The organism is Ramlibacter ginsenosidimutans (assembly GCF_016654015.1).
Taxonomy (GTDB): Bacteria; Pseudomonadota; Gammaproteobacteria; order Burkholderiales; family Burkholderiaceae_C; genus Ramlibacter; species Ramlibacter ginsenosidimutans.
Genome location: NZ_JAEPWM010000002.1, coordinates 335,152 through 442,754 on the forward strand (window position 1 = coordinate 335,152; position 107,603 = coordinate 442,754).

The 107,603-nt window shown below is 67.0% G+C and carries 121 protein-coding genes and 1 tRNA gene (2 of these 122 only partly in view); 67 read left to right on the top strand and 55 right to left on the bottom strand.

The window, feature by feature from the left end; translation table 11 throughout:
* From JJB11_RS07500 to JJB11_RS07510, 3 genes are all read left to right on the top strand, one after another.
* Positions 1-2,739, top strand: the 3' portion of a protein-coding gene (locus JJB11_RS07500) for a site-specific DNA-methyltransferase (protein ID WP_201167881.1). It extends 42 nt beyond the left edge of the window; 2,739 of the gene's 2,781 nt are visible here — the last part of the coding sequence; its start codon lies beyond the left edge, outside the window; the stop codon is at positions 2,737-2,739.
* A gap of 273 nt (positions 2,740-3,012) precedes the next feature.
* Positions 3,013-3,954 carry a protein NO VEIN domain-containing protein gene (locus JJB11_RS07505; protein ID WP_201167883.1) on the top strand — a complete coding sequence of 314 codons (942 nt, stop codon included), beginning with the start codon at positions 3,013-3,015 and terminating at the stop codon, positions 3,952-3,954.
* A gap of 30 nt (positions 3,955-3,984) precedes the next feature.
* Complete coding sequence (locus tag JJB11_RS07510; RefSeq protein WP_201167884.1) at positions 3,985-6,081, top strand: UvrD-helicase domain-containing protein; 2,097 nt, start codon at positions 3,985-3,987, stop codon at positions 6,079-6,081.
* Between the two features lie 308 nt (positions 6,082-6,389).
* Here the strand turns inward: JJB11_RS07510 and JJB11_RS07515 are convergent, their stop codons facing one another.
* The gene (locus tag JJB11_RS07515; protein WP_201167886.1) at positions 6,390-6,716 is read right to left on the bottom strand and encodes a KGG domain-containing protein; all 327 of its coding nucleotides are present in this window, start codon (positions 6,714-6,716) and stop codon (positions 6,390-6,392) included.
* Between the two features lie 501 nt (positions 6,717-7,217).
* Positions 7,218-7,346: a hypothetical protein gene (locus JJB11_RS26520; RefSeq protein ID WP_340643137.1), complete on the bottom strand. Its 129-nt coding sequence runs from the start codon at positions 7,344-7,346 to the stop codon at positions 7,218-7,220.
* 354 nt (positions 7,347-7,700) lie between these two features.
* Between JJB11_RS26520 and JJB11_RS07525 the strand changes: the two genes are divergently transcribed.
* The 4 genes from JJB11_RS07525 (at position 7,701) to JJB11_RS07540 (ending at position 10,741) form a co-directional block, all read left to right on the top strand.
* Positions 7,701-8,321 carry a hypothetical protein gene (locus tag JJB11_RS07525; protein WP_201167888.1) on the top strand — a complete coding sequence of 207 codons (621 nt, stop codon included), beginning with the start codon at positions 7,701-7,703 and terminating at the stop codon, positions 8,319-8,321.
* Between the two features lie 469 nt (positions 8,322-8,790).
* Positions 8,791-9,093 (top strand): helix-turn-helix domain-containing protein, encoded by a 303-nt coding sequence (locus JJB11_RS26525; RefSeq protein WP_340643138.1) that lies wholly within the window; start codon positions 8,791-8,793, stop codon positions 9,091-9,093.
* 335 nt (positions 9,094-9,428) lie between these two features.
* Positions 9,429-9,824: a hypothetical protein gene (locus JJB11_RS07535; protein ID WP_201167894.1), complete on the top strand. Its 396-nt coding sequence runs from the start codon at positions 9,429-9,431 to the stop codon at positions 9,822-9,824.
* The gene (locus JJB11_RS07540) at positions 9,824-10,741 is read left to right on the top strand and encodes a hypothetical protein (RefSeq protein ID WP_201167898.1); all 918 of its coding nucleotides are present in this window, start codon (positions 9,824-9,826) and stop codon (positions 10,739-10,741) included. Before JJB11_RS07535 ends, JJB11_RS07540 begins: the two co-directional genes overlap by 1 nt.
* A gap of 325 nt (positions 10,742-11,066) precedes the next feature.
* On the opposite strand, the gene JJB11_RS07545 is transcribed toward JJB11_RS07540, so the two are convergent.
* The 4 genes from JJB11_RS07545 to JJB11_RS07560 are packed head-to-tail and all read right to left on the bottom strand — an operon-like array spanning position 11,067 to position 13,865.
* Positions 11,067-11,420: a hypothetical protein gene (locus JJB11_RS07545; protein ID WP_201167901.1), complete on the bottom strand. Its 354-nt coding sequence runs from the start codon at positions 11,418-11,420 to the stop codon at positions 11,067-11,069.
* A gap of 25 nt (positions 11,421-11,445) precedes the next feature.
* Positions 11,446-11,919 carry a hypothetical protein gene (locus tag JJB11_RS07550; RefSeq protein ID WP_201167904.1) on the bottom strand — a complete coding sequence of 158 codons (474 nt, stop codon included), beginning with the start codon at positions 11,917-11,919 and terminating at the stop codon, positions 11,446-11,448.
* A gap of 57 nt (positions 11,920-11,976) precedes the next feature.
* Complete coding sequence (locus JJB11_RS07555) at positions 11,977-13,221, bottom strand: hypothetical protein (RefSeq protein WP_201167907.1); 1,245 nt, start codon at positions 13,219-13,221, stop codon at positions 11,977-11,979.
* Positions 13,218-13,865, bottom strand: a complete 648-nt coding sequence (locus JJB11_RS07560; protein WP_201964688.1) for a hypothetical protein — start codon at positions 13,863-13,865, stop codon at positions 13,218-13,220. Before JJB11_RS07560 ends, JJB11_RS07555 begins: the two co-directional genes overlap by 4 nt.
* Positions 13,866-13,950: 85 nt before the next feature.
* Between JJB11_RS07560 and JJB11_RS07565 the strand changes: the two genes are divergently transcribed.
* Entirely contained in the window at positions 13,951-14,631 is a 681-nt protein-coding gene (locus JJB11_RS07565) for a hypothetical protein (RefSeq protein WP_201167910.1), read from the top strand.
* Positions 14,632-14,675: 44 nt separating this feature from the next.
* On the opposite strand, the gene JJB11_RS07570 is transcribed toward JJB11_RS07565, so the two are convergent.
* The 3 genes from JJB11_RS07570 to JJB11_RS07580 form a co-directional block, all read right to left on the bottom strand.
* Positions 14,676-16,655, bottom strand: coding sequence for a site-specific integrase (locus tag JJB11_RS07570; RefSeq protein ID WP_201167913.1), 1,980 nt, complete (start codon positions 16,653-16,655; stop codon positions 14,676-14,678).
* Positions 16,656-16,736: 81 nt separating this feature from the next.
* Positions 16,737-16,812 (bottom strand) — tRNA-Arg (locus tag JJB11_RS07575).
* Between the two features lie 78 nt (positions 16,813-16,890).
* A complete protein-coding gene (locus JJB11_RS07580) occupies positions 16,891-17,193 on the bottom strand; it encodes an HU family DNA-binding protein (protein WP_277988786.1) in 303 nt (100 codons plus the stop codon).
* Positions 17,194-17,408: 215 nt separating this feature from the next.
* Here JJB11_RS07580 and JJB11_RS07585 point away from each other — a divergent pair, with 215 nt between their 5' ends.
* The gene (locus JJB11_RS07585; protein WP_201167918.1) at positions 17,409-17,861 is read left to right on the top strand and encodes a universal stress protein; all 453 of its coding nucleotides are present in this window, start codon (positions 17,409-17,411) and stop codon (positions 17,859-17,861) included.
* A 50-nt stretch (positions 17,862-17,911) separates the two neighbouring features.
* Here JJB11_RS07585 and JJB11_RS07590 read toward each other — a convergent pair whose 3' ends face one another.
* Positions 17,912-19,402 carry a thymidine phosphorylase family protein gene (locus tag JJB11_RS07590; RefSeq protein ID WP_201169216.1) on the bottom strand — a complete coding sequence of 497 codons (1,491 nt, stop codon included), beginning with the start codon at positions 19,400-19,402 and terminating at the stop codon, positions 17,912-17,914.
* A gap of 215 nt (positions 19,403-19,617) precedes the next feature.
* On the bottom strand, positions 19,618-19,833 hold the full coding sequence (locus JJB11_RS07595) for a hypothetical protein (protein ID WP_201167921.1): 216 nt from the start codon (positions 19,831-19,833) through the stop codon (positions 19,618-19,620).
* 292 nt (positions 19,834-20,125) lie between these two features.
* Between JJB11_RS07595 and JJB11_RS07600 the strand changes: the two genes are divergently transcribed.
* The 3 genes from JJB11_RS07600 to JJB11_RS07610 all read left to right on the top strand — a co-directional run bounded on the left by JJB11_RS07600 (position 20,126) and on the right by JJB11_RS07610 (position 21,276).
* Complete coding sequence (locus JJB11_RS07600) at positions 20,126-20,326, top strand: YgaP family membrane protein (RefSeq protein ID WP_201167923.1); 201 nt, start codon at positions 20,126-20,128, stop codon at positions 20,324-20,326.
* 88 nt (positions 20,327-20,414) lie between these two features.
* Positions 20,415-20,813 (top strand): helix-hairpin-helix domain-containing protein, encoded by a 399-nt coding sequence (locus JJB11_RS07605; RefSeq protein WP_201964690.1) that lies wholly within the window; start codon positions 20,415-20,417, stop codon positions 20,811-20,813.
* A 142-nt stretch (positions 20,814-20,955) separates the two neighbouring features.
* Positions 20,956-21,276, top strand: a complete 321-nt coding sequence (locus JJB11_RS07610; RefSeq protein ID WP_201167927.1) for a hypothetical protein — start codon at positions 20,956-20,958, stop codon at positions 21,274-21,276.
* Positions 21,277-21,407: 131 nt separating this feature from the next.
* On the opposite strand, the gene JJB11_RS07615 is transcribed toward JJB11_RS07610, so the two are convergent.
* Positions 21,408-21,989, bottom strand: coding sequence for a DedA family protein (locus JJB11_RS07615; protein ID WP_201167929.1), 582 nt, complete (start codon positions 21,987-21,989; stop codon positions 21,408-21,410).
* A gap of 33 nt (positions 21,990-22,022) precedes the next feature.
* The gene (locus JJB11_RS07620) at positions 22,023-22,475 is read right to left on the bottom strand and encodes a pyridoxamine 5'-phosphate oxidase family protein (RefSeq protein ID WP_201167931.1); all 453 of its coding nucleotides are present in this window, start codon (positions 22,473-22,475) and stop codon (positions 22,023-22,025) included.
* Between the two features lie 225 nt (positions 22,476-22,700).
* On the opposite strand from JJB11_RS07620, the gene JJB11_RS07625 reads away from it, so the two are divergent.
* A complete protein-coding gene (locus JJB11_RS07625) occupies positions 22,701-23,621 on the top strand; it encodes a c-type cytochrome (RefSeq protein ID WP_201167934.1) in 921 nt (306 codons plus the stop codon).
* A gap of 45 nt (positions 23,622-23,666) precedes the next feature.
* Here JJB11_RS07625 and JJB11_RS07630 read toward each other — a convergent pair whose 3' ends face one another.
* From JJB11_RS07630 to JJB11_RS07645, 4 genes are all read right to left on the bottom strand, one after another.
* Positions 23,667-24,209 (bottom strand): DUF2946 family protein, encoded by a 543-nt coding sequence (locus JJB11_RS07630; protein ID WP_201167937.1) that lies wholly within the window; start codon positions 24,207-24,209, stop codon positions 23,667-23,669.
* A 71-nt stretch (positions 24,210-24,280) separates the two neighbouring features.
* The gene (locus tag JJB11_RS07635; protein ID WP_201167940.1) at positions 24,281-25,039 is read right to left on the bottom strand and encodes a TSUP family transporter; all 759 of its coding nucleotides are present in this window, start codon (positions 25,037-25,039) and stop codon (positions 24,281-24,283) included.
* A gap of 288 nt (positions 25,040-25,327) precedes the next feature.
* Positions 25,328-26,956, bottom strand: a complete 1,629-nt coding sequence (locus JJB11_RS07640) for a GMC family oxidoreductase (protein ID WP_201167943.1) — start codon at positions 26,954-26,956, stop codon at positions 25,328-25,330.
* A gap of 160 nt (positions 26,957-27,116) precedes the next feature.
* Positions 27,117-28,655: a CoA-acylating methylmalonate-semialdehyde dehydrogenase gene (locus JJB11_RS07645; RefSeq protein WP_201167946.1), complete on the bottom strand. Its 1,539-nt coding sequence runs from the start codon at positions 28,653-28,655 to the stop codon at positions 27,117-27,119.
* A 96-nt stretch (positions 28,656-28,751) separates the two neighbouring features.
* Here JJB11_RS07645 and JJB11_RS07650 point away from each other — a divergent pair, with 96 nt between their 5' ends.
* Positions 28,752-29,687: a LysR family transcriptional regulator gene (locus tag JJB11_RS07650; RefSeq protein ID WP_201167949.1), complete on the top strand. Its 936-nt coding sequence runs from the start codon at positions 28,752-28,754 to the stop codon at positions 29,685-29,687.
* A 103-nt stretch (positions 29,688-29,790) separates the two neighbouring features.
* Here the strand turns inward: JJB11_RS07650 and JJB11_RS07655 are convergent, their stop codons facing one another.
* Together JJB11_RS07655 and JJB11_RS07660 are read right to left on the bottom strand one after the other, a co-directional pair.
* Positions 29,791-31,563, bottom strand: coding sequence for an acyclic terpene utilization AtuA family protein (locus tag JJB11_RS07655; protein WP_201167951.1), 1,773 nt, complete (start codon positions 31,561-31,563; stop codon positions 29,791-29,793).
* 2 nt (positions 31,564-31,565) lie between these two features.
* Positions 31,566-32,339, bottom strand: a complete 774-nt coding sequence (locus tag JJB11_RS07660; protein ID WP_201167953.1) for an enoyl-CoA hydratase/isomerase family protein — start codon at positions 32,337-32,339, stop codon at positions 31,566-31,568.
* A gap of 107 nt (positions 32,340-32,446) precedes the next feature.
* Here JJB11_RS07660 and JJB11_RS07665 point away from each other — a divergent pair, with 107 nt between their 5' ends.
* The 7 genes from JJB11_RS07665 (at position 32,447) to JJB11_RS07695 (ending at position 38,565) form a co-directional block, all read left to right on the top strand.
* Positions 32,447-33,568: an MlaE family ABC transporter permease gene (locus tag JJB11_RS07665; RefSeq protein ID WP_201167955.1), complete on the top strand. Its 1,122-nt coding sequence runs from the start codon at positions 32,447-32,449 to the stop codon at positions 33,566-33,568.
* On the top strand, positions 33,568-34,386 hold the full coding sequence (locus tag JJB11_RS07670; protein ID WP_201167957.1) for an ABC transporter ATP-binding protein: 819 nt from the start codon (positions 33,568-33,570) through the stop codon (positions 34,384-34,386). The genes JJB11_RS07665 and JJB11_RS07670 overlap by 1 nt, the downstream gene beginning before the upstream one ends.
* A gap of 21 nt (positions 34,387-34,407) precedes the next feature.
* On the top strand, positions 34,408-35,364 hold the full coding sequence (locus tag JJB11_RS07675; RefSeq protein ID WP_201167960.1) for an MlaD family protein: 957 nt from the start codon (positions 34,408-34,410) through the stop codon (positions 35,362-35,364).
* Positions 35,361-35,981 carry an ABC-type transport auxiliary lipoprotein family protein gene (locus JJB11_RS07680; protein ID WP_201167963.1) on the top strand — a complete coding sequence of 207 codons (621 nt, stop codon included), beginning with the start codon at positions 35,361-35,363 and terminating at the stop codon, positions 35,979-35,981. Before JJB11_RS07675 ends, JJB11_RS07680 begins: the two co-directional genes overlap by 4 nt.
* 4 nt (positions 35,982-35,985) lie before the next feature.
* On the top strand, positions 35,986-36,543 hold the full coding sequence (locus JJB11_RS07685) for a Crp/Fnr family transcriptional regulator (RefSeq protein ID WP_201167966.1): 558 nt from the start codon (positions 35,986-35,988) through the stop codon (positions 36,541-36,543).
* A gap of 22 nt (positions 36,544-36,565) precedes the next feature.
* A complete protein-coding gene (acuI, locus tag JJB11_RS07690) occupies positions 36,566-37,543 on the top strand; it encodes an acrylyl-CoA reductase (NADPH) (RefSeq protein WP_201167969.1) in 978 nt (325 codons plus the stop codon).
* Between the two features lie 71 nt (positions 37,544-37,614).
* The gene (locus JJB11_RS07695; RefSeq protein WP_201167972.1) at positions 37,615-38,565 is read left to right on the top strand and encodes a DMT family transporter; all 951 of its coding nucleotides are present in this window, start codon (positions 37,615-37,617) and stop codon (positions 38,563-38,565) included.
* Here JJB11_RS07695 and JJB11_RS07700 read toward each other — a convergent pair.
* Together JJB11_RS07700 and gspF are read right to left on the bottom strand one after the other, a co-directional pair.
* A complete protein-coding gene (locus JJB11_RS07700) occupies positions 38,558-39,463 on the bottom strand; it encodes a 5'-nucleotidase (protein WP_201964691.1) in 906 nt (301 codons plus the stop codon). The two genes, JJB11_RS07695 and JJB11_RS07700, sit on opposite strands and share 8 nt — an antisense overlap.
* Before the next feature lie 4 nt (positions 39,464-39,467).
* Entirely contained in the window at positions 39,468-40,691 is a 1,224-nt protein-coding gene (gene gspF, locus JJB11_RS07705; protein ID WP_201167974.1) for a type II secretion system inner membrane protein GspF, read from the bottom strand.
* A 113-nt stretch (positions 40,692-40,804) separates the two neighbouring features.
* Between gspF and JJB11_RS07710 the strand changes: the two genes are divergently transcribed.
* The 5 genes from JJB11_RS07710 to JJB11_RS07730 all read left to right on the top strand — a co-directional run bounded on the left by JJB11_RS07710 (position 40,805) and on the right by JJB11_RS07730 (position 44,745).
* Complete coding sequence (locus JJB11_RS07710; RefSeq protein WP_201167977.1) at positions 40,805-41,014, top strand: DUF3606 domain-containing protein; 210 nt, start codon at positions 40,805-40,807, stop codon at positions 41,012-41,014.
* 8 nt (positions 41,015-41,022) lie between these two features.
* The gene (locus JJB11_RS07715) at positions 41,023-41,529 is read left to right on the top strand and encodes a hypothetical protein (RefSeq protein ID WP_201169101.1); all 507 of its coding nucleotides are present in this window, start codon (positions 41,023-41,025) and stop codon (positions 41,527-41,529) included.
* A gap of 99 nt (positions 41,530-41,628) precedes the next feature.
* Positions 41,629-42,645 (top strand): ABC transporter substrate-binding protein, encoded by a 1,017-nt coding sequence (locus JJB11_RS07720; protein ID WP_201167980.1) that lies wholly within the window; start codon positions 41,629-41,631, stop codon positions 42,643-42,645.
* 100 nt (positions 42,646-42,745) lie between these two features.
* Complete coding sequence (locus tag JJB11_RS07725; protein ID WP_201167983.1) at positions 42,746-43,210, top strand: MarR family winged helix-turn-helix transcriptional regulator; 465 nt, start codon at positions 42,746-42,748, stop codon at positions 43,208-43,210.
* Positions 43,207-44,745, top strand: coding sequence for a DHA2 family efflux MFS transporter permease subunit (locus JJB11_RS07730; protein ID WP_201964693.1), 1,539 nt, complete (start codon positions 43,207-43,209; stop codon positions 44,743-44,745). The genes JJB11_RS07725 and JJB11_RS07730 overlap by 4 nt, the downstream gene beginning before the upstream one ends.
* Before the next feature lie 113 nt (positions 44,746-44,858).
* Here JJB11_RS07730 and JJB11_RS07735 read toward each other — a convergent pair whose 3' ends face one another.
* Together JJB11_RS07735 and JJB11_RS07740 are read right to left on the bottom strand one after the other, a co-directional pair.
* A complete protein-coding gene (locus JJB11_RS07735; RefSeq protein ID WP_201167986.1) occupies positions 44,859-46,484 on the bottom strand; it encodes an AMP-binding protein in 1,626 nt (541 codons plus the stop codon).
* Positions 46,481-46,960: a MarR family winged helix-turn-helix transcriptional regulator gene (locus JJB11_RS07740; RefSeq protein ID WP_201167990.1), complete on the bottom strand. Its 480-nt coding sequence runs from the start codon at positions 46,958-46,960 to the stop codon at positions 46,481-46,483. Before JJB11_RS07740 ends, JJB11_RS07735 begins: the two co-directional genes overlap by 4 nt.
* Positions 46,961-47,097: 137 nt before the next feature.
* Between JJB11_RS07740 and JJB11_RS07745 the strand changes: the two genes are divergently transcribed.
* Both JJB11_RS07745 and JJB11_RS07750 read left to right on the top strand, forming a co-directional pair.
* Entirely contained in the window at positions 47,098-48,360 is a 1,263-nt protein-coding gene (locus JJB11_RS07745) for a class I SAM-dependent methyltransferase (RefSeq protein WP_201167993.1), read from the top strand.
* Between the two features lie 10 nt (positions 48,361-48,370).
* Complete coding sequence (locus JJB11_RS07750; protein ID WP_201167996.1) at positions 48,371-48,694, top strand: DUF1840 domain-containing protein; 324 nt, start codon at positions 48,371-48,373, stop codon at positions 48,692-48,694.
* Positions 48,695-48,748: 54 nt separating this feature from the next.
* Here JJB11_RS07750 and JJB11_RS07755 read toward each other — a convergent pair whose 3' ends face one another.
* The 9 genes from JJB11_RS07755 to JJB11_RS07795 form a co-directional block, all read right to left on the bottom strand.
* Positions 48,749-49,756, bottom strand: a complete 1,008-nt coding sequence (locus JJB11_RS07755) for a Bug family tripartite tricarboxylate transporter substrate binding protein (RefSeq protein WP_201167999.1) — start codon at positions 49,754-49,756, stop codon at positions 48,749-48,751.
* 150 nt (positions 49,757-49,906) lie between these two features.
* On the bottom strand, positions 49,907-50,890 hold the full coding sequence (locus tag JJB11_RS07760) for a tripartite tricarboxylate transporter substrate-binding protein (RefSeq protein WP_201168002.1): 984 nt from the start codon (positions 50,888-50,890) through the stop codon (positions 49,907-49,909).
* Between the two features lie 142 nt (positions 50,891-51,032).
* Positions 51,033-52,283: a phenylacetate--CoA ligase family protein gene (locus JJB11_RS07765; protein ID WP_201168006.1), complete on the bottom strand. Its 1,251-nt coding sequence runs from the start codon at positions 52,281-52,283 to the stop codon at positions 51,033-51,035.
* A gap of 14 nt (positions 52,284-52,297) precedes the next feature.
* Entirely contained in the window at positions 52,298-53,107 is an 810-nt protein-coding gene (locus JJB11_RS07770) for an ABC transporter ATP-binding protein (protein WP_201168009.1), read from the bottom strand.
* Between the two features lie 103 nt (positions 53,108-53,210).
* Positions 53,211-54,524, bottom strand: coding sequence for an ABC transporter substrate-binding protein (locus tag JJB11_RS07775; RefSeq protein ID WP_201168012.1), 1,314 nt, complete (start codon positions 54,522-54,524; stop codon positions 53,211-53,213).
* Positions 54,525-54,598: 74 nt separating this feature from the next.
* Complete coding sequence (locus JJB11_RS07780; protein ID WP_201168015.1) at positions 54,599-55,675, bottom strand: branched-chain amino acid ABC transporter permease; 1,077 nt, start codon at positions 55,673-55,675, stop codon at positions 54,599-54,601.
* Between the two features lie 12 nt (positions 55,676-55,687).
* Positions 55,688-56,617, bottom strand: a complete 930-nt coding sequence (locus tag JJB11_RS07785; protein ID WP_201168017.1) for a branched-chain amino acid ABC transporter permease — start codon at positions 56,615-56,617, stop codon at positions 55,688-55,690.
* Positions 56,617-57,447: an ABC transporter ATP-binding protein gene (locus JJB11_RS07790; protein ID WP_201168019.1), complete on the bottom strand. Its 831-nt coding sequence runs from the start codon at positions 57,445-57,447 to the stop codon at positions 56,617-56,619. Before JJB11_RS07790 ends, JJB11_RS07785 begins: the two co-directional genes overlap by 1 nt.
* Positions 57,444-59,378, bottom strand: coding sequence for an AMP-dependent synthetase/ligase (locus tag JJB11_RS07795; protein WP_201168021.1), 1,935 nt, complete (start codon positions 59,376-59,378; stop codon positions 57,444-57,446). Before JJB11_RS07795 ends, JJB11_RS07790 begins: the two co-directional genes overlap by 4 nt.
* Before the next feature lie 120 nt (positions 59,379-59,498).
* On the opposite strand from JJB11_RS07795, the gene JJB11_RS07800 reads away from it, so the two are divergent.
* Together JJB11_RS07800 and JJB11_RS07805 are read left to right on the top strand one after the other, a co-directional pair.
* Positions 59,499-60,224 carry a Crp/Fnr family transcriptional regulator gene (locus JJB11_RS07800; RefSeq protein ID WP_201168023.1) on the top strand — a complete coding sequence of 242 codons (726 nt, stop codon included), beginning with the start codon at positions 59,499-59,501 and terminating at the stop codon, positions 60,222-60,224.
* Entirely contained in the window at positions 60,217-60,996 is a 780-nt protein-coding gene (locus tag JJB11_RS07805; RefSeq protein ID WP_201168025.1) for a pseudouridine synthase, read from the top strand. The genes JJB11_RS07800 and JJB11_RS07805 overlap by 8 nt, the downstream gene beginning before the upstream one ends.
* A gap of 65 nt (positions 60,997-61,061) precedes the next feature.
* Here JJB11_RS07805 and JJB11_RS07810 read toward each other — a convergent pair whose 3' ends face one another.
* The 6 genes from JJB11_RS07810 to JJB11_RS07835 form a co-directional block, all read right to left on the bottom strand.
* Positions 61,062-61,433 (bottom strand): hypothetical protein, encoded by a 372-nt coding sequence (locus JJB11_RS07810; protein WP_201168027.1) that lies wholly within the window; start codon positions 61,431-61,433, stop codon positions 61,062-61,064.
* Between the two features lie 128 nt (positions 61,434-61,561).
* Positions 61,562-63,208 carry a chaperonin GroEL gene (gene groL, locus JJB11_RS07815; RefSeq protein ID WP_201168031.1) on the bottom strand — a complete coding sequence of 549 codons (1,647 nt, stop codon included), beginning with the start codon at positions 63,206-63,208 and terminating at the stop codon, positions 61,562-61,564.
* Positions 63,209-63,246: 38 nt separating this feature from the next.
* On the bottom strand, positions 63,247-63,567 hold the full coding sequence (groES, locus tag JJB11_RS07820) for a co-chaperone GroES (protein ID WP_201168034.1): 321 nt from the start codon (positions 63,565-63,567) through the stop codon (positions 63,247-63,249).
* A gap of 272 nt (positions 63,568-63,839) precedes the next feature.
* Positions 63,840-64,481 (bottom strand): MarC family protein, encoded by a 642-nt coding sequence (locus JJB11_RS07825; RefSeq protein WP_201169123.1) that lies wholly within the window; start codon positions 64,479-64,481, stop codon positions 63,840-63,842.
* A gap of 2 nt (positions 64,482-64,483) precedes the next feature.
* Positions 64,484-64,945: a MaoC family dehydratase gene (locus tag JJB11_RS07830; protein ID WP_201168037.1), complete on the bottom strand. Its 462-nt coding sequence runs from the start codon at positions 64,943-64,945 to the stop codon at positions 64,484-64,486.
* Complete coding sequence (locus JJB11_RS07835) at positions 64,945-65,691, bottom strand: SDR family oxidoreductase (protein ID WP_201168040.1); 747 nt, start codon at positions 65,689-65,691, stop codon at positions 64,945-64,947. The genes JJB11_RS07830 and JJB11_RS07835 overlap by 1 nt, the downstream gene beginning before the upstream one ends.
* Positions 65,692-65,814: 123 nt before the next feature.
* Here JJB11_RS07835 and JJB11_RS07840 point away from each other — a divergent pair, with 123 nt between their 5' ends.
* Together JJB11_RS07840 and JJB11_RS07845 are read left to right on the top strand one after the other, a co-directional pair.
* Positions 65,815-66,498: a dienelactone hydrolase family protein gene (locus JJB11_RS07840; RefSeq protein ID WP_201168043.1), complete on the top strand. Its 684-nt coding sequence runs from the start codon at positions 65,815-65,817 to the stop codon at positions 66,496-66,498.
* Positions 66,499-66,611: 113 nt separating this feature from the next.
* On the top strand, positions 66,612-67,265 hold the full coding sequence (locus JJB11_RS07845) for a glutathione S-transferase family protein (protein ID WP_201168046.1): 654 nt from the start codon (positions 66,612-66,614) through the stop codon (positions 67,263-67,265).
* Here the strand turns inward: JJB11_RS07845 and JJB11_RS07850 are convergent.
* From JJB11_RS07850 to hemB, 3 genes are read right to left on the bottom strand one after another with little or no spacing between them, the layout of a single operon-like run.
* Positions 67,248-67,988, bottom strand: coding sequence for a DUF72 domain-containing protein (locus JJB11_RS07850; RefSeq protein WP_201168068.1), 741 nt, complete (start codon positions 67,986-67,988; stop codon positions 67,248-67,250). The genes JJB11_RS07845 and JJB11_RS07850 overlap by 18 nt on opposite strands.
* A gap of 1 nt (position 67,989) precedes the next feature.
* A complete protein-coding gene (locus JJB11_RS07855) occupies positions 67,990-69,090 on the bottom strand; it encodes a CorA family divalent cation transporter (protein WP_201168073.1) in 1,101 nt (366 codons plus the stop codon).
* Entirely contained in the window at positions 69,091-70,098 is a 1,008-nt protein-coding gene (hemB, locus tag JJB11_RS07860; RefSeq protein ID WP_201168076.1) for a porphobilinogen synthase, read from the bottom strand.
* A 259-nt stretch (positions 70,099-70,357) separates the two neighbouring features.
* Here hemB and JJB11_RS07865 point away from each other — a divergent pair, with 259 nt between their 5' ends.
* The 21 genes from JJB11_RS07865 to JJB11_RS07965 all read left to right on the top strand — a co-directional run bounded on the left by JJB11_RS07865 (position 70,358) and on the right by JJB11_RS07965 (position 85,072).
* Positions 70,358-70,780, top strand: coding sequence for a CopD family protein (locus tag JJB11_RS07865; protein ID WP_201168079.1), 423 nt, complete (start codon positions 70,358-70,360; stop codon positions 70,778-70,780).
* A gap of 2 nt (positions 70,781-70,782) precedes the next feature.
* On the top strand, positions 70,783-71,913 hold the full coding sequence (locus tag JJB11_RS07870) for a VanZ family protein (RefSeq protein WP_201168082.1): 1,131 nt from the start codon (positions 70,783-70,785) through the stop codon (positions 71,911-71,913).
* Complete coding sequence (locus JJB11_RS07875) at positions 71,910-72,251, top strand: (2Fe-2S) ferredoxin domain-containing protein (RefSeq protein ID WP_201168085.1); 342 nt, start codon at positions 71,910-71,912, stop codon at positions 72,249-72,251. The genes JJB11_RS07870 and JJB11_RS07875 overlap by 4 nt, the downstream gene beginning before the upstream one ends.
* A 37-nt stretch (positions 72,252-72,288) precedes the next feature.
* Entirely contained in the window at positions 72,289-72,918 is a 630-nt protein-coding gene (locus tag JJB11_RS07880; RefSeq protein ID WP_201168089.1) for an alpha/beta hydrolase, read from the top strand.
* A gap of 11 nt (positions 72,919-72,929) precedes the next feature.
* Entirely contained in the window at positions 72,930-74,072 is a 1,143-nt protein-coding gene (locus JJB11_RS07885) for a D-alanyl-D-alanine carboxypeptidase family protein (RefSeq protein ID WP_377372029.1), read from the top strand.
* Between the two features lie 167 nt (positions 74,073-74,239).
* On the top strand, positions 74,240-74,617 hold the full coding sequence (gene rpsL, locus JJB11_RS07890) for a 30S ribosomal protein S12 (RefSeq protein ID WP_017759704.1): 378 nt from the start codon (positions 74,240-74,242) through the stop codon (positions 74,615-74,617).
* Positions 74,618-74,761: 144 nt separating this feature from the next.
* A complete protein-coding gene (rpsG, locus tag JJB11_RS07895) occupies positions 74,762-75,235 on the top strand; it encodes a 30S ribosomal protein S7 (RefSeq protein ID WP_171562548.1) in 474 nt (157 codons plus the stop codon).
* Between the two features lie 70 nt (positions 75,236-75,305).
* Positions 75,306-77,408: an elongation factor G gene (fusA, locus tag JJB11_RS07900; RefSeq protein ID WP_201168093.1), complete on the top strand. Its 2,103-nt coding sequence runs from the start codon at positions 75,306-75,308 to the stop codon at positions 77,406-77,408.
* A 237-nt stretch (positions 77,409-77,645) separates the two neighbouring features.
* On the top strand, positions 77,646-78,836 hold the full coding sequence (gene tuf, locus JJB11_RS07905) for an elongation factor Tu (RefSeq protein ID WP_201168094.1): 1,191 nt from the start codon (positions 77,646-77,648) through the stop codon (positions 78,834-78,836).
* Between the two features lie 5 nt (positions 78,837-78,841).
* Positions 78,842-79,153 (top strand): 30S ribosomal protein S10, encoded by a 312-nt coding sequence (gene rpsJ, locus JJB11_RS07910; RefSeq protein WP_145895499.1) that lies wholly within the window; start codon positions 78,842-78,844, stop codon positions 79,151-79,153.
* A gap of 358 nt (positions 79,154-79,511) precedes the next feature.
* Positions 79,512-80,210, top strand: coding sequence for a 50S ribosomal protein L3 (gene rplC, locus JJB11_RS07915; protein ID WP_201168098.1), 699 nt, complete (start codon positions 79,512-79,514; stop codon positions 80,208-80,210).
* Positions 80,211-80,831, top strand: a complete 621-nt coding sequence (rplD, locus tag JJB11_RS07920; protein WP_201168101.1) for a 50S ribosomal protein L4 — start codon at positions 80,211-80,213, stop codon at positions 80,829-80,831.
* Positions 80,828-81,160 (top strand): 50S ribosomal protein L23, encoded by a 333-nt coding sequence (gene rplW, locus JJB11_RS07925; RefSeq protein WP_201168103.1) that lies wholly within the window; start codon positions 80,828-80,830, stop codon positions 81,158-81,160. The genes rplD and rplW overlap by 4 nt, the downstream gene beginning before the upstream one ends.
* Before the next feature lie 2 nt (positions 81,161-81,162).
* Positions 81,163-81,987: a 50S ribosomal protein L2 gene (gene rplB, locus JJB11_RS07930; RefSeq protein WP_201168105.1), complete on the top strand. Its 825-nt coding sequence runs from the start codon at positions 81,163-81,165 to the stop codon at positions 81,985-81,987.
* A gap of 12 nt (positions 81,988-81,999) precedes the next feature.
* Positions 82,000-82,278, top strand: a complete 279-nt coding sequence (gene rpsS, locus JJB11_RS07935; protein WP_201168107.1) for a 30S ribosomal protein S19 — start codon at positions 82,000-82,002, stop codon at positions 82,276-82,278.
* A 9-nt stretch (positions 82,279-82,287) separates the two neighbouring features.
* Positions 82,288-82,620, top strand: a complete 333-nt coding sequence (rplV, locus tag JJB11_RS07940) for a 50S ribosomal protein L22 (RefSeq protein WP_193675724.1) — start codon at positions 82,288-82,290, stop codon at positions 82,618-82,620.
* 8 nt (positions 82,621-82,628) lie between these two features.
* A complete protein-coding gene (rpsC, locus tag JJB11_RS07945) occupies positions 82,629-83,543 on the top strand; it encodes a 30S ribosomal protein S3 (RefSeq protein WP_201168119.1) in 915 nt (304 codons plus the stop codon).
* A gap of 23 nt (positions 83,544-83,566) precedes the next feature.
* Entirely contained in the window at positions 83,567-83,983 is a 417-nt protein-coding gene (rplP, locus tag JJB11_RS07950; protein WP_201168129.1) for a 50S ribosomal protein L16, read from the top strand.
* A gap of 12 nt (positions 83,984-83,995) precedes the next feature.
* On the top strand, positions 83,996-84,202 hold the full coding sequence (gene rpmC / locus JJB11_RS07955) for a 50S ribosomal protein L29 (protein ID WP_193675722.1): 207 nt from the start codon (positions 83,996-83,998) through the stop codon (positions 84,200-84,202).
* Between the two features lie 9 nt (positions 84,203-84,211).
* A complete protein-coding gene (gene rpsQ, locus JJB11_RS07960) occupies positions 84,212-84,481 on the top strand; it encodes a 30S ribosomal protein S17 (protein ID WP_201168132.1) in 270 nt (89 codons plus the stop codon).
* A gap of 84 nt (positions 84,482-84,565) precedes the next feature.
* The gene (locus JJB11_RS07965; RefSeq protein ID WP_201168137.1) at positions 84,566-85,072 is read left to right on the top strand and encodes a peroxiredoxin; all 507 of its coding nucleotides are present in this window, start codon (positions 84,566-84,568) and stop codon (positions 85,070-85,072) included.
* Positions 85,073-85,260: 188 nt separating this feature from the next.
* Here JJB11_RS07965 and JJB11_RS07970 read toward each other — a convergent pair whose 3' ends face one another.
* The 4 genes from JJB11_RS07970 to JJB11_RS07985 all read right to left on the bottom strand — a co-directional run bounded on the left by JJB11_RS07970 (position 85,261) and on the right by JJB11_RS07985 (position 88,530).
* The gene (locus JJB11_RS07970) at positions 85,261-85,737 is read right to left on the bottom strand and encodes a GNAT family N-acetyltransferase (protein WP_201169126.1); all 477 of its coding nucleotides are present in this window, start codon (positions 85,735-85,737) and stop codon (positions 85,261-85,263) included.
* A 226-nt stretch (positions 85,738-85,963) separates the two neighbouring features.
* Positions 85,964-86,467, bottom strand: coding sequence for a TlpA family protein disulfide reductase (locus JJB11_RS07975; RefSeq protein WP_201168140.1), 504 nt, complete (start codon positions 86,465-86,467; stop codon positions 85,964-85,966).
* Positions 86,468-86,560: 93 nt separating this feature from the next.
* On the bottom strand, positions 86,561-87,295 hold the full coding sequence (locus JJB11_RS07980) for an alpha/beta fold hydrolase (protein WP_201168142.1): 735 nt from the start codon (positions 87,293-87,295) through the stop codon (positions 86,561-86,563).
* Positions 87,295-88,530, bottom strand: coding sequence for a CaiB/BaiF CoA transferase family protein (locus tag JJB11_RS07985; protein WP_201168144.1), 1,236 nt, complete (start codon positions 88,528-88,530; stop codon positions 87,295-87,297). Before JJB11_RS07985 ends, JJB11_RS07980 begins: the two co-directional genes overlap by 1 nt.
* A gap of 109 nt (positions 88,531-88,639) precedes the next feature.
* Between JJB11_RS07985 and JJB11_RS07990 the strand changes: the two genes are divergently transcribed.
* The 4 genes from JJB11_RS07990 to ptsP are packed head-to-tail and all read left to right on the top strand — an operon-like array spanning position 88,640 to position 92,345.
* A complete protein-coding gene (locus JJB11_RS07990) occupies positions 88,640-89,869 on the top strand; it encodes an MFS transporter (protein WP_201168147.1) in 1,230 nt (409 codons plus the stop codon).
* Positions 89,866-90,321 carry a PTS sugar transporter subunit IIA gene (locus tag JJB11_RS07995; RefSeq protein ID WP_201168151.1) on the top strand — a complete coding sequence of 152 codons (456 nt, stop codon included), beginning with the start codon at positions 89,866-89,868 and terminating at the stop codon, positions 90,319-90,321. The genes JJB11_RS07990 and JJB11_RS07995 overlap by 4 nt, the downstream gene beginning before the upstream one ends.
* Positions 90,290-90,559, top strand: coding sequence for an HPr family phosphocarrier protein (locus tag JJB11_RS08000; protein ID WP_201168154.1), 270 nt, complete (start codon positions 90,290-90,292; stop codon positions 90,557-90,559). Before JJB11_RS07995 ends, JJB11_RS08000 begins: the two co-directional genes overlap by 32 nt.
* A 19-nt stretch (positions 90,560-90,578) precedes the next feature.
* Entirely contained in the window at positions 90,579-92,345 is a 1,767-nt protein-coding gene (gene ptsP, locus JJB11_RS08005; protein ID WP_201168157.1) for a phosphoenolpyruvate--protein phosphotransferase, read from the top strand.
* Between the two features lie 18 nt (positions 92,346-92,363).
* Here ptsP and JJB11_RS08010 read toward each other — a convergent pair whose 3' ends face one another.
* The 7 genes from JJB11_RS08010 to JJB11_RS08040 are packed head-to-tail and all read right to left on the bottom strand — an operon-like array spanning position 92,364 to position 97,780.
* The gene (locus tag JJB11_RS08010; RefSeq protein WP_201168160.1) at positions 92,364-93,185 is read right to left on the bottom strand and encodes a DMT family transporter; all 822 of its coding nucleotides are present in this window, start codon (positions 93,183-93,185) and stop codon (positions 92,364-92,366) included.
* Positions 93,186-93,234: 49 nt separating this feature from the next.
* Entirely contained in the window at positions 93,235-94,227 is a 993-nt protein-coding gene (gene lipA, locus JJB11_RS08015) for a lipoyl synthase (protein WP_201168162.1), read from the bottom strand.
* Between the two features lie 11 nt (positions 94,228-94,238).
* A complete protein-coding gene (gene lipB / locus JJB11_RS08020; protein ID WP_201168164.1) occupies positions 94,239-94,991 on the bottom strand; it encodes a lipoyl(octanoyl) transferase LipB in 753 nt (250 codons plus the stop codon).
* 27 nt (positions 94,992-95,018) lie between these two features.
* Positions 95,019-95,324 carry a YbeD family protein gene (locus JJB11_RS08025; RefSeq protein ID WP_201168166.1) on the bottom strand — a complete coding sequence of 102 codons (306 nt, stop codon included), beginning with the start codon at positions 95,322-95,324 and terminating at the stop codon, positions 95,019-95,021.
* Positions 95,321-96,211 (bottom strand): aminotransferase class IV, encoded by an 891-nt coding sequence (locus JJB11_RS08030; RefSeq protein WP_201168168.1) that lies wholly within the window; start codon positions 96,209-96,211, stop codon positions 95,321-95,323. The genes JJB11_RS08025 and JJB11_RS08030 overlap by 4 nt, the downstream gene beginning before the upstream one ends.
* Before the next feature lie 10 nt (positions 96,212-96,221).
* Positions 96,222-97,343, bottom strand: coding sequence for an MBL fold metallo-hydrolase (locus tag JJB11_RS08035; protein ID WP_201964696.1), 1,122 nt, complete (start codon positions 97,341-97,343; stop codon positions 96,222-96,224).
* Positions 97,334-97,780 carry a DUF4149 domain-containing protein gene (locus JJB11_RS08040; RefSeq protein ID WP_201168170.1) on the bottom strand — a complete coding sequence of 149 codons (447 nt, stop codon included), beginning with the start codon at positions 97,778-97,780 and terminating at the stop codon, positions 97,334-97,336. Before JJB11_RS08040 ends, JJB11_RS08035 begins: the two co-directional genes overlap by 10 nt.
* Positions 97,781-97,929: 149 nt before the next feature.
* Between JJB11_RS08040 and JJB11_RS08045 the strand changes: the two genes are divergently transcribed.
* From JJB11_RS08045 to JJB11_RS08090, 10 genes are all read left to right on the top strand, one after another.
* Complete coding sequence (locus JJB11_RS08045; RefSeq protein ID WP_201168171.1) at positions 97,930-98,412, top strand: ATP synthase subunit I; 483 nt, start codon at positions 97,930-97,932, stop codon at positions 98,410-98,412.
* A gap of 7 nt (positions 98,413-98,419) precedes the next feature.
* Complete coding sequence (gene atpB / locus JJB11_RS08050; RefSeq protein ID WP_201168173.1) at positions 98,420-99,310, top strand: F0F1 ATP synthase subunit A; 891 nt, start codon at positions 98,420-98,422, stop codon at positions 99,308-99,310.
* Positions 99,311-99,385: 75 nt separating this feature from the next.
* Complete coding sequence (gene atpE / locus JJB11_RS08055) at positions 99,386-99,643, top strand: F0F1 ATP synthase subunit C (protein WP_135251078.1); 258 nt, start codon at positions 99,386-99,388, stop codon at positions 99,641-99,643.
* 65 nt (positions 99,644-99,708) lie between these two features.
* Entirely contained in the window at positions 99,709-100,179 is a 471-nt protein-coding gene (locus JJB11_RS08060; protein ID WP_201168175.1) for a F0F1 ATP synthase subunit B, read from the top strand.
* A gap of 14 nt (positions 100,180-100,193) precedes the next feature.
* Positions 100,194-100,724 (top strand): F0F1 ATP synthase subunit delta, encoded by a 531-nt coding sequence (locus JJB11_RS08065; protein WP_201168178.1) that lies wholly within the window; start codon positions 100,194-100,196, stop codon positions 100,722-100,724.
* Positions 100,725-100,757: 33 nt separating this feature from the next.
* Entirely contained in the window at positions 100,758-102,311 is a 1,554-nt protein-coding gene (atpA, locus tag JJB11_RS08070) for a F0F1 ATP synthase subunit alpha (RefSeq protein WP_201168181.1), read from the top strand.
* Between the two features lie 70 nt (positions 102,312-102,381).
* On the top strand, positions 102,382-103,260 hold the full coding sequence (gene atpG, locus JJB11_RS08075) for a F0F1 ATP synthase subunit gamma (protein ID WP_201168183.1): 879 nt from the start codon (positions 102,382-102,384) through the stop codon (positions 103,258-103,260).
* A 44-nt stretch (positions 103,261-103,304) separates the two neighbouring features.
* Positions 103,305-104,714 carry a F0F1 ATP synthase subunit beta gene (atpD, locus tag JJB11_RS08080; RefSeq protein ID WP_201168186.1) on the top strand — a complete coding sequence of 470 codons (1,410 nt, stop codon included), beginning with the start codon at positions 103,305-103,307 and terminating at the stop codon, positions 104,712-104,714.
* A gap of 23 nt (positions 104,715-104,737) precedes the next feature.
* The gene (locus tag JJB11_RS08085) at positions 104,738-105,154 is read left to right on the top strand and encodes a F0F1 ATP synthase subunit epsilon (RefSeq protein WP_201168188.1); all 417 of its coding nucleotides are present in this window, start codon (positions 104,738-104,740) and stop codon (positions 105,152-105,154) included.
* 147 nt (positions 105,155-105,301) lie between these two features.
* Positions 105,302-105,727: a F0F1 ATP synthase subunit epsilon gene (locus JJB11_RS08090; protein ID WP_201168190.1), complete on the top strand. Its 426-nt coding sequence runs from the start codon at positions 105,302-105,304 to the stop codon at positions 105,725-105,727.
* A 27-nt stretch (positions 105,728-105,754) separates the two neighbouring features.
* Here the strand turns inward: JJB11_RS08090 and JJB11_RS08095 are convergent, their stop codons facing one another.
* The 3 genes in view from JJB11_RS08095 to JJB11_RS08105 are tightly spaced (at most 44 nt apart) and all read right to left on the bottom strand, a layout consistent with a single transcriptional unit that may run on beyond the window.
* Positions 105,755-106,408 carry a GntR family transcriptional regulator gene (locus JJB11_RS08095; RefSeq protein WP_201168192.1) on the bottom strand — a complete coding sequence of 218 codons (654 nt, stop codon included), beginning with the start codon at positions 106,406-106,408 and terminating at the stop codon, positions 105,755-105,757.
* Between the two features lie 44 nt (positions 106,409-106,452).
* Positions 106,453-107,370: an ornithine cyclodeaminase family protein gene (locus tag JJB11_RS08100; protein ID WP_201168194.1), complete on the bottom strand. Its 918-nt coding sequence runs from the start codon at positions 107,368-107,370 to the stop codon at positions 106,453-106,455.
* 5 nt (positions 107,371-107,375) lie between these two features.
* On the bottom strand, positions 107,376-107,603 hold the final stretch of the coding sequence (locus JJB11_RS08105; RefSeq protein WP_201964697.1) for a TSUP family transporter. It continues 543 nt past the right edge of the window; only the last 228 of its 771 coding nucleotides appear in the window; its start codon lies off the right edge, out of view — the gene reads right to left on this strand; the stop codon is at positions 107,376-107,378.

Sequence of the window (107,603 nt, forward strand, 5' to 3'; positions counted from 1 at the left end):
ACGCATGACGACGCTACGCGGAGGAACATTCCTACCGCCGAATACCAGTCGGTGATGGACAGGGACGAGCAGAAGCTTGTCCGCGTGAAGTACGCGCGCCGCAACCAAGACCTAGACCCGCAACTGGTCTGGCGCGGAAAGGACGAGCAGGACTGGTCGGACCTAATCGTGCACGCCCCGCCGCTCTATATCCAGGAGAAGGTGCACCCCAAAGTCTTGGTGGATGACCTGAGGCGCGAGTCCGAGCGGCAACGCGAAGCCAAGGAACCTCGCACCGACCAAGTGGACCTGTTTGCCGATTTCAACGGATTGCCCAACGACGGGGCCAAGACTGAGTTCTATCAGCACGATGCCCACTGGGCAAACCGAATGATCCTTGGCGACAGCTTGGCAGTCATGGCGTCACTGGCCGAGCGTGAAGGACTGCGTGCAAAGGTTCAGTGCATCTTTTTCGACCCGCCATACGGAATCAAGTTCAACAGCAACTTTCAGTGGAGCACCACGAGCCGTGATGTGAAAGACGGAAACGCCGAGCACATTACGAGAGAGCCAGAGCAGGTTAAAGCGTTTAGGGACACGTGGCGCGACGGTATTCACTCGTACCTTACGTATATTCGAGATCGCCTAACGGTCGCGCGCGACCTCTTGACCGACACCGGCTCGGTATTCGTTCAAATTGGCGATGAGAATGTGCATCGTGTTCGCGCGGTGCTGGACGAAGTTTTCGGAGAAGACAACTTCGTCTCTCTGATTGCATTTACGAAGGGGGCGACTGGCCTCGGCTCTTCGGATCGCCTTCCAGCGCGATTGGACTACATCATTTGGTACTCAAAGCGGCCTGAGCAACAGAAGTTCCGCCAGATTTTCACCGTACGCGAGAACCAATTGGATCCGAACTTCAACTGGATCCAGTTTCCTGACGGGCAGTTCAGGCGCCTCACTCCTACCGAGCGATCAGGGGAGGAAAAACTGCCTGAAGGAGGCCGCCTGTTCGGCGATGTTTCACTTACAAAGCCTGGGCCGGGCCGCAAGTTCGAAATCGAGTTCAAGGGGCGGAAGTTCGACTCTGGTAAGCGATGGTGGGGAATGACACCAGAGTCGCTAGAACGAGCCCTGAAGACAGGGCGCGTTGATCAATTCGGCAATGCCTTGAGACAGCTTCGCTATCAAGATGAATCCACAGCGGTGGCGATTGGAAATTTGTGGGAAGGTTTCCTCGGCCAGAACGACCCGGTATACGTCGTTCAGACGAACGTGGAAATCGTGAAGCGATGCATCTTGATGAGCACCGATCCTGGGGACTTAGTTCTTGACCCCACCTGCGGCTCAGGAACAACGGCGTACATGGCCGAGCATTGGGGTCGCCGGTGGATTACGATTGACACGTCCCGCGTCGCCTTGGCGCTTGCCCGCGCGAGGATCATGGGCGCGCGATACCCGTACTACTTGCTTGCCGACAGTCGCGACGGCCAGCTCAAGGAGGCCGAGATCACAAGAACTGCGCCCTCCAATGCGCCGACGCGCGGCAACGTTCGCCATGGCTTTGTATATGAGCGGGTACCTCACATCACGTTGAAGTCCATCGCGGGCAATGCGGAGGTTGACGTGATTTGGGAGAAATATCAACAGCGGCTTGAGGCGCTTCGCGAGCAACTGAACACGTCTCTCGGCAAACACTGGCCGGAGTGGGAGATTCCTCGCAAGGTCGACGCGAAGTGGCCAGATGAGGCCAAGAAGGTTCACGCGCAGTGGTGGCAGGAACGCAATAGGCGTCAGTCCGAAATCGACGCATCCATTGCCGCGAAGGCTGAGTTCGAACATTTGTGTGACAAGCCCTACGAAGATAGGCAAAAGGTCCGCGTGGCTGGCCCGTTCACCGTAGAGAGTCTGTCGCCTCACCGTGCGCTGGCGGTCGACGAGAACGACGAACTGATTGATATCGCTTCGGAGCCGACGGCCGAACACAGCGCCGAACGTGACTTCGTCCAGATCATTCTCGAAAACCTTAAGACCGCTGGCGTGCAGCAAGCGCACAAGGAAGACAGGGTCACCTTCACGTCGCTGACGCCGTGGCCAGGTTATCTTGTCTGCGCAGACGGACGATACATCGAAGGCACCACAGAGAAGCGCGCCGCCGTCTTTATTGGCCCAGAGTTCGGCACGGTGTCTCGGCCTGATTTGGTGGCAGCCGCCCGCGAGGCCGGTGACGCCGGCTTCGATGTGCTGATCGCTTGTGCTTTCAACTATGACGCCCACTCGTCGGAATTCAACAAGCTCGGTCGTATCCCGGTGCTTAAAGCGCGCATGAATGCGGACCTGCACATGGCGGAAGACCTGAAGAACACGGGGAAAGGCAATCTGTTCGTGATCTTCGGCGAACCTGACATCGATGTCCTCGATGCGGAGGGCGGGCAGGTGCGCATCAAAGTTAACGGCGTGGATGTCTTCCACCCCAATTCCGGCGAAGTGCGCAGCGACGGCGCCGAAGGCATCGCGTGCTGGTTCATTGATACCGACTACAACGAAGAGAGTTTCTTCGTCCGCCACGCCTACTTTCTAGGCGCCAACGACCCGTACAAATCGCTGAAGACGACGCTTAAGGCGGAAGTCAGTGAAGACGCTTGGGCCACGCTGTATAGCGATACGTCGAGGGCGTTCGCTCGACCGTCGTCCGGCCGAGTCGCTGTGAAAGTGATCAATCACCTTGGCGATGAAGTTATGAAGGTTTTCAGAGTTTGATCCCCCAATGACTGGAATGGCCTTCGCATAATAATCGGGAGCGCAGCAAAGATGACAAGGGTTCCACTGGCGGTAGCTCCTCGAGGCCACATGGCGCGGGTTCTGAAAGATCTGCTTTGTTGCGGCTGGCAACTTGAAAGGGTTCCGAGTGATGCTCGGATACCCCGAAACGGGATGCTGCTTCAACTCAGATCAGATGGTATCGAAGTCAATCTCAGGGTCTTCGCCTTCAAGGTCACGACATCGGGTAGGAATCGGCCACATGAGCGTAGGGTGGAACTCACGACCACGTATCAGAGTGGACTCTCAGCTATTCCCGGCTATCGTGATGTCGTGCTCGGCGTCGCTCTCGAACAAAGCAAGTACGTGGGCGTTGATGGTATGCGTTTGCACATCGGGGGAGAAACGCACAATGCGTCAAGCTTTTTCGACCGTGAGGGACTTTCCAGCGGGACGGGGGAGCTGCTGATCAATCCGCGGACTGCCACGGCCAGTATTTTTCCCGGTGGAACGGAGCAACACGCGTTCTTTGATCGTTCGCGCATGGCCGAGTATTTCTTTAGCGCTGACCTAATCCATTCTGGTTCATACAGTTATGGAGGCCCGTTTTCTGGGAAAGCGAAAGTTCGAGATGTGCAGGTGCCGACGGAAGTTGATTCTCGGTTGGCGGCAGGTGACACGTTCGTTTTGAGTGCCAAGAGCCAATCCCGTCCTCGTCCGCCCGATGCGTTGGTGGAGGCATTTGAGTCGAACGACTACGCGCGCCTCGGTCGTCGAAAAATCACACCAGCCGATCTAAAGGCGATCCAAGCTATCTGTGAGGAGGTCGGGGCACTAGGTGAGCAGCTCGTACTCAATCACGAACGCAAACGGCTCCGGGACTTGGGTCACGTCTCAGCGGCCTCGCTAGTGGAGAGGATTAGCCTTCGGTCGGTGGGCGAAGGCTATGACATCTGTTCCTATGAAGATGACGGGCGAACTCGACGGCTTATCGAAGTCAAGGCGACCGTCGGCGACGGATGGGTTGTGGACTTCTCGGCGCGCGAGTGGCAGGCCGCGCAGTCCTATGGGAGTAAATACTACGTTGCGAGGGTCCGCAGAGTGCGAACCGACCCGGAACTGCTGTTCTTCAAGGACCCGTTTCGTTTGGAAAGCACAGGATTGATCAAGCTAACACCCAGTGGCTGGCGCCTAGACTTGGCGCAGGCAGTATGAGTGGCAAGCCGCGCCAACTGAAACGCGACCATGTTTGATTTTCGAATCTCAGACACGTTCACCGACAGCTTGGCAAAGCTTACGGGCGAGGAGCAGAAGTTAGTCAAGACCACCGCCTTCGATCTTCAGCTTAACTCGATCAACCCGGGGATGAGTCTTCATAAGCTGGACAAGGCGAAAGACAAGAACTTCTGGTCGGTCCGGGTCAGCAGCGACATCCGGTTGATCGTACATAAGACGACAGCCAGCATGCTTTTGTGCTACGTCGACCATCACGACAAAGCCTACCGATGGGCCGAACGGCGCAAGCTGGAAACACATCCGACGACCGGCGCTGCTCAATGGGTTGAGATTCGGGAACGGGTGGAGGAAGTGGCTCGTCCTCAAGCCTTAATCGCCGCTGAGGAGGCCAGACGTGCCTGGAAGGTCGACACGTCCAGGCCGCTTCTGTCGCGTTCTGATGACGAGCTGCTGGGCTACGGCGTGCCACCCGAATGGTTAGCCGACGTCCGTAATGCCGATGAAGATGCTTTGCTCGCGCTGGCAGACCACCTCCCCAGCGAAGCGGCGGAGGCCCTGCTGGAATTGGCAACCGGCGGCACACCGACGGTGCCGTTCGTGGCACCCGTAGGATCGGACCCCTTCAGCCACCCGGATGCGCAACGCCGGTTCCGTGTGATGAACGATATGGAGGAGCTCGAGCGCGCCCTCTTGTTTCCTTGGGAAAAGTGGACGATCTTCTTGCACCCGGCGCAGCGTCAATGGGTTGAGCGCGATTACGGCGGCCCCGCGAGGGTGTCAGGCTCGGCCGGCACCGGAAAGACAATCGTAGCGCTACATCGGGCGGTGTTCCTCGCCCGTATCCACCCCGAAAGCCGGGTGCTGCTCACGACGTTTTCCGACACGTTAGCCAATGCGTTGAAAACCAAGCTCCGGCGCTTGGTCAGCAATGAGCCGCGCTTAGCGGAGCGGGTGGAGGTGCACGCGATGGACGCCGTCGCCGAGAGGTTGTACGAAGTGCAGCATGGCCGGCCCCGCATCCTCGCGCGCACTGAACTTCGCCAAGCCCTGGCCGAGATCGTTCGGCCGATGAAGGACTTGAAGTTCAGCCAGGCGTTTCTCCTCGGCGAATGGGACGAAGTGGTAGACGCGTGGCAGCTCGACAGTTGGGAGGCCTACCGCGACGTCAAGCGGCTCGGCCGCAAGACTCGCCTGTCGGAAGTGCAACGTGTCGCGCTGTGGGCGGTGTTCGCCCCCCTCCGCGAGCACATTTCTGCGAAGGGCTGTCTGACGTATTCCGCTTTGTTTACGCAACTGGCCGCGGAACTGTTGGCGCGCAAGGCACTCCCGTTCGACTACGTGGTGGTAGACGAGGCACAGGACGTGAGCGTCTCTCAACTGCGGTTCCTGGCAGCATTGGCCGGCGGACGCCCGAATGGATTGTTCTTCGCGGGCGATTTGGGCCAGCGCATCTTCCAGCCGCCGTTTTCCTGGAAGTCACTCGGGGTGGAGGTCCGCGGGCGATCACGCACCCTCCACATCAACTACCGTACATCGCACCAGATCCGGATGCATGCCGACCGGCTGCTTGGGCCCGAGATATCAGACGTCGATGGCAACACCGAAGATCGGCGCGGTACCGTATCCGTGTTCAATGGGCCGGTACCGGTAATCCAATGCTTCCCTGATCGCGGGGCTGAGATCGCAGCGACGGCGACTTGGCTCCGCAATCGCATCGCGCAGGGCTTGCCGCCACATGAGGTCGCCATCTTCGTACGGTCCGATGCAGAGATGGATCGAGCAAAGGCTGCCGCCGACGCGGCATCACTGCCTTACCGCGTTCTCGATGAGAAGGTCGAAATGGTGAGCGGGTCAGCATCGCTCTGCACGATGAGTCTCGCGAAGGGGCTTGAATTTCGGGCCGTGGCAGTGATGGCTTGCGACGAAGAGATCGTTCCGCTGCAGTCGCGCATCGAGTCCGTTGCTGATAATGCCGACCTGGAGGAGGTCTACAACACTGAGCGGCATCTACTCTACGTGGCTTGCACCCGTGCTCGCGATCATCTACTAGTGACGAGCGTGGACCCCGCGTCAGAATTCCTAGACGACTTAGTAGCGGGCCGCTGATCTGCTACCCACCAAACTGCTAGGAATCATCCAAGTCAACGGCGCGCAGAAGGAGCATCCGTCCTGGCGAATACTTGATGGAGCCGGTTGCGTTGCTGCCATGATGGGATCTCGCCGTCACGGCTTGGCGGACCATCAAGGTCAGGGACAAGCGTGACAGCTCGCGGAAGCTCCTGCGCGCCCAGCGGTTCCCGGCATTCGCGCTTCAACGGAGCTGTCCGGGAAGTATCCGCCCTACAAGAACCTACTGAGGCTCCCGGAAAAAAGGGCGCCGTCGGCCGGCGACCCAGGTGCGGAGCCTAAGGGCTTTAGATGCCGCCGTGGCTGCCGCCGCCGCTACTTCCGCTGCCGCCACTACCGCCGCCACGGGAGGCGCCCATGTTGCTGCCACTCGCGTGCGAGCTGCCGCTGCTTATGCTGGGGGCGTTCATTGCATTGCGGCGATTAGCGCTACGGGCCATGCCGCCCTTCCGACCGGCTTCACGGGCTTCTTCCGAAGTGAATTCGTGGGCGGTGCCCTTTTCGTGGGCGGCGCGCCCACCCTCGCTGGCAATCTCGCGCTGGCGCTGCGGATCCATGGAGGCGAAGCCCCGATTGGATTTGCCGCCAGGATTGCCCTGGTTGTTGGAAGCCATTTTGAGGATCTCCTTGCGAACTTAATGTTGGAACTGCATGACTAGTCTGCGCCACGCATGGGTGTTATTGAGCTTGCAAGCCCGCCGCGCGATCGTCGGTCGCGAGTGGAGGCGGGTGTAGGAGCTTCCCTACCTCGTCAGACGTGCGCGCGGGGCAGGACGGCGGCTTGCTGCCGATGGACATAGGCGTTGGCTCAGGTGCTCTACCGAGATCCGGGCGCGGTTGAGGGTAGGAGGCGTCGGCACACGGCTGAATGAGGCCGAACGCGCGAGCGCACGTCTAAGCCGAGCACGTCGACTTGCGCGGCAGAAAATGACGAGGCCAACCAGCGCCTTCCGGTTCCGCAAACAAATGTGAACAGGCGGCGAGTGTGGTGCTCGTGGGCTGTTTCTGGCATGAAGCCACGCCGCGAGCGCGCGCGAGATTCGGCTACTGTGGCACCGGCGCCAAGTTCAGATACTCGCGGTGCGCCGACTTCTTCGGTACCGCTTGGGTCGCGCTCAGGACGACGACGGACCGGTCTCCTGAACGCACTTCTTCACGTTGCTGTTCTTGGCCGCGCCGGACAGCTTCTTCTCGGTGGCGGCGACCTCGCACTTCGCCTTGGCGTCGGCCTCGCACTTCTTCACGAACGAGTTCCGCGCAGTGCCTGCTAGCTTCCTTTCCTTCGCGGCGGTCATGCAGGCCGAGTCCGCGGCGTGCGCACTCCAAGAAGCAGCGACGATGACGAGAAGAGCAGCGAGCTTGTTCAGGTCGGTCTCCGGTAAGGTGCAACCGTCGCCGCATTCTTGCACTTCACTTGGCGCGCACTGACGTGGGCATGACCCATCCAAGGTAACCTGCCGTGACGGCATCCCTCAATCGCGCCAACGGCGGACGTTGCTCCCGGAAACGTCCTTCGCGTATCAGGACCCTGGGCCAGATTGCACATACCATCTCTCCTGAACAGCGGAGGCAGAATGCGCAGGAGTCCCATCACGATCGTGGCCGTAGTCGCAGCGCTGTTCGCAGCCGCGGTATTCGCGGTCTGCCTGAAACAGTGGCCAATTAAGTCTAGTGCCGACGCTGCGGCATGGGCGCAGGCTGGTACGACAGTGGCCGTTGTGGTCGTGGCCCTTTTTATGCCCGCGTGGCAGCATGAGCGGGAACGGACGCAGCGCTATGCGGACCGAGCACACGAGCGGGCGCGCCGGATGGAAAGCGCCTTTCAGCTTTGCTACGCGGTGCGGGCCGTCTGCGAGAAGGTTGCAGCGGACACGACGCATCAGCCCCAGAGCACGGCCTATTTCCGCGATGCCGAAGGGCAACTGAACGCAATCCGGGCGATGCTCGGAAAATTCGCGCCAGAAGACTTCGACGGGCACAAGGAGCTCGCGCCGGCAGTGAATGTCATGTCAATCGCCGAAGGGGCCGCGTCGCAGCTCAGGTTCGCCATCCTAGTGAACGACAACACCGAGCAGTCGCGCGCGATCCACGGAATCATGAGCGGCTACATCGCAGAGGTCACTAAGTATGTCGGTGAAATGAAAGCCGCCGCCGACGAGGCCCGCAAGAACACCGATCTGTCGGATGGCGGATGTTCCGCTCGCAGTCGCGGCTGTTAGTCCTCGGCTCGGTCACACCGCCGGTAGACCCATCCGAGGGCACGCCACGTCCGGCTGCGTGACGGACCCGAAAACTCGCGCCGAAGCCCATGAAGACACCTCGTCGCGATAAAGGAGCGCAGTACACGTCGAATTCGCGCTCGGCCAGCTCCGGTTCGATTTCTTTGATATTTAATCAAACGGGGCTTCATTGGGGACCTGCTAGCCTAGTAGCGGATGCTGCTACGAAGCGACACCTAGTAGTAGGCGCCTGGCGATGAGTCTGCCCGCGTTCGGGGAGCGGATTTTCCGATTAAAAAAATCCCCCGCGCTGAGCGGACGGTCAGTAGCGCAGTGTAGTAGTTCGATCTTCTAGAGCACCGCACCCCGGCATCGCCGTGACTACTCAGGTCTCGGGGCGTACTGAGGTCAGGGCACGAGATCTCGTCCGCGTCGCGGAGCGCGTATCGTCCCGTGCCAGTACGGGAGAGTGCAGCCTACTCGCCGCCTAGGGTGCGCAAATTCACCGCGCCATTGGCGAAGCGCATCTCCAAGAGCGTCGGCTAGGAGGCACGCCCAGATCTCCCAGGAGCAGCTGGCCGGCCGACTGCACAAGCACCAGCCGTTCGTGAGCGAGGTGGAGAACGGCGAGCGCCTCCTGGACCTGCTGGAGTACCTGCGGTGGGCAACGGAGATCGACGCCGACCCGATGGAACTCCTGAAAGACCTCGTAGCGGAAGTCGAGGCCCGGGGGCGCCTCAGGAAGCGGACACAACTTAAGGTAGATCAGTAACGAGGTCAGAGTCTGCTGGCGGGTGACCCATGCACGGGGCCCAAGAAACGTCCGCGGCGCGCCGATCCCCAAGCGAGGCGCCGAAACGTAGTTCGCCTCGGTGGAATACCCCGAATTGCCTCGGTTTATCCAGGATGCTTGCTACGCAAATAATAGCAGGCCGGCCGCGCTAGCACGCATTCCGTGCCTCGGTCGTATAGATGGACGGGGCCGTGGGCTCCCGCTGTCGCTTACATGTAAGCGACAGAACCTCCACTTACTGCAACGAAGGTGAAAGCATGCCAACTGAACTCCGTCAACACGCCCCATTGCCCAGGAGGCGTACCAATGCTGATATGCAAGTCTTGGAGCGCCTTGCGCACGCGCAAGGACGACTGGGCGGAATCATCTGTTCCTGCCGACGAGAAGTGGTGCGGATGGGGGGCAACACGTACAGGTGCACCAACTGCGGGGAAACGTTCGGCGCGCTTGAGCATACGCCCTTCAAGTGGTTGGACGTGCCTCTAGCTACATGGGCGTCTGCCGCGGAACTCGTCGAAACGGCGCACCGAGACATCATCAGCAGCCTCGGCCTAGGGGAAGGACAAGCCGAGGAGGTCCGGAAAACAGAGATTGATGGGGACGAGGCGAGCCTGTGGCGGGCGCTGCTCACGGCACGCGACTACGACTCCGGGCTGCTGACGGAGGTGCAGCGAAAGCGCAAAAGCGTGAACCGAGGGTTCTTTTTCTGATGGAAACTTCCCGCCAGACACCGAGTTCGCCTCCCTCCGAGATCCTCGACCGTGTCAGAGGAACCGCCGCGTATATCGACAGCGTCGAAATCCAGCAGGCTCGGTTCTTCAGGTCAGACTACATCAAGCATATCCGCGAGAACTCAGGAGGAACCTACGGGCCGTCCCAGAAGCCCACCTACGAGAGCAGATTCGTGAATTCGATTTACCTTCACCAGCCTCGCCCTGCGGCGCTGGAGTCGATGCCGGAGCTCACGAGCGCCATCACCAGGGTGCACGTCGCCTTGGACGTCTACACGGCCAACTTTCGTGACGCGAGGAGGATCCACGACTATGCGGAGGCGCGGCTAGTGCAAGACCTCACGCCGCGCCGCGAGGTGCGGTGCTTTCATGGCAGGACCACCTACTTCGATGACTCGGTCGAGAACCGGGCGGGCAGGTGTCTAGTCATCTATTCGCATAGGCCGAGCAAGGTGTCGACCGACCAACCCTGCTGCCATTTGGAGCTTCGACTCAGTGGCGCCGACGAGTTGCGCGCCGCCGGTCTCAGGAGCCTGGAAGGCCTGCTCAACCTAGATCTGAGGGCATTCTTCCGAAGGCGCTTGATGCTGCGAGAACTCCCCGACGAGGAATGGATCGGTGATCGCTGGCTGCAGCGGCTGTTATCGCGAAAGACGCCTGATCGCAGCCTAGTGATCCCGTGGGGCCGTTCAGGCTGCAAGGCGCGGGTGGGCAGCATGATCTTGCGGCATATCCAGTCTGGCCGAGACGGGCGCACCCGCGCGCACGACCTGGCGCACCTGCTGGCCTTGCACCCGGAACTTGCCGGCACGGGGTACCACTGCATGCATTTCCCGGCGGTGAGCACGGACTGGATGTTGCCGGACCCAATAAACGCCCTTTGGCGCGCCGACTGATGGGAAATCAACGGTTTAGCGGTGACTCGGTGGTGGGACGGATCTGACCATACCCATACGGGCCCATAGCCGGATGGGAGCACACACCGCTCGGAATGGCCGAACAGGCCCTTTTCCGTTCGGGTGGTCCGCTGGGAGCGGAGCGGCGCGGCACTGGGACATGGCCAACGTCGAGTCCGCCCTTCACCGGCCCTCGTTGCTCTTGGAGGACACGGGCTGGCGGAACACTACGCGGCGCTGACTGGGGGGACGCGCACTCCGTCGCAGGCAGTTTACCCAGGGGGTGCGTCACCATCCACTGAGAACGAGCGAACGATCAGGGCGCTCACCCGTTGCTCGGAAATTGCTTCGTCGCCGCCTCCAGTGCTTCGGCGCCCGGGTTTCCGTGCTCCAGCCAATCAAACCCAAACACCTTGGCCTGTGCCGTCGCAAGATCGCCAGCGCTCGCGCCGGTGAATCCAGCGCCGGGCAAACCAGATTCCTGTTGCACCACCAAGATCGTGAGAGGAGGAAGCTTGTGGACGAGGCAGTACGACTGGACGGGCTCGAGAAGCGCCCCGAGGCCGCCGGTGAAGGCGCCTGTTACTCGAGCGAGTTGTCCGTAGGTGAGGGACTGGCGGTGCGTGGAAGCCCACGCCAGGACCGCCCAAATCTGCGATGCGCGTTGAAAGCGATTCATGTGTACTCCAAACCTACCTGGTATTTCAGTCCACGTCCAAGTCCGAGGTTGCGTGATCAGCACGCATCGGCCTACCGGATGCACGCTGCGCGGTGTCAGTGTCTCTTGAGTGATCAGACCAAGCAGTTTCTACGTTCACAGAGCCGTCCTCCCGCACGTATAGCCAGTGAATCCGCAGCTTCTCAGCGACCCAGGACGGAACGGCCTGCACCTGCCGCCGGAATTGGGGAATGTCTGGCACGGCAAGCCCGTAGTGCATGCTTTGCTCGTTCATGCCCTGCACGAGTTGGCCGAGCCCAGTTCTGAAATCGAGGCCCACAGCCGTCGTTAGCCCCTTGGCCTCCACCCGCCATTGATCACCCGTCTTCATGTGTGAGCACACGACGTCAATCGTCTTGTGCTTCTCAATCTCAAACCCGCTGCCGCGAAAGAACGCCTCTACGGCAGCTTGAACGAAGCCTTCGTTGGGCCACGAGGATCCTCGCTTGTATGTGGTCATGGCATTCCTCACAGCGAACTGGTGCTCTATCACTTACCCGGGAGGAGGCAGCGCCTCCTAAGGCGGGAGCCTGCCGACGCGGCTCAAAAAGGTGCTTGTAGCCGAGAAGACTTCAGCAACGGTGTCTGCGAACGTCGACGTGCCGACCACGGACGACGTCTCGTACGGGAATCGCACTCCTACGGCCAACTGGAGGTTTGCCTTGCGGCTCTGCATGGCGTCGAAGGCAGCTTGGATCCACTCGAACTGCTGGATGATCTTTCCGTCGCCCCGAATTGTTCTCGGATCAAACACTATTTCTGCGTCGTAGGTGGAAGGAGCAGCTCTTCCTCGAGGCCAGTGACGCTGAACCACCTCTACGTACGGCTTGGCACCGCTGTCGCGTTGCAGGACTCGCCGCACCGAGCGTACGAACTCATTTAAACCGGCCTCGAAATCGGTAACGTCCGCGCCAATGAGCAGCCGGCGCGTCGGTTGGGAGACGCGATCAGGAATCGTGAGCTGCGCGACCGCTTCAGTACTCCTGATCCCCACCGTCAAGTGGGGCGCCCTCGTGAAGTTTTCGTCGTCCCCCGCGAGAGGCAACATGTCCCACACAGAAAAGCTGACCTTTCCCTTGATTGACCCTCTCCCCTTTCGTCGGAGGTTCACGCCCAGCACTCGGTGCAGGTCAGATCTGTCGCGCAATCCGTCCATCAAAAGCCTTAGGAGTCGCTTAGCCTCCATGTATGAATAGGGCTCCTCAGCGCTGAAGGGGATGCCCGTGAATGTTGTGAGCGCGCCGTTCAAGCCCTTCTCCTCATCAACCAGTTTCTTCTCCACCACTTCCAGATAGCTGACCAGCTTCTCTGCCCAGGGGTCTCGGGCGAGCGCCTTGGCCCACTCATAGACCTCGGTCCACAAGATGCACTTGAACACCGAGGAGACCGATTCCGGAGCCCTTTCAGGCGAAATCAGAATGACCTTGGAGTTCTCGTATTGCCGAGCTTCACGCTCGTGTGCCCTGAGCTGAGGCAATGAGATCGAATGTTGGATCTTGCACTCGATCACGAGCGCCCAATCGGCACCATCGTCAATCCACAAGTCCGGCAGCCCCCGGCGCAGCGCCTCTTCCTCGCTTAATTGCGCGTGTACTCCCGGGCGATGTTGAATCGCGACGCGCACCTTGGCATGGAGCGGTAAAGGGTGTTCCACGCCGCGACAGAATGCCTCCAGGAATTTGTGGCTCTCGTGCAGTGCAGTGCCTAGCGCGTGCGTGACCCGATTTTCGATCTGCTCATACTGGTCGAAGACGTTCCTCACCGTCCATGCCCCTGGGTGGCAAGAACAGCGATGGCGGCTGCCTCCTTCGTCATCCGGTCCTTGAAGCGGCCGTAGTTCGAGAAGTGCAGGTGCTGGTACACAGTGGTCTGGCCCAGTCGATGAAGCATCGGGAGTACCTGGTTGGCCACAGGCTTGGGCAGCCAGCCGAAGTGCTGGGTGGTACGCATCAGACGAATCACCTTGTCGGAGAGAAACAGCTTGCGCCGCGCACCGTCCTGGATCAGCGAGGCCAACTGCGTTAGGTGGCCCGGGTCGAGATCCGACTCGTCGAGTTGGCTGATGCCCGTTGTAGGCACATGAAGCAGTTCAACGAAAGAAAATCGTCCAGCGTGCTCTGCGCCCAGACGGATGTTCGCGAAGTTCCGGTGATACAGCACGCCGTCGCGAGCGCCGTACCCCTCAAGGAGAAAGGGGTGGTGTACATCGTGCCGCTTCCAGAACGCAACGCCATCGGCGTGGTATTCCAATACGCGTGCGAACACGCTCGAGTTCCGCTCGATTTCGGAATCGTAGTTCGCGTCCAGTCCGACGAAAATGAACTCCGCATCGCTCGGCCGCGCGCCTTGGAATGGCTTGGCGCGGAACGCCGCAACAAGGCGCTGGCTCGGATGAATCAGGTACACGGTGGGGAGCCTGACCCTGCTTGCCGCGGTTGACAATGCCCCGTCCGAGCTATAAAGATCTGATCTCGAAGTCAACGCATGGGTCATGGGCGCCCGCATTCACATCACTAAGCTGGCAGCTGCCGATCGGCAGCTGCGCGCCGCGATGCGAATGTACTTTGCCGAAGAGGACGAGCTGGCCATCCACACCGTCGCTTACGCAGCGTACGGCTTACTTCGCGATCTAAAAGCCGAGCGCGGCCTTGACGAGGCAGCGGACACCTACCTGGCGTCCATTTTCTATGTGGTACGAGACTACCGTCGAGGAGCATTGCCGATGCATCTGGCGAACGACCCAGACTTCATGGCGGCCGTAGCGGCGTTGGCAGACCAGATTCCAATCGGGCCAGACTCGAAATACCGCGACTTCTCCGCGACCGCTTCTCCGGAAGCTGTACGCCACTTTTGGCGACAGCGAGGCAAGATTGCTAACTTCCTCAAGCACGCTGATCGCGACCCGGCTGAAGCACTTGTTGAAGATGATCTCGACAACCTGGTGCTGCTGCTTCAAGCATACAGCGCGTACCGGGATCTCGCCCGCACCGCGTGCACAAACGAAGGGACCGTGTTCGAGCTGTACATCGGCTCAAGTGATTTTCCGATCCGTGAACCGGAATCGACTGTAGGGAAGATGTGTTCAATGCTTGCGAGTCACCCGGAGTCGGAGCGTCGCAGCGTCTGCATGCAGCTGATTCGGGAACTGAACGCGCAGGAGATTGACCCCTAAGTGGGGGCGCCGCGCAGCGCCCGCCCGTTGCAGTCGGTTCGACTCTACTTCTTATCTGGGCCGATGGCCTCTTGAGCACCGCGACCGCTGTTCTTGCGCCGTAACGCGTCGCGGACAGCAACCAACCCGACCTGAACATCGAATGCGGCAAGTTGCGGAAGTGCAGCGCCGAGGTCCGTAACGTGCACCAGCATCTCCGAAGGCCGGGGGTCGCTCAGGTAGTGGCGTTCATTCACTCCCTCGCCGGGCTCGTGGCCCATCATTCGCTTGCGCATGATGTCCGGCATCGAGGACCGTTTCTGCAGATGGTTGTTCACGCCGTGCCTGAACGAGTGGAAAACCTTCGTGCCGTCGCGCGGCATGCCGAGCTTCTCAAACAACTGAGACATGGCCCGGATAGGCTCCTTGGCGTAGCGATTCGTCGGGTTCCAGGCCAACTCGGGAAATACCCGACGAAACCCTTGCTGCCGGAGCGCCTCGCACCATTCGATGAATCCGAGTTCCCGCAGCCGGGAATGCAGGGGCACGCGCCTTGCCGACCACGCGTTCTTCAGGCTTTTGTCGGCGGTGGCCTCGTTGATGTCGAGGAACGAGACGCTGTCCTCGCTGCGCACGTCGTCCAGGTGGAGCTGACACAGCTCGCCGATGCGGGCCCCCGTGAAGTAGCCCAGAAGCGGCAGCCAGTAGTGGAACGGCTGAAAAGTCCTGAACGTCCCCCCTCGGGTCGGCTTCCAGGAGTCGACTTGGTACACCCGCGCAGTGAAGATCTGCCCGATCTCCTCCTTGGTGAACTCCTCCCTGTCCTTCTGGGCGAACGACTGCAGCTTGCGCTCGGCCTTCGTGAGTACGGATTCCCCGCGCAGCCCCGTCGATGGATCGTCGGCGATCCACTTCTGCGTATGCAGCCACCGGAACATCCGGCAGATCCACTTCATGCGCATATCCCGCTCGGCGGGGGACATCAGCGGCCACTCGGTTCCCCTGATCGCGCGCGTTGACGCGGTCATCGAGTCGGTCTTGTACTGCTGCCGAACCTGGTTCTCCCGCGCCGGCATTTGCGCGACGTGCGTATCCCGGAAGTGGCGAAGGGTGTCTGCGCTGACCTTGCCGATCGCCATGTCGCCCTCGAACTCCGCGAGGAGGAGGAGCCCAGTGCGGATGCGCGCAATTTCCTTCGGCGAACTGAGCTTCTGCGGCAAGCTCAGCCGGCAGTACTCTTCGACCGCGACCGTCAGCGGAAGGGATGTGGATCTGGTACTCGTATCGAGCGGCTGATCGTCGCGAGCCTTGCGGCGAGCAGCGTCCAGCGCCCGGGGCTCGATGGCTTCGGCCATCGTTCTGCGAAGGGCGTCGAGTTCTGCCGCCGAAACCTCCACGCGCTGCTCCGAAAGCGCGTAGGTCTTCTCGGGAACGAAGGCCAGGCGGCCGACAGCCGCCGTGAGTACCTCGAAGACGACGATTCGGGCAGCCTCCCCCTTCAGCAGCGTGCCGGCGACGGCGTCGAGGTCATCTTGCGGCACGCGGTGAACACCGAACGCGCGGTGCAGTCTTGCTTCGCGAGGCCGGTTGTGCGGGCCGGGGACGATCACGGTTCCGAGTTCAGGATCATCCGGCTCGAAGCTGGAAAACGGGGCCCGGTACCCAGGCTCGCCGTCGAGGCGGCAGTACAGGGAGAGCCGGCCCTCGGCGGCCTGGCGCAGCAAATCATGCGCTGCGAGCCCCACTACGGCTGCCGCCTGATCGAGGGGGACGTGGCCTCCAGCCAGCAGAAGGGGGTGGCCGTCGGCGATCTTGAGGATCGAATCTTCAGACATTGAGCATCGCAGCAGGCTGAGGCGGTCCAACTCGAACAGTTGACGCCGCCAGCCGGCGATCAGTTCCCCGGCAAGCAGCTTGGCCATCTCCAGGCTGCGGGTGCGCGTGCTGGCGATGAACACCGACGCGCCGACCACTGGACGAAGTCGGGCCGGCACGGTGAGTCTCGCGACATACACGCCACTTGGCCGTCGTTCCAGATTTTGCATGACCACCCTTTGCTCTAGGGCGGTGCAGGAGGCGAGGCCTAGTCGAAAAAGCCCAAGGAAATCAAGGCTGATCCGGAGACTTGGCGCGGCTGGCGGGGATCGAACCCACGACCCTTGGCTTCGGAGGCCAATACTCTATCCACTGAGCTACAGCCGCTGGCAGGCGCTAGGCCAACAATCGCATTGTCGCACGGCCGCCGGTGAGGCCCGGCGGCGCACGCGGCGAGGCTTTCGACTATTTCGAATTCACGGCGGCCTTGAGGGCCGCGCCGGGGGCGAACTTCACGCTGTTGGAGGCCGCGATGGTCATCGCCTCGCCGGTCTGCGGATTGCGGCCGGAGCGCTCCGCGCGCTCGGCCCGCTTGAAGCTGCCGAAGCCGGGGATCACGACCTCGCCGCCTTTCGCGAGTTCCTCGGAGACGATGCGGATGAAGGCGTCGAGGCTCCTGGACGCGGCGGCCTGCGACTGTTCGGTGGCGTTGGCCAGGGATTGGACGAGTTCGGTCTTGTTCATTTGTTTCGCAGGTGAGAACTTCAAGACCGCAAAGTGTAGTCACCGCGAACTCATCTGGCCGCCGGGCAACCGCGAAGAATTGTTTCCGCCTGCCTTGCCGCGCTGCCGCGCCCGGCCGATGCCTCCGGCGGCCACGACCCGGCGCCAGGCCCGCGTATGCCGGCTTGACGAGGCTCAAGACCGCGGCGGCGCCTTGTTCCACCATGGACAGGTCCCCCTCCCCTTTTCCTGGAGACCCCATGTTCAAGCGCATCCTGGTGCCGGTCGACGGCAGCGAGACCTCCAACCGCGCCCTCGTGGCGGCCCTGCAGATCGCGCGCGAGACGGGCGGCCGCATCCGCGTGATCCACTCGGTGGACGAACTGGTGTACGTGGCCGACACGGCCTTCGACCCGACCATCCTCCGGTCTGCCCGCGAATGGGCGGGCAAGATCCTGCAAGAGGCGCTCGCGGTGGCCAACGCCACCGGGGTGCCGGCTGATTCGCGGCTGGTGGAAGCGCCCGGGCGGCGGCTCGGCGACATCGTCGCGGATGAGGCACGGGCCTGGGAAGCCGACCTGGTCGTGGTGGGCACGCATGGCCGCAAGGGCGTGGGGCGCGTGCTCCTGGGCAGTGGTGCCGAACAGGTCCTGCGTGCGAGCCGCGTGCCGGTGCTGTCCGTGCGGGGCAGCAACAATCCCGTGCATGACTGAGCCTGCGGTGGCGGCGCATCGGGCGCCGCGCCGACTTGCCGGCGCCGGCCTCAAGCGTCTGCCGTGACCTGCACCGTATCGGACTGCTGCGCGGCGTAGCCCAGCGCATAGGCCAGTTCGCCCGGGGACTCCGCGTGCAGCGTGAACAGCGGCTGCCCGGCGTCCACGCGCGTGCCGAGGTGGACGTGCAGGTCGACGCCTGCGCTCGGGGCGAGCGGCGCGCCGGCGAGCTTGGCAAAGCGTGCGAGCCGGCGGTTGTCGATCGCGGTCACGCGCCCGGTGTGCGCCGCCGCGACGGCGTGCCGGTAAGGCGCGACTGCGGGCTCCCGCATGCCGCCCTGCGCTGCGCAGATCTCCTGGAACTTGGCCCAGGCCTGGCCGCTGGCGAGCACGTGCTGCGCCCTCTGCAAGCCCTGGCCGGAGGCCGCGGCGCCACCGAACTCGAGCAACTCACCCGCGAGCCGCAAGGCGCGCTCGGCCAGGTCCGCCGGGGCGTCCGGCCGGTTCCTCAGCACGGCCAGCACGTCGCGCGCTTCCAGTGCGGGCCCGATGCCGTGTCCCACGGGCTCCAGGCCGCTGGTGCGCACGATGCGCAGGCGCATGCCCATCGCGAGGGCCACGCTTTCGAGTTGCTGTGCGAGTGCGTCGGCGGCGCTGGCGCTGCGGATCTTTGCCGTGGGCCCGACCGGGATGTCGATGAGCACGTGCGTCGAACCTGCGGCGGCTTTCTTGGACAGGATGGATGCCACCATCTGTTCCTGGCTGTCGAGTTCCAGCGGCCGCTCGACGCGGATCAGGATGTCGTCGGCGGGGCTCAGGCGCACGGCGCCGCCCCACACGATGCAGCCGCCGGTGCGCTCCACCACGCGCCGGATCGCCGGCACGTCGAGGCCTACGGGCGCGACGGTCTCCATCGCATCGGCAGTGCCTGCCGGCGAGGTGATCGCGCGCGAGGAGGTCTTGGGCATGCGCAGCCCGCAGGCCGCGACGATGGGCACCACGATCATCGTCGTGCGGTTGCCGGGCAGCCCGCCCACGCAATGCTTGTCCATCACCAGCCCGCGGCCCCAGTCGATGCGTTCGCCGGCGTCCACCATGGCGCGCGTGAGGGCTGCGGTCTCCTGCAGGTCCAGCGGCCTGCCCGCGCAGGCGGTCACGAAGGCGGCGAGCTGCAGGTCCGAGTAACGGCCCGCGGCGACGTCGTCGATGATCGCCCGCACGCCGACCAGGGTCAGCGGCCAGCCCTGGATCTTGGCGCGCAGGTGGCTCAGCGATGCGAGCGGCGCCGGGTGGCGCAGGCTGGCGATCTCGCCTTCGCGGGCTCCCAGCAGTCGCCACGCCGCTTCCGACAGCCCCGCGTCGCTGGGTGAAAGAAAGTCGCCCGTCACGACGTTCAGCGTGGCCATGACGCTGCGGCCGTCCAGCAGCAGTTCCACCCGGGACTGCGCCTCGAAGCCCTCCGAACGGCAGACCGGGCAGTCGCGATGCAGGTACAGCACCGGCTCCTGGTAGGTGTCGATGCCGAGCCGGCGCAGCCGCAACTGGCTCGATGGGTGCGGCGCCGCGTCCGGGGCAAGGGCGCCGGGGCCGTGCGGAGAGTGGCTCAGTCGGCCACCTCGATCGAGTCGCCGCCGCGGGCTCTCCCCACGGCGGCATCCGCCGCGCACAGTCGTCGGCCCGTGGCGGGCGTCGGTGGCAGGTGGATGTTCATGGAAGGATGTCTTCGCTGCACGGCGATCCCCGTGCAGCGCAGCGCTCACTGTAGCGGATGCAGTGCGGTGGCGGAAACTTCCACGGCCGGCGTCGCCAGGTCGCGGCCCACCATGGCCCGCGCGAACAGGTAGTTGTTCCTGGCGCGCTCGCTCAGGGCATCGAGGTCGACGCATCCGCGCGCGTCGCAAGGGAATGCGTAGCCGCGACCGGGCTGGAACAGCGAGTCGAAGCGCAACTGGAACTGGGGAGAGGACTGCATGGTGGATCTCCTGCCGCGGGGCCCGCACCCCTCGCGTGCTTCCACTATCGGCGAGCAAGGCCCGTGCGCCCATCGGAAGCGGCTGATTCGGGCCCTAGGCACGCTCCGATGCGGCGAGCGGGTTTCGCCGAGTAGGGATCGGAATCTTCCTAGCCGCGTCGCAGTGCGGCAGCGCGGAAATTGGCTCATGACCGAGGCGCGCGAGGCGCAGACGCAGTTGATGCAGCGCAAGGTGTTCGCGCTGCGCGGGTCTATCGTTCCCCTGGACTTTCCAACCTGAGCGAGGCGACTCATGAAGACCAACATCGGTACCGTGGACCGCGTGCTGCGGATCGTCGTCGGACTGGCACTGCTGGGGCTGTTTGCCGCCGGTTCCATCGGTGCGTGGGGGCTCATCGGCATCGTGCCGCTGGGCACGGGGCTCGTGCGCTTCTGCCCGCTGTACCGGCTGCTGGGCGTGAGCACCTGCGCGGTGTCGACCAAGCTGCCTTGAGGCAGCAAGGCGCGCTTGACACAGAACAAGCGTGCAGCGGTCGCGTGCTTGTACCTTGCACGCGTCGTACTTGGCAATGGAGGCCACGATGAATGAATCTCTCCACATGGAGAGCGCGCGCGACGACTTGCCGGACGCCGCGATCGAGTTGCTGCAACTGCGGGGTCTCGGCCCCAAGCGCGTGCAGGCGCTGTGCCGCCTGGGGGTGCAGTCCCTCGCCGAACTGCGGATCGCGGCACAGGAGCGCAGGCTGCGCTGCGCCCCGGGCTTCAGCGCCGCGCTGGAGGAGAACATCCTGCGCGCCGTGACGGCGCAACTCGAATCGCACCCGCGCCGGCCCGACGCCGCCGCGCGGGAGCAGCCGCGGGCCTGGCGGCAGTCACCCATCGATCGCAGGGTCCGGCGCTGCGACAGGCAGGGCCATGCGGCCAATCCTGCGTCGCCCACCAGCTGGATGTGCAGCATCTGGCGCTCCGCGGCGGGCTGATCGCACGTGCGGCGCGCGGGCATCACGTGCAGTTGAGTGAGATCAAGCCGACGTGCGCGCGCATGGGAATACTGCTGGCAGGATCGGAGGCGTTCCGGTCCTGCTCACACCGCCTCACATCCAACCCGAATCGGAGAATCGCATGAAGAAACTGAATCTCGTCATCGCCATGGCCGCCCTGCTGGCTGCCAATGCCTTCGCCCAGACGTCGGGCCCGGGCGAAGACAAGGCGGCCAAGGCCAAGGCCAAGCCCGCCACTGCCAGCGAGAAGGCGGAAGCCAAGTCGAAGCGCAAGACGGAAGGCGCCACGGTCGCGAAGTCCACGAAGACCGACGCGGAACCGGCCAATACCGGGACCGCGAAGCAAACGACCAAGACCGAGCGCAAGGAAGCCTCCAAGGCGCGCAAGGCCGAAGGTGCCATGGTCACCAAGGCGCCGAAGGACAACGCCGGCCCGAACTGAGCCCGCCGGTTTCGACCGCACGACGGACCTTCGGGTCCGTTCTGCTTTTCTGAGCGGATGCGCAGCAAGCTGGGGTTCGCCTGCGGCTCACCGCCAGCCTGCGAAGGCGCAAGCGATCCGGGCGGACGGGTTCAGGAATCCGCGGCGTCCCTGCGGCGCGCCCGCCACGCATGGTGCACGCGCTGGCCGACCACCAGCAGGGTCACCACGCCCGCGGCGCTCCAGAGGATCACGCGCTCGTAGCCATCGAGCCGTTGCATCAGCACCTCGATGCCGTGCCCGAGCAGGTAGCCGAGTTCGACGAACACCACGGACCACACCACCGCACCGGCTGCGTTGAAGCCCGCGAAACGGCGCGCATCGACGCCCAGCGCACCCATGGCGACCGGGCCGGCGATGCGCAACCCGTACAGGAAGCGCACGCCGAAGACCAGCGCGGCGTCCCAGCGCCGCAGCAGCGGGATCATGCGCTGCATGGGAGCCTGGATGCGCGGCGCGTAGCGCAGCAGTCCGCCCCAGCGGCGGCCGATCCAGAAGAATCCCTGGCCTCCGGCAGCGCCGCCGATTGCGCCCAGCAGCAACACCAGCTCCAGCGACAGGTGCCCGCGGTGCGCGGCAAAGCCCGCCAGCAGCAACACCGTCTCGGCCTGCATCAGCGCTCCGGCCAGCACGGCGGCGTAGCCATACGTCTCGAGGAACTCGGTCGGTGTCATGGAGCGCTCCCGGCGGGTTGGCGCATCGGTGTCTCAGCAGGCGACCAGGTCGGTATGCCCGAAGCCCTTCGAGTAGTCGAGCACCGACACCACGACCGGCGTGAGGCGGAAGATGCGCACCTCCTCCGGAGCCGGCATCGGCATGGGCAGGGGCGGCGCGTCAGGATAGCGCAGCGCCAGCATTTGCAGAACCTTGCGTGCCTCCTCGGGGTCCGTCACCGGCTGCGCGCGCGCAGCCATGGACAGCCCGGTGATGGCCATGATGTCCGGCGTGTCGTGGTCGATGGCGAGCGAGACGCGATTGTCGCGCGCGAGGTTGCGCGCCTTCTGGCTTTCCAGGCCGCAGAGGAACCACAGCGTCAGGCCCTCGCTCACATAGCCCACGGTGGTCGCTTGCGGCCAGCCGTCCTCGCGCAACGTGGCAACGGTCATGATGCGGTGCTGCGCCAGCAACTGCAGGATCTTCTGGCGAAGGGTTTCGTCCATGGGGCCTCCTTTGGCGCCGGCACACTGCCGGCCGAGGGTGAAATGCTGCGCCCTTGCCAAGCGGAGTGCTTGCGACAAATCAAGCGCCCGCCGCCAGGGCGGCGGCGCAGGCCGCAGCCGGCTGCGCCGCCCCTCGCCGCGGGCGGCCCGGCGCGCCAGGCCGCGGGGGACCCGCTGGCTATAATCGCCGGTTGATCCCGACAACGCGCATTCATTGAGGACGCCATGAGCGACACGCTGGAAGAAGCCCACACCGGTCCGATCAAGACTCCCAAGCAGCTGCTGATCGCGGTGCTGTTCTCCTTCCTGGTCCCGGTGTTCGTCATCATCGGGTTCGTGTCCTATGTGACGAGCGAGAACAAGCCGGCCGGCAGCACGGAGGTCTCGAGCTACGAACTGGGCGGCCTCACGCCGCAGGATGTCGAGCGCGGCGTGACCGAGCGCATCCGCAAGGTGGGCACCGTGGAGATCCGCGACGCCAACCGGCCGCTGCTGACCGGGGAGCAGGTCTTCAAGGCCCAGTGCACGACCTGCCACACGGCGGGCGTAGCGGGCGCGCCCAAGTTCGGCGACGCCGCCGCCTGGGCCGCTCGCATTTCCAAGGGCTTCGACGCGCTGGTGCAGTCGGCGCTGCACGGCAGGAACGCCATGCCCGCCCAGGGCGGCGGCGACTTCAGCGACGTGGAAGTCGCGCGCGCGGTCGCCTACATGGCCAACGCGGGCGGCGCCCACTTCACCGAGCCGGCCGCTCCGGCCGCCGCGCCCGCGACGGCCGAGGGCGCCGCCGCTCCTGCGGCCACCGCCACTGCGGCCCCGGCCGCCGCGCCGGCCGCGACTGCCGCTGCCACGCCGGCCCCCGCGGCCGCTCCTGCCGCCGCCGCTCCCACGCAGACCGCTGCCGCTTCCGGTGGCGCGGGCCAGGCGCTGTACCAGCAGGTCTGCCAGGCCTGCCATGCCGCCGGTGTGGCGGGTGCGCCCAAGTTCGGCGACAAGGCCGCCTGGGGCCCGCGCATTGCGCAGGGCCTGCCTGCCCTCTACAACTCCGCGCTGCACGGCAAGAACGCCATGCCTCCCAAGGGCGGCAGCGCTGCGCCGGATGCGGACGTCAAGGCCGCCGTCGAATACATGGTGAACGCCGCCAAGTAAGCGGCCCGCTTCGCCAGGACAGAGCCGGCCGCGCGCCGGCTTTTTTCATGGCTCCGGCTTGCTGATCGGCCGGCCGAGCGCGGGGCTGCGCACGAAGCCGTAGCGCGCCGGCAGCTCGCCCGACTGCACCTCCTGCGGCTGCCAGCGCCCGGCCTCGATCGGCTCCGATGCGAGCACCATGTCCTGCGTGTGCACGATGCCCACGCCCCGATCCGTCTCGAGATAGACGCGGCCACTCTGGTCGACGAGGCAGGCACGCACTTGCGCGGACGCGCCCGTGTGGCTGGTCACGCTTCCATCGGCTGCGATGCGCCACACCCAGGGCGTGGCCTGCAGTTCGACGTACACGCGCTGCGGGCCGTTCTGGAAGTACCACTGGCCCTGTTCGTCGCGGTCGTAGTTGCGCGCGATGAACGCGACCAGCTTCTCGTGGCGCAGCAGCGAGCCCTTGGCCTGCGGGAACGGGCCCGCGGCCTGCACGCGGTCGTCGCGCATGTACCAGTCGCCGCGCTCGTCGAGCGCCAGCCAGCCGTAGCAATGCGGCACGTTGGGCCACTTGGCCATGGCCTGCCGAACGATGTCGTCCATCAGCGATTATTCACTCGGAACCGTCGCTGTGCGACTTTTCCGGGTGGCCTGGACGGCACGAACCCGGCCTGTCAGCGGATGAACGCGTCGTAACCCGTTTTGAGGATGAGCGCCGAGACGACCAGGATGAACACGACGCGCACGAACGACGCGCCATGCTTGAGCGCGAGGTGCGTGCCGAGGTAGCTGCCCGCGACGTTCGCGACGGCCAGCGCCAGCGCGTACTGCCACCAGACGTAGCCCTTCACCGCGAAGAGGATGAGCGCCGCGAGGTTCGTCGCCGTGTTGAGCAGCTTGGCGGCCGCAGAGGCATTGAGGAAGTCGTAGCCCAGCACGCGCACGAACAGGAAGACGAAGAAGCTGCCGGTGCCCGGGCCGAAGAAGCCGTCGTAGAACCCCAGCGCCAGCCCGATCGCGCACGCTGCCGCCGTGCGAGCGGGCCCGGCGAGCCGCGGCGCATGTTCGCGGCCCAGATCCTTCTTCGCCAGCGTGTAGAGCAGGACGCACACCAGCACGATGGGCAGCAGCTTGCGCAGGAACTCCGAGGGCAACACGGTGACCGCCCACGCGCCGAGGAAGCCGCCGGTGAACCCGGTGGCCGCGGCGGGCAGCAGCGAGGGCCAGTGCATGTCCACGCGCCGGCTGAAGCGCTGGGCCGCGAAGGCCGTGCCCCACACCGACGCGCTCTTGTTGGTGCCGAAGAGGGTCGCGGGCGCCGCTGTCGGAAAGACCGCGAACAGCGCGGGCACCAGGATGAGGCCGCCGCCTCCCACGATCGCATCGACGAATCCCGCCAGCATCGAGGCCAGCGTCACCAGCAGCATCTCCATCACGGGATTGTCGCAGGTGGCACGCGCGGCCCTCGCGCATGCATTCGGACAAAAGAAAAAGCGCCGCAGTGCGGCGCCTTTGAGTGTTCCGGCCCGTCCGGAACGGTGCCGCGCTTCGTCTTCGAATTCTGTGCGGGGTTTGTCTCCTCGGTCCCTCGGTCTGTCGTGCCCGGGGACACAACGCGAGTGCACGCACTGTACTGGCGCGCCGACCCGCACCGCATGAGGGATTTCCCGGCAGACCTTTGTGATAGGCGAAGTGCGGCGCAGCTCAGCGGCAGCGCCGTTTCATGCGGCGTCGCGCACGATCCACTCGGCGGCCTTCTCCGCCATCATCAGCACGGGCGAGTTGGTGTTGCCGCTGGTGATGGTGGGCATCGCACCGGCGTCCACGACGCGCAGGCTGGCGATGCCGCGCACGCGCAGGCGCGCATCGAGCACCGCGCGCGGGTCGTCGTCGGCGCCCATCGCCGTCGTGCCGACCGGATGGAAGATCGTCGTCGCGATGTCGCCCGCCAGCCGTGCGAGGTCCTCGTCGCTCTGGTACTGCGGGCCCGGCCGCCACTCCTGCGGGTGGAACGGCGCGAGCGCAGGCTGGGCCGCGATGCGCCGCGTCACGCGCAGCGAGTCCGCCGCGACGCGCCGGTCTTCCGGCGTGCTGAGATAGTTCATCGTGATCGCGGGCGCGTCCTCGAAGCGCGGGCTGCGGATGCGCACCGTGCCGCGGCTCGTCGGGTTGAGGTTGCACACGCTGGCCGTGAACGCGTTGAAGCGGTGCAGCGGCTCGCCGAAGGCGTCGAGGCTCAGAGGCTGCACGTGGTATTCGATGTTGGGATACGGCTGGTCCGGCGTGCTGCGCGTGAAGGCGCCCAGCTGCGAGGGCGCCATGCTCATGGGACCGCTGCGCTTGAGCGCGTACTCCATGCCGATCTTCAGCTTGCCCCACCAGCTGTTGGCGAGCGTGTTGAGCGTGGCCACGCCATCGACCTTGAACACCGCGCGGATCTGCAGGTGGTCCTGCAGGTTCTCGCCGACCCCGGGCAGGTCGTGCACGACGGGAATGCCATGCTGCTGCAGCAAGGCGGCGGGGCCGATGCCCGAGAGCTGCAGCAGTTGCGGCGAGCCGATGCTGCCCGCGCACAGCAAGGTCTCGTGCTGCGCCTGCACCTGCACCAGCCGCTTGCCGGTCCAGACTTCGGCGCCGGTGCAGCGGCGCATGCCGTCCGGCAAGGTCTCGAAGGTGAGGCGGCTCACGTGCGCGCCGGTCCACATCTCGAAGTTCGGGCGCGCGTAGCAGGTGGGGCGCAGGAAGGCCTTGGCCGTGTTCCAGCGCCAGCCGTTCTTCTGGTTCACCTGGAAGTAGCCGACGCCCTCGTTGTCGCCGCGGTTGAAGTCCTCGCTGTGCGGGATGCCCGCCTGCTGCGCGGCCTGCGCGAAGGCATCGAGCACGTCCCAGCGCAGGCGCTGCTTTTCCACGCGCCATTCACCGCCGGCGCCGTGCAGGGCGTCGGCGCCCTTGTAGAAATCCTCGTGCTTCTTGAAGTAGGGCAGGCACTGGTCCCAGGTCCAAGCCGCATCGCCCACGCGCTGCGCCCAGCCGTCGTAGTCGCGCTGCTGGCCGCGCATGTAGATCATGCCGTTGATGCTGGAGCAGCCCCCGAGCGTCTTGCCGCGCGGATAGCGCAGCTTGCGCCCGTTGAGGCCCACATCCGCCTCGGTGGAGTACAGCCAGTCGGTGCGTGCATTGCCGATGCAATACAGGTAGCCGACGGGAATGTGGATCCAGTGGTAATCGTCCTTGCGCCCGGCCTCGACCAGCAGCACACGCTTCGTGGGATCGGCGGACAGCCGATTGGCGAGCAGGCAGCCCGCGGTACCACCGCCGATGATGATGTAGTCGAAGCTGGTGTCGCTCAATGTGTCTCCTCGAAGTACCGCTGTTGCTCGCGGTTCAATTGAACGCAGAGGACGCAGAGGTTACGCAGAGGACGCAGAGAATTCCTCGATTGGTTTTCTCTGCGTCCTTTGCGTACCTTTGCGCACTCTGCGTTCTTCTTCGTTGCGCCGGGCGCGAAGCTTACTTCGCCGTCGGCATCACGAACTCCGCGCCTTTCGAGATCGACTCCGGCCAGCGCTGCATGATGGACTTCTGCCTGGTGTAGAAGCGCACGCCTTCCTCGCCGTAGGCGTGCATATCGCCGAACAGGCTCTTCTTCCAGCCGCCGAAGCCGTGCCACGCCATCGGCACCGGGATCGGCACGTTCACGCCGACCATGCCCACCTGCACGCGGCGCGAGAACTCGCGGGCGGTATTGCCGTCGCGGGTGAACAGCGACACGCCGTTGCCGAACTCGTGCGCGTTGATCAGGTCCGTCGCTTCCTTCAGGTCCTTCACGCGCACGCAGCCCAGAACCGGGCCGAAGATTTCTTCCTTGTAGATCTTCATGTCGGGCTTCACGCCGTCGAACAGGGTTCCCCCCATCCAGAAGCCCTGCTCGCAGCCGGCGCCGGCCTTGGCGCCCTGGAACTTGCGGCCGTCCACCACCAGCTTCGCGCCTTCGCTCTCGCCCTGCGCGATGTAGCCCGTGATGCGCTGGTGCGCGACGCTGGTGACGATCGGCCCCATCTCGGCATCGAGCTCGGTGCCGTTCTTCACCTTCAGCGCCTGGGTGCGCTCGGCGAGCTTGCCCATGATTCGGTCGGCCGCGTCGCCCACCAGGATGCCCACCGAGATGGCCATGCAGCGCTCGCCGGCGGAACCGAAGGCCGAGCCGATCAGCGCATCGACGGCCTGGTCCAGGTCCGCGTCGGGCATCACCACCATGTGGTTCTTCGCACCGCCCAGCGCCTGCACGCGCTTGCCGTGCTTGGCGCCGGTCTCGTAGATCTTCTGCGCGATCGGCGTGGAGCCGACGAAGGACAGCGCCTTCACGTCCGGATGCTCCAGCAGCGCATCGACCGCGTCCTTGTCGCCCTGCACGACGTTGAACACGCCATCGGGCAGGCCCGCTTCCTTCAGCAGTTCGGCCATGCGGATGGAGGGCGTCGGGTCCAGCGGGCTGGGCTTGAGGATGAAGCAGTTGCCCGCGGCGATCGCGACCGGGTACATCCACATCGGGACCATCACCGGGAAGTTGAACGGCGTGATGCCAGCCACCACGCCCAGGGGCTGGCGCAGCGTCCAGTTGTCGATGCCGGTGGAGACCTGGTCGGTGTAGTCGCCCTTGAGCAGTTGCGGGATGCCGCAGGCGAACTCCACGATGTCGACGCCGCGCGTGACCTCGCCCTGCGCATCGGTGAACACCTTGCCGTGTTCGGCGGTGATCATGCGGGCGAGCTCGTCGCGGTGCTTGTTCAGCAGCTCGAGGAACTTGAACATCACGCGCGCGCGCCGGATCGGCGGCGTGTCGGCCCAGGCCGGGAAGGCGGCCTGCGCGGACGCGACGGCCTGCGCCACTTCGGCGCTGCTGGCCAGCGCGACCTGCCCGGTCACCTGGCCGATGGCGGGGTTGAAGACGTCGCTGCGCCGGCCGCTGGTGCCCGGCACGAGGCGGCCGTTGATCCAGTGTTCGATGGAGGCGAGGGCAGCGGGGCGGGACTTGTCAGGTGCGTTCATGGGTTCATCCAGTGCAGTAGCAGGCCAGTCTAGGGCCGCGCGCCGGCTTTGGAAAGGCGCAGGCGCTGACCAGATTGTTCGGCAGAATGAACAGTCATGCCCGCCGACTCCACCCCCGCCTTCGCCGACCTGCACCTGCTCGGCGTCCTGTCCGAAACGCGCAGCTACACGCAGGCCGCGCGCCGGCTCGGCATCTCCAAGGCCTCGGTCAGCGGCCGCATCGCCGAACTCGAGCGCGCCGCGGGCGTTCCGCTGGTGCGGCGGACGACGCGCTCGGTGGGGCTCACGCAGGCCGGGCAGCAGCTCGTCGACGAGACGCGCGGCGCCTTCGAGCGCATCACGCAGAGCTTCGCAGGCGTGCGCGACCTGGCCGGCACGCCGCGCGGACGCGTGCGCGTCACCGCCCCGGTGGCCCTCGGACGCCAGGTGGTCGCGCCCTCGCTGCCGGCGTTCCTGCAGGCCTACCCCGAGATCCGGCTGGAGCTGGACCTGGGCGACCGCTTCGCCAACCTGCCGCAGGAGGGCTTCGACCTGGCGATCCGCCACACGCAGTCGCCGCCCGAGACGCACGTCGCCTGGCAGCTGTGCCCGTCACGCTCGCTGCTGGTCGCGAGCGCGGATTACCTGCGCAAGCACGGCCGGCCCCGGCATCCTTCGGAGCTGGCGCAACATGCCTGCCTGCTCTACCTGCGCGACACCGCGGGCCAGAGCTGGTCCTTCGAGCGGGGCAGCGGCCGGCGCGCCGAGCGCGCGGTGGTGGCGGTGGATGGGCCCTTGCGTGCGAACAACAGCGAGGTGCTGCGCGAAGCGGTGCTCGGCGGACTGGGCATCGGGCTGCTGCCGGACTTCAGCGCTGCCTCGCATCTCGGGCCGCGCGAGTTGGTGAGCGTGCTGCCCGAGTGGCGGCCATTGGGTTTCTTCGGCGATGCGATCTATGCGATCCGCCCCTGGGCGCCGCAGGTGCCGCGGGCGGTGCAGTGCCTGGTCGATCACCTCAAGGGCGTGTTCGCGCGGGGGTTCGTGACGGGTTAGGAAAGCTGGGGTTCGCCTGCGGCTCACCGCCAGCCTACGAATCCTTCCGTAGCCCTTCACACTCGTAGGCTGGCGGTGAACGCAGTGAACCCCAGCTCTTCCCTCAGCGCCATCCCGGCGGCACCGCCACGGGCATCGCCAGCAGGATCTGCCCCATCCCCTTGCCCAGCGGATCATTGCGCAGCGAGGCCATGCCGCCGCCATCGAGCGCCTCCGTGCACAGGAAGTTCATGGCATGCAGGCCCGGCAGGTCGAAGCGCTCGACCTGGCCGCGCACCAGGTGGCCCAGCCACTCCTTGACGCGTTCGGGCGTGAGCTGCCCGCGCAACCAGGGCAGCCACTCGGGACGGCGCGCGATCACGCCGACATTGGAGTGATCCCCCTTGTCGCCGCTGCGCGCCCACGCGAGCTGCAAGAGCGGGACCTGTGGCCAGTCGGGGCGCGGCAGGATCGCGTCGACGGCGGGCGTCGCATCCGGCGGAGGCACGGGTGGCTGCCCGCTGGGCACGCGCACCGCGCGGACCTCGCCGGCGAACTGCAGCTGCGGCTGCACGAAGCCCTTGTCGATGAGAAAGGCGAACTGCCGGATGCACGGCGCCGGACTCGGCCGGCCGCCCGCACCGGTGGTGCCGGGCGACCAGCTGGTGCCAGCCGGAGCGATCTCGCGCGCGAACAGCTCCAGCGCCTCGCGCTGCGGATGCATCACGCCGACCTGCAGCACCGCCTCGCGCACGTCCTGCGTGCGCGCGTGCGGCCCGTAGTTCGCGAGCTCCGATCCGAGCACCTCGATGTGCGTGCGCGTGAAGGGCAGCCAGCGGCGCTGGGCGATCAGCTCGCGCGTGCGCGCGAGGATCGCTTCGCCCGTGCGCTGCGCCTTGCGCGCGGCGTCGAAGCCGACGATCGTGAGCTGTCCCGTGCAGCGCCAGCCGTCCTGCCAGGTTGCCGAGACCTTGTAGTGCGGCCCGGGCGGCAGTCCGCGCGCGCCGCGCACGCGCACCCGCTGCTCGCCCACCTGCTCCAGCTGCACCTGGGTGAAGTCGCAGGTGACATCGGGCAGCAGGTAGCGGCGCGGGTCGCCGATCTCGTACAGCACCTGTTCCGCGACGACCGCGGTGTTCACCAGTCCGCCGGTCCCGTTCGGCTTGGTCACGACGAAGCTGCCGTCGCCGTGGCACTCGAGCACGGGGTAGCCGATGTGCGCCCAGTCGGGCACCTGCTCCCAATCCGTGTGCAGGCCGCCCGTGGCCTGGCAGCCGCACTCGATGAGGTGGCCGGCGAGGCTGCCCTGCGCCAGGCGGTCCCAGTCGTCTTCGCGCCAGGCGAAGGCGTGCATCAGCGCGCCCAGCGTCACCGCGCTGTCGACGCAGCGGCCCGTGATCACGACCTGCGCACCGGCAGCCAGCGCGTCGCGGATCGGCAAGGCACCGAGGTACGCGTTCGCGGTGAGCAGGCGCTCGGGCAGGGCGGCGCCGCTTTGCAGTTCGCGCACCCCGTGCTCGCGCAATTGCGGCAGCAGCGGCAGGACGTCGTCGCCGGTGACGACGGCGACCTGCAGCGGCACGCCCTGTTCGGCGGCGAGCGCCTGCAGCGCTTGCGCGCATGCCTGCGGATTCACGCCGCCTGCGTTGCTGATCACGCGGATGCCGCGCCGCGCGACCTCGCGCAGGATGGTCTTCATCGTGACCTGCACGAAGTCCGTGGCGTAGCCGAGCGAGGCGTCCTTCGCGCGCGCGGCCGCCAGGATGGACATGGTGAGCTCGGCCAGGTAGTCGAACACCAGGTAGTCGACGTCGCCGTGCGCCACCAACTGCGGCGCCCCCACGCTGCTGTCGCCCCAGAAGCCGGAAGCGCCGCCGATGCGGATCGTCTTGTCCATGGTTAGCGCCCGGTCCACTGCGGCTTGCGCTTCTCGCGGAAGGCCGCCTGGCCCTCCTTCGCGTCCTCGGTCTGCGCGAACAGCGCGATCTGGCTCTCGGTGAAGGCCATGGACTGCTCGAACGGCATCGCCTCGATGGACTTGAGCGTGTACAAGCCGCGGCGGATGGCCGCGGGGGACTTGTCGGCCAGGCGCGCGAGCAGCCAGGCCAGCCGGCCGTCGAGGTCCGGGTCCACGTAGTTCACGAGGCCGAGCGCGAGCGCCTGCGCGCTGGTGATCGGCTCCCCGGTGAGGCACAGCTCCACCAGTTGCCGGCGCGGCAGCAGGTGCTGCAGCACGGCCAGCACCTGTGCCGGGAACAGGCCCACCTTCACCTCGGGCAGGCCGAAGACGGCGTGCGGCGCGGCCACGGCCAGGTCGCACATCGCCAGCAGGCCCATGCCGCCCGCGAAGCAGGCGCCGTTGACGCGCGCGATCAGGGGCAGGTGGCTGGCCCGCGCCTGCCGCAGCAAGCGCGCGAAGGCGCCGGTGGGTTCGGAGAAGTCGAAAGCGAAGGACTCGCCCGACTGCAGGTCCGCGCCGGCGCAGAACGCCTTCTCGCCCGCGCCGGTGAGCACCACGACCCGCAGGCTGCGGTCCGACTGCGCTTCGGCCAGCGCCGCCGCCAGTCCGTCCAGCACGGCGGGACTGAGGGCATTGCGGCGCTGTTCGCGCTGGAGGGTCAACCAGAGCACGCCTTCGCGGCGCGCCACGCCCAGTTCGGGGTTGCTCGTCATCGCCCGGTCTCCTTCCGCCTCCCTTATAACCGGCGGCCGGAGGCGGCCCGTTCTCCTACACGACAGGACGCGGCTCTGCCGTTACGATGCGGGGCCCCCCTCCAGCCATGACCGACGCCACGCCCCGCTTCGAACAAGCGCCAGCGCCGCCAGGCCGGCTGGTCCGGCTGCTGGGCGAATGGACCGCCGCGCAGTTCGCCCGGCCTGGCCTCGTGCGCGAGTTGCGCCACACCCTGCCCGCCGCTTCGGCGCAGCAGCGATGGGACCTGCGCACTGCGGACCACCTGGACCACGTCGGCGCGCAGCTGCTGTGGGACCACTGGGGCCAGCGCTGGCCGGAGGCGCTGGAACTGCTGCCGACGCAGCGCGCGATCCTGGAGCGGGTGGCGGAATTCACCACCACGCCGCCGCAGCCGGTCGCACGCCGTGGCTTGCGCCAGGGGTTCATGGACCTCGGGGCGGGCATTCTGCGCCGCTTCGGCGACGTGAAGGACTTCGTCCGGTTGATCGGGCAGCTCACGCTGGACCTGCGCGAGCTGTTGCGGGCGCCGCACCAGGCGCCGTGGCGCGACTTCTCCGGCCACCTGTACCACATCGGGGCCACGGCGCTGCCGATCACGGCGCTGGTCGGCGGCCTGATCGGCGTCGTGCTGGCCTACCTCACCTCGCAGCAACTGCGGCAGTTCGGCGCCGACGCGTACATCGTGGACATCCTGGGCATCGCGCTCGTGCGCGAGCTCGGGCCGATGCTGGCGGCCATCCTGATCGCCGGGCGTTCCGGCTCCGCGATCACCGCGCAGATCGGCGTGATGCGCGTGACCGACGAACTCGACGCGATGCGCGTGATGGGCATCTCGCACACGTACCGGCTCGTGATGCCGCGCGCCATGGCGTTGTCCATCGCGATGCCGCTGATCAGCGGCTGGACCACCGTGGCCGGACTGCTAGGCGGCATGGTGGCCGCGGACCTGTCGCTGGGCATCAGCCCGATCTTCTTCATGAAGGCGCTGCCCGCGGCGGTAAGCCTGCCCAACCTCGTGCTGGGCATGAGCAAGTCGGTGGTGTTCGGCATCCTGATCGCGCTGATCGGCTGCCACTTCGGATTGCGCGTGCAGCCCAACACCGAGAGCCTGGGCGCGGGCACGACGGCCTCCGTCGTGACGGCGATCACGATGGTGATCCTGGTCGACGCGCTGTTCGCCGTCCTCTTCAGCACCGTGGGCATCTGATGGCCGACCCGACACTGCCCCTCGTGCCGGCCGACGGTCCCCTCGTCGAGATCCGCAAGCTCTGGTCGGTGTTCGACCTGCCGGACCGGAAGGTGGTGATCCACAAGGACCTGGACCTCAGCGTCAACCGCGGCGAGGTGCTGTCCATCGTGGGCGGTTCGGGCTCGGGCAAGACCGTCCTGCTGCGCCAGATGCTCGGGCTGGAGCGGCCCGCCTCCGGCGAAGTGCGCATGCTCGGCCAGCCGCTGCAGTCGCTTTCGCAGCACGGCGCGTCCAGCCGCATCGGCATGCTGTTCCAGCACGGGGCGCTGTTCTCCGCGTTCACCGTGCTGGAGAACGTCGCCTTTCCGCTGCGCGAACTGAAAACGCTGCCGTCGCGGCTGATCGAGGAAGCGGCGATGGTGAAGCTGCAGATGGTGGGCCTGAAGCCGGAAGACGCCGAGAAGATGCCGTCCGAACTTTCGGGCGGCATGATCAAGCGGGCGGCGCTGGCCCGCGCGCTGGTGATGGACCCGCCGCTGCTGCTGCTCGACGAGCCGACGGCGGGGCTCGACCCCGACAGCTCCGACGGCTTCGTGCGGCTGTTGCGCTCGCTGCATCGCGAGCTGGCGCTCACGGTCGTGATGGTGACGCACGACCTCGATACGCTGTTCGAGCTGTCCACGCGCATCGCGGTGCTGGCGGACAAGAGGGTGATCGTCGTCGGCAAGCCGCGCGAGGTGATCGCCTTCCGCCATCCCTTCATCGAAGAGTTTTTCCTGGGGGAACGGGGCCAGCGTGCGATGGAGCTGCTGCGCGAGTACCCGTTCGCGATCTGAAAGAAAAAGGACCAAGAGACCATGGAAAACAAGGCTCATGCCCTGGCTGCCGGAATCTTCGTGGCCCTGCTGTCGCTGCTGGTGCTGGGGCTCGCAGCCTGGCTCACGCGCCAGACCGGTGTGCGCGATCCGTACGAGATCTCCACCAAGGAAACGGTGACCGGCCTGCAGGAGCAGGCGCCGGTGCGCTTCCGCGGCGTGGACGTCGGCAAGGTGACCCGCATCGGCTTCGACCCCAAGGTCACCGGCAACGTGCTGGTGCGCATGGACATCGACCGTGACACGCCCTTGACCACGAACTCCTTCGCCACGCTGAGCTACCAGGGCGTGACCGGCCTGGCCTTCATCCAGCTCGCCGACGAAGGCAAGCCGGCGCCGCGGCTCGTACCCAACGACGAAGTGCCGCCGCGCATCCCGCTGCGCCCCGGCATCCTGTCGCGGCTGGAGGAGCACGGCGAGGTGATCCTGCAGCGGGTCGAGGAAGTGACGGGGCGTGTCGACAAGCTGCTGGGCGATGAAAACCAGAAGCGCGTCGCCGACGCGCTGGAGAACATCAGCGCCGCGGCCACCAGCACCCGGCAGCTGGTGGGGCATGTGGACACGACGCTGCAGAAGAAGCTCGACCCCGCGCTCGACCAGTTCGGCGTGACCCTGCGCGGAGCGCAGCGCACCGTCGACGACATCGGCGCCACCGCCCGCGAGTTCCACCAGACTGCGCAACGCCTGAATGCGCCGGGCGGCCCGCTTGACCGCGTGAGCCAGGGCACCGACGCACTCGCCACCACCATGGAGACCTTCAGCACCAGCACGCTGCCGCGCCTGAACCGCGTGGCCGACGAAACCACGCGCACGGTGCGCACGCTGGACCGCGCGATCGACCAACTGACCGAGAATCCGCAAATGCTGATCTACGGACGAGGGCCCGCACAACCCGGGCCGGGCGAACCGGGCTTCCAGGCCCAGGGAGAGCGGCAATGAGGCGGCGCGGCCTGATCGCCCTGTTGCCCGCGACGCTGGTGGCGTGCAGTGCGCTGCCGAAGAAGCCCGCGAACCAGGTGATGTACGACTTCGGGCCCACGCCCGCGGCCGGTCCCGACGCCAGGGGCGAGCATCCGGCGCTCACGCTGCCGGACGTCGAAGCCGAAGGGCTGCTGGAGACGACCGCCTTGCTCTATCGCCTGGGGTACGAGGACGCGTTCGAGCTGCGGCCCTACGCCTATGCCCGCTGGAGCGCGCCGCCGACGCGGCTGGTGCACCAGCGCTTGCGCGACGTGCTGGGGCGCCAGCGCGCGGTGCTGGACAACTCGGGGGCGGCGGCACTCGTGCGCAGTAGCGCGCAGCGTCCACCGCTGCTGCGCGTGCATCTCGACGACTTGTTCCAGCTGTTCGATGCACCCGACAAGAGCCGCGGCATCGCCCGCCTGAGCTGTACGCTGCTGCAGGCGAACGGCGGCGGCGATCGCCTGCTGGGGCAACGCCGCTTCGAAACCGAGCGGCCGGCGCCCACCGCCGACGCGCCCGGCGGCGTGCGCGCGCTGAGCGCCGCGGTGGACGCTGCGGCCGAAGACATCGCCCGCTGGCTGCAACAGGCCTGACGTCATGCCCGCCGCGCCGCTCGAGCAGGTCATGCGCGCCGCCGGACTGGAGGTCACGGGCTGCTGCGAGCGCCTGTCCCGGTGGCCGGGCCTGCTCGATCACAGCGTGCTGCTGGAGGACTTCAGTCCCGAGGAGGCCGACGTGCTGGGCTCGCTGATGCTGCACGTACGGGCCAAGCCGGGCCAGATGCTGATCCGCGAAGGCGAGGTCGACGATTGGATGATGCTGCTGCTGCGCGGCACCGTGGACGTGGGCAAGCGCATCGGCCCGGAAGCAGAATCCGAAGTACGCGGCGACAACACGCGCCTGGGCGTGCTGCGGCCCGGGACCGTGCTGGGCGAGATGTCCATGTTCGACGGCGAGCCGCGTTATGCGAGCTGCTGGGCCCTGTCGGAAGTCGAGGCCGCCGTGCTGGACCGCGACGGGGTGGCGCGCCTGGTCCGGTCGCGCCCCGAGATCGGCGCCAAGCTGCTGGTGAAGCTCACCCAGTTGCTGGCGCAACGCCTGCGCAACACGAGCACCCAGCTCGTGAAGGTGCTGCGCCGCCAGACCATCACCTGACCCATTTTCCGAGGAGAGAATCATGTTCCAGGCCCTGGTGCTCGAGAAGGAGCCCGCGTTCCGCGCCGAAGTGCGCTCCGTCGACGACAGTTTCCTGCCCGAGGGCGACGTCACGGTCGCGGTCGAGTATTCGACGCTCAACTTCAAGGACGGCCTCGCCATCACCAACAAGTCGCCCGTGGTGCGCAGCTGGCCCATGGTGGCCGGCATCGACGGTTCGGGGACGGTGCTGGAGAGCGCGTCGCCGCAGTGGAAGAAGGGCGACCCCTTCGTGCTCAACGGCTTCGGCGTGGGCGAGACGCACAAGGGTTGCCTGGCCGGCAAGGCGCGGCTGAAGTCGCAGTGGCTCGTGAAGCGCCCCTCCGCCTTCAGCGCGAAGCAGGCCATGGCCATCGGCACGGCCGGCTACACAGCGATGCTGTGCGTGCTGGCGCTGGAGCGACATGGCCTGCGTCCCGGCGACGGCGAGGTGCTGGTGACCGGCGCCACGGGCGGGGTGGGCTCGGTCGCGATCGCCGTGCTCTCGCAACTGGGGCACCAGGTCGTCGCGGCGACCGGCAAGGCGCACGAGGCGGAGTACCTGAAGGCGCTCGGCGCGTCGGCCGTGATCGACCGCAACGAGCTGTCCGCGCCGGGCAAGCCGCTGCAGAAGGAGCGCTGGGCCGGCGTGGTCGACGCGGTGGGCAGCCACACGCTCGCCAACGGCCTGGCGCAGACGCGCTATGGTGGCGCGGTCGCCGCCTGCGGGCTCGCCCAGGGCATGGACCTGCCCGCTTCCGTCGCCCCTTTCATCCTGCGCGGCGTGGCGCTGCTCGGCGTCGACAGCGTGATGGCGCCCATGCACCTGCGCGAGCAGGCCTGGACGCGCCTGGCCCGTGACCTCGACCCGAAGCTGCTGGCCAGCATGAGCACCGAGATCGGGCTGGACGAAGCCGTCGCGGCGGCGCAGAAGCTGATGGCCGGACAGGTGCGCGGCCGCATCGTCGTCAAGACCGCCTGAGCGCGCAGCCCGCGGGGGCTGCGTGAGTGCCACTTTGGTACTGCCGGCCCCGCGCGTCCTATAGTGCGTGCATGGGGAGAAGCGAGGGGACCGCGGCACGCGGCAAACGACACCTGCTGGCGCGCCATGCGGCAGTGGTGCAGCGGCGCGCCGGCCGGCTCGATCCGACGGTGCGCGCGCTGCTCTGGTCCGGCGTGTCGGGGCTGCTGTTCGTCACGCTCAATTCGCTCATGCGCGGGCTGTCGCTCGCGCTCAACGGCTTCGAGACGCAGTTCCTGCGCTACCTGATGGGCATCGCCGTGATGGTGCCGTTCATGGCGCGCAGCGGCTTCGCCACGTACAAGCCGCACAACCTCGCCGGCCAGTTCTCGCGCGGCGGCGTGCACACCATCGGCCTGCTGATCTGGTTCACGGCGCTGCCGCGCATCAGCCTGGCCGACACCACCGCGATCGGCTTCACGACGCCGATCTTCATCATGCTGGGCGCGGTGCTGGTGTTCAAGGAGCCGATGCGGTGGGAGCGCTGGATCGCGGCGGCGCTCGGCTTCGGCGGCGTACTGATCGTGGTGGCGCCCAAGCTGTCCGGCACCGGCGGCCTGTACGACCTGGTGATGCTGTGCTCGTCGCCGGTGTATGCGGCCTCGTACCTCATGACCAAGGCGCTCACGCGCTACGAGCGTGCCGAAGTGATCGTCGCGTGGCAGGCGATCTCGGTCACGCTCTTCAGCCTGCCGCTGGCCGTGCTGCACTGGCAGACACCGGGGCTGGCGCAACTGGCCTTGTTCGTCGTGTGCGGGCTGCTCGGAAGCTCGGGCCACTACTGCCTGACGCGCTCCTATGCGGCGGCCGACATCTCCGCATCGCAGTCGGTCAAGTTCCTGGACCTGGTGTGGGCGTCGATCATCGGCTGGCTGGCGTTCGGTGACCTGCCCAGCGAGTCGACGCTGATAGGCGGCGTGGTGATCTGCGGCTCCACCTTGTGGATCGCGCGCCGGGAATCGCGCGGGCGGCGGCTCAGTTGAGCGTGTTGGCAATACCCGCCGCCACGTGCCCCGACGGCACATGCAGCGCCGCATGCGCGACGTGCCGCGTCTGATCGTCGAAGAAGAAGTCCGGCTCGAACTCGCGCAGGAACTCGCCCTTGGGCAGGCCGCCCAGGAACATCGCCTCGTCCACGTGGATCTTCCAGTCCATCAGCGTGCGGATCGCGCGCTCGTGCGCCGGCGCGCTGCGCGCCGTGACCAGCGCCGTGCGGATGCGCATCTTCGCGCTGCCCGCCTGCTGCAGTCGGTGCAGCGCCGCGAGCAGGGGGCGGAACGGTCCGCTGGGCAGGGGCTGCGCCGCCTTGCGCGACTCGTGTTCCTGGAAGGCTTCGAGCCCGCGCGACTGGAACACCTGCTCCGCCTCGTCGGAGAACAGGACCGCGTCACCGTCGAAGGCGATCCGGACTTCGTTGGGATAGTTGTCGTGCGCCAGCACCGACTCGGTCAGCACGCGCGCAGCCGGGAAGCCGGCGGCGAGCGCGCCGCGCACGTCGGCCTCGTTGGCCGAGAGGAACAGCGTCGCCTTCAGGGGCCGCAGGTAGCCGAAGGGCGAGCGGCCCTGGGTGAACACGCCGCGCTGCAGGTGGATGGCGTTGTGCTGCGCCGAGCGGAACACGCGCATGCCGGACACCGGGTCGTTGCGCGAGAGCACGACCACTTCCACGCGCTGCACCTCGGCGTCGTTGAACGCCAGCAGCTTCTTTACCAGGGAGAAGGCGATCCCGGGCGCGGCGGGCCGGTCCAGCCGCTCGAGCTGCAGGCGCATGTAGCCCGCGGCGTCGCCGCTTTCGAAGACGAGGTTCTCCTCCTCGAAGTCGAACAGCGCCCGCGAGGAGATCGCGACCACCAGCTTGTCGTCGAGGGAGGGCAGGGCCATCCGGCTATCGTACCCACTGGTTGAGCTGGATGATAGGCAGCAGCACCGCCAGCACGATCAGCATCACGACCAGGCCCATGCCGACGATCAGCAGCGGCTCCAGCAGGGTGGCCACCTGCAGGGAGCGGCGCTGCACTTCTTGCGAGAGCTGCGTGGCGGCCCGCTGCAGCATGGCGGGGAGCTGTCCGGTCTGTTCACCCAGCCGCGCGAACATGCCCAGAAGGCCGGGGAAGCGCTTCTTCTGCGCCAGTGCACTGGCCAGCGGCGCGCCCTCGCGCACCAGCACCAGCGCGTCCATCGCATCGGCGCGCATCGCGCGGTTGCCCAAGGTCTCGGCGGCGGCCTGCAGTGCCTTGAGGATCGGGACGCCAGCGCCAGCGAGCATGGCCAGCGTGCCGGCGAAGCGCGCCGCGTTGTAGCCGCGGGCCAGCCGCCCGATCAGGGGCAGGTTGAGCCAGCCGGCGTCGAAGCGCTCGCGGAACGCGGGATTGCGCAGTGCGATGCGCAGCGCGACGAAGGCTGCCACCAGCACCGCGATCACGGCCAGTCCCCAGCTGCGCACGAAGGCGCTCAGCGATAGCATCGCCGTGGTCAGCAGGGGGAGCGCGTGCTTGGTGCCGGCAAACACGTTCGCCACCTGCGGCACGACATAGGTCATCAGCAGCAGCACGATCGCGATGGCCGCGACGGTGACGATCGCCGGATAGAGCGTGGCCGCCATCAGCTTGGCGTTGAGTGCCTGCCGGTCTTCCAGGTCATCGGCGAGGCGCTCCAGCACGGCGCCGAGGTGGCCGCTCTGCTCGCCCGCGCCGACCACGGCGATGTAGATGTCCGAGAACTCGCGCGGGAAGCGCGCCAGCGCCTTGGCGAAGGACGAGCCCGCGTTCACCTCCGCGCGAAGAGCGGCGATCAGGTGGTGCTGCTGGTCGTTCTCGGCCTCGTCGGCGAGCGCCGTCAGCGCACGTTCGAGCGTGAGGCCGGAGCTGACCAGGCCGGCGAGCTGGCGGGTCCAGATCGCGAGCGCCGTCGCGTTGAAGATGGCGCGGCGGAACAGCACCGTCTGGCCCAGTCCGCCGCTCGCGTCCTCCGACGCGACGGGGCGCACTTCCAGCGGGACGAGGGAGCGGGTGCGCAGCAGGCCACGCGCCGCCTTGGCCGTGTCGGCCTCGATCACGCCCTTCTGGGTTGCGCCCTCCGGGTCGAGCGCCTCGAATGCATAAGCGGGCATGCGGCGATCATAAGTCCGCCGCCTGCGGCGCGGCCCAGTTCGGCTGCGGCCTCCGCCTACAAGGCGGGTGGCGCCGCTGCGGCAGCATGCGGCAGACACGAAGGAGTGCTTCCATGCCGAATTCGCCGGGCGTCGAGCCCGACCGCATCGATGTGCAGGACGAACAGGCGCTCGCGCGCTGGGCGCAGCGGCTCGACGCCACGCCGCAGCAATTGCGCGAGGCGGTGCGCGCCGTGGGTGACAAGGCCTCCGACGTGGAGATGCACCTCAAGGGCAGCCGCAGCAGCAGCAACGAGGACCGGGTGAAGGAGCTCGGCGGCTGATGAGGCCGATGAAGCTGGTCCTCAACGGCTTCGCCGTCGCCCAGGGCGTGATGGCGGTGCTGTTCGCCCTCGCGTCGCTGGTGCTGATCGCGGTCGCTGGGCGGACCGGCTGGCAGGCGGTCTCCAACGGACTGGACCTGGACACCGGGCAGAAGGTGATCGAAGCGATCGGGCTGCTGGCCGCAGCCGTGGTCGCGCTGCAGATCGCGCAAACGATCGCCGAGGAGGAGGTGATCCGCGAGATGCACGTGAGCGCACCGACGCGGGTGCGCCGCTTCCTCTCGCGCTTTCTCGTGGTGCTGGTCGTCGCGCTGGTGATCGAGGGACTGGTGGCCACCTTGAAGGCCTTGCACGAGGACGTGCGCTTGCTCACGTACGCCGCGCTGCTGCTCTTGTCCGCCAGCGCCCTGCTTGCCGCCTGGGGCGTGTTCATCCGCCTGAACCGCTTCGCCGAGGACGTGGAACCCAAGGCGATGGAAGAGGCCAAGCAGGAAGACGAGAAGCTGAAGGGCTGAGACCGCACTGCGGGTTTCCCCGTTCTTTTTCGGCCGCCGGAAAACTGTGTTGCGTGCGCCTCCTTGCGGGGCGCGAGGGGCGCGCAGACACTCGCGCCCATGCACGACTTCACCCTCCGCCGCCGCACCCTCCTGGCCGCCGCTCCCGGCGCCGCGCTCGCTGCCTCCGGCTGCGCCCAAGGACCGCGTCCGCTGCAGCCCATCTCGGTGATCAGTTTCGGCGGCGGCTTCAACCTGCCCTTGTGGGCCGCGCGCGACCAGGGCTTCTTCGCGCGGAACGGGCTGGTGGCCAACCTGCAGGTCACGCCGGACTCGCGCAACGTCTTCAGCGGCTTGATGGAGGGCCGCTACGACGTGGCGATCACCGCCTTCGACAACATCGTGGCCTACCAGGAGGGCCAGGGCGAGGTGAAGTTCGATCCGCCCAGCGACTTCTTCGCCTTCATGGGCTCGGACGACGGCTTCCTGAGCCTGGTCGCCGTGCCGGAGGTCAAGACCGTTGCGCAGCTGAAGGGCCGCACGATCTCTGTGGATGCGATGAGCAACGGCTTCTCCTTCGCGCTGCGCGAGATGCTGGCGCGCAACGGCGTCCAGGAGTCCGAGGTGAAGTGGGCGCGCGCCGGGGGCACCGACCGCCGCTTCGCCGCGCTGATGGAGCGCCAGCACGACGCGACGATGCTGCGCGCGCCCTTCGACCTGCAGGCGCGCAACCGCGGCTTCAACCAGCTGGCGACCGCGCGCGAGGTGATCGGTCCCTACCTGGGCATCGTCGGTGCGGCGCGCCGCAGCTGGGCGCAGCAGCATCCGGCGCAGGTGGTCGCCTTCATCCGCGCGTACCGCGATGCCGTCGTCTGGCTGGAGGATCCCGCCAACCGCGCCGCCGCGCAGAAGCTGCTGCTGGCCAACGTGCCGGCGATGACGCCGGCGATCGCGGAGCAGTCCTGCGCGCTGATGCTCGATCCGCGCAGCGGCTTCTTCCACGATGTCGGCATGGACCCGCAGGGCGTGCAGGCCGTGCTGGCGCTGCGCGGCAGGCTCGGCGAGCCGCCGCGGCAGCTCACCGACCCCGACAAGTACCTCGACCGGCGCTACTGGCGCGAGGCGACGGCCGGCTAGCGCGGCGGCACTGCGTTACCTGGGGCAGGAACTTGCCGTCGCACCGGCGCGACGGCTCGCCTGCGTCGAATTCATAAGCATGTTTATAATCAACGTGCTGATGAAACCCGCGTTGACCCATCGTTTCGGCTTCCTCGTCAACGACGTGAGCCGCCAGTATTCGCAACAGTTCGACCGCCTCGCGCGGGAACGGCTGGGCCTCTCGCAGGCGCAGTGCCGGCTGCTGGCCGTGCTCGCCTGGCATGAAGGCGAGGAGCCGCTGTCGCAGGCGGAGCTCGCGCAGAAGATGGGGCTGACCGCCATGGCGGTCGCGACCATGTGCGATCGCCTCGCGGCCGCCGGCTGGATCGAGCGGCGCGCGCACCCCGAGGACCGGCGCGTCAACCGGCTGCACATCAAGCCCGCCGCGCGCAAGGCGCTGGACAAGGCGATGGACATCGGCGATGAGTTGAGTGCGCGTTGCCTCGCCGCCCTGAGCGCAGCCGAGCGCACGCAACTGCTGGCACTGCTCGCGAAGGCGCGCGAGGGGATCCTGGCGCTGGACGACGTGGAGGCGCGTGCATGAGCGTCGCGCCCATCACCGATCCGAACAACGTCCCGCACCGGGGCATGATCACCATCGCGATCATGCTGGCGACCATCATGCAGGCGCTGGACACGACCATCGCCAACGTGGCGCTGCCGCACATGCAGGGCAGCCTGCAGGCGTCCCAGGACCAGATCACCTGGGTGCTGACTTCCTACATCGTCGCCTCCGCGATCGCACTGCCGCTCACCGGCTGGCTGTGCGCGCGCTACGGGCGGCGCATGGTGTTCGTGGTCTCGGTCATCGGCTTCACGGCCGCCTCCGCGCTCTGCGGGATCTCCACTTCGCTGGGCGGCATCGTGCTCGCGCGCCTGCTGCAAGGCGTGTTCGGCGCCGCACTGGTGCCGCTGTCGCAGGCCGTGCTGCTGGACATCAACCCGCCGCAGAAAGTCGGCCAGGCGATGGCCATCTGGGGCGCCGGCATCATGGTCGGCCCGATCCTGGGCCCCATGCTGGGCGGCTGGCTCACCGAGAACCTCGACTGGCGCTGGGTGTTCTTCATCAACGTGCCGGTCGGCGCGTTCGCGCTCTACGGGATCCTGCGCTACCTGCCGGAGAACCGGCCACCCGCCGGCAGGCTGGACATGTTCGGCTTCATCGCGCTCAGCCTCGGCATCGGCCTGCTGCAGTTGTTCCTCGATCGCGGCGAGCAGCAGGACTGGTTCGACTCCTGGGAAATCAAGCTCGAAGCCGCGGGCGCACTGGTGGCGTTCGCCTTCCTCGCGGTGCACACGGTCACGGTGCAGGGCGCGTCCTTCGTCGACCGCGCTCTGCTGAAGGACCGCAACTTCGTCACCGGCTGCTTCTTCGGCTTCATCGTCGGCATGGTGCTGTACGGCACGATGGCGTTGCTGCCGCTGTTCCTGCAGGGGCTCATGGGTTACCCCGTCGTCTATACGGGCGTCATCACCGCGCCGCGCGGCATCGGGACGATGATCGCCATGATCGTGGTCGGCCGGCTGGTGCAGCGGGTGGACCTGCGCCTGATCATGGCCACCGGCTTCGGCCTGACGGCGCTGGCGCTGTGGCAGATGACGCACATCACGCTGCAGATGGACAGCCACCTGATCATCGTGTCCGGCTTCATCCAGGGCGTGGGCATCGGCTTCACCTTCGTGCCGCTGTCGGCCGCCGCCTTCGCCACGCTGGCGCCGCGGCTGCGCAACGACGGCACGCCCATCTACAGCCTGCTGCGCAACATCGGCGGCAGCGTCGGCATCTCGATCGTGCAGGCCCTGCTCACGCGCGGCGCGGCGCAGTCGCATGCCGTGCTCTCGACCTACATCGCGCCGGGCAATCCGGGGTTCGCGGACCTGCCGCCGGGGCTGGGCGTGGACAGCGCAGCCGGGCTGGCGATGCTGAACGCGCAGGTGACGCAGCAGGCGACGCTGCTCGCCTACGTCAACGACTTCCGCATCATGGCGGCGGTCACGCTGGTCACGATTCCGCTGCTGATGATCGTGCGGCCGCCGAAGCGCAAGGCCGTGGAGGCCGGCGGCGACATGCCGCACTGAGCGCTGGGGTTCGGCGCTTCGCGCCTCACCGCCAGCCTACGAGATCCATCAATGCATTCGTAGGCTGGGGGCGGGCAGTCGTAGGCTGGGGTGAGCAAAGCGAACCCCAGCACTCACATCTGCCGCAACCGAAACCGCTGCAGCTTGCCCGTCTCGGTCCGCGGCAGGCTGGGCACGAACTCGATCTCGCGCGGGTACTTGTACGGCGCGATCATGCCTTTCACGTGCTCCTGCAGCGTCTTCACCATGGCGGCGTCCGCCGCGTGGCCTGGCTTGAGCACGCAGAAGGCCTTCACGATCATGCCGCGCTCGTCGTCGGGCTTGCCGATGACGCCGCACTCGGCCACGGCCGGATGCTTCAGCAGGGCGTCCTCCACCTCCGGCCCGCCCACGTTGTAGCCAGCCGTGATGATCATGTCGTCGGCGCGCGCCTGGTAGAAGAAGTAGCCGTCGGCGTCCTGCAGGAAGGCGTCACCCGGGTAGTTCCAGCCGTCGCGCACGTAGTTCGCCTGGCGCGCATCGTCCAGGTACCTGCAGCCGGTGGGCCCGATGACCGCGAGCTTGCCGACCGTGCCGCGTTGCACCTCGCGGCCGTCGTCGTCCACCACCTTCGCCTGGTAGCCCGGCACCGCCTTGCCGATGGCGCCGCGCCGCACGTCCGCGCCGGCGGAGGAGATGAAGATGTGGAACATCTCGGTCGCGCCGATGCCGTCCAGCATCTCGATGCCGCTCGCCTCCTTCCACAGCTGGCGGGTCGCGTCCGGCAAGCCTTCGCCCGCGCTCACGCAGGTGTGCAGGCGTCCGACGCCCAGTTCGCGGGCGAACGGCGCCGCCGCGCGGTAGAACGTCGGTGCCGTGTAGCAGATGGTGGCGCCGACCTCGTTGATGGTGCGCACGAACGACTCCGGCGTGTACGGTCCGTCGGGGAAGTAGACGGAGCAGCCCGCCCACATCGGGAACACCAGCAGGCCGCCCAGGCCGAAGGTGAATGCCAGCGGGGGGCTGCCCACCACGATGTCCTCGGGCGTGGCGCGCAGCAGGTGGCGCGGCCAGGTCTCGCAGGCGGCCAGCACGTCGCGGTGCGTGTGGACGGCCGCCTTGGGCTTGCCGGTGGTGCCGGAGGTGAAGGCCAGCAAGGCGATGTCGTCGGCCGCGGTGGGGCAGGCGTCGAATTGCGCAGGCCGGCCCGCCGCGCGCTGCTCCATCGAGCCGGCGAGCGAAGGCGCGTTGAAGGGCACGACGGTCCTAAGCACCGGCCGCTCCTGCCGCGCGGCTTCCAGCTCGTCGAGCAGGCGCGCGTCGCACAGGGCCAGCGTCGGCTGCGCCTTGTCGATGATGTCGCCCAGCTCGCGCGCGCGCAGCAGCGGCATCGTGGCCACCGAGATGCCGCCGGCCTTCACCACCGCCAGCCAGGCGAGCGCCATCGCGATGGAATTGCCGCCGCGCAGCAGGACCCGGTTGCCGGGCACCAGGCCGAGGTCGTCCACCAGCACGCGTGTGATGCGATCCACCTCCTGGCGCGCTTCGGCATAGCTCAGGGTGCGGGACGGCGAGCGCAGCATAGTCCGGTCGCCCCAGCCCTTGTCGGGCGCGCGGTCCAGCAGTTCCCCGACGACGTTGCAGCGGTCCGGCAGCTGCAGCTCCGGCAGGTCGTAGCGCAGTTGGGGGCACTGTTCCGGGGGCGGCAGCCGGTCGTGCACGAAGCGGTCGACCTGGGCGGAGGCGGTGCGTGCGTTCATGGCGCGGTCTCCTGGCGCGGTTGCGTGGCATGGTCCTTGACCTTGCCGAGCAGCTTGTAGAGCGTCCCGATCTCCTTCTCGTTCAGGCCCGAGAAGGCGTCCACGATCCAGTCCTCGTGCTGGCGCGCCATCTCGTTGAACAACTTGCGTCCCTTGGGCGTCAGCCGCACCCGATAGGCGCGCCGGTCGCCTTCGACATCGATGCGTTCCACCAGGCCTTCGGCCACGAGCTGGTCGGTGATCCCCGTCACATTGCCACCGGTGACCATCATCCGGCGGGAGAGCTCGTTCATCTTCAGGCCGTCCGGCGCGCGTTCGAGTTGCGCCATCAGGTCGAACCGGGGCAGGGTGGTGTCGAACCGCTCGCGCAGCTGGGTGCGCACCTGCTTCTCCACCAGCTGCGAGCAGGTGAGCATGCGCAGCCACAGGCGCAGGGCTTCGGGATGCTCGCTGTGGGCGCGCGCTTCGATGTCCATCGTGAGGTCCTTCGCTCTAATTTAAATAGTTTAGGCTTGAACTAATTGGCCTGCAACGGGGTTGGTCCCCGGATTTGCGCCGCCGTCCTACATTCCTCTGGTTGACGCCAACGGCGCCGGATAGCAAAAATTCACGGATGGAACCTCTCCTGACAAAACTGCAGTCCCAACTCGCCGAACTCCCCGTTTCCGTCTCGCTGGTGCTTCCTGGTCAACGGCGCCTGGGACCGGCGGACGCGGCCGTGCGCCTCGAGTTCCACGACTGGTCCGGCGTGGCGACGCTCGCCGCCGGCCAGATCGGCAAGGTCGGGGAGGACTATGTCGAGCAGCGCCTGAACATCGAGGGCAGCATGCGCGACGTGATGACCGCCGCTGCCGCGGTGCTGCCCGGCACGCCGGTCGCGAGCGACACGAGCTGGTGGACGCAGATGCTGCGCCGGGCCAAGTCGCTGGCCTCGCACACGCAGCAGAAGGACGCGGAGCAGATCCGGTTCCACTACGACGTCTCCGACGACTTCTACGCGCTCTGGCTGGATCCGCGCCGCGTGTACTCCTGCGCGTACTACCGGGAAGCGGACATGGACGTGGCGCAGGCGCAGGAGGCGAAGCTGGACCACATCTGCCGCAAGCTGATGCTGCACCCGGGCGAGCGCTTCCTGGACATCGGCGCCGGCTGGGGCGGCCTGCTGCTGTGGGCGGCCGAGCACTACGGCGTGAACGCCACCGGGATCACGCTGTCGAACAACCAGCACGCCTACGTGAACCGGCTGATCGAGCAGAAGGGCCTGCAGTCCCGGGTGAAGATGCTGCTGCTGGATTACCGCGACCTGCCGGAGGACCAGTCCTTCGACAAGATCGCCTCCGTCGGCATGTTCGAGCACGTCGGACAGGCGCAGATGGCGAACTACTTCTCCAAGATCCATCGCCTGCTGGCGCCGGGCGGCCTCGTGATGAACCACGGCATCACCGCCGGCAGCCTGGAGCCGGGCCAGCTGGGCGCCGGCATGGGCGACTTCATCGGCAAGTACATCTTCCCCGGGGGCGAGTTGCTGCACCCCAGCCTGGTGCTGCGCGAGCTGGCGGTGGGGGGACTGGAGATGGTGGACACCGAAAACCTGCGGCCGCACTACGCCCGCACGCTTTGGGCGTGGTCCGATGCGCTGGAGTCCCGGCTGGACGAGGCGCACGCGGTCCTGAAGAAGAGCCACGGCGAGAGCGGCGCCGGCCGCGTGTTGCGCGCCTACCGGCTGTATCTCGCGGGTTGCGCCATGAGCTTCGAGCGCGGGTGGATCGCGCTGCACCAGATCCTGGCCACGCGGCCGGACGGCAACATGAACACGGGCAGCCTGCGCGGCGCCCAGTCGGTCTACCCGTTCACGCGCGACTACATCTATCGCTGATACTGCGGCGATGCTCTACAAGTTCAAATCCAAGGCCGCCGGCGACCTGATCATGCTGGAGCCGAACGGCCGGCGCGTGCTGGAGATCGTGGGCAAGGATCCCGCTCCCAAGGGCATCATCCTGCCCGAGGAGATGCCCGGCGCGATCACCGCCCTGGAGCAGGCGATCGCGCGCGAGGAGGCCGAGCACCAGGCCCTGATCGACGAGGCGAAGGCCAAGGGCCAGGTACCCCCGCGTTTCGATGCGGTCTCGCTGCGCCAGCGTGCCGTGCCCTTCCTGGACATGCTGCGGCGCTGCAGCCAGGCGGGCAAGGAGATCGTCTGGGGCGTGTAGGCGGGAGGGTTGCGCGCCCGGCGGGACGCTGAACGCGCAACACCGAACGGACGCTCAGTCGATCTTCGCGCCCGAGGCCTGCACCACGGGCCGCCACTTCTTCAGCTCGCGGTCGATGAACTGGCCGAATTGCGCCGGCGTGTTGCCGCTGGGGATCGCGCCCTGCGCGAGCAGGCGCTCCTTCATCTCCGGCGTGGCGAGGGCCTTCGCCGTCTCCTGCTGCACGCGGTTCACGATCGCCATCGGCGTGCCGGCGGGCGCGAGCAGCCCGAACCAGGAGCTCGCCTCGAAGCCCTTGAGCGCGGGGCCGCCCGCTTCCTCCACGGTCGGCACGTCGGGCAGCGCCGCCGAGCGCGTCGCGCTCGTCACGGCCAGCGCCTTGAGCTTGCCGCCCTTGATGTGCGGCATCGCCGAAGGCAGGTTGTCGAACATGACGTCCATGTCACCCGACATCAGGCTCAGGAGCGCGGGGTTCGAGCCCTGGAACGGGAAGTGCGTCATGTAGACGCCGGTCATGGTCTTGAACAGCTCGCCCGCGAGGTGGATCGAGGTGCCGTTGCCGCTCGAGGCCATGTTCAGCTTGCCGGGATTCGCCTTGGCATAGCGGATGAAGTCCTGCACGTTGGCGATGTGGCGCTCGCTCGCCTTCTGCGTGTTGACCACCATGACGTTGGGCACGCCGGCCACCAGCGTGACCGGCTGGAAGTCCTTCTGCGGATCGAAGGGCATCTTCGCGTACAGCCACTTGTTGATGGCCTGCGTGCCCACGGTGCCCATGAGCAGCGTGTAGCCGTCCGCAGGCGCCTTCGCGACCAGGTCGGCGCCGATGTTGCCGCCCGCGCCCGGCTTGTTGTCGACGATGAAGGTCTGGCCGAAGCTCCTGGTGAGCTCCTGTGCCACCACGCGTGCGAGGATGTCGGTCGTTCCCCCGGCGGCGAAGGGCACGATGACGCGAACGGGCCGGGTCGGCCAGTTCGACTGCGCGAACGAAGACAGCGGCATCAGCCCGGCGAGCACCAGGGAAGCGAGCAGGGTGCGGCGGGGGAGCGAACGGGAAGCCATGGAATCTCCTGTGGTTCTGGCAGCCTTCGATGATGCCACCGGCGCGTGCGGCGCCGGCGCTCGACGTGTCGCCGAAGCTCCATGCAAAAAGGCCGGATCGCTCCGGCCTTCGCATTGCTGACGGCGCGGGGACGGACGTCCCCGCCGCGCTCACTCCACGTGCACGCCCGCCGCCTTGATCAGCGGGGTCCACTTGGCGATCTCGCCGTGCACGAACTTCTTGTGCTCCGCCGGGTCGACGCGCTTGTCGTTCACCACCACGGCGCCGAGCGATTCCTCGCGCTTGATGAAGTCGGGGTCCTTCAGCGCCGTCTTCAGCGCGTCGTTCAGCTTCTTCAGCACCGGCGCGGGCGTGCCCTTGGGTGCGTACAGGCCGTGGAAGATGGTGACCTGGAAGTCCTTGACTCCCATCTCCTGCATGGTCGGCACGTCCTTCAGCGCCGGCACGGCCAGCCGCTTGGGCGTCGTCACCGCGAACACCTTCACCTTCCTGGCTTCGATCGCGCCGGTGGTGTTGGTGGTCTGGTCGCACATCAGGTCGATCTGGCCACCCATCAGGTCGGTCATCGCCGGGCCCGTGCCCTTGTACGGCACCTGGGTCATGTCCACGCCCACTGCGTGCTGGAACAGCAGGCCGCACAGGTGCGAGGCCGAGCCGATGCCGGCGTTGCCCAGGTTGATGCGGCCCTTGTTCTGCTGCATCCAGGCGACCAGTTCCTTGTAGTTGTTCGCGGGCAGCCCGGGCTTGCCGATGATGGTCATCGGCACGTCGTTGACCATGCCGAGGTACTCGAAGTCGCTCTCGACCTTGAACGGGATGTTGGGCACCAGCGTGGGCATGGTGGCCATGCCGATGTGATGCAGCAGCAGCGTGTAGCCATCGGGCTGCGCACGGGCGACCTTGTTGGCGCCGATCGCGCCACCGGCGCCGGCGGCGTTGTCCACGATGACCGTGGTACCCAGCGGCTTGCGCAGCGCTTCCGCCAGGTCGCGCGCCACCTTGTCGGTGGGGCCGCCGGCGGCGAAGGGCACGATGATGGTGATGGGCTTGGACGGGAATTCGTCGGCGGCAGCGGCCGACAGGGCGGCGGCCGCGAGGGCGAGGGGTACCAGCGATTGCAGCAGCTTCTTCATGGGGGCTCCGGGGGAAACCGGGCGATCATAGGGATTCACCCGGCCCCGCACATTGCAGGTACTACGTACATGCAACCCGGCGCGGACCGGAAAGCGCGTGCTTTACGTCGGCGCCCCTGGCGCAGCCGCCCAGCCCGGGGCCTTATCTGTAACTGCGTGCATCCTCGATCACCTTGCCGTCATTGGGCAGGGTGCCGGGTGCGACCAGCTCCACGTCGGCGCGCAGCTTGGTCACGTCGCGCACCGCTTCGCCGATGCGCGCGTCCAGGCCCGCGGGCGCGCCCGCGGTCTCCACCTGCAGCGTCATGCGGTCGTTCGCCATTTCGCCGCTCACCACCAGCCGCGCGCGCAGGATCTCGGGGAAGCGCCGGACGATCTCCGCGACCTGTCCGGGGTGCACGAACATGCCGCGAATCTTGGTGGTCTGGTCCGCACGGCCGAGCCAGCCGCGGATGCGCATGTTCGTCCGGCCCGTCGGGTCGGCTCCCGGCAGCTCCGCGGAGAGGTCACCCGTGCCGAAGCGGATCAGCGGATACGCCGGGTTCATGGTGGTCACCACCACCTCGCCGACTTCGCCGGCGGCGACGGGGTCGCCCGTGCCGGGGCGCACGATCTCCACGAGCACGCCTTCGTCCACCACCAGTCCTTCGCGCGAGGAGGTCTCGTAGGCGATGAGTCCCAGGTCCGCCGTCGCGTAACTCTGGTACACCGCGAGGCCGCGTTCCTGGAACCAGTCGCGCAGGCTAGTCGGAAGCGCCTCGCCGCCGACCAGGCCCTTGCGCAGGCTCGCGATGTCGCTGCCGGCCTCCTGCGCCTTCTCGACGAGGATGCGCAGGAAGCTGGGCGTGCCCGCATAGGCGACCGGCCGCAGCTCGCGGATGGCCTGCAGCTGCTGCTCGGTCTGTCCGACGCCGGCCGGGAACACCGAGCAGCCGATGGCGTGCGCGCCCGACTCCATGAGGAAGGCGCCGGGCGTCATGTGATAGCTGAACGCGTTGTGCACGAGGTCGCCCGCACGGAAGCCGGCGGCGTACATGGCGCGGCCGATGCGCCAGTAGTCGCGCGTGCTGCCCTCCGGTTCGTAGATCGGCCCGGGCGACGCATAGATGCGGGGCATGCCGGCGCCGCGCACGAGCGCCGAGAATCCGCCGAAGGGATCCGCCGGTTGCTGCGCCCGCTGGCGTGCCTGCAGGTCGCCCTTGCGCGTGACGGGCAACCTGGCGAGCGCTGCGCGCGAGCTCACCTGCAAGGCATCGACGCCTGCGAGGATCTCGGCAAAGGCCGCGGTGTTGCGCTGCGCGTGGTGGACCTGCCCGGGCAGGCCCGCCATCAGCTGCGCCTCGCGCTGCGCGGCGGAGCGCGTCTCCAGCTCGTCGTAGTGGTCCTTGTCCATCCTGGGTTCCCGGTTCACGCCAGCCAGCGCTTGCGCCGCCGGTAGCTCTTGACCTCGCGGAAGCTCCTGCGCTCGCTGCCGCCGACGCCGAGGTAGAACTCCTTGACGTCCTCGTTGCTGGCGAGCTCCGAGGCCGGACCGTCCATCACGACACGTCCGCTCTCGAGGATATAGCCATAGCCCGCGTACCTCAGGGCCATCCCGGTGTTCTGCTCTGCCAGCAGGAAGGTGACCCGCTCGCGCGTGTTGAGGTCCTTCACGATTTCGAACACTTCCTCCACGATCTGCGGCGCCAGACCCATCGAGGGCTCGTCCAGCAGCACGACGCTCGGGCTGGCCATGAGCGCCCGGCCGATGGCGCACATCTGCTGCTCGCCACCGGAGGTGTAGGCCGCCTGCGAATCGCGCCGCTGCTTCAGGCGCGGGAAGTAGGTGTAGACCTTCTCCAGGTTGGTGGCGATCTCGGAGCGGCTCGTGCGCGTGTAGGAGCCGGTCAGCAGGTTCTCCTCGATGGTGAGGTGGGCGAAGCAATGCCGGCCCTCCATCACCTGCACGACGCCGCGGCGCACGAGGTCCGCTGGCGTGAGGTTCTCGATGCGTTCACCACGCAGCTCGATCGATCCCTTCGTCACCGCGCCGCGCTGGCCCGCCAGCAGGTTCGAGATCGCGCGCAAGGTGGTCGTCTTGCCCGCGCCATTCCCCCCGAGCAGCGCCACGATGCCGCCCTCGGGCACCTGCAGCGACACGCCCTTGAGCACGAGGATCACGTGGTTGTAGATGACCTCGATGCCGTTGACGTCGATGATGATCTTGCGGTCGTTCATGGTGTGCGGTGTTGACCAATCGAAAGGCCCTGGGCCTTTCGATTGGCGGCTCTGTGGAGCCGCGTCCCCTCCCGCCTGGCGGGAGGGGCAGGGGAGGGTGCCGTCAGGACTGGCAGTCCGCCGGCGCGCGGCGCTGCATCTTCTTGTCGGCGAGGTACTTTTCCGCGCCGGTCTTCACCATCGGCTTGATGATCTGCTCGTCGGCCTCGTACCAGTCGTTCGACAGCTTCCACTGCTTGCCGTCCCAGGTCTCGATGCGCGCCCAGGTCGAACCCATGTGGTCCTGGCAGGAGGTGCTGATCGGCCGCAGCACGCCCGCGAAGCCCAGCGCATCCAGGCGCTTCTGGTCGAGCGCGAGGTTCTCCAGGCCCCAGCGCACCTGCTCGCCGGTCATGACCTTGCCCTTGCCGAAGCGCTCCTGTGCGCGCCGCACGGCTTCGACGCCGAGCATCTGGATGATCACGCCGCGCGTGTACAGCACGGAGCCGACCTCGTCGCGCGGTCCCGTGCCCTGGCCCTTGTCGTGCACGTACTTCAGGATGTCCTGGATCACCTTGGGCTGCTGGCCCGAGGTATTGAGCGCCAGCGCGTTGTAGCCCTTGGCGCCTTCACCCACGTCCTTCACGTCCGGTTCCGCACCCGACCACCACACGCCATACATCTTGTCGCGCGGATAGCCGGTGGCCTGCGCTTCCTTCAGGGCGGTGGAGTTCATCACGCCCCAGCCCCACAGCAGCACGTAGTCGGGCCGCTGCTGGCGCACCTGCAGCCAGGCGGCCTTCTGCTCCACGCCGGGCGCGGTCACGGGGATCAGTTCCAGCTGGAAGCCGTGCATCTTCGCGCGCTCCTGCAGCAGCGGGATCGGCTCCTTGCCGAAAGGCGAGTCGTGGTACACGAGCGCGATCTTCTTGCCCTTGAGCTTGTCGAAGCCGCCCTCGCGCTTGGCGATGCTCTGGATCAGGATGTCGGCGCCCGTCCAGTAGCTGCCCATGATGGGGAAGTTCCACTTGAAGGCGTTGCCGTCCTGGGAGACCGCCAGGCCGTAGCCCAGTGTGATGAGCGGGATCTTGTCCGCCGGCACCTTCTCGGTCAGCGCGAACGTGATGCCGGTTGCCTGCGGGTCGAACAGCGCGACGCCGGGATGCGACTTGAGGCGCTCGTAGCACTCCACGCCCTTGTCGGTGGCATAGCCGGTTTCGCATTCCTCCCAGGTGAGCTTCACGCCGTTGATGCCGCCGTCGCGGGCATTGATCATCTTCAGGTAGTCCTGCTTGCCGTTCGCCCACGGCGTGCCGTTCGGCGCATAGGGCCCCGTACGGTAGGACAGCAAGGGGAAGAACTGCTCCTTGGCCTGGGCGAAGGCGCCGGCGGCCGCAGCCGCCAGCAAGCCCGCCACGGCGAAAGATCGAAACTTCATGGATGTCTCCTTCTGGGGGTGAGAAGCGTCAGTGGACGCGATGGGTCGGCTGCGCGCATCCGGGCTTGCGAGCATCAATGCGGGAAGGGCCACAGGCGCAGCTTCTGCTTGCCCGTGGCCCACAGGCGAGCCAGCCCATGCGGCTCGACCACCAGGAACCAGACGATCAGTGCGCCGAACACCATGACCTGCGCGTGATCGAGTCCCGCGGTGTCGATGTGCAGCCCGAACAGCGCGGTGAAGCCGGGCAGCACGTTGGTCAGGAAGATCGGCAGGACCACGATGAAAGCGGCGCCGAAGAACGCACCCGTGATGGAGCCCAGCCCGCCGATGATCACCATGAACAGCAGCCGGAAGGATTGCTCCACCGAGAACGCCGCCGGTTCCCAGGCGCCGAGATAGACGAAGGCCCACAGCGCTCCGGCCATGCCCACGATGAACGAGCTGACCGCGAAGGCGGTGAGCTTGGCGTACATCGGGCGGATGCCGATCACCGCAGCGGCCACGTCCATGTCGCGGATCGCCATCCACTCGCGGCCGATGGCGCCGCGCACCAGGTTCTTCGCGAGCAGTGCGGTGAGCACGAGGACGGTGAGGCAGAACCAGTATTTCGCCGCGTCGCTTTCCAGCGAAAAGCCGAACACCTGCAAGGCACTCACCGAGACGGAGCCGGAGGACGAGTCGTTGGTCAGCCACTTGATCCGCAGGAACATCCAGTCGGCGAAGAACTGCGCCGCGAGTGTCGCCACCGCGAGGTAAAGGCCTTTCACGCGCAGGCTCGGCAGGCCGAACAGGATGCCGAACAGCATCGCGCACAACCCACCGAGGATCACCGCCGCAATGAGCGGCATGCCGGGAATGCGCACGAAGAAGTTGTACGCCCCGTAGGCGCCCACGGCCATGAACGCGCCGGAGCCAAGCGAGATCTGCCCGCAGTAGCCCACCAGGATGTTCACGCCCAGCGCCGCGAGCGCCATGATCAGGAACGGAATCAGCACCGCGGGGAACAGGTAGGGGCTGGCCAGCAGCGGCACGGCGACGTAGGCCACCACCAGCAGCGCCAGCATGGCCCAGCGATCCTGCAGGATCGGGAAGATCTGCTGGTCGGCGCGGTAGCTGGTCTTGAATTGGCCGTTTTCGCGGTAAAGCATGCTTCGTCTTCCTTACACGCGATCGATGATTTTTTCGCCGAACAGCCCCTGCGGGCGCACGAGCAGGAAGGCGAGGGCGAGCACGTAGGCGAACCAGATCTCGATGCCGCCGCCCACCAGCGGGCCGATGTAGACCTCCGAGAGCTTCTCGCCCACGCCGATGATCAGCCCGCCGATGATCGCGCCCGGCACGGAGGTGAGTCCGCCGAGGATGACGACGGGCAGCGCGCGCAATGCGATCGTTGCCAGCGAGAACTGCACGCCGAGCTTGCTGCCCCAGATCATGCCGGCCACCAGCGCCACGACGCCGGCCACGCACCACACGATCACCCAGATGCGCGCGAGCGGAATGCCGATGGACTGCGCGGCCTGGTGGTCGTCCGCCACGGCGCGCAACGCGCGGCCGGTGGACGTCTTCTGGAAGAACAGGCTTAGGACGACGACCAGGGCCGCGGAGATCAGGGCCGCGATCAGGTCCTCCTGGTTGATCAGGACGCCGCCTTCGAACACCTTGTCGAAGGCGATCACCGGATCCTTGGGCATGCCGATGTCGATCTTGTAGATGCTGTTGCCGAACAGGCTCTGGCCCAGGCCTTCGAGGAAGTAGGTGATGCCCAGAGTAGCCATCAGCAGCGTCGCGCCTTCCTGGTTCACCAGGTGGCGCAGCACCAGCGACTCGATCAGCCACGCGACCACGAACATGATCGCGCCTGCAATGAGGAAGGCGGCGACGTTGGCGAACAGCAGGCTCTGGATGCCGGTCCACGCAGGAATCCACTCGGCGAAGCGCGCCATCGCCAGCGCCGCGAACAGCACCATCGCACCCTGCGCGAAGTTGAAGACGCCGGAGGCCTTGAAGATCAGCACGAAGCCGAGCGCGACCAGCGAATAGAGCATGCCGGCCATCAGGCCGCCGAGAAGGGTTTCGAGGAAGAAGCCCATCAGTGTTGCGTCCCGAGGTAGGCCTTGATCACGTCCGGATCGTTGCGGACCACGTGCGGCACGCCGTCGCCGATCTTGCGGCCGTAGTCCAGCACCACCACGCGGTCGGAGATGTCCATCACCACGCCCATGTCGTGCTCGATCAGGACCACCGTCGTGCCGAACTCGTCGTTCACGTCGAGGATGAAGCGGCACATGTCCTGCTTCTCCTCGAGGTTCATGCCCGCCATCGGTTCGTCGAGCAGCAGCACCTGCGGCTCCATCGCGAGGGCGCGGCCGAGGTCCACGCGCTTCTGCAGTCCGTACGGCAGCTGGCCGACGGGCACCTTGCGGTAAGGCTGGATCTCGAGGAAATCGATGATGCGTTCGACCGCCTCCCGGTGCCGCGTCTCCTCGCGTTCGGCGGGGCCGATGCGCAGCGCCTGCAGCAGCAGGTTGCTGCGGATGCGCAGGTTGCGCCCGGTCATGATGTTGTCGAGCACGCTCATGCCCTTGAAGAGCGCCAGGTTCTGGAAGGTGCGGGCGATGCCCATCTCGGCCACCTGCCGGCTCTTCATGTGGTGGAAGCCCCGCCCGCGGAAGGTGATGGTGCCTTCCTGCGGCTGGTACACGCCGTTGATGCAGTTGAGCAGCGAGCTCTTGCCGGCGCCGTTGGGGCCGATGATGGCGCGCACCTCGTGCTCGCGCACGTCGAAGGAGATGTCCGTCAGCGCCTTGACGCCGCCGAAGGCAAGCGAGATGTTCCGCACGTCGAGGATCACCTCGCCCAGCTTGCGCCCGCCGGTTGCCGGGGGCGCTGCCACCACGCCCGGATCGTCGACGATCTTCATGCGGCCGCCCGCACCGGCGCGAAGGTGCGCGCATCCATGATCTTCAGCGTGGCGCTCACCACGCCCGTGCGGCCGTCCTCGAAGCGCACCTGTGTCTCGATGTACTGCGCATCCTTGCCGCCGTACAGCGCATCGACCAGCGCCTGGTACTTCTCCGCCACGAAGCCGCGCCGGACCTTGTTGGTGCGCGTGAGCTCGCCGTCGTCCGCATCCAGCTCCTTGTGCAGGACCAGGAAGCGATGGACCTGGCTGCCCGCGAGCTTCTCATCGGCGGCGAGGTCCGCGTTGACCTTCTCGACGCACTCCTTGATGAGCGCGTAGACCTCCGGCTTCTGCGCGAGATCGGTGTAGCCGGCATAGGCGAGATTGCGGCGCTCGGCCCAGTTGCCGACCGCGTCGAAATCGATGTTGATCATCGCGCACACCATCTCGCGCCGGTCACCGATGGCGACGGCTTCCTTGATGTGCGGGAAGAACTTGAGCTTGTTCTCGATGTACTTGGGCGCGAACATCGTGCCGTCGGCCAGGCGGCCGACGTCCTTGGCGCGGTCGATGATCTTCAGCTGCCCGGTCGCATCGAGGAAGCCGGCGTCCCCGGTGCGGTACCAGCCGTCCGCCGTCTTCACTTCGGCCGTGGCCTGCGGGTTCTTGTAGTACTCCTTCAGCAGGCCCGGCGAACGCACCAGGATCTCGCCGGTGTCGGCAAGCCGGATCTCCACGCCGCGGCAGGGCACGCCGACGGTGTCGGAGCGCACCTGGTTGTCGGGTTGCATGCACACGAACACTGCGGTTTCCGTGCTGCCGTAAAGCTGCTTCAGGTTCACGCCGATCGCGCGATAGAAGGAGAAGAGATCCGGGCCGATCGCTTCGCCGGCCGTGTAGGCCACGCGCACGCGGGAAAGACCCAGGTTGTTGCGCAGCGGCCCGTACACCAGCAGGTTGCCCAGCGCGTATTTCAGGCGATCGAACCAGGGCACGGCCTTGCCGTCGCGCAAGGCCGGACCGACGCGTCGCGCGAGATCCATGCACGCCTTGAACATGCGCCGCTTCAGCGCACTGGCATCTTCCATGCGGATCGTCACGCTCGTCAGCAGGCTTTCGAAGATCCGGGGCGGCGCGAAGTAGTACGTCGGGCCGATCTCCCGCAGGTCGATCATCACCGTACCGGCCGACTCGGGGCAGTTCACCACGTAGCCGCACGCCAGCCATTGCGCGTAGCTGAAGATGTTCTGCCCGACCCACGCGGGCGGGAGGTAGGCGAGGACCTCCTCGTGCTCCGTGAGGTGGTCGAACTCGGCGCCGGCACTCGCACGATCGAGCAAGGTCCGGTGCGTGTGCACGACGCCCTTCGGCTGGCCCGTGGTGCCGGAAGTGAAGAACATGGCCGCGACGTCGTCCGGCGTGCCTCGCTCGATCTCGCCCCGCAGGAAGTCCGCGTGCTCGCGCGCGAATGCAGCACCGGAGTGCAGCAAGGCATCCAGCGCTTGCAGCCCGGGCTCGCTGTAGTTGCGCAGCCCCCGCGGGTCGTCGTAGTAGATGTGCGCCAGCTGCGGGCACTGGGCGCGGATCTCCAGCAGCTTGTCGACCTGCTCCTGGTCCTCGGCGAGCGCGAAGCGCACTTCGGCGTTGTTGATCGGGAAGACGCATTCCGCAGCCACCGCGTCCTGGTACAGCGGCACGGGGATGGCGCCCAGCGCCTGTGCCGCCAGCATGGTCGCGTAGAGGCGGGGCCGGTTCGCGCCGACGATCACGATGTGCTCGCCCCGCGCCAGTCCGGCGCTGTGCAGCCCGCAGGCGAGCGACTCCACCATGCCGGCCAGCTCTGCCCACGTGAGCGTCTGCCAGATGCCGTATTCCTTCTCGCGCATCGCGGCCGCGGTGGGCCGCTGCGCTGCGTGCTGCCACAGCAGCCGCGGGAAAGTGGTCTCCATGCCGTCCTCGCGTAGCGGGTCTGAGCGGCCAATGTAGGGAGGGGTTTGACGCCGATCTGTCTTCGCGACGACATTCCTAGGGATAATCCTGATAGGGCGTGCCCGCAGCCTGCTACCCCCATGACGACCGAACTCACACTGCATCAGCGCCGGCGCCCCGCGACGCCGCAGGAGCTCGCGGGCATCCCGTGGCTGGCGCTGCTCGGGCCGGCCGAGCGCGAGCGCGCGGTGGCGGACATCAAGGTGGGCGATGCCCTGTCCGGCGACTACGTCTGCCGCGTGGGGCGCCCCGTGACGTACTGGTTCGGCGTGGTCGAAGGCCTGCTGAAAATGAGCAGTGACAACGAGCAGGGGCAGACCATCACGTTCAGCGGACTGCCGCCCGGCGGCTGGTTCGGCGAAGGCACGGTGCTCAAGCGCGAGGTCTATCGCTACAACATCCAGGCCTTGAGAAGGAGCGTCGTCGCCGGGTTGCCGGCCGACACCTTCCACTGGCTGCTGGATCATTCCATCGCGTTCAACCGCTTCGTGATGAACCAGCTCAACGAACGGCTCGCGCAGTTCATCGCCGCGCGCGAGATCGACCGCATGGTCAACCCCGACCTGCGCGTCGCGCGCAACCTGGCCGCGCTGTTCAACCCGGTGCTGTTCCCCGGCGTCGGCGAAATGCTGCGCATCACGCAACAGGAGCTTGCGTACCTGGTGGGCCTGTCGCGGCAGCGGGTGAACGAGGCGCTCTCGTCGCTGCAGGAGCAAGGCATCATTCGGGTCGAATACGGCGGGCTGCGCATCCTGGACCTGCCCGCCCTGCGATCCAATCCCTTTCCACTCCGATCCCATGCCTGACCTGCCGACCGCCCCTGGCGGAACCACCCGATTGAACAAGCGCATGGCCGAACTCGGGCTGTGCTCGCGCCGGGAGGCGGACGACTGGATCGGCCGCGGCTGGGTGAAGGTCGATGGAAAGGTCGCGCCCATGGGCCTGCAGGTCGGGCCGCAGGCGCGCATCGATATCGATCCGCGCGCCCGCGGCCAGCAACGCGAGCAGGTCACGATCCTGCTGCACAAGCCGATCGGCTACGTGAGCGGACAGGCCGAGGACGGCCATGAGCCTGCAGTCGTGCTCGTGCAGGGACGCACGCGCTGGAAGGGCGACGCGGCGCCGCAGCGCTTCGCGCCCACGCAGCTGAAGGGGCTGGCCCCCGCGGGCCGTCTCGACATCGACTCCACCGGGCTGCTCGTTCTGACGCAGGATGGCCGCGTGGCGCGCCAGTTGATCGGCGAGGACTCGGGGGTCGAGAAGGAGTACCTGGTGCGCGTGGCCTTCGGCGCGGTCACGACCAACGTGCAGGCCGCCTTCCCGTCGACGCAGCTCGCGCGGCTGCGGCACGGGCTCAGCCTGGACGGCCAGCCGCTGAAGCCCGCGCAAGTCGACTGGCAGAACCCGGAGCAGTTGCGCTTCGTGCTCACGGAGGGCAAGAAGCGGCAGATCCGGCGGATGTGCGAGCTGGTCGGCCTGAAGGTGGTCGGCCTCAAGCGCGTGCGCATCGGGCGCGTGACGCTCGGACAGTTGCCGCTGGGACAGTGGCGCTATCTCGCGCCGCACGAGCGCTTCTAGTCCGTCGACCGCCGGCCGGGCCCGCAACGGGCACGCGGTGTGACCGCAGTCCGCCAGCGCAGGCCTCAGCGCGGCTGCGGCGCTGCGGACAGCAACCAGTCGCCGAGGCCGTCGACGGCCTGCGCGGATTCCGGATCGCGCTGCATCTGCTGCTGGATGGCGTCGAGCATGTCCGCACAACGGGGATCGCCGAGCAGCGGCGCGCCGAACTCGCGCGCGAGCTCCGCCTCGAGCACGAGGCGCACGGCCTTGCGGCGACGCTCCGGGTCATCGAGCGCGATGGCGGCGATGCGTTGCGCGAGCACGGCCGCGGGCGCGTCGGTGTCGCTCGCCTGCGCACGGGGTCCCGCGCGCCGGGTGCGGGCCAGCTCCTGGCGCAACGAGGCGAGGCGCACGGGCAGCGCCGGGACGGATTGCCGGGGGTCGATGGTGGTCACGCCAATACATCGGCGGTTTCGGCCGCCGGTTTAGCCGTGACCGCAGAAACCAGGCCGACGGCTGGCCAGCGGACGAAAAAAAGCCGGGCTCGCGCCCGGCTTCTTGATCTGCCTGGATCAGGCGGACATTACATGTCCATGCCGCCCATGCCACCCATGCCGCCCATGCCGCCACCGGGCATGGCGGGAGCCTCTTCCTTCGGGGCTTCCGCGACCATGGCTTCGGTCGTCAGCATCAGGGACGCGACCGACGCGGCGTTCTGCAGCGCGGTGCGGGTCACCTTGGTCGGGTCCAGGATACCCATCTCGATCATGTCGCCGTAGGTATCGTTGGCGGCGTTGAAGCCGTAGTTGCCCTTGCCGTTCAGCACGGCGTTGACCACCACGGACGGCTCGCCACCGGCGTTCGCCACGATCTCGCGCAGCGGCGACTCGACCGCCTTGAGCACCAGCTTGATGCCGGCTTCCTGGTCGGCGTTGTCACCCTTGATGTTGCCGGCCGCCTGGCGCGCACGCAGCAGGGCGACACCGCCGCCGGCCACGATGCCTTCTTCCACGGCAGCGCGGGTGGCGTGCAGCGCGTCTTCCACGCGGGCCTTCTTTTCCTTCATTTCCACTTCGGTCGCGGCGCCGACCTTGATCACGGCAACACCGCCGGCCAGCTTGGCCACGCGCTCTTGCAGCTTCTCACGGTCGTAGTCCGACGTGGCTTCCTCGATCTGCACGCGCACCTGCTTGACGCGCGCCTCGATGTCGGCGGCAGCACCGGCGCCGTCGATGATCGTGGTGTTTTCCTTGCCCACTTCGATGCGCTTGGCCTGGCCCAGGTCGGCCAGCGTGACCTTCTCCAGGCTCATGCCGGTCTCTTCGGAGATCACCTTGCCGCCCGTGAGGATGGCGATGTCTTCCAGCATGGCCTTGCGGCGGTCGCCGAAGCCAGGGGCCTTGACGGCCACGACCTTCAGGATGCCGCGGATGGTGTTGACCACCAGGGTGGCCAGCGCTTCGCCTTCGACTTCTTCCGCGATGATCAGCAGCGGGCGCGAAGCCTTGGCCACCTGTTCCAGCACGGGCAGCAGGTCACGGATGCTCGAGACCTTCTTGTCGTACAGCAGCACGAAGGGGTTGTCGAGCAGCGCGGACTGCTTCTCGGGGTTGTTGATGAAGTAGGGCGACAGGTAGCCGCGGTCGAACTGCATGCCTTCGACGACGTCGAGTTCGTTCTGCAGGGACTTGCCGTCTTCGACGGTGATGACGCCTTCCTTGCCGACCTTGTCCATCGCCTCGGCGATGATGTCGCCGATCGAGGAGTCGCTGTTGGCGGAGATGGAGCCGACCTGCGCGATTTCCTTGCTGGTGGTCGTCGGCTTGGAGGCCTTCTTCAGCTGCTCGGTCAGGGCCAGGACGGCCTTGTCGATGCCGCGCTTCAGGTCCATCGGGTTCATGCCGGCGGCCACGTACTTCATGCCTTCGCGCACGATGGCCTGGGCCAGCACGGTGGCGGTGGTGGTGCCGTCACCGGCGTTGTCGCTGGTCTTGGAAGCGACTTCCTTGACCATCTGCGCGCCCATGTTCTGCAGCTTGTCCTTCAGCTCGATTTCCTTGGCCACGGACACGCCGTCCTTGGTCACGGTCGGGGCGCCGAAGGAGCGCTCGAGCACCACGTTGCGGCCCTTGGGGCCCAGGGTCACCTTGACCGCGTTGGCCAGGATGTTCACACCCTCGACCATGCGGTGGCGCGCGTCAGCGCCGAAAATCACGTCTTTTGCAGCCATTGTTTTTTACCTCAGTGAGATGTTTCGGGGAGGAAGCCTCAGGCGACCTTCTTCAGGCCAGCGGACGCGGCGCCTTCGATCACGGCGAACAGGTCGTCTTCCTTCATGACCAGCAGTTCCTCGCCATCGACCTTGACGGTCTGGCCGGAGTACTTGCCGAACAGGACGCGGTCACCAACGGCGACGTTCAGCGCGATGGTTTCGCCCTTGTCGTTCTTGCGGCCGGGGCCCACGGCCAGGATTTCGCCCTGGTCCGGCTTCTCGGCGGCGTTGTCCGGGATCACGATGCCGGAAGCGGTCTTGGTTTCCTGTTCCAGGCGCTTGACGATCACACGGTCGTGCAGAGGACGAAGTTTCATTGCATCTCCTTCAATGAGAACATGGTGGCAACACAGAGCGCCAACGGAAGTTAGCGCTCAATAACTCGCGTGGAGGAGGGCTGCAGCTCGGCTGTTAGCACTCAACTCCAACGAGTGCTAATCATAAGGGGTTTTGTGTCGGTTTCAAGCGGGGCGGGTCGTAGGCTGGCTCCGACGGGTCCGTTTCGGCCGCCCGCGCAGCCCGGGCACGGCTGCCCAAAACCCAAGGGCAAGCCACCGCTGTGGCGGGCTCCGCTGTGCGGCCCAGTCCGTCAGCCGCCGGTGCGCGCGAGGATGGGGAACAGCTTGCCCAGCCCGCTCGCCATCACTTCCACGGCGAGCGCGGCAAGGATCAAGCCCATGAGGCGCGTCATCACGTTGATGCCCGTGCGACCCAGCACGCGCGCGATCGGGTGTGCGAGCGAGAAGCACAGCGCGGTGACCAGGCCCACCACGACGCCGTAGCCGATCAGGGTGGTCATCTGCCACACGGTCTTGGCCCGGTCCGCGTAGATGACGACCGCCGACATGGTGGCGGGGCCCGTGAGCAGTGGAATCGTGAGCGGCACCACCGCCACGCTGGCGCCCATCGCCGCCTTCTCGTCGCCGTCCGTGAGGTCGGTGCTCGTCGCCTTCATTTCCGCCGGCTTGGCGTTGAGCATGTTGAGCGCGCTGATCAGCAGGAGCATGCCGCCGCCCACCTGGAAGCTTGCCAGCGAGATGCCGAAGAACTCGAGGATGCGCACGCCCAGCAGCGCACTCGTGGCGATCACGACGAAGGCGGTGAAGGAGGACACCCACGCGGTCTTCTGCCGCAGCGCGGGCGACAGGTCCTGGGTGTAGTGGATGAAGAAGGGGATGATCGCCAGCGGATTGACGATGGCCAGCAGCGTGACGAGCGGCTTGAACTCGATCATCAGGTGTTCGCCGGGCTGCGGCGGCCGAACATCCCGTAGCCCTCCATCTCCAGCACCTTGTCGCCGTGCTGGTTGAACATCTCCCAGCGGGAACGCACGAGCCCGGTGTCGGGCCGCGACTTCATCGGCCGCGACTCGAGGATGGTGTGGCGCAGGTTCAGCTGGTCGCCGGGATATACCGGCTTGAGCCACTTCAGGCTCTCGAGTCCCGGCGAGCCCTTGCTGGCGGTGTGGCGCAGCATGTTGTCCACGGTGAGCCGCATGGCGAGGCAGGCCGTCTGCCAGCCGCTCGCCGCGAGCCCACCGAACATCGACTGGCGTCCCGCTTCCTCGTCCAGGTGGAACGGCTGCGGATCGTATTTCGCGGCGAATTCCTTGATCTGTTCCGCATCGACGGAGACGCTGCCCAGGTCGCGCACGGATCCGGGCTGCAGGTCTTCCCAGTACAGGCTGATGGCCATCAACGACCTCCCGACACTTCGACCAGCGACATCGTCGTGTAGCTGGCCTCCGGCGACAGCAGCCACACGATGGCCTGCGCGACTTCTTCCGCCGAGCCGCCGCGCTGCATCGGCACGAGGTGCTCCAGTTCGCGGACCCGGTTCGGCAGCCCGCCCGAGGCATGGATGTCGGTCTCGATCAGCCCGGGCCGCACGGCGTTCACGCGAATGCCTTCCGCGGCGACTTCCTTGGCCAGGCCGATCGTGAACGCGTCGATCGCGCCTTTCGATGCAGCGTAATCGACGTACTGCCCGGGCGCGCCCAGCCGTGCCGCCGCGCTCGAGACGTTCACGATCGCACCGCCGCTGCCGCCATGCCGGGTGCTCATGCGCTTCACCGCTTCGCGCGCGCACAGGAAGCTGCCGATCACGTTGATGTCGAACATGCGCTGCAGGCGCGCCACGGTCATTTCTTCGACGCGCGCGGTGCGGTCCACGATGCCCGCGTTGTTCACCAGCGCCGTCAGCCGGCCCAACCGGGCGTCGACCTCGGCGAACATCTGCATCACCTGGTCTTCCTGCGCCACGTCGGCCTGCACTGCCAGCGCCTGGCCACCGCCGTCGCGGATGGAACGCACTACGGCGTCGGCTGCCGCGCCGTTGTTCGTGTAGTTCACCGCGACCGCATAGCCGCGGCGCGCCGCAAGAATCGCCGTGGCGGCGCCGATGCCTCGGCTGCCCCCGGTCACCAACAGGACTTCGCTCACTCGTGTCTCCCTCACGGCCGCGCTGCTGCGGCCCGTCGCCCATTAGATCAAAAGCGGTGGATTGACGCCGGGGCGACGGATGGTGGATGCTCGGCCCCTTCGCTTCGCAACCAGGAGAATGACATGGGCCAATTCACGGAACTCAAGGCGGCCGACGGCCAGGCCATCCCCGCGTACGTCGCCAAGCCACAGGGCCAGGCCAAGGGCGGCGTCGTGGTGATCCAGGAAATCTTTGGCGTGAATTCGCACATCCGCTCGGTTGCGGACGGCTATGCCGCGGCGGGTTACCTTGCGGTGGCGCCGGCGATCTTCCATCGCGTCAAGCCGAACGTGGACCTGGGCTACACCCCCGAGGACATGTCAGAGGGCATGGGCCTGAAGACCGCCACGGAAGCCTTGCCCTCGCCCGGCGTGATGCAGGACATCCAGGCCGCGATCCGCTACGCAGCGCAGGCCGGCAAGGTCGGCATCGTCGGCTACTGCTACGGCGGCCTGCTGACCTGGCGCGCCGCTGCGACGCTCGACGGGCTCAGCGCCGCGGTGCCTTACTACGGCGGCGGGATGACCACGCCCGACGAAATCGCCCGCAAGCCGAAAGTCCCCGTGATGGCGCACTTCGGTGACAAGGACAAGCACATCTCCGTCGCAAGCGTGCAAGCCTTCGAGAAGGCGCATCCGGAGGTGGAGGTGCACATGTACGCCGCCGACCACGGCTTCAATTGCGACCAGCGCGGCTCCTACAACGCCGGCGCCGCGACGACCGCGCGCGAGCGCACGCTGGACTTCTTCCGCAAGCATCTCGGGTGAGAGCGGGGGCGCGCGGCTCGCGCTCGCGAGCTGCGCACCAGGCACGCGCGGCGCACCCGCGGTCGTCCTCGCGCGATGCTGGACAATGGCGCACCTCCACGGAGCCCGACGCCATGAGCTTGCAGCTGCACTACGACCCCGGCACCGCCGCGATGATCCCGCACATCGTGCTGGAGGAACTGGGTGTTCCGTACGAGCGCGTGCTGGTGGACCGCTCGCAGAACCGGCACAAGGAGCCGGACTTCCTGCGGCTAAACCCGAACGGGCTGCTGCCGGTGCTCACCGACGGCGAGCTGGTCCTCTACGAAACGGCGGCGATCGTGCTGCACCTGTGCGACACGCATCCGCAGGCGCGGCTCGCTCCCGAACTGGGAACCGCTGCGCGCGCCCACTTCTACAAATGGCTGATGTGGTGCACGAACACGCTACAGGCCACGCTGCTCATTTACTTCTATCCGCAGCGCTGGGTTCAGGAAAGCGATGCCGGCGCCGCCTCGCAGGTGCAGCAGAAGGCGCAGGAAAAGATCGCCGGGATGCTCGACCAGCTCGATGCGTTGCTCGCGAGCCATGGCGGTCCCTGGATCCTGGGCGGGGACTACGGCGCACTCGACGCGTATGTGTTCACCCTGTGCCGCTGGACGCGCAATTTCAAGGGCCCGAAGGCGCGTGATCTGCCGCACCTCGGCCCGTACCTGCAGCGCATGGCGCAACGCCCTGCAGTGCAGCGCGTCTTCGCCGCGGAGCAGCTCTCAGCCCCCTTGTTCTAGCAGGCGCTGCAACTCGAGCGCGTTGCCGGCCGCCGCCCCCGAGGCGGTGTTGTCGAAGATGCACCAGCTCTCGGCTCCGTCCGCGCTTGCCTGCCGCAGCCGCATCGCCAGCGACTGGAGAATCGCCGGCTCGTAAGAGGAGTAGTAGACGCGCGGCGATCCGTGCAGGCGCAGGTACACGCGCTGGGGCCAGCCGCCGGGCGCCCCGGCCGCCTCGTGCCGCACGGGGTCGGCGAGCACGCGCGCCACCTGCCAGCTGCGCAGCAAGGCATCGGGCGACGCCTCGAACCAGCTCACGTGGCGCGGCTCGAGCGCGATACCTTGGGCGAAGCGATCGCGCAGCAGCCGCAGGAAAGGTTCGACCACGCCTGCGTCGAAGGCGAAACTGGGTGGCAGCTGCACCAGCAGGCAGGCCAGCTTCGCCCCGAGTCCACTGGCCTGCGCGAGGAACTCGTCGAGGAGCGCGTCGCAGCCGACCAGGCGCCGCTCGTGCGTGATGGTGCGCGGCAGCTTGGCGCTGAAGCGAAACTCCTGTGGCACGCTGGCGGCCCACTTCTCGTACAGCGAGCGCTGGTGCGGGCGATGGAACGAGGAGTTGATCTCCGTGACAGGGAAGCGGGTGGCGTAGCGCGCCAGGTGGCTGTCGCCCGCGCCGAACGCGTCCTGCGCGGCGCGCGGCAGGCTCCAGCCGGCGCAGCCGACCAGGACAGCGGTCGAAGTCATCTCAGCGCGTTCGCGTGAGGTAGCGCTTGCGCCAGAACAGCAGGCCCGTGCCCGCCGCGATCCCGGCCATGGCCGCGACGGTCCACCAGAAGCCGGACTGGTGGTGGATGGCGGGCATGAACTCGAAATTCATGCCGAAGAAGCCGACGATCAGGTTCAGGGGCAGGAAGATCGCGGTGAGCGCGGTCAGCGTGCGCATGATGTCGTTGGTGCGATTGCCGACCGCGGAAAAGTGGATCTGCACGGCCGTCTCCGCACTCTGCTCCATGCGGTTCACGTGGTGCGTGACACGGTGGATGTGCTCCACCACGTCGCGCGCGCGGGCCAGCAGCGAGTCGCGCTCCGCCTGCGACATCCAGGGCGGCGGCTGCTCGCGCTGCGCATCGAGCCACTCCTGCATTGCGTCGTTCTGCTCCTCGCACAGGTCCTGCAGCGTGTGCAGCGCGTTCCGGGCGGTCATGAGCGCAGCCCAGTCGGAGTCGGCGTGGCGCGTCGGCGCCAGCAAGGCCTGCTGCCAGCGATCGAGCTCGTTGCTCAGTTCCTTGCGCAGCTCCAGGTAGCTGTCCACCATCACGTTGAGCATGCGCAGCATCAGGTCCGCTGCGCTCGTGGGCAGGCGGCTGCGGGCGGCTGCACTCAGTCCTTCGCTTTGCAGCGCATCCTTCAGGTAGCGCTCCACGAACGAATGCGCGGCGTGGCAGCCCTGCGGGTGCACGGTGATCAGCAGCCGGTCGAAGGCCGCGAAGCCCACCGCCCGCGTGCGGATGCGGCTGAACGTGGAGAGAAGGCCATCGCGCGGCGGCGCCCGGTTGCCAAGTTCCACGTTCACTTCGGCTTCGGTCGCCAGGCGGCGGAAGATCACCAGGTCGTACACCGACGTGTAGTCGTACTGCGAGGGATGCGCCCGGTTGCCCAGGTCCTTCACGTGCAGGTCGAGCAACGGCGAGCCGCCGATGTGCGTGGCGGCGCGCTGCAGCACCGGCAGCTCGTGCTCCAGGTGTTCGCGTTCCAGGAAGATCCAGACGAAGCCGTTCTGGGGCGGCTGGCCCGGCAGGTGGTCCAGGAAGCGCAGCGTGCCGGCCGCGAACTCGACGATCTGCACTCAGGCTCCGGCGCGCAGCAGACCGGCGGCGTCCAGCGCGAAGTACGTGAGCACGCCATCCGCTCCCGCGCGCTTGAACGCCAGCAGGCTCTCCATCATCACCGCGTCGTGGTCGAGCCATCCGTTGGCGGCCGCGGCCTTGAGCATCGCGTATTCACCCGAGACCTGGTAGGCGAAGGTGGGCACGCCGAATTCGTCCTTCACGCGCCGCACGATGTCGAGGTAGGGCATGCCGGGCTTCACCATCACCATGTCCGCGCCTTCGGCGAGGTCCATCGCGACTTCGCGCAAGGCTTCGTTGGTGTTGCCCGGGTCCATCTGGTACACCTTCTTGTTGCTCTTGCCCAGGTTCGCGGCCGAACCGACGGCGTCGCGGAACGGGCCGTAGAAGGCGCTCGCGTACTTGGCGCTGTACGCCATGATGCGCGTGTGGATGAAGCGCTGCGCCTCCAGTGCCTTGCGGATCGCGCCGATGCGGCCATCCATCATGTCGGAGGGCGCGACGATGTCCACGCCGGCCTGGGCCTGCGTGAGGGCCTGCTTCACCAGCAGTTCGACCGTCTCGTCGTTCAGGATGTAGCCGGTGTCGTCCAGCAGGCCGTCCTGGCCGTGGCTGGTGAAGGGATCCAGGGCCACGTCGGTCATCACTCCGAGTTCGGGAAACTCCTTCTTGAGACCGCGCACCACCTTCGGCACGAGGCCCTCCGGGTTCCAGGCCTCGCGGCCGTCCGGCGTCTTCAGCTGCGGATCGATGACCGGGAACAACGCGAGGGCCGGCACGCCCAGCTTCATGCACTGTTCGGCGACCGGCAGCAGCAGGTCGAGACTGAGACGTTCCACGCCCGGCATCGAGGCAACGGACTGCCGTTGCTTCTGGCCGTCCAGCACGAAGACCGGGTAGATCAGGTCGTTCGGCGAGAGCGCGTGCTCGCGTACGAGGTTGCGCGTGAACGCGTCGCGGCGCAGGCGGCGGGGGCGGCCGTGGGGAAAGGTGGCGTGGAAACTCATGACGAAAATTGTGCCCCATGCCGCGCCATCAGGCGCCCGTCAGCGATCGCCGGCTCCGCAAGGACTTTCTGGTTGAAAGGCGCCTCAGCGGCTGTTAAATTACGCATGGGCGGCTTGCCGCCTCCCGCTTTTCCTCCCTGAGCGGGCGCCTTGATGTGTGACAGCAAAAAGGCTTCCCACCCCGGCCCGCAAGTGCCGGGGCTTTTTTTTGCCCCGGGGCGGCGCCATGCGCTCAGGGACCGCTCCGTACACTCCGCGCATGCTCTGGGTCAAGGCCTTCCATATCGTGTTCGTGGCCAGCTGGTTCGCGGGCCTGTTCTACCTGCCGCGCATCTTCGTGAACCTGGCCATGGTGCCGGCGGGGTCCCTCGCCGAGCGCGAGCGCCTGTTGCTCATGGCGCGCAAGCTGCTTCGCTTCACGACCATGCTGGCCGTACCTGCCGTCCTGCTCGGCCTGTGGCTGTGGCTGGGATACGGCATCGGCCGCGGCGCGGGCTGGATGCATGCGAAGCTGGGCATCGTGGTGCTCACCGTCGGATATCACCACGCGTGCGCGGTCGTGCTGCGCAAGCTGCAGGCGGGCACCAGCCGGCGCAGCCATCGCTGGTTCCGGTGGTTCAACGAACTGCCCGTGCTGTTCCTGCTGGCTGCCGTGATCCTCGTGGTGGTCAAGCCGTTCTGAGCATGCACAAGACCTCGGCCTGGCCGCTCGCGGGCGCCTACGCGGTGCTGATCGTGTATGCCAGCCTCTATCCATTCACGGGGTGGCGGGACCAGGAGATCGCGCCGTGGGAGTTCCTGGTCGCACACTGGCCGAAGTACTGGACGTGGTTCGACGTGGTCGCGAACGTGCTGGGGTACATCCCCCTCGGCTTCCTGCTGGCCCTGAGCTTCATGCGACGCGCCCAGGTGCGCTACTTTGCGCGCCACCCGAACGTCGCCGCCACGGCCATCGCGTTCCTGGCCGGCACGGCGCTGTCACTGTGCATGGAGACGCTGCAGAACTACCTCCCTTCGCGGGTGGCCTCGAACGTGGACCTCGGCCTCAATGCGGCCGGGACGCTCGTGGGCGCGGTGCTGGCCTGCGTTCTCGAACGGGCGGGCGCCATCGCCCACTGGAGCCGGTTTCGTGACCGCTGGTTCATTTCCGAGGCGCGCGGCGCGTTGGTGCTGCTGGCGCTGTGGCCGCCCGCCTTGCTCTTCCCTGCCGCCGTGCCGCTCGGGTTGGGGCAGGTGCTGGAACGGCTGGAGAACGGACTGGCCGAGTGGCTGCAGGCCACCCCCTTCCTGGAATGGATGCCCATTCGCGAAGTCGAATTGCAGCCGCTCGTGCCGGCCGCAGAACTGCTGTGCGTTGCCTTGGGCGCCTTCATCCCCTGCCTGCTGGGCTACACCGTGCTGCGATCGGTGGGCCGCCGCGCGCTCTTCGCAGTCGGCACGGTGGTGCTCGGGGTCGCCGTGACGGCGCTCTCCGCTGCGCTCAGCTGGGGCCCCAGCCATGCGTGGGCGTGGTTGAGCCTGCCCGTGCGCATGGGGCTCCTGTTCGGCCTGCTGCTCGCGCTCCTGATGCTGGCGGTGCCGCGGCGCGGCTGCGCCGCCATGCTGCTGATCGCGCTGGTCGTGCACCTGAGCGTGCTGAACCAGGCGCCGGCCAGCGCGTATTTCTCGGACACGCTGCAGGCCTGGGAGCAGGGCCGCTTCATCCGTTTCAACGGGCTCGCGCAGTGGCTCGGATGGCTCTGGCCTTACGCGGTGCTTGTCTATGTCCTGCTGCGGGTTTCCCGTCCGGACCGCACTCCTACAATGCCGGCATGAGTGCGCAGCCGCCTTCCTATTACGAACACCACATCTTCTTTTGCCTCAACAAGCGGGAGAACGGCGAGGCCTGCTGCGCGGACCACAACGCCCAAGCCGCCTTCGATCGCTGCAAGGCGCAGGTGAAGTCCCAGGGGCTCGCGGGTCCGGGCAAGGTGCGCGTCAACAAGGCGGGCTGCCTCGATCGCTGCCAGGGCGGCCCCATCGCCGTCGTGTATCCGGAAGCGGTCTGGTACACCTACGTGGACCAGAGCGACATCGACGAGATCGTCGAGTCGCACCTGAAGAACGGCAAGATCGTCGAGCGCCTGCTGACGCCGCCGCACCTGGGGCGATGAGCGCCACGCAGCGAACCAGTCCCGGGGAACTCGCTGGATGAACGCGCAGACCGAACGCCTGGAATTCGCCGGTCCGGCCGGACGCATCCAGGTCCTGCGCGACCAGCCGGAGGGCGTGCCTGTCGGCACGGCGGTGATCGCGCATCCGCACCCGCTGTTCGGCGGGACGATGGACAACAAGGTCGTGCAGACGCTGGCGCGTGCGTTCGTGCAATGCGGCTGGACGGCGGTGCGCTTCAACTTCCGCGGCGTGGGCACCAGCGAGGGCACGCACGACGAAGGTCGCGGCGAGGCGCTGGACTTGCAGGCCGTGGTGGACGCGTACGCAACCGAGGGGCCGCTCGCGCTGGCCGGCTTCTCCTTCGGCGCCTTCGTCACGGTTTCCGCCTTGCAGTCCCTCTGGTCCGGGCGTGAGGTGCGTGCCATCGTGCTGGTCGGCACCGCCGCTGCCCGCTTCGACGTGCCCCCCTTGCCCGCCGACAGCCACGACCGCGCGCTCGCCCTCCATGGCGAGGTCGACGACACGGTCCCGCTCGCGGCGGCGCTCGACTGGGCGCGGCCGCAGTCACTGCCCGTCACAGTCGTGCCCGGGGTCGGTCATTTCTTTCATGGACAATTGCCGCTCCTGAAGAGCCTGGTGGTGCGCCACCTGCGCGCACAAGCATGAGAACTCGTTGGATGCGGGCGCTCGCGGCGTCCTGGCTGGTCTTTTTTTGCGTCGTCGCGGCGGCACAGGTGCAGCCTCCGGAGATCGCGGCGCGCAACTACCTCCTGATGGACGTCAGCGCCAACCAGGTGCTCGCGGCCAAGGACATCGACAGTTCCGTCGACCCCGCGTCCCTGACGAAGCTCATGGCTTCCTACCTGGTGTTCCAGGCGCTGCAGGCGAAGAAGATCGACCTGAAGCAGACCTTGCCGGTCAGCGAGCAGGCCTCGCGCATGCCGGGCTCGCGGATGTTCATCGAGTCGAAGATGCAGGTTCCGGTGGACGACCTGCTCAAGGGGATGATCGTCCAGTCCGGCAACGATGCGACCATGGCGCTCGCCGAAGGGGTGGGCGGCACGGCGGACCACTTCGTCGAGATGATGAACGCCCAGGCGAAGGCCCTGGGGATGAACCACACCGCATTCAGGAATGCGGCCGGGCTGCCGCAGCCCGGGCAGGTGACGACGGTGCGCGACCTCGGCATCCTCGCCACCCGGCTGATGCAGGATTTTCCGCAGCAGATGCCGTACTTCGCGATCAGGAAGTACCGCTACGCCGGCACGCCGGTGGCCAACGACACCAACCGCAACACGCTGCTGTTCCGCGATCCCACGGTCGATGGCCTGAACAGCGGCCACACGGAGACGGCGGGCTATTGCCTCGTAGCCACCGCGAAGCGCGACTTTCCCAACCTGCAGGGGCGGCGGCTGCTCGCGATCGTGCTGGGCGCGAGCAGCGACTTCGCCCGATCCAACGAGACCCAGAAGCTGCTGAACTGGGGCTACACCGCATTCGAGGGGCTGAAGCTGTTCGACGGCGGCCAGCCCGTCGTACAGCCGCCGGTGTGGAAGGGCAGCGAGGCGACCGTGAAGCTGGGCCAGCCTCGTCCCGTCGTGCTGGCCGTCCCCGCCGGCAGCAGCGCCAGGATCAGGACGCAGGTGGCGCGCCCGGACCCGCTCGTGGCCCCCATCGCCAAGGGCCAGCAGGTGGGCACGCTGAAGATTTCCGTCGGCGACCAGCCTTTGCGGGAGGTGCCGCTGGTGGCTCTCGAGGCGGTGGACACCGCTGGCCTGTTCGGCCGCGCATGGGACGCCATCCGGCTGTGGATCAAATAGATCAGGCGCGGAGACCCTGCCCCAGGCGGCGGCACGGGCCCGCCGGTTGAGGGCTTTCACCAGACGGGATATACTCGCGGGCTTTCCCGCAATCTGGGGCGGGGAACGTATTTGCGTTGCCGCATCCGCGGCAACCGGTTTCACGAACGTTTAGGGACGTTTTTTCAATGCCAACCATCAATCAACTGGTGCGTCAGGGCCGGGAGGTCGAAAAGACCAAATCCAAGAGCCCCGCGATGCAGAACAGCCCCCAGCGTCGGGGCGTGTGCACCCGTGTGTACACCACGACGCCGAAGAAGCCGAACTCCGCGCTGCGGAAGGTCGCCAAGGTCCGCCTGACCAACGGCTTCGAAGTCATCTCCTACATCGGCGGTGAAGGCCACAACCTGCAGGAACACTCCGTGGTCCTGGTGCGCGGCGGCCGCGTGAAGGACCTGCCCGGTGTGCGTTACCACATCGTGCGCGGCTCCCTGGACCTGCAAGGGGTCAAGGACCGCAAGCAGTCCCGTTCGAAGTACGGCGCGAAGCGCCCGAAGAAGGCCTGATCGGCCAGTCGTGGTTTGTCGGTGCTCGTTCGGCCCTGGCAGGCTGGAAGAGCGTAGTGACCCACTGTCGGGTCGAGTAAGCGGGAAGCCTGATGGCGCCCTGGGTCCCCCGAGGACCAGCTGAAGCAAATAGAGAGGTTAGAAATGCCACGTCGTCGCGAAGTCCCTAAGCGTGAAATCCTGCCGGATCCCAAGTACGGCAACGTCGAGCTCGCCAAGTTCATGAACGTGATCATGCAAGGCGGCAAGAAGGCGGTCGCCGAGCGCATCGTCTACGGTGCCCTCGAGCAGATCGAGAAGAAGAACCCGGGGCGCGATCCCCTGGAAGCCTTCACCATGGCCATTTCCAACGTGAAGCCCATGGTCGAAGTGAAGTCCCGCCGCGTCGGCGGCGCCAACTACCAGGTGCCCGTCGAAGTGCGCCCGGTCCGCCGCCTGGCCCTGTCCATGCGCTGGATCAAGGAAGCCGCCAAGAAGCGCGGCGAGAAGTCCATGGCCCTGCGCCTGGCGAACGAACTCATGGAAGCCACGGAAGGCCGGGGCGGCGCCATGAAGAAGCGGGACGAAGTGCACCGCATGGCGGAAGCGAACAAGGCATTCAGCCACTTCCGCTTCTAAGCATCGTCCCCAACTATCGGTGCGGGCCCGCCACGAGCGGGCCTGTGCCCTTTGAAAGAGAAAGATCATCATGGCCCGCAAAACGCCAATCGAGCGATACCGCAACATCGGTATCTCCGCGCACATCGACGCCGGCAAGACCACCACGACCGAACGCATCCTGTTCTACACGGGTGTGAACCACAAGATCGGTGAAGTGCACGACGGCGCCGCCACCATGGACTGGATGGAGCAGGAGCAGGAACGTGGCATCACGATCACCTCCGCGGCCACCACCTGCTTCTGGAAGGGCATGGACATGTCCTTCCCCGAGCACCGCATCAACATCATCGACACCCCCGGCCACGTGGACTTCACCATCGAGGTGGAGCGTTCCATGCGCGTGCTGGACGGCGCCTGCATGGTGTACTGCGCCGTGGGCGGCGTGCAGCCCCAGTCGGAAACCGTCTGGCGCCAGGCCAACAAGTACAAGGTGCCGCGCCTCGCGTTCGTCAACAAGATGGACCGCACCGGCGCCAACTTCTTCAAGGTCTACGACCAGATGAAGCTGCGCCTGAAGGCCAACCCCGTGCCCATCGTGATCCCGATCGGCGCCGAGGAAAACTTCACCGGCGTGGTCGACCTGCGCAAGATGAAGGCCATCTACTGGGACGAGGCGTCCCAGGGCATGAAGTTCAACTTCGCCGAGATCCCGGCTGAGCTGCTCGAGCAGGCGAAGGAATGGCGCGAGAAGATGGTCGAGGCGGCCGCCGAAGCCAACGAGGACTTGATGAACAAGTACCTCGAGGAAGGTGACCTGACCGAAGAGGAAATCACCCTCGGCCTGCGCACCCGCACCATCGCCGGCGAGATCCAGCCGATGCTGTGCGGCACCGCGTTCAAGAACAAGGGCGTGCAGCGCATGCTCGACGCCGTCATCGAACTGATGCCTTCGCCGGTGGACATCCCCCCGGTCAAGGGCCTCGACGAGGACGAGCAGCCGACCACCCGCAAGGCGGACGACAACGAGAAGTTCTCGGCGCTGGCGTTCAAGCTGATGACCGACCCGTTCGTGGGCCAGCTGACCTTCGTGCGTGTCTACTCGGGCGTGCTGTCCAAGGGCGACAGCGTCTACAACCCGGTGCGCGGCAAGAAGGAGCGCATCGGCCGGATCGTGCAGATGCACGCCAACAACCGCCAGGAAGTCGAAGAGATCCGCGCCGGCGACATCGCCGCCTGCGTGGGCCTGAAGGACGTGACCACGGGCGAGACCCTGTGCGACCCGTCCTCCATCGTAACCCTGGAGCGCATGGTGTTCCCCGAGCCGGTGATCCGCCAGGCCGTGGAGCCCAAGACCAAGGCCGATCAGGAAAAGATGGGCGTGGCGCTGCAGCGCCTGGCCGCGGAAGACCCGTCGTTCCGCGTGAACACGGACGAAGAGTCCGGCCAGACCATCATCGGCGGCATGGGCGAACTGCACCTGGAAATCATCGTCGACCGCATGAAGCGCGAGTTCGGCGTGGAAGCCAACGTCGGCAAGCCGCAGGTGGCCTACCGCGAAACGATCCGCCGCAAGTCGACGGACGTCGAAGGCAAGTTCGTTCGCCAGTCGGGCGGCAAGGGCCAGTACGGCCACGTGGTCTTCACGGTCGAGCCGAACGAGACCGGCAAGGGCTTCGAGTTCGTGGATGCCATCAAGGGCGGCGTGGTGCCGCGCGAGTACATCCCGGCCGTGCAGAAGGGCGTGGAAGAGGCGCTGAACTCCGGCGTGCTGGCGGGCTACCCCGTCGTGGACGTCAAGGTCACGCTGACCTTCGGTTCGTACCACGAGGTGGACTCGTCGGAACAGGCGTTCAAGATGGCCGCCATCTTCGGCTTCAAGGAAGGGGCGAAGAAGTCGCAGCCTGTGATCCTGGAGCCGATGATGGCCGTGGAAGTCGAGACGCCCGAAGACTACGCCGGCAACGTGATGGGCGACCTGTCGTCCCGTCGCGGCATGGTGCAGGGCATGGACGACATGCCCGGCGGCGGCAAGGTCATCAAGGCCGAAGTCCCGCTGTCGGAAATGTTCGGCTACTCGACGACGCTGCGCTCGATGTCGCAAGGCCGTGCCACGTACACGATGGAGTTCAAGCACTACGCCGAAGCTCCGAAGAACGTGGCCGAAGCGATCGTCGCTGCTCGCGCGAAGTAATAAAGGCCAACAACCGGACGCAGAGGGCGCAGAAGTTACGCAGAGGGCGCAGAAGGAGTCAGAAAATCCTCGAAGGGTTTTTTCTGCGACCTCTGCGAACCCTTTGCGACCTCTGCGTCCGGTTGTTTGAAGTTTGTCTGCGATCGTTCCCCCTGCGCTGCCCGTGGCGCAGGAACCAGGAGTGCGGTGCAGACGTAAAACCCACCACGGGCATTGCTCTTTATCGGAGATTTCTCAATGGCAAAAGGTAAGTTCGAGCGGACCAAGCCGCACGTCAACGTGGGCACCATCGGCCACGTGGACCATGGCAAGACGACCCTGACGGCGGCGATCACCACCGTGCTGTCCAAGAAGTTCGGCGGCGAGGCGAAGGCCTACGACCAGATCGACGCAGCCCCCGAAGAGAAGGCCCGCGGCATCACGATCAACACCGCGCACGTCGAGTACGAGACGGCCAACCGCCACTACGCGCACGTCGACTGCCCCGGCCACGCCGACTACGTGAAGAACATGATCACCGGCGCCGCCCAGATGGACGGCGCGGTGCTGGTGGTGTCCGCCGCCGACGGCCCGATGCCCCAGACGCGCGAGCACATCCTGCTGGCCCGCCAGGTGGGCGTGCCCTACATCATCGTGTTCCTGAACAAGTGCGACATGGTCGATGACGCCGAGCTGCTGGAACTGGTCGAGATGGAAGTGCGCGAGCTGCTGAGCAAGTACGACTTCCCCGGCGACGACACCCCGATCATCAAGGGCTCGGCCAAGCTGGCGCTCGAAGGCGACAAGGGCGAGCTGGGCGAGCAGGCCATCATGAAGCTGGCCGAGGCGCTGGACACCTACATCCCGACGCCCGAGCGCGCCGTGGACGGTGCGTTCCTGATGCCGGTGGAAGACGTGTTCTCCATCTCCGGCCGTGGCACGGTGGTGACCGGCCGCGTGGAGCGTGGCGTGGTCAAGGTCGGCGAGGAAATCGAGATCGTGGGCCTGAAGCCGACGCTCAAGACGACCTGTACGGGCGTGGAGATGTTCCGCAAGCTGCTGGACCAGGGCCAGGCGGGCGACAACGTCGGTATCCTGCTGCGCGGCACCAAGCGCGAAGAAGTCGAGCGCGGCCAGGTGCTGTGCAAGCCCGGCTCCATCAAGCCGCACACGCACTTCACCGCCGAGGTGTACGTGCTGAGCAAGGACGAGGGCGGCCGCCACACGCCGTTCTTCAACAACTATCGCCCGCAGTTCTACTTCCGCACGACGGACGTGACCGGCGCGATCGAGTTGCCGAAGGACAAGGAAATGGTCATGCCCGGCGACAACGTGACGATCACGGTCAAGCTGATCGCCCCGATCGCCATGGAAGAAGGCCTGCGCTTCGCCATCCGCGAAGGCGGCAAGACCGTCGGCGCCGGCGTCGTTGCCAAGATCATGGAGTGATGGCGATGGCCCAGCAGAAAATCCGCATCCGCCTCAAGGCGTTCGATTACAAGCTGATCGACCAGTCCGCCGCCGAGATCGTCGACACGGCCAAGCGCACCGGCGCGATCGTCAAGGGCCCCGTGCCCCTGCCGACCCGCATGAAGCGCTTCGACATCCTGCGTTCCCCGCACGTGAACAAGTCGAGCCGCGATCAGTTCGAGATCCGCACCCACCAGCGCCTGATGGACATCGTCGACCCGACCGACAAGACGGTCGACGCCCTGATGAAGCTGGACCTGCCGGCCGGCGTGGACGTCGAGATCAAGCTGCAGTAATCCTGCTGCCTGGTTTCCCGCGAAAAGCCGCCTTCGGGCGGCTTTTCTTTTCCGGTGCTGCGGCATGCAGGTGCGGGTGTTCGTGGGCGCGGCTGTTCGTAGGCTTGCGGTGAGCGCAGCGAACCCCAGCTTGGACGGCTCGCACGCGCAAACCGCTGGGGTTCGCTCGCACTCACCACCAGCTTACGGTCGCCGCAACGAGATCGCTGGCAAGCCTGTAGGAAGACTGCTACAATTGCAGGCTTCGCTCGGTTTCGGCCGGGCGGAGCTTTTTCATCAACCCTCTTTCGCAGGGCCTTCGAGGCCCAGACGTGGCAGCCAATTGCAGCGGCCGCAGCGAAAGCAACGGAGTAACAACATGAGTCTGAGCAGCCTCGGGTTGCTGGGCCGCAAGGTGGGCATGATGCGCCTGTTCACCGATGAGGGGGACGCTGTTCCCGTCACGGTGCTCGACGTGTCCAACAACCGCGTCACCCAGGTCAAGAACCAGGACAACGACGGCTACGTGGCCCTGCAGGTCACGTTCGGCTCGCGCCGCACCTCGCGCGTGACCAAGCCGCTCGCCGGCCACCTCGCGAAGGCGGGCGTGGAAGCCGGTGAAATCATCCGTGAATTCCGCGTCGACGCCGACACCGCGGGCAAGTACGCCCCCGGCAAGACGGTGCCGGTGCAGGACATCTTCGCCGCGGGCCAGGTCGTCGACGTGCAGGGCACCTCGATCGGCAAGGGCTTCACCGGCACGATCAAGCGCCACAACTTCAAGTCGCAGCGGGCTTCGCACGGCAACAGCCGTTCGCACAACGTTCCCGGCTCGATCTCGATGGCGCAGGATCCCGGCCGCGTGTTCCCCGGCAAGAAGATGTCGGGCCACCTCGGCGACGTGACCACCACCGTGCAGAACCTCGACGTGATCCGTGTCGACGAGACCCGTGGCCTGCTGATGGTCAGGGGCGCCGTCCCCGGCGCGAAGAACGGTTTCGTGACCGTCCGCCTGGCCGCCAAGGGCCAGCCCAAGCCGGTCCAGGCGCAAGCCAAGGCCGAGAAGGGGAAGAAGTAAATGCAACTCGAACTCCTGAACGAGCAGGGCCAGGCCGCGTCGAAGATCGACGCCCCCGAGACCGTGTTCGGCCGTGAATACAACGAAGCCCTGGTGCACCAGATCGTTGTGGCCTTCCAGGCGAACGCGCGTCAAGGCACGCGGGCGCAGAAGGACCGCGAGATGGTCAAGCACTCGACCAAGAAGCCGTTCCGCCAGAAGGGCACCGGCCGCGCTCGCGCCGGCATGACCTCCTCCCCGCTGTGGCGTGGGGGCGGCCGCATCTTCCCGAACAGCCCGGACGAGAACTTCACCCAGAAGATCAACAAGAAGATGTACCGCGCCGGCATGGCGTCCATCTTCTCCCAGCTGGCCCGCGACGGGCGCCTGGCCGTTGTCGATTCCCTCAAGGTCGACAGCCCCAAGACCAAGCAGCTGGCCGCCAGGTTCAAGGCCATGAACCTGGAGTCGGTGCTGGTGATCGCCGACGAAGTGGACGAAAACCTGTACCTCGCTTCCCGCAACCTGCAGAACGTGCTCGTGGTCGAGCCGCGTTACGCCGACCCGGTGAGCCTGGTGCACTACAAGAAAGTGCTCGTCACCAAGGGCGCGATCGAGAAGCTGAAGGAGATGTTCGCATGAGCGCCGCTTCGAACAATTCCGCCAAGAAATTCGACGAAGGCCGCCTGATGCAGGTGCTGGTCGCGCCGATCGTGTCCGAGAAGGCCACGATGGTGGCCGACAAGTCCAATGCGGTGACCTTCAAGGTGCTGCAGGACGCGACCAAGCCCGAGATCAAGGCTGCCGTTGAACTGATGTTCAGCGTGCAGGTCAAGGGCGTGTCCGTGGCGAACATCAAGGGCAAGCAGAAGCGCTTCGGCCGCTCGCAGGGTCGCCGCGACAACATCCGCAAGGCGTATGTGACGCTGCAGCCCGGCCAGGAGCTGAACTTCTCCGGGGAGACCGCTTAATCATGGCAGTCATCAAGATGAAACCGACTTCGCCCGGCCAGCGCGCCGTGGTGAAGATCTCGCGGGACCACCTGTACAAGGGTGACCCGTACGCGCCGCTGCTGGAGCCCCAGTTCCAGAAGGCCGGCCGCAACAACAACGGCCACATCACCACCCGCCACAAGGGCGGCGGCCACAAGCACCACTACCGCGTCGTCGACTTCCGTCGCGACAAGGACGGCGTGCCGGCCAAGGTGGAGCGCATCGAGTACGACCCGAACCGCACGGCCCACATCGCCCTGGTGGTGTACGCCGACGGCGAGCGCCGCTACATCATCGCCCCGCGCGGCGTCGATGTCGGCACGACCCTGCTGTCCGGTTCCGAAGCGCCGATCCGCGCGGGCAACACCCTGCCGATCCGCAACATCCCGGTGGGTTCGACCATCCACTGCATCGAACTGCAACCCGGCAAGGGCGCGCAGATCGTGCGTTCGGCCGGCACCTCCGCGACGCTGCTGGCTCGCGAAGGCACCTACGCGCAGGTCCGCATGCGCTCCGGTGAAGTGCGCCGCATCCACATCGAGTGCCGCGCCACGATCGGCGAGGTCGCCAACGAAGAGCACAGCCTGCGCCAGATCGGCAAGGCCGGCGTCAAGCGCCACATGGGCATCCGCCCGACGGTGCGCGGCGTCGCGATGAACCCGATCGACCACCCGCACGGTGGTGGTGAGGGCCGCACCGGTACCGGCAAGCCGCCGGTGGACCCGTGGGGCAACCTGACCAAGGGCTACCGTACTCGCAACAACAAGCGCACGCAGACGTTCATCGTCTCGCGCCGCAAGAAGTAAGGGGTCGCACAAATGACGCGTTCTCTCAAGAAGGGTCCGTTTGTGGACCACCACCTGGTGGGCAAGGTCGAGAAGGCCAATGCCATCAAGGACAAGAAGCCGATCAAGACCTGGTCGCGCCGCTCGATGATCCTGCCCGATTTCATCGGGCTGACCATCGCCGTTCACAACGGCAAGCAGCACGTTCCGGTCTACATCACCGACCAGATGGTGGGCCACAAGCTGGGCGAATTCGCCCTGACGCGCACCTTCAAGGGTCACCCCGCCGACAAAAAAGTCGTGAAGAAGTGAGGCAGAGAAATGGCTGAAACCAAGGCAATTCTCCGCGGCGTGCGCCTGTCCGTCGACAAGGGCCGACTCGTGGCCGACCTGATCCGCGGCAAGAAGGTGGACCAGGCCCTGAACATCCTGAACTTCACGCAGAAGAAGGGTGCCGTCATCGTCAAGAAGGTTCTGGAGTCCGCGATCGCGAACGCCGAGCACAACGACGGCGTCGACATCGACGAGCTGAAGGTCAAGACGATCTACGTGGAACAAGGCACCGTGCTGAAGCGATTCACGGCGCGCGCCAAGGGCCGCGGCAACCGCATCAGCAAGGGCACGTGCCACGTGTACGTGACCGTCGGGAACTAAGGAAGACTATGGGACAGAAGATCCATCCGACCGGCTTCCGCCTGGCCGTCACGCGCAACTGGAACAGCCGCTGGTACGCGAACAACCGCGACTTCAGCGACATGCTGGCCGAGGACATCAAGGTCCGCGACTACCTGAAGACCAAGCTGAAGAACGCCGCGGTGTCCCGCGTGCTGATCGAGCGTCCGGCCAAGAACGCCCGCATCACCATCTTCTCGGCGCGTCCGGGCGTGGTGATCGGCAAGAAGGGCGAGGACATCGAGAACCTGAAGAAGGAACTCGCGCAGCGCCTGGGCGTGCCGGTGGCGGTGAACATCGAGGAAGTGCGCAAGCCCGAAGTCGATGCCCAGCTGATCGCCGACTCGATCACCCAGCAGCTCGAGAAGCGCATCATGTTCCGCCGCGCCATGAAGCGCGCGATGCAGAACGCCATGCGCCTCGGCGCGCAGGGCATCAAGATCATGTCCTCGGGCCGCCTGAACGGCATCGAGATCGCCCGCACCGAGTGGTACCGCGAAGGTCGCGTGCCGCTGCACACGCTGCGCGCCGACATCGACTACGGCTTCTCCGAAGCCAAGACCACCTACGGCGTCATCGGCGTCAAGGTGTGGGTCTACAAGGGCGACACCCTGGGTCGCAACGACGTGCCGTCCCTGGACAGCACGCCGCGTCCCGAGGGCGAAGAGCGCCGTGGCCCGCGCGGCCCGCGCCGTGACGGCGACCGCCGTGGCGGCCCTGGCGGCGATCGCCGTGGACCTGGCGGCGGCCGTGGCGGCCCCCGCTCCGACGTTCGCACCCCGGGTGCCACCTACGTGGCGCCCGCCGAAGGCAGCGACAAGCCCGCTGAAGCAACCGCAGGGGCGGAAGCCCCGAAATCTACCGTTAAGCGCGTGGCTCGTCCCGCGCCGGGCAGCAAGAGCTGATCCGACGGTAAAGGAGAGAACAAATGCTGCAACCCGCTCGCCGCAAATACCGCAAAGAGCAAAAAGGCCGCAACACGGGCATCGCGACCACGGGTAACACCGTGGCCTTCGGTGACTTCGGCCTCAAGTGCACCGACCGTGGCCGCCTGACGGCCCGCCAGATCGAGGCCGCGCGTCGCGCGATCTCCCGTCACGTCAAGCGTGGCGGCCGCATCTGGATCCGCGTGTTCCCGGACAAGCCGATCTCCCAGAAGCCCGCCGAAGTCCGCATGGGCAACGGCAAGGGCAACCCGGAGTACTACGTGGCCGAGATCCAGCCGGGCAAGGTCGTGTTCGAGATCGTCGGCGTGCCCGAAGCGCTCGCGCGCGAAGCGTTCCAGCTGGCTGCCGCCAAGCTGCCGCTGCGCACGACCTTCGTCAGCCGCATGATCGGCCAGTAAGGAGCGAAGAACATGACGAAAGCCAAGGATCTCCGTTCCAAGGACGCCGCCGGCGTGGAAGCCGAAGTGAAGAGCCTGCAGAAGGCCCATTTCGGACTGCGCATGCAGAAGGCCACGCAACAACTCAACAACACCGCCACGCTGCGCTCCACGCGCCGTGACATCGCTCGCGCCAAGACCATCCTGGCCCAGAAGCGTGCGGAATCCGCCAAGTCGTAAGGAGTGAACATGACGGAAGCCAAGACCTCCCTCAAGCGCACCCTCGTCGGCAAGGTGGTGAGCGACAAGCGCGCCAAGACCGTGACCGTGCTGGTCGAGCGCCGCGTGAAGCACGCGCTGTATGGAAAGATCGTGATGAAGTCGAGCAAGTACCACGCGCACGACGAGAAGGGCGAGTTCCACACGGGCGACGTGATCGAGATCCAGGAGAGCAAGCCGATCTCCAAGACCAAGAACTGGATCGCGACCCGCCTGGTCGAAAAGGCCGCCGAGGTCTGATCCTCGCCAGCGCCTGCAGGCAAACCGGAAACGGCCCACAATCGTGGGCCGTTTTTGTTTTCCCACCCCAACGAGGAGATCACCATGATCAAGGTCGGCGACCAGCTCCCTGATGTCACCCTGATGGAATATTCGGAAGTCGAAGGCAACGGCTGCAGCATCGGGCCCAACCCGGTGAAGGTCCGCGATGCCGCCAAGGGCAAGACCATCGCGCTGTTCGCGCTGCCCGGCGCCTTCACGCCCACCTGCTCGGCCAAGCACGTGCCCGGCTACGTGGAGAAGTTCAACGACCTGAAGGCCGCGGGCGTCGACGAGATCTGGTGCGTGAGCGTCAACGACGCCTTCGTGATGGGCGCCTGGGCGCGCGACCAGAAGACCAATGGCAAGGTGCGCATGCTGGCCGACGGCAGCGGCGACTTCGCCAAGGCCACCGGCCTGACGCTGGACCTCACCGCGCGCGGCATGGGCCTGCGCAGCAACCGCTATTCGATGCTGGTGAAGGACGGCAAGGTCGTCTCGCTGAACGTCGAGGCACCGGGCAAGTTCGAAGTGAGCGACGCCCAGACGCTGCTGGCGCAAGCCAAGGGCTGAGGCGAACGGTGCCCCCTGGTCCGCGCTGGGCCAGAGCGGGCAAGTGAACGCAGAGGACGCAAAGAGACGCAGAGGCCGCAGTCAAAGAACGTTTCAAGGAAGCTCTCTGCGTTCTCTGCGCAACCTTTGCGTCCTCTGCGTTCCCATGTCCGCCATCGCGCCGGCTGACACAGCGGCGGTGCGGCCAATCAGAACCGGCTGCTCAACGGCGCCGGCCCGCTGTGCCACAGGTCGGCCTTGAGGTAGTGCGCGCCGGCGATGGGGTTGTGATAGTAGGGCGGGATGTCCTCGAAGCCGAGGTCCTCGTACAGCGCGCGGGCCGCTTCCATGTCGTCCAGCGTGTCGAGCAGCACGCAGTCGTAGCCGCCGCGGCGCGCCGCATCCAGCGCAGCTTCGGCCAGCTGGCGGCCGAGGCCGAAACCGCGGAACGCTTTGCGGACGTACAGCCGCTTCATCTCCGCGGCGTTCGGGTAGTCGGCGCTGTCGAGCGGACGCAGTGCGCAGCAACCGGCGAGCTCGCCGTCGACGCGTGCGAGGAACAGCGCGCCGCGCGGCGCCGCGTAGTCACCGGGGAGCGTTCGCAGCTCCTCGTCGAAGTTCTGGAAGCACAGATCGACGCCGAGCCCTTCGGCGTACTCCCGGAAGACCGCGCGGACTTCATCCATGTCGCGCGCGCTGGCCGGGCTGCTGAGTTCGATCACGGGCGGGGGGGCAGGGTCCAAGGTCCGGGATGCGAGTCCATGGACGGCGGATCTTAGCGCTTTGCGGCGGGCGAGTCAGGCCGTCCCGCGGCCATCCCGAGCTCCGCCAACCCGGCCCCAGCGAGCGCCTTGTGCAGGCCCCATGAAAAAGCCCCGCATCGCGGGGCTTTTTCGTTGGCGCTGACAGCCTTCAGGACTCGGCCAGCAGCTTCTCGATCAGCGCATGCAGCTCGTTGAAGTCGGGCTCGCCGACGTAGCGCTTCACGATCTCGCCCTTCTTGTTCACCAGGTACGACGTGGGCGTGAGCTGCACCTCGCCCCAGGCCTTGGCCACGGCGCCGGTGTTGTCGATCGCGACCTCGAAGGGCAGCTTGCGCGTCTGCGTGAAGTTGACGACATAGTCCGGCGGGTCGTAGCTCATCGCGACGGCGAGGTGCTCGTAGCCCTTGGCGTGGTACGTGTCGTAGGTGGAGACCATCTTGGGCATCTCGCCCACGCAGGTCGTGCAGCTGGTGGCCCAGAAGTTGACCAGGGTCACCTTGCCCTTCAGGTCGGCGGTCGTCTTCTTCGTGCCGTCGAGCAGCACGAAGGTACTCTGCGGGGCCGCGGAGGAACCCGCCGCCACGTAGAAGGCGCCGGCCGCGACGATCACCGCCGCTGCCGCGCCCAGGATCCAACGCTTCTGCAATGCCATGCTTGTCTGCCTCGCCACCGGTGGGTGGCCTGCCAGGGAAACATTGTCCTCCAAGCGGGAAGTTCTTGCCTGAGCTGGGTCAAGCGACGAACGTCAGGCGCATGCGGACAGCAGGTCCGCCAGTTCGCGGGGCGCACTGACCATCGGATCGTGGCCGGTCTGCATCTCGACCACGCGCACGCCGCCGCCGCCGGTCCAGGCGCCGTCCCAGAAGTTCGCGTCGCGCACCCGCGGGCGGATCGAGTCGATCGTGCCCAGCCGAGGCTGCACGCAGTCCACGAAGGTGCGGGGCACGCTGGCGACGCGGCGCGGATCGAACTGCAGCGGCGCCTGGTAGGTGTGGCCGGGATGCGGGGTCTGGCGCCGCCGCACCCAGGCGTGGTCTTCGGCCGCGAGGCCGAACACGGCCGGGTCGGGCGGCGGGAAGGCGTAGTCGGGCGAGGCCTGGGCGGCAGCCAGGCGCGCCTCGCGGGTGGCGCTCGCGTGCGTGCTGCTCCAGCTTTCGCCGGGGCGCGGCACCACGGCGTCCACGTACACCAGGTGCTTCAGGCGCTGGGGCATGCGGTCCGCCACCGCCGTGCCGATCATGCCGGCGTAGGAGTGCACGGCGAGCACCGGCTGCTGCAACTCCTCCGCTTCGATCGCGTTCACCACGTCGGCGATGTGCGTCTCCAGCGTGATGAGCGGCGACATCAGATGCGCGCGTTCGCCCACTCCCGTCAGCGTCACCGCGAACGCGCGGTGGCCTTGCGCATGGAGCGCGTCCACCACGCGGCGCCAGCACCAGCCGCCGTGCCAGGCGCCGTGCACGAGAACGAAGTCGGCCATCAGATCACCTCCTGGGCGCGCAGTTGCGCGATGCGCTCGGCGTCCCAACCCAGCACGTCGCGCAGGACCTGCCCCGTGTGTTCGCCCAGCAGCGGCGGCGGCAGGTCGGCACGCACCGGCGTCGCCCCCAGCTTGAGCGGGCTCGCGACCAGGTTCACGGCGCCCGCGAGCGGATGCTGCCACTGGTGGACCATGCCGCGGGCCTGCACGTGCGGATCGGCGAAGACCTCGGCGAGGTTGTTGATGGCGCCGCACGGCACCTTGGCGGCTTCCAGCGCCGGCAGCCAGTCGTACTTGCGCCGCGTCTTCAGGATGGCTTCGAGCAGCGGGACCAGCACGGCGCGATTGCGCACGCGGTCCTGGTTCTTCGCGAAGCGGGCATCGCTGGCGAGCTCGGGATGCCCGGCCACCTGGCAGAACTTGGCGAATTGCCCGTCGTTGCCGACGGCCAGGATGACGTGGTCCTTGCTGCCGTCGGCGGCCGGTGCGGTCTCGAACACCTGGTAGGGCACGATGTTCTGGTGCGCATTGCCTGCGCGTCCCGGCACCTTGCCGCTGACGAGGTAGTTCGCCCCGAGGTTGGCGAGCATGGCGACCTGGGCGTCGAGCAGCGCCATGTCCAGGTGCTGGCCCTCGCCGGTGCGCTCGGCATGGCGCAAAGCGGCCAGGATGCCTACTGCGGAGTACATCCCGGTGAACAGGTCGGCCACGGCGACGCCGACCTTCTGCGGGCCGCCGCCCAGGTCGTCGCGTTCGCCCGTGATGCTCATGAGGCCGCCCATGCCCTGGATCGCGTAGTCGTAGCCGGCGCGCTCGCGGTAGGGCCCGGTCTGGCCGAAGCCGGTGACGCTGCAATAAACCATGCGCGGCTGGATCGCGCGGATAGCTGCGTAGTCCAGCCCATAGCGGGCCATGTCGCCCACCTTGAAGTTCTCGACGAACACGTCGCAGTGTTTCGCCAACTCGCGCACGAGTGCCTGGCCTTCGGGCCGCGCGATGTCGCAGGTGACCGAGCGCTTGTTGCGGTTGGTACCGAGGTAGTACGCGGCCTCGGCCGTGTCCTGGCCGGCGCGGTCCTTCAGGAAGGGCGGGCCCCAGGTGCGCGTGTCGTCACCGGTGCCGGGCCGCTCGATCTTGATGACGTCCGCGCCCAGGTCGGCCAGCGTCTGCGTGCACCACGGTCCCGCGAGGACGCGGGACAGGTCGAGCACGCGGATTCCTTCGAGTGCATTCATGCACACATTATGGAAGCAGCGAGTGGTGCGAGGCGGCCAACTGCCGGCCGTCTCCCATAATGCGGCGGCGTCCCGCGGGGGACGACCGACCGTCCTCTTCCAAGAACCCATGTCCCTTCTCGATCGCCGCCAGGCCGTGGTGGTGTTCCTCGCCTTCGCGTTCGCTTACTTCTTCGCGGCCGTGCTGCGCGCCATCACCGCGACGCTGTCGCCCGTGCTCACCCGCGAGTTCGGCCTCGACGCCGGCGCCCTCGGGCTGCTGGCCGGCGGCTACTTCCTCGGCTTCGCGCTGATCCAGCTGCCGCTGGGCACGTGGCTGGACCGGCACGGGCCGCGCAAGGTGATGCTGCGCTTCGTGCTGCTTGCCGTGCTGGGCTGCGCCGCCTTCGCCCTCGCGCGGGACTTCCACTGGCTGCTGGCGGCGCGCATCCTGTCGGGCGTGGGCGTCAGCGCCTGCCTGATGGCGCCGCTCACCGGGTTCCGCCGCTGGTTCACGCCTCCCGTGCAGCTGCGCACCAATTCCTGGATGCTGATGACGGGCTCGTTCGGCATGGTCGCCTCCACGCTGCCCGTGCAGTGGCTGCTGCCGCAGGTGGGCTGGCGGCCGCTGTTCTGGGGGCTGGCGCTGCTGATGGCCCTGTCCATGCTCGTGATCGCCTGGCGGGTGCCGCAGTGGACGCTGGAGGATGCGACCGGAAAGCCGGGCGCGCCGCGCCCCAGCTACGCGCCGGTCTGGCGCCATCCGTATTTCTGGCAGATGGCCCCGATCGGCTTCTTCAGCTACGGCGGCATGATCGCCGTGCAGTCGCTGTGGGCGGGCCCGTGGCTGGCGCGCGTGGCCGGCTACGACGCGGCGGCGGCCGCCGCCGGCCTGTTCACGATCAACGTCTCCATGCTGGTCACCTTCTGGTGCTGGGGCCTGGTGAACCCGTGGCTGCAGCGGCGCGGCATCGTCACGGACCGGCTGATCGCCTGGGGGCTGCCGCTCAACTTTCTCGCGCTGCTGCTGCTGATCGGGCTCGGGTCGGCGGCCGGTCCCGTCACGCTGGCGTTCTTCTGTGTCAGCAGCACCTTCGTGGCGCTGGCGCAGCCGGCCGTGGGCATGTTCTTTCCCGCCGCGCTGGCCGGCCGGGCGCTCTCGGCCTACAACCTCGTGATCTTCGTTGGCGTCTTCGTCGTGCAATGGGGCATCGGGCTGGTCGTGGACGCGTTCCGCTCCGCCGGCTGGAGCGACGCCAGCGCATTCCGGGGCGCATTCGGTGTCTTCCTCGCCACGAGTGTGCTGTCCTATGGCTGGTTCCTGTGGAGCAGAAGCCATAATCCACAGCATCCCCCATGAACGCCATCCTGCTGATCGCCCATGCGCCGCTCGCCAATGCCTTGCGGCAATGCGCGCTGCATGTGTTCCCCGATTGCAGCGACGGCGTGGTGGCGATCGACGTGCAGCCCAACCTGTCCCCCGAAGAGACGCTGGGCGCCGCCCGGATCGCGCTGGACCAGCTCTCGCGCGTTCCGCAGGTCACGGGCGTGCTGGTGCTGACCGACATCTTCGGCGCCACGCCCAGCAACGTCGCCCAGAAGCTGGTGGACGGCGTGAGCTCGCGCCTGATCACCGGGGTCAACCTGCCGATGCTGCTGCGCGCCGTGACCTACCGGCACGAACCGCTCGACGCGCTGGTGTCGCGCGCGGTCACCGGCGGCACGCAGGGAGTGATGCAGGTCGCGATCACCGCGCCCCAGAACCAGGCCCGACGCAACCATGATCAAGAAAAACACGACCATCAGCAATAAGCTGGGCCTGCATGCGCGCGCCTCGGCGAAGCTCACCAAGCTCGCCGGCAGCTTTCCGTGCGAAGTCTGGATCAGCCGCGGCGATCGCCGGGTGAATGCCAAGAGCATCATGGGCGTGATGATGCTGGCGGCCGGCATCGGTACCGAGGTGACGCTGGAGACCGACGGCGAGCGCGAACAGGAAGCGATGGATGCGCTGCTCGCGCTGATCCACGACAAGTTCGGGGAGGGCGAGTGAGCGTCGAGGGAGTCCTGCGATGACGTTCGCGATCCACGGCATCGCGGTCGCCCGCGGCATTGCGATCGGGCGCGCGGTCGTGATGGGTTCGGGCCGTGCGGACGTCGCGCACTACTTCATCACGCCGGAGCAGGTGCCGGCGGAGATCGAGCGCATCCGCGTGGGGCGCAACGCGGTCGTGGACGAGATCCATCGCCTGCAGCAGACCATCGCCGGCATGGGGCCGAAGGAGGCGCCGCACGAACTCTCGGCGCTGCTGGACGTGCACCTGATGCTGCTGCAGGACGAGGAGCTGATCACCGGGATCAAGCACTGGATCACCGACCGCCTGTACAACGCCGAATGGGCGCTCACGACGCAGCTCGAAGTGCTCTCGCGCCAGTTCGACGACATGGAGGACGACTACCTGCGCGAGCGCAAGGCCGACCTCGAGCAGGTGGCCGAGCGCATCCTGCGCTACATGAAGGGCATGGGCTCGCCGGTGGCGCAGCCGCCCGCCGCGAAGCGCAAGACGCAGCAGGACCTGCTGCTCGACGAAAGCGTGGACGTGCCGCTGGTGCTGGTGGCGCACGACCTCTCGCCCGCGGACATGCTGCAGTTCAAGCAGAGCGTGTTCGCCGGGTTCGTGACCGACGTGGGCGGCAAGACCTCGCACACCGCGATCGTCGCGCGCAGCCTCGACATCCCCGCGGCGGTGGGCGCGCGCGGCGCGAGCAACCTGGTGCGGCAGGACGACTGGGTGATCATCGACGGCGACTCCGGCGTGATGATCGTCGATCCCTCGCCGATCATCCTGGCGGAGTACGGCTTCAAGCAGCGGCAGGCGGAACTGGAGCGCGGCCGCCTGAACCGCCTTCGCCATACGCCGGCCGTCACGCTCGACGGGCAGAAGGTGGAGCTGCTGGCCAACATCGAACTGCCCGAAGACGCGAACGCGGCGCTGCAGGCCGGCGCTGTCGGCGTGGGCCTGTTCCGCAGCGAGTTCCTGTTCATGGGGCGCCACGGCGACATGCCCGACGAGGAGGAGCAGTACCTTGCCTACAAGCGCGCCGTGGAAGGCATGGAAGGCCTGCCGGTCACCATCCGCACGCTGGACGTCGGCGCCGACAAGCCCCTGGACGAACTGCAGCGCGATGCGGCCCACCTGAACCCGGCGCTGGGGCTGCGCGCGATCCGCTGGAGCCTGTCCGAGCCCGAGATGTTCCGCACGCAGCTGCGCGCCATCCTGCGCGCGGCCGCGCACGGGCGCGTGAACCTGCTCGTGCCCATGATCGCGCACGCCACCGAGATCCGGCAGACGCTGTCGCTGATCGACTTCGCGCGTGCCGAACTGGACAACCGCGGCGACGTCTACGGGCCGGTGCAGGTGGGCGCGATGATCGAGATCCCCGCGGCGGCGCTCTCGCTGCGCACCTTCCTCAAGTACTTCGACTTCCTCTCCATCGGCACCAACGACCTGATCCAGTACACGCTGGCGATCGACCGGTCCGACGAATCGGTGGCGCACCTGTACGACCCGTGCCATCCGGCGGTGCTGCGGCTGGTCGCCGACACCATCTCCGAATGCCGCCGGCAGAACAAGGCGGTGAGCGTGTGCGGCGAGATGGCGGGCGATCCGCAGTTCACGCGGCTGCTGCTGGGGCTCGGCCTGCGCAGCTTCTCCATGCATCCGGCGCAGATCCTCACGGTGAAGCAGCAGGTGCTGCGCGCCGACGCCGCACGCCTGGAACCCTGGGCCCGCGAGGTGGTGGACTCCGAGGACCCGGCGCTGGTGATGGGGGTCTGATGGTGCTGGCGCGCTCGATCACCTCGCGCGCGTCCCCACCACGGCCGCGCCGATGATCAGCGCCGCCGCCACCGCGATGCTCGCGGTGAAGGCGCGGCCTGTCACCAGCACCAGCAGGCTCGTCGACGCGAGCGGCGTGAGGTAGCTCAGGATGCCGATGTGGCGGGCGTCGCCGCCCTTGAGCGCCTTGTCCCAGAGGAAGAACGCCGCGCCCAGCGGCCCGAGCCCCATCACGGCAATGAGCATCCAGTCGCGCGCGGACAGGGCCACGGCCGGTTCCAGCAACGCGTGGCAGGCGAGGGAGAGCAGGCCCGACACGAGTCCGAACAGGCCGATGGCCGCCGTGGGGAAGCTCGGCACCCGGCGCGTCGCCAGCGAATAGGTGGCCCAGATGAAGGCTGCGCCGAGCGCCGGCACGTAGCCCCAGGACCACGCGCCACTCGCGCCCCCGCCGCCCAGGATGGCGATCGCCGCGCCGGCAAAGCCAGCCAGCGCCGCGAGCACGTGCGCGGCCCGCAGCCGCAGGTCGGGCAGCAGCCAGGGCGCCAGCACCACGATCAGCAGCGGCCAGAGGTAGTTCACCAGGTTGGCTTCCACCGGCGGCGCCACGCGCAGCGCGATGAACAGCAGGAAGTGGTAGCAGAACAGGCCGTAGATGCCGAGGGCCAGCGTGCGCGGCGGCACGCGCCACTGCCGCACCAGCGGCCAGGCCGGCACGCTGCCGATCACGAGTGCGAGCCCGGTGAGCAGGAAAGGCGGCACATGCTTCAGCGCCACGCCGAGGGACGCCAGCGAGGCCCACAAGGCAATCGCGCCGAGCGCGTACAGGTTGGCATGCATGGCGCGCGAGGATAACCGGGCGCCGCCGCCCGCTCGCGCGCCGCCCCGGTCAGCCGCCGATGGCGACGCCGGCCGCGTGCGCCTGCTGGTCGGCGTGGTACGAGCTGCGCACCATCGCGCCGACGGCGGCATGCGTGAAGCCCATCTCGCGCGCCTTCTCCTCGAACATGCGGAAGGTGTCCGGGTGCACGTAGCGGCGCACCGGCAGGTGCGAGTTCGACGGCGCGAGGTACTGGCCGATCGTGAGCATGTCGATGCCGTGCGCTCGCATGTCGCGCATGACCGTGAGGATCTCTTCGTCGGTCTCGCCGAGTCCCACCATCAGGCCGCTCTTGGTCGGCACGTCCGGATGCAGCGCCTTGAACTTCTTCAGCAGGTTCAGGCTGAACTGGTAATCCGAGCCCGGCCGCGCTTCCCGGTACAGGCGCGGGATGGTCTCGAGGTTGTGGTTCATCACGTCGGGCGGCGCGGCCTTCAGGATCTCCAGCGCGCGGTCGTCCCGGCCGCGGAAGTCCGGCACCAGCACTTCGATCGTGGTCTGCGGCGACAGCTCGCGCGTCTTGCGGATGCACTCGACGAAGTGGCCGGCACCACCGTCGCGCAGGTCGTCGCGGTCCACGCTCGTGATCACCACGTACTTGAGCTTGAGCGCAGCGATGGTCTTGGCCAGGTTCTCGGGCTCGTTCACGTCCAGCGGGTCGGGACGGCCGTGGCCCACGTCGCAGAACGGGCAGCGGCGCGTGCACTTGTCGCCCATGATCATGAAGGTGGCCGTGCCCTTGCCGAAGCACTCGCCGATGTTCGGGCAGGACGCTTCCTCGCAGACGGTGTGCAGCTTGTGCTCGCGCAGGATCTGCTTGATCTCGTAGAAGCGCGAGCTCGCCGACCCGGCCTTGACGCGGATCCACTCCGGCTTCTTGAGGATTTCGCCGGGCTCCACCTTCACCGGGATGCGCGAGAGCTTGGCCGCGGCCTTCTGCTTGGCCGTGGCCTCGTAGCTCTCGACGGATTGGGCCTCGCGGACGACGGGGTTGGAGCTCATCGGATCTTTCTTCAGGGGGCCAGCAGCGCCTCGAGCTCGTGGCCCAGGCGGAACGCGGCCTCGTTCCAGGGGGTGGAGATGCCGATTGTAGAAAGGTCGACCGTGCGCAGCCCTGCGTAACCGCAAGGGTTGATGCGATCGAAGGGTTGCAGGTCCATGGCCACGTTGAAGGCGAGGCCGTGGTAGGTCCGGTGCCGGCTGACCTTGATGCCGAGCGCCGCGATCTTGCCGAGGTTGGTGAAATCCGGGTCGGCGCTGCCACCCCGACCCTCCCCCGGAGGGGGCGCGGCCCCACGCCGACCCTCCCCCGGAGGGGGAGCGCCCCCACCCCGACCCTCCCCCAGAGGGGGAGGGAGACGGGCGTGGGAGAAGGGGTCGTCGAGGCGCACGTAGATGCCGGGCGCGCCGCGCACGCGATGGCCGGTCACGCCGTACCCGGCCAGCGTGCGGATCACCGCCTCCTCGAGCCGGTAGACATACTCCTTGACGAAGTAGCCCGCGCGCTGGAGATCGATCAGCGGATACGCCACGACCTGCCCCGGCCCGTGGTAGGTGACCTGGCCTCCGCGATTGGTCGCGACCACGGGAATGTCACCGGGCGCGAGCAGGTGGTCCGCCTTGCCGGCCAGCCCCTGCGTGAACACCGGCGGGTGTTCGCACAGCCAGAGTTCGTCGGGGGTGTCGCCCGTGCGGCCTTCGGTGAAGGCCGCCATGGCCTGGTACGTGGGCGGGTAATCGACCCGCCCCAATACCTTGACCTGCATGCTAGCGGTCGACCTTCGCGGGCATGCCTACAGGACGACCTTGACCATCGGGTGCGAGGTCAGCGCCCGGTAGAGGTTGTCGAGTTGCTCGCGGCTCGTGGCGGTCACCGTGATGGTGATGCCGAGGTAGTTGCCCTTGCTGCTGGGGCGCAGTTCCACGGTCGACGCGTCGAAGGACGGGTCGAACTCCAGGGCGATCCGCGTGACCTCATGGACGAAGCCATCCACCTTCGCGCCCATCACCTTGATGGGGAAGCGGGACGGGTATTCGATGAGGGACTCCTGTCCCGGGGTGGTGGTCAGGGTCTTGGGCGGAAAGATGGAGGCGCTCATGCGGGTGTGGGTCGTTTGGCTTGCTGGTAGCCTGAGAACAGCTTTTCATAGATAGGGCCGGGCTGGCCCTTTCCAACTGGCTGTCCGTCCAGCACCGTGCAGGCGATGATTTCCTTGGTCGCCGACGACAACAGGATCTCGTCGGCGGCCTGCACTTCCTCACGCGAGACGCGCCGCAGCTCGAAGGGAATGCCTTGCGCGCTGCACAGTTGCTCCAGCAGGCCGTAGCGGATGCCTTCGAGCACCAGGTTGTCCTTGGGCGGCCCCAGTACCACGCCACCCTTCACGATCCACACGTTCGAGGCGGCGGCCTCGCTGAGCCAACCGTCGCGGAACATGATGGTTTCGTTGCCGCCCACATCCGCACTCATCTGGCGCGACAGCACGGCGCCGGCGAGGCTGGTGCTCTTGATGTGCGCCTTCTTCCAGCGGAAGTCGTCCGCCGTCACGCACATCACACCCTTGCTGCGTTCCTCGGGCGTGTAGATGTAGAGCCGGTTCACCATCGCGAACACCGTGGGCGCGATGTCGGGCGGCATCACGTGGTCGCGCATCGCCACGCCGCGCGTGACCTGCAGGTACACGAGCTGGTTGGTGTCCTGCGGCTGCTTGCCCACGTGCTTCGCATAGGCGGCGACGAGCTGGTCCACCAGCTTGCGCCAGCCCGCGCGGTCCAGCGGATTGCGGATGCGCATCTCGCCCAGGCTGCGGTCCAGCCGCACCATGTGCTCCTCGAAGCGGAAGGGGCGGCCGGCGTACGCGGGCACCACTTCGTACACACCGTCGCCGAAGATGAAGCCGCGGTCCAGCACGCTCACCTTGGCCTGGCCGAGGGTGCTGAACTCGCCGTTGAGGTAGCAGGGGAGTTCGGGGATCGTGTCGCTCATGGGTGCATTGTCACTGCTTCGCCGCGGCGGGCGGCCCGGCCGGCCACCACGTCCCGCCGATCGGCAGCACGAAGAAATCCTGTTCCGGCACGCCCTGCTGCGCGCGGGCGGCGGCCAGGTCGCGTGGCGGCTGGTCGAGCGCCTCGTCGGTCAGGGCGAAGGTGCCCCAGTGGATGCCGATGCTGCGGCGGGCGGCCAGGTCCTTGTGCGCCTGCACCGCTTCCGCCGGGTTCATGTGCTGCGCGGACATGAACCAGCGCGGCTCGTACGCGCCGATGGCGAGCAGGGCGACATCGAACAGGTAGCCGTCGCGCAGGTGCGATGCGAGCCGCTCGCGCGTCTGCGTGAACAGCCTGCTGTAGCCGGTGTCGCCCGAGAAGTACCAGCGCAGGTCCGGCGCGAACACGGCCCAGCCGCCCCAGAGGGTCTGGTTGCGATCGTCGAGCCCGCGCGCGGACCAGTGCTGCACCGGCACCAGCTCGAACTCCACGCCGGCCACCCGATGCCGGTCCCACCAATCGAGCTCGATCACGTTCGTGATGCCCTGCCGGGCGAACCAGGCCTTCAGTCCGAGCGGCACCAGGAAGAGTGTGTGGCCGTGCGAGCGCGCATTGAGCTCCCGCACGCTATTGAGGTCCAGGTGGTCGTAGTGGTTGTGCGAGATCACCACCACGTCGATCGCCGGCAGGTCCGCCATCGAAATGCCGGGCGGCTGCGCTCGGACGGGCCCGGCGAACGGAACGGGCGAAGCCCGTTCGCTGAACACCGGGTCAGTCAGCACGTTCAGCCCGCCGCACTGCACGAGCACGGTCGCGTGGCCGATCCATGTTGCCGAGGGCACGGCCACGTGCGCCGCCTGGGCGCCCACGGTGCGGATAGGCGCCGTGTTCGCGCGCAGCAGCGCCAGCGCGGGTTCGACCACAGGCGTGGGCGCTTGCGGCGGCGGTGGCAGGCCGTCGCGCCAGGCGTCGAGTTTCCAGCGCACGATGTCGCTCAAGGGCCTGGCCGCGGCGGCCCCGGTCGGATTGAAGAACCCGTGGGCGTCGTGGTGCGGCGGGGCCGCGTCCTGCGCGTGCGCCGCCCACGCGCCGGCGAGCAATGCGCAGGTGGCGAGCGCGCGCCTCAGTGCCACAAGACGACCGCCGCGATCGCGAGCCATCCGAGTGCGAAGTTGATCTTTACGAGCAGCGCGATCTGGTTCAGGCGCCTGCCACCCTCCGGCCAGTCCTGCGCTGCAACGGCGCGCTGCGCTCGCCGCCAGGGAGCGAACCAGATGTGCCCGAACAGCAGCATCATGAGCACGCCGACGCCGGCCATGACGTGCCAGCCGCGCGGCGCCTCGCCGGCGGGCGCCTGCAGCAACAGCGGCACGCCCGTGGCCAGCAGCACCACGATGCTCGCGACCACCACCGCAAAGAAGCGCGTCAGCACCGCGATCATCAGCGGCAGGCGCTGCGGCGGCGGGAGCTGCGCCGCGACGGCAGGCCGCAAGGCGAGCAGCACGAAGGCCATGCCTCCCATCCAGAAGATGGCGGCGGCGAGATGCAGGAACACGAGCAGGCTGTGCATGGATTTCCTTGGCGGCTGCCGCGGATTGTGCGTGCGCGGCGGTGCCCGTGTCGCTTTCGTGCCTGCTCATGAACCGGGGGTGGCGGATCCGCCCGGGTTCCTACTTATAATGGGAGGCTTTCCTCAATTTTCAGACCTGCAGCGGCGGCATGCCAACAAGAAGAATAGCCCCGCTGCCTGAAGAGCCGGAGGAGGCCTCCCCCGTCCAGCCGCTGAGCGCCGAAGAGGTGCGCCGCGTGCGCGAACGGAATCCGCCGCTTTCGCCGTGGCGGGTGGTGGCGGGGCAGGCTGGTGTCGGGCTTGTGGCCGCGCTGCTGGCCTGGGTCTTCACGGGAAAGCAAAACGTAGGTTGGTCCGTCGGATATGGGGCGCTGGCAGTTCTGCTGCCGGCGGCCGTGTTCGCGCGGGGGTTGACCGGGAGGTTTTCCTCCGTGAACGCAGGGACGGCCGCGGCCGGGTTCCTGGTGTGGGAGATGGTGAAGGTTGCCTTGACGCTGGCCATGCTGCTGGTGGCGCCGAGGTTGGTGGCGGGACTGAGCTGGCCGGCATTGCTGGTGGGCCTGGTGCTCGCGATGAAGGTTTACTGGGTGGCACTGGCGTTCGCGCCACGGCCCAAGACGAAATCGAGCTGAAAGAAACATGGCTGCTGAAAACGCTGCCGCGGGGCAAGGTCCGACCGCGGGTGAATACATCCTGCACCACCTGACGTTCTTCCAGAACCAGCATCCGAAGAACGTCGTCGATTTCTCGGTCTTCAACTTCGACTCCCTGTTTTGGGGTGCGCTGCTGGGGGCCGTGAGCTGCTTCTTCATGTGGAAGGCGGCACGCAAGGCGACCTCGGGCGTGCCCGGCCGTTTCCAGGCCGCGGTCGAGATCCTGGTCGAGATGGTCGACGCCCAGGCGAAGGGCATCGTGCACAACGCGACCAGCCGCAAGTTCGTCGCCCCGCTCGCGCTGGTGGTGTTCGTCTGGATCTTCATGATGAACGCGATGGACCTGCTGCCGGTGGACCTGCTGCCCTGGGTGTGGCAACACATCTACGGCGCCGCCGGCCACGAGCCCGAGCACGCCTACATGCGCGTCGTGCCGACGGCCGACCTCTCCATGACCATGGGCCTGTCGATCGGCGTGCTGCTGGTCTGCCTGTTCTACAACGTCAAGGTCAAGGGCCCCGGCGGCTGGGCGCACGAGCTCGTGACCGCGCCCTTCGGCACCAGCAAGAACCCGATCCTCGCAGTGATCATGGGCGTGCTGAACCTGGCGATGCAGATCATCGAGTTCATCGCCAAGACGGTGTCGCACGGCATGCGGTTGTTCGGCAACATGTACGCCGGCGAACTGATCTTCCTGCTGATCGCCCTCATGGGCGGCGCGTTCTCGCTGACCGGCACGGGCATCGCCCTGGCCATCGGCCACATCATCGCGGGCACCGCCTGGGCGATCTTCCACATCCTGATCATCACGCTGCAGGCGTTCGTGTTCATGATGCTGGCGCTCGTGTATGTGGGTCAAGCACACGACGCGCACTGAGCGCGCCGGTCCAGAGCAGTCGCAGTCCTTCCCTTTTCTTTTCTCGTCAACCAAAAGTCCTTAGGAGTAGAAACAATGGAACAAGTCATCAGCTTCGTCGCGCTCGCCGCCGGCCTGATCATCGGCCTGGGCGCCATCGGCGCCTGCATCGGCATCGGCGTCATGGGCAGCAAGTACCTCGAATCCGCCGCCCGCCAGCCCGAGCTGATGAACGAGCTGCAGACCAAGATGTTCCTGCTGGCCGGCCTGATCGACGCCGCGTTCATCATCGGCACGGGTATCGCGCTGTGGTTCGCCACCGCCAACCCGTTCCTGGGCCAGCTCGCCAAGTAAGCGATCCATCCTTTGGTCCAACCCTTCCCGCACGTCCACCGCAGCGCGGGAGCAAGGATGAAAAAGTGAGCATCACCGGTACCCTCATCATTCAGATCATCGTCTTCCTGATCCTGGTCGGGTTCACGATGAAGTTCGTGTGGCCGCCGATCGCGACGGCGCTCGACGAGCGCGCCCGTCGCATCGCCGAAGGCCTGGCCGCCGCCGACAAGGCGAAAGCCGAGCTGCAGGCCGCCGACCGGAAGGTGGAGCAGGAACTGGCCAAGACGCGCACCGAAACCGCGGGCCTGCTGGCCGACGCCGAGCGCCGCGCCCAGGCCATCGTGGAAGAAGCCAAGGGCCGCGCCACGGAAGAAGCCAACAAGATCATCGCCGCCGCCCGTGCCGAGGCCGAGCAGCAGACGGTGAAGGCCCGTGAAGCCCTGCGCGAGCAGGTGGCCGCGCTGGCCGTCAAGGGCGCCGAACAGATCCTGCGCAAGGAGGTCAATCCCTCCGTGCACGCCGACCTGCTCCAGCGTCTCGCGACCGAGCTGTAAAGGGACACCAGGCCATGGCTGAACTCGCCACCATTGCACGCCCGTACGCCGAGGCGCTGTTCGAGGCGTCCACCGACGACCTCAACGGCACCTCGCAGTGGCTCGACGCGCTCGCCGCCGTGGCGGGCAACGCCCAGCTGCTGCAGTTCGCGGACAACCCCAAGGTGCCCAGCCAGCAGGTGTTCGACGTCGTCAGCGACGTCGCGCGCGTGCAGCTGCCCCCGCACGGCCAGAACTTCCTGCGCACGGTCATCGCCAACGGCCGCCTCGCGGCGCTGCCCGAGGTCGCTCACCAGTTCCGCGAGATGAAGAACGCGCGCAGCGGAGCTTCGGACGCGATCGTCTACAGCGCCTTCCCGGTCGCGGCCGACCAGTTGGGCGCCGTGGCCCAGGTACTCGAGAAACGGTTTGGCCGTAAGCTCAATCTGTCGGTGCAGGAAGACCCGTCCCTCATCGGCGGCATTCGCGTGGTGGTGGGCGACGAGGTGCTGGACACCTCGGTGAAGGCCCGCCTGGAACAAATGAAAGTTGCGCTGACGGCCTGACGCCGTGAGTCATCAAAGGACAAGGAACGAGTCATGCAACTCAATCCCGCAGAAATTAGCGAACTGATCAAGAGCCGGATCGAGGGCCTGGCCGCCAGCGCCGACATCCGCAACCAGGGCACGGTGATCTCCGTGACCGACGGCATCGTCCGCGTCTACGGCCTCTCCGATGCCATGGCCGGCGAAATGCTGGAATTCCCGCCCACCGCGGACGGCACGCCCACCTTCGGCCTCGCGCTGAACCTGGAGCGCGACTCCGTCGGCGCCGTGATCCTGGGCGAGTACGAGCACATCTCCGAAGGCGACACCGTCAAGTGCACGGGCCGCATTCTCGCCGTGCCCGTCGGCCCCGAACTGATTGGCCGCGTCGTGAACGCGCTGGGCCAGCCCATCGACGGCAAGGGCCCGATCAACGCCAAGATGACGGACGTGATCGAGAAGGTCGCGCCGGGCGTGATCGCGCGCAAATCGGTGGACCAGCCGGTGCAGACCGGCCTGAAGGCCATCGACTCCATGGTGCCGATCGGCCGGGGCCAGCGCGAGCTGATCATCGGCGACCGCCAGACCGGCAAGTCCGCCGTCGCGGTCGACACGATCATCAACCAGAAGGGTCAGAACATGACCTGCGTGTACGTCGCCATCGGGCAGAAGGCGTCCACGATCAAGAACATCGTGCGCGCGCTGGAAGCCAACGGTGCGATGGACTACACCATCGTCGTCGCCGCCTCGGCCTCCGAGTCCGCCGCCATGCAGTACGTGTCCGCGTACTCCGGCTGCACGATGGGCGAGTACTTCCGCGACCGCGGGCAAGACGCGCTGATCATCTATGACGACCTGTCCAAGCAGGCCGTCGCCTACCGCCAGGTCTCGCTGCTGCTGCGTCGTCCCCCGGGCCGCGAAGCGTATCCCGGCGACGTGTTCTACCTGCACTCGCGCCTGCTGGAGCGCGCCGCGCGCGTGAACGCCGACTACGTCGAAGCGTTCACCAAGGGCGAAGTGAAGGGCAGGACCGGTTCGCTGACCGCGCTGCCCATCATCGAGACGCAGGCCGGCGACGTGTCCGCGTTCGTGCCGACCAACGTGATCTCGATCACCGACGGCCAGATCTTCCTGGAAACGAACCTGTTCAACGCCGGCATCCGTCCCGCCATCAACGCGGGTATCTCGGTGTCGCGCGTCGGTGGTGCCGCCCAGACGAAGCTGATCAAGTCGCTGTCCGGTGGTATCCGTACCGACCTGGCGCAGTACCGTGAACTCGCCGCCTTCGCGCAGTTCGCGTCCGACCTGGACGCGGCCACGCGCAAGCAGCTCGATCGCGGCGCGCGCGTGACGGAACTGCTCAAGCAGCCGCAGTACAGCCCGCTGCCCATCTCGCTGATGGCCGCATCGCTGTTCGCGGTGAACAAGGGCTACTTCGACGACCTCGACGTCAAGAAGGTGCTGCCCTTCGAGCACGGCCTGCACCAGTTCCTCAAGGACAAGCACGCGGCGCTGCTGGACAAGATGGAGTCGCAGAAGGCCATGGACAAGGACGCCGAGGCCGCGCTGACCAGCGCGATCGAAGCGTTCAAGAAGACCTTCGCCTAAGCCTATAACTTTGCGGGACAGACCAGCGAGCGAAGCGGCTGCTCTGTCCCCAACCGACTAGGAACATTTCATGGCAGCAGGCAAGGAAATCCGCGGCAAGATCAAATCGGTGGAGAACACCAAGAAGATCACCAAGGCCATGGAGATGGTCGCCGCCTCCAAGATGCGCAAGGCGCAGGAGCGCATGCGCTCGGCCCGGCCTTACGCCGACAAGGTCCGCAACATCGCGTCCAACCTCGGCAAGGCCAACCCGGAGTACACGCACGCGTTCATGAAGACGAACGACGTGAAGGCTGCGGGCGTCATCGTGGTCTCCACCGACAAGGGCCTGTGCGGCGGCCTGAACACCAACGTGCTGCGCGCGGTGACGCAGAAGCTGCGCGAGCTCCAGGGCGAAGGCAACGCGGTGCAGACCGTGGCCATCGGCAACAAGGGGCTGGGCTTCCTGAACCGCGTCGGCGCGCAGGTGGTGTCGCACGTCACCCAGCTCGGTGACACGCCGCACCTCGAGCGCCTGATCGGCCCGGTGAAGGTGCTGCTGGACCAGTACGCCGAAGGCAAGCTGAACGCCGTGTACCTCGCGTACACGAAGTTCATCAACACCATGCGGCAGGAGCCGGTGGTGGAGCAACTGCTGCCGCTGTCCGCGACCAAGATGGAAGCGGACGCCAAGGCGGCCGGCGGCGAGCACGGCTGGGACTACATCTACGAGCCCGACGCGAAGACGGTGATCGACGAGCTGCTGCTGCGCTACGTCGAAGCCCTCGTGTACCAGGCGGTCGCCGAGAACATGGCTTCCGAGCAGTCCGCGCGCATGGTGGCCATGAAGGCCGCCACCGACAACGCGGGCAACCTGATCAACGAGCTCAAGCTGGTCTACAACAAGACGCGCCAGGCGGCGATCACGAAAGAACTTTCGGAGATCGTCTCGGGTGCCGCCGCCGTCTGACGGCGGCTCCGATTACGGTTTAAGTGAATACGGAGAGCAACGAAATGGCTCAGAACCAAGGAAAGATCGTCCAGTGCATCGGCGCCGTCGTCGACGTCGAATTCGCGCGTGACGAAATGCCGCGCGTCTACGACGCGCTCAAGATGGAAGGCGGCGCCCTGACGCTGGAGGTGCAGCAGCAGCTGGGTGACGGCGTGGTCCGCACCATCGCGCTGGGCTCCACCGACGGCCTGCGTCGTGGCCTCGTCGTGTACAACACCCGCGCCGCCATCACCGTGCCCGTGGGCAAGGCGACGCTGGGCCGCATCATGGACGTGCTGGGCAACCCGATCGACGAGCGTGGCCCTGTCGACCAGACACTGACCGCGCCCATCCACCGCAAGGCGCCCGCGTACGACGAACTGTCCCCCTCGCAGGAACTGCTGGAAACCGGCATCAAGGTGATCGACCTGATGTGCCCGTTCTCCAAGGGCGGCAAGGTCGGCCTGTTCGGCGGCGCCGGCGTGGGCAAGACCGTGAACATGATGGAGTTGATCAACAACATCGCCAAGGCGCACTCGGGCCTGTCGGTGTTCGCCGGCGTGGGTGAGCGCACCCGCGAGGGCAACGACTTCTATCACGAGATGGCCGAATCCGGCGTCGTGAACCTGGAGAACCTGGGCGAGTCCAAGGTGGCCATGGTCTACGGCCAGATGAACGAGCCCCCGGGCAACCGCCTGCGCGTGGCGCTGACGGGCCTGACGATCGCCGAGTCGTTCCGCGACGAAGGCCGCGACGTGCTGTTCTTCGTGGACAACATCTACCGCTACACGCTGGCCGGCACGGAAGTGTCCGCCCTGCTGGGCCGCATGCCTTCCGCCGTGGGCTACCAGCCGACGCTGGCCGAGGAAATGGGCCGCCTGCAGGAGCGCATCACGTCGACCAAGGTCGGCTCGATCACCTCCATCCAGGCCGTGTACGTGCCCGCGGACGACCTGACCGACCCGTCGCCCGCCACCACCTTCGCCCACCTGGACGCCACCGTGGTGCTGTCGCGCGACATCGCTTCGCTGGGCATCTACCCCGCGATCGACCCGCTGGACTCCACGTCGCGCCAGGTCGACCCGAACGTCGTCGGCGAAGACCACTACTCCACGACCCGCGCGGTGCAGCAAACGCTCCAGCGCTACAAGGAACTGCGCGACATCATCGCGATCTTGGGCATGGACGAACTCGCGCCGGAAGACAAGCTGGCCGTGGCCCGCGCCCGCAAGATCCAGCGTTTCCTGTCGCAGCCCTTCCACGTGGCCGAGGTGTTCACGGGTTCGCCCGGCAAGTACGTGCCGCTGTCCGAGACCATCCGCGGCTTCAAGATGATCCTGGCCGGCGAGTGCGACCACATGCCCGAGCAGGCGTTCTACATGGTCGGCACGATCGACGAAGCGTTCGAGAAGGCGAAGAAGCTGGCGGCGTAAGCGCCCGGCTTTCCGGAAACTCCATGAACACCATCCACGTCGACGTAGTCTCCGCCGAGGAATCCATCTTCTCGGGTGAAGCGCGCTTCGTCGCGCTGCCCGGGGAAGCCGGCGAACTCGGCATCTACCCGCGCCACACGCCGCTGATCACGCGCGTGAAGCCCGGCTCGGTGCGCATCGAGAAGGCCGACGGCGGCGAGGAGTTCGTCTTCGTCGCCGGCGGCATCCTGGAAGTGCAGCCACACCGCGTCACCGTCCTGTCCGACACCGCCATCCGCGGCAAGGACCTGGACGAGGAAAAGGCGGGCGAGGCCCGCCGCGCCGCCGAAGAGGCCCTGAAGAACGCGAAGAGCGACATCGACATCGCCAAGGCACAATCCGAACTCGCCGTGATGGCAGCGCAGATCGCGGCGCTGCAAAAATACCGGCAGAGAAAATAACTGCCAGGGGACGGATCACGTAGCGTAGCGAGTGCTCGGTCCCCTCTGAATAAGAACGCGCTAAAAACCAGCGCACTCGAGCCCCGTGCCGCAAGTCACGGGGCTTTTTTATTGGCGGCGCGGCCCGGCATCGCGTTAAATCGGGGGATGGCCGATGCCCCCACCTTCCATGTCGACGTGGTCAGTGCCCACGAGTCCATCTACTCGGGCGAGGCGCGCTTCGTCGTGCTGCCCGGCGAGTCCGGCGAGCTTGGCATCTTCCCTCGCCACACGCCGCTCATCACGCGCGTGAAGCCCGGCTCCGTGCGCATCGAGAAGCCCGACGGCAGCGAGGAATTCGTCTTCATCGCGGGCGGCATCCTGGAGGTGCAGCCGCAGCGGGTGACCGTGCTCTCCGACACGGCGATCCGCGGCAAGGACCTCGACGAGGAGAAGGCGAACGAGGCGCGCCTCGCGGCGGAAGAGGCGCTGCGGAACGCGAAGAGCGAAATCGACCTGGCCAAGGCGCAGTCGGAGCTGGCCGTGATGGCCGCGCAGATCGCGGCCTTGCGCAAGTACCGGCAGAAGCGATAGGCGCGCCGGCGGCGCCCCCGTTGCCCCTCAGGGCTGCATCTTCGCCGCGCTGTACACGTGGCGCGTGGCCAGCAGTGCCGCCAGTTCGGCGTCGCCGTCGATCACGGCTCGCAGGATCGCGGCGTGTTCTTCCCAGTTCTGCTTGCCGCGGCCGCTGTTCAGCGGGGCGAACAGCAAGGCCGTGCGGTCCCGCAGCGAGCGCATGATGTCGCGCAGCACGGAGTTGTCGGCGATGTTCGCCAGGGCATCGTGGAAGCGCTGGTTCAGCCGCGTGAGCGTGAGCGAGTCGGCCGTTTCGGCCAGCCGCATGCCCTCCGCCAGGATGCCCTCCAGCTCCTGGATCTTCGCTGCATCGTGCCGCTTGGCGGCCAGCTTGGCGTTGAGGCCTTCCAGCGTCGCGCGCACCTCCACGAGCTCGCGCACCTGGTCTTCGTTGAACTGGGTGACGGCGGCTCCGCGGCGGGGCTCGATGGTGACGAGGCCTTCGGACGCGAGCTGGCGCAGAGCTTCACGCACCGGCATGCGGGACACGCCGAGCTCTTCGGAGAGGCGGCCTTCCACCAGGCGCTCGCCTCCCGCCGCGGCGCCGCTCAGGATGCGGTCGCGCAAGGTGTCCACCACCATCCGCGTCAGCGGCGAATGGCTTTCGCCCAGCGTGCGTTCGGAAGGAGGGTGGTCCATCGGTTCGATTCTATTTCCCGCGGGTGTGAGGCGATCGGCCGCGCTCAGCGCGCTGCGGCGATGCGCTCGTAGGCCAGCCCCGCGAGTGCGATGTCCTGCAGCCCCACGCCGACCGCCTTGTAGATCGTGATCTCATCGGCATGCTGGCGGCCCGGCTTGCGTCCGCAGACGACTTCGGCCAGGTCGGCCAGCTTTTCCGGCGCGATGCACCCGGCTGCGGCCTGCATCAGGTCGCCGGCTTCGCGCAGTGTCTGCGGAGCCCAGTCCAGCACGATGCGGGAGGCTCGTCGCAGGGCCGTGTCATCGAGCTCGCGTGTGGTGGGCAGGCTGGAACCGATCGCTGCCACGAAGCAGCCGGCGCTGAGCGCGGCCCCGTCGAACAGCGGCGTGGTGGAACGCGACGCGGTCACCACGATGTCGGCGTTGTCCACCGCGGCCGCCGCGTCCGTCATGCGCACGCGCACGCCGCACTGCGCCTGAAGCTGGCCCGCCGTGTCCGGCGCTGCGAAGGGATCGACGATCCGGATCTCGCCGAGCGGGTAGGCCCGCGCGAATTGCTGCGCGTGCGCGCGGCCCTGCACGCCTGCGCCGAACACGGCAAGGCGGCGGACATCCGGACGCGCAAGGTGGCGCGCCGCGATCACTGAGCACGCCGCCGTGCGCAGGCGCGTGATTGCATTGGCCTCGAGCGAGGCGAGCGGCCGCCCGGTGTGCGTCGAGAACAGCTGGATCACGAAGTCGAACTGTCCCTTGATCGTCGTGTACACCTTGGCCCCGGCATAACCCTGGTCCGGGAGCACGGCGCCCATGGTGGAGATCTTCACGCCGCCGGCCTCGGTGCGAATGCGCTCCTGCATCGCGCCACGGCCTTCGCCGAAGCTGCGCAATGCGTCCAGCAGCGCGGACTGCGCGTCGGCCGGGCCGAGGACGGCGTCGATCATGGCGTCGGTGATGTGCAGCATGGGGTTCAGGCGTGGGTTGGAACGAGCGATTGAGCGAGGATCGCGAGCGCGCTGACGGCGGCGAGGCCCAGCAGCACCTTGCGCACCCCCGTGCGCGACATGCGGCGCGCGAGCGGCCCGGACGCGAAGAAACCCGCCACCATCCACGGCAGCAGCAGCACGCCGATGAGGAGCTGCCGGGCGTCGGTCTTGCCGGCTGCGGCGAGCGCGATGAGCGACATGACCGAGCCGAC

Coding starts and splice junctions, on each gene's coding strand:
- JJB11_RS07510 (WP_201167884.1), top strand. CDS start 3,985: ATGTTTGATTTTCGAATCTCAGACACGTTCACCGACAGCTTGGCAAAG.
- JJB11_RS07515 (WP_201167886.1), bottom strand. CDS start 6,716: ATGGCTTCCAACAACCAGGGCAATCCTGGCGGCAAATCCAATCGGGGC.
- JJB11_RS07535 (WP_201167894.1), top strand. CDS start 9,429: ATGCAAGTCTTGGAGCGCCTTGCGCACGCGCAAGGACGACTGGGCGGA.
- JJB11_RS07540 (WP_201167898.1), top strand. CDS start 9,824: ATGGAAACTTCCCGCCAGACACCGAGTTCGCCTCCCTCCGAGATCCTC.
- JJB11_RS07545 (WP_201167901.1), bottom strand. CDS start 11,420: ATGAATCGCTTTCAACGCGCATCGCAGATTTGGGCGGTCCTGGCGTGG.
- JJB11_RS07550 (WP_201167904.1), bottom strand. CDS start 11,919: ATGACCACATACAAGCGAGGATCCTCGTGGCCCAACGAAGGCTTCGTT.
- JJB11_RS07565 (WP_201167910.1), top strand. CDS start 13,951: ATGGGCGCCCGCATTCACATCACTAAGCTGGCAGCTGCCGATCGGCAG.
- JJB11_RS07570 (WP_201167913.1), bottom strand. CDS start 16,655: ATGCAAAATCTGGAACGACGGCCAAGTGGCGTGTATGTCGCGAGACTC.
- JJB11_RS07585 (WP_201167918.1), top strand. CDS start 17,409: ATGTTCAAGCGCATCCTGGTGCCGGTCGACGGCAGCGAGACCTCCAAC.
- JJB11_RS07595 (WP_201167921.1), bottom strand. CDS start 19,833: ATGCAGTCCTCTCCCCAGTTCCAGTTGCGCTTCGACTCGCTGTTCCAG.
- JJB11_RS07600 (WP_201167923.1), top strand. CDS start 20,126: ATGAAGACCAACATCGGTACCGTGGACCGCGTGCTGCGGATCGTCGTC.
- JJB11_RS07605 (WP_201964690.1), top strand. CDS start 20,415: ATGAATGAATCTCTCCACATGGAGAGCGCGCGCGACGACTTGCCGGAC.
- JJB11_RS07610 (WP_201167927.1), top strand. CDS start 20,956: ATGAAGAAACTGAATCTCGTCATCGCCATGGCCGCCCTGCTGGCTGCC.
- JJB11_RS07615 (WP_201167929.1), bottom strand. CDS start 21,989: ATGACACCGACCGAGTTCCTCGAGACGTATGGCTACGCCGCCGTGCTG.
- JJB11_RS07620 (WP_201167931.1), bottom strand. CDS start 22,475: ATGGACGAAACCCTTCGCCAGAAGATCCTGCAGTTGCTGGCGCAGCAC.
- JJB11_RS07625 (WP_201167934.1), top strand. CDS start 22,701: ATGAGCGACACGCTGGAAGAAGCCCACACCGGTCCGATCAAGACTCCC.
- JJB11_RS07630 (WP_201167937.1), bottom strand. CDS start 24,209: ATGGACGACATCGTTCGGCAGGCCATGGCCAAGTGGCCCAACGTGCCG.
- JJB11_RS07635 (WP_201167940.1), bottom strand. CDS start 25,039: ATGGAGATGCTGCTGGTGACGCTGGCCTCGATGCTGGCGGGATTCGTC.
- JJB11_RS07645 (WP_201167946.1), bottom strand. CDS start 28,655: ATGAACGCACCTGACAAGTCCCGCCCCGCTGCCCTCGCCTCCATCGAA.
- JJB11_RS07650 (WP_201167949.1), top strand. CDS start 28,752: ATGCCCGCCGACTCCACCCCCGCCTTCGCCGACCTGCACCTGCTCGGC.
- JJB11_RS07655 (WP_201167951.1), bottom strand. CDS start 31,563: ATGGACAAGACGATCCGCATCGGCGGCGCTTCCGGCTTCTGGGGCGAC.
- JJB11_RS07660 (WP_201167953.1), bottom strand. CDS start 32,339: ATGACGAGCAACCCCGAACTGGGCGTGGCGCGCCGCGAAGGCGTGCTC.
- JJB11_RS07665 (WP_201167955.1), top strand. CDS start 32,447: ATGACCGACGCCACGCCCCGCTTCGAACAAGCGCCAGCGCCGCCAGGC.
- JJB11_RS07670 (WP_201167957.1), top strand. CDS start 33,568: ATGGCCGACCCGACACTGCCCCTCGTGCCGGCCGACGGTCCCCTCGTC.
- JJB11_RS07675 (WP_201167960.1), top strand. CDS start 34,408: ATGGAAAACAAGGCTCATGCCCTGGCTGCCGGAATCTTCGTGGCCCTG.
- JJB11_RS07680 (WP_201167963.1), top strand. CDS start 35,361: ATGAGGCGGCGCGGCCTGATCGCCCTGTTGCCCGCGACGCTGGTGGCG.
- JJB11_RS07685 (WP_201167966.1), top strand. CDS start 35,986: ATGCCCGCCGCGCCGCTCGAGCAGGTCATGCGCGCCGCCGGACTGGAG.
- acuI (WP_201167969.1), top strand. CDS start 36,566: ATGTTCCAGGCCCTGGTGCTCGAGAAGGAGCCCGCGTTCCGCGCCGAA.
- JJB11_RS07695 (WP_201167972.1), top strand. CDS start 37,615: ATGGGGAGAAGCGAGGGGACCGCGGCACGCGGCAAACGACACCTGCTG.
- JJB11_RS07700 (WP_201964691.1), bottom strand. CDS start 39,463: ATGGCCCTGCCCTCCCTCGACGACAAGCTGGTGGTCGCGATCTCCTCG.
- gspF (WP_201167974.1), bottom strand. CDS start 40,691: ATGCCCGCTTATGCATTCGAGGCGCTCGACCCGGAGGGCGCAACCCAG.
- JJB11_RS07710 (WP_201167977.1), top strand. CDS start 40,805: ATGCCGAATTCGCCGGGCGTCGAGCCCGACCGCATCGATGTGCAGGAC.
- JJB11_RS07715 (WP_201169101.1), top strand. CDS start 41,023: ATGAAGCTGGTCCTCAACGGCTTCGCCGTCGCCCAGGGCGTGATGGCG.
- JJB11_RS07720 (WP_201167980.1), top strand. CDS start 41,629: ATGCACGACTTCACCCTCCGCCGCCGCACCCTCCTGGCCGCCGCTCCC.
- JJB11_RS07725 (WP_201167983.1), top strand. CDS start 42,746: ATGAAACCCGCGTTGACCCATCGTTTCGGCTTCCTCGTCAACGACGTG.
- JJB11_RS07730 (WP_201964693.1), top strand. CDS start 43,207: ATGAGCGTCGCGCCCATCACCGATCCGAACAACGTCCCGCACCGGGGC.
- JJB11_RS07735 (WP_201167986.1), bottom strand. CDS start 46,484: ATGAACGCACGCACCGCCTCCGCCCAGGTCGACCGCTTCGTGCACGAC.
- JJB11_RS07740 (WP_201167990.1), bottom strand. CDS start 46,960: ATGGACATCGAAGCGCGCGCCCACAGCGAGCATCCCGAAGCCCTGCGC.
- JJB11_RS07745 (WP_201167993.1), top strand. CDS start 47,098: ATGGAACCTCTCCTGACAAAACTGCAGTCCCAACTCGCCGAACTCCCC.
- JJB11_RS07750 (WP_201167996.1), top strand. CDS start 48,371: ATGCTCTACAAGTTCAAATCCAAGGCCGCCGGCGACCTGATCATGCTG.
- JJB11_RS07755 (WP_201167999.1), bottom strand. CDS start 49,756: ATGGCTTCCCGTTCGCTCCCCCGCCGCACCCTGCTCGCTTCCCTGGTG.
- JJB11_RS07760 (WP_201168002.1), bottom strand. CDS start 50,890: ATGAAGAAGCTGCTGCAATCGCTGGTACCCCTCGCCCTCGCGGCCGCC.
- JJB11_RS07765 (WP_201168006.1), bottom strand. CDS start 52,283: ATGGACAAGGACCACTACGACGAGCTGGAGACGCGCTCCGCCGCGCAG.
- JJB11_RS07770 (WP_201168009.1), bottom strand. CDS start 53,107: ATGAACGACCGCAAGATCATCATCGACGTCAACGGCATCGAGGTCATC.
- JJB11_RS07775 (WP_201168012.1), bottom strand. CDS start 54,524: ATGAAGTTTCGATCTTTCGCCGTGGCGGGCTTGCTGGCGGCTGCGGCC.
- JJB11_RS07780 (WP_201168015.1), bottom strand. CDS start 55,675: ATGCTTTACCGCGAAAACGGCCAATTCAAGACCAGCTACCGCGCCGAC.
- JJB11_RS07785 (WP_201168017.1), bottom strand. CDS start 56,617: ATGGGCTTCTTCCTCGAAACCCTTCTCGGCGGCCTGATGGCCGGCATG.
- JJB11_RS07790 (WP_201168019.1), bottom strand. CDS start 57,447: ATGAAGATCGTCGACGATCCGGGCGTGGTGGCAGCGCCCCCGGCAACC.
- JJB11_RS07795 (WP_201168021.1), bottom strand. CDS start 59,378: ATGGAGACCACTTTCCCGCGGCTGCTGTGGCAGCACGCAGCGCAGCGG.
- JJB11_RS07800 (WP_201168023.1), top strand. CDS start 59,499: ATGACGACCGAACTCACACTGCATCAGCGCCGGCGCCCCGCGACGCCG.
- JJB11_RS07805 (WP_201168025.1), top strand. CDS start 60,217: ATGCCTGACCTGCCGACCGCCCCTGGCGGAACCACCCGATTGAACAAG.
- groL (WP_201168031.1), bottom strand. CDS start 63,208: ATGGCTGCAAAAGACGTGATTTTCGGCGCTGACGCGCGCCACCGCATG.
- groES (WP_201168034.1), bottom strand. CDS start 63,567: ATGAAACTTCGTCCTCTGCACGACCGTGTGATCGTCAAGCGCCTGGAA.
- JJB11_RS07830 (WP_201168037.1), bottom strand. CDS start 64,945: ATGGCCATCAGCCTGTACTGGGAAGACCTGCAGCCCGGATCCGTGCGC.
- JJB11_RS07840 (WP_201168043.1), top strand. CDS start 65,815: ATGGGCCAATTCACGGAACTCAAGGCGGCCGACGGCCAGGCCATCCCC.
- JJB11_RS07845 (WP_201168046.1), top strand. CDS start 66,612: ATGAGCTTGCAGCTGCACTACGACCCCGGCACCGCCGCGATGATCCCG.
- JJB11_RS07850 (WP_201168068.1), bottom strand. CDS start 67,988: ATGACTTCGACCGCTGTCCTGGTCGGCTGCGCCGGCTGGAGCCTGCCG.
- hemB (WP_201168076.1), bottom strand. CDS start 70,098: ATGAGTTTCCACGCCACCTTTCCCCACGGCCGCCCCCGCCGCCTGCGC.
- JJB11_RS07865 (WP_201168079.1), top strand. CDS start 70,358: ATGCTCTGGGTCAAGGCCTTCCATATCGTGTTCGTGGCCAGCTGGTTC.
- JJB11_RS07870 (WP_201168082.1), top strand. CDS start 70,783: ATGCACAAGACCTCGGCCTGGCCGCTCGCGGGCGCCTACGCGGTGCTG.
- JJB11_RS07875 (WP_201168085.1), top strand. CDS start 71,910: ATGAGTGCGCAGCCGCCTTCCTATTACGAACACCACATCTTCTTTTGC.
- JJB11_RS07880 (WP_201168089.1), top strand. CDS start 72,289: ATGAACGCGCAGACCGAACGCCTGGAATTCGCCGGTCCGGCCGGACGC.
- JJB11_RS07885 (WP_377372029.1), top strand. CDS start 72,930: ATGCGGGCGCTCGCGGCGTCCTGGCTGGTCTTTTTTTGCGTCGTCGCG.
- rpsL (WP_017759704.1), top strand. CDS start 74,240: ATGCCAACCATCAATCAACTGGTGCGTCAGGGCCGGGAGGTCGAAAAG.
- rpsG (WP_171562548.1), top strand. CDS start 74,762: ATGCCACGTCGTCGCGAAGTCCCTAAGCGTGAAATCCTGCCGGATCCC.
- fusA (WP_201168093.1), top strand. CDS start 75,306: ATGGCCCGCAAAACGCCAATCGAGCGATACCGCAACATCGGTATCTCC.
- tuf (WP_201168094.1), top strand. CDS start 77,646: ATGGCAAAAGGTAAGTTCGAGCGGACCAAGCCGCACGTCAACGTGGGC.
- rpsJ (WP_145895499.1), top strand. CDS start 78,842: ATGGCCCAGCAGAAAATCCGCATCCGCCTCAAGGCGTTCGATTACAAG.
- rplC (WP_201168098.1), top strand. CDS start 79,512: ATGAGTCTGAGCAGCCTCGGGTTGCTGGGCCGCAAGGTGGGCATGATG.
- rplD (WP_201168101.1), top strand. CDS start 80,211: ATGCAACTCGAACTCCTGAACGAGCAGGGCCAGGCCGCGTCGAAGATC.
- rplW (WP_201168103.1), top strand. CDS start 80,828: ATGAGCGCCGCTTCGAACAATTCCGCCAAGAAATTCGACGAAGGCCGC.
- rplB (WP_201168105.1), top strand. CDS start 81,163: ATGGCAGTCATCAAGATGAAACCGACTTCGCCCGGCCAGCGCGCCGTG.
- rpsS (WP_201168107.1), top strand. CDS start 82,000: ATGACGCGTTCTCTCAAGAAGGGTCCGTTTGTGGACCACCACCTGGTG.
- rplV (WP_193675724.1), top strand. CDS start 82,288: ATGGCTGAAACCAAGGCAATTCTCCGCGGCGTGCGCCTGTCCGTCGAC.
- rpsC (WP_201168119.1), top strand. CDS start 82,629: ATGGGACAGAAGATCCATCCGACCGGCTTCCGCCTGGCCGTCACGCGC.
- rplP (WP_201168129.1), top strand. CDS start 83,567: ATGCTGCAACCCGCTCGCCGCAAATACCGCAAAGAGCAAAAAGGCCGC.
- rpmC (WP_193675722.1), top strand. CDS start 83,996: ATGACGAAAGCCAAGGATCTCCGTTCCAAGGACGCCGCCGGCGTGGAA.
- rpsQ (WP_201168132.1), top strand. CDS start 84,212: ATGACGGAAGCCAAGACCTCCCTCAAGCGCACCCTCGTCGGCAAGGTG.
- JJB11_RS07965 (WP_201168137.1), top strand. CDS start 84,566: ATGATCAAGGTCGGCGACCAGCTCCCTGATGTCACCCTGATGGAATAT.
- JJB11_RS07970 (WP_201169126.1), bottom strand. CDS start 85,737: ATGGATGAAGTCCGCGCGGTCTTCCGGGAGTACGCCGAAGGGCTCGGC.
- JJB11_RS07975 (WP_201168140.1), bottom strand. CDS start 86,467: ATGGCATTGCAGAAGCGTTGGATCCTGGGCGCGGCAGCGGCGGTGATC.
- JJB11_RS07980 (WP_201168142.1), bottom strand. CDS start 87,295: ATGGCCGACTTCGTTCTCGTGCACGGCGCCTGGCACGGCGGCTGGTGC.
- JJB11_RS07985 (WP_201168144.1), bottom strand. CDS start 88,530: ATGAATGCACTCGAAGGAATCCGCGTGCTCGACCTGTCCCGCGTCCTC.
- JJB11_RS07990 (WP_201168147.1), top strand. CDS start 88,640: ATGTCCCTTCTCGATCGCCGCCAGGCCGTGGTGGTGTTCCTCGCCTTC.
- JJB11_RS07995 (WP_201168151.1), top strand. CDS start 89,866: ATGAACGCCATCCTGCTGATCGCCCATGCGCCGCTCGCCAATGCCTTG.
- JJB11_RS08000 (WP_201168154.1), top strand. CDS start 90,290: ATGATCAAGAAAAACACGACCATCAGCAATAAGCTGGGCCTGCATGCG.
- ptsP (WP_201168157.1), top strand. CDS start 90,579: ATGACGTTCGCGATCCACGGCATCGCGGTCGCCCGCGGCATTGCGATC.
- JJB11_RS08010 (WP_201168160.1), bottom strand. CDS start 93,185: ATGCATGCCAACCTGTACGCGCTCGGCGCGATTGCCTTGTGGGCCTCG.
- lipA (WP_201168162.1), bottom strand. CDS start 94,227: ATGAGCTCCAACCCCGTCGTCCGCGAGGCCCAATCCGTCGAGAGCTAC.
- lipB (WP_201168164.1), bottom strand. CDS start 94,991: ATGCAGGTCAAGGTATTGGGGCGGGTCGATTACCCGCCCACGTACCAG.
- JJB11_RS08025 (WP_201168166.1), bottom strand. CDS start 95,324: ATGAGCGCCTCCATCTTTCCGCCCAAGACCCTGACCACCACCCCGGGA.
- JJB11_RS08030 (WP_201168168.1), bottom strand. CDS start 96,211: ATGAGCGACACGATCCCCGAACTCCCCTGCTACCTCAACGGCGAGTTC.
- JJB11_RS08040 (WP_201168170.1), bottom strand. CDS start 97,780: ATGCACAGCCTGCTCGTGTTCCTGCATCTCGCCGCCGCCATCTTCTGG.
- JJB11_RS08045 (WP_201168171.1), top strand. CDS start 97,930: ATGCCAACAAGAAGAATAGCCCCGCTGCCTGAAGAGCCGGAGGAGGCC.
- atpB (WP_201168173.1), top strand. CDS start 98,420: ATGGCTGCTGAAAACGCTGCCGCGGGGCAAGGTCCGACCGCGGGTGAA.
- atpE (WP_135251078.1), top strand. CDS start 99,386: ATGGAACAAGTCATCAGCTTCGTCGCGCTCGCCGCCGGCCTGATCATC.
- JJB11_RS08065 (WP_201168178.1), top strand. CDS start 100,194: ATGGCTGAACTCGCCACCATTGCACGCCCGTACGCCGAGGCGCTGTTC.
- atpA (WP_201168181.1), top strand. CDS start 100,758: ATGCAACTCAATCCCGCAGAAATTAGCGAACTGATCAAGAGCCGGATC.
- atpG (WP_201168183.1), top strand. CDS start 102,382: ATGGCAGCAGGCAAGGAAATCCGCGGCAAGATCAAATCGGTGGAGAAC.
- atpD (WP_201168186.1), top strand. CDS start 103,305: ATGGCTCAGAACCAAGGAAAGATCGTCCAGTGCATCGGCGCCGTCGTC.
- JJB11_RS08085 (WP_201168188.1), top strand. CDS start 104,738: ATGAACACCATCCACGTCGACGTAGTCTCCGCCGAGGAATCCATCTTC.
- JJB11_RS08090 (WP_201168190.1), top strand. CDS start 105,302: ATGGCCGATGCCCCCACCTTCCATGTCGACGTGGTCAGTGCCCACGAG.
- JJB11_RS08095 (WP_201168192.1), bottom strand. CDS start 106,408: ATGGACCACCCTCCTTCCGAACGCACGCTGGGCGAAAGCCATTCGCCG.
- JJB11_RS08100 (WP_201168194.1), bottom strand. CDS start 107,370: ATGCTGCACATCACCGACGCCATGATCGACGCCGTCCTCGGCCCGGCC.